The sequence below is a fragment of the Peribacillus sp. NPDC101480 genome (assembly GCF_050277335.1).
GTDB lineage: Bacteria > Bacillota > Bacilli > Bacillales > DSM-1321 > Peribacillus.
In genome coordinates, this window is sequence record NZ_JBNNSB010000001.1 from 1,328,577 (window position 1) to 1,443,919 (window position 115,343).

116 protein-coding genes and 3 pseudogenes (1 of these 119 only partly in view) are annotated in these 115,343 nt (G+C 38.3%); 93 read left to right on the top strand and 26 right to left on the bottom strand.

Going from position 1 to position 115,343, the window contains the following annotated elements; translation table 11 throughout:
* The first annotated feature begins 641 nt into the window (after positions 1–641).
* From ACQKMF_RS06610 to ACQKMF_RS06625, 4 genes are all read left to right on the top strand, one after another.
* A complete protein-coding gene (locus ACQKMF_RS06610; protein WP_427572214.1) occupies positions 642–2,246 on the top strand; it encodes a sigma-54 interaction domain-containing protein in 1,605 nt (534 codons plus the stop codon).
* 133 nt (positions 2,247–2,379) lie between these two features.
* The gene (locus tag ACQKMF_RS06615; protein WP_101222301.1) at positions 2,380–3,531 is read left to right on the top strand and encodes an iron-containing alcohol dehydrogenase; all 1,152 of its coding nucleotides are present in this window, start codon (positions 2,380–2,382) and stop codon (positions 3,529–3,531) included.
* 14 nt (positions 3,532–3,545) lie between these two features.
* On the top strand, positions 3,546–4,937 hold the full coding sequence (locus tag ACQKMF_RS06620) for a hypothetical protein (RefSeq protein ID WP_402937897.1): 1,392 nt from the start codon (positions 3,546–3,548) through the stop codon (positions 4,935–4,937).
* The gene (locus tag ACQKMF_RS06625) at positions 4,934–6,373 is read left to right on the top strand and encodes an NAD-dependent succinate-semialdehyde dehydrogenase (protein WP_260358940.1); all 1,440 of its coding nucleotides are present in this window, start codon (positions 4,934–4,936) and stop codon (positions 6,371–6,373) included. The genes ACQKMF_RS06620 and ACQKMF_RS06625 overlap by 4 nt, the downstream gene beginning before the upstream one ends.
* A gap of 92 nt (positions 6,374–6,465) precedes the next feature.
* On the opposite strand, the gene anmK is transcribed toward ACQKMF_RS06625, so the two are convergent.
* The gene (anmK, locus tag ACQKMF_RS06630; protein WP_402937893.1) at positions 6,466–7,638 is read right to left on the bottom strand and encodes an anhydro-N-acetylmuramic acid kinase AnmK; all 1,173 of its coding nucleotides are present in this window, start codon (positions 7,636–7,638) and stop codon (positions 6,466–6,468) included.
* Between the two features lie 117 nt (positions 7,639–7,755).
* Complete coding sequence (locus tag ACQKMF_RS06635) at positions 7,756–9,366, bottom strand: glycoside hydrolase family 10 protein (protein ID WP_402937890.1); 1,611 nt, start codon at positions 9,364–9,366, stop codon at positions 7,756–7,758.
* 339 nt (positions 9,367–9,705) lie between these two features.
* Between ACQKMF_RS06635 and murQ the strand changes: the two genes are divergently transcribed.
* The 10 genes from murQ (at position 9,706) to ACQKMF_RS06685 (ending at position 18,213) form a co-directional block, all read left to right on the top strand.
* Complete coding sequence (murQ, locus tag ACQKMF_RS06640; RefSeq protein ID WP_260358938.1) at positions 9,706–10,590, top strand: N-acetylmuramic acid 6-phosphate etherase; 885 nt, start codon at positions 9,706–9,708, stop codon at positions 10,588–10,590.
* A gap of 41 nt (positions 10,591–10,631) precedes the next feature.
* Complete coding sequence (locus tag ACQKMF_RS06645; protein ID WP_061463755.1) at positions 10,632–10,937, top strand: PTS sugar transporter subunit IIB; 306 nt, start codon at positions 10,632–10,634, stop codon at positions 10,935–10,937.
* Between the two features lie 49 nt (positions 10,938–10,986).
* Positions 10,987–12,276, top strand: a complete 1,290-nt coding sequence (locus ACQKMF_RS06650; RefSeq protein WP_402937886.1) for a PTS sugar transporter subunit IIC — start codon at positions 10,987–10,989, stop codon at positions 12,274–12,276.
* Positions 12,277–12,345: 69 nt separating this feature from the next.
* Entirely contained in the window at positions 12,346–12,630 is a 285-nt protein-coding gene (locus tag ACQKMF_RS06655) for a hypothetical protein (RefSeq protein ID WP_101222294.1), read from the top strand.
* A gap of 35 nt (positions 12,631–12,665) precedes the next feature.
* Entirely contained in the window at positions 12,666–14,012 is a 1,347-nt protein-coding gene (locus ACQKMF_RS06660) for a 6-phospho-beta-glucosidase (protein ID WP_402937882.1), read from the top strand.
* An 80-nt stretch (positions 14,013–14,092) separates the two neighbouring features.
* The gene (locus ACQKMF_RS06665) at positions 14,093–14,422 is read left to right on the top strand and encodes a PTS lactose/cellobiose transporter subunit IIA (protein WP_101222292.1); all 330 of its coding nucleotides are present in this window, start codon (positions 14,093–14,095) and stop codon (positions 14,420–14,422) included.
* 14 nt (positions 14,423–14,436) lie between these two features.
* Entirely contained in the window at positions 14,437–15,522 is a 1,086-nt protein-coding gene (locus ACQKMF_RS06670; protein ID WP_402937879.1) for a DUF871 domain-containing protein, read from the top strand.
* Between the two features lie 51 nt (positions 15,523–15,573).
* On the top strand, positions 15,574–16,470 hold the full coding sequence (locus ACQKMF_RS06675) for an N-acetylglucosamine kinase (protein WP_402937876.1): 897 nt from the start codon (positions 15,574–15,576) through the stop codon (positions 16,468–16,470).
* Positions 16,471–16,495: 25 nt separating this feature from the next.
* On the top strand, positions 16,496–17,362 hold the full coding sequence (locus ACQKMF_RS06680) for a MurR/RpiR family transcriptional regulator (RefSeq protein ID WP_402937873.1): 867 nt from the start codon (positions 16,496–16,498) through the stop codon (positions 17,360–17,362).
* A 125-nt stretch (positions 17,363–17,487) separates the two neighbouring features.
* Positions 17,488–18,213, top strand: coding sequence for a GntR family transcriptional regulator (locus ACQKMF_RS06685; RefSeq protein WP_427572220.1), 726 nt, complete (start codon positions 17,488–17,490; stop codon positions 18,211–18,213).
* 161 nt (positions 18,214–18,374) lie between these two features.
* On the opposite strand, the gene ACQKMF_RS06690 is transcribed toward ACQKMF_RS06685, so the two are convergent.
* Both ACQKMF_RS06690 and ACQKMF_RS06695 read right to left on the bottom strand, forming a co-directional pair.
* Positions 18,375–19,577 (bottom strand): MFS transporter, encoded by a 1,203-nt coding sequence (locus tag ACQKMF_RS06690; protein ID WP_101222287.1) that lies wholly within the window; start codon positions 19,575–19,577, stop codon positions 18,375–18,377.
* A gap of 25 nt (positions 19,578–19,602) precedes the next feature.
* Positions 19,603–20,184 (bottom strand): TetR/AcrR family transcriptional regulator, encoded by a 582-nt coding sequence (locus ACQKMF_RS06695; RefSeq protein WP_427572223.1) that lies wholly within the window; start codon positions 20,182–20,184, stop codon positions 19,603–19,605.
* A 417-nt stretch (positions 20,185–20,601) separates the two neighbouring features.
* Here ACQKMF_RS06695 and ACQKMF_RS06700 point away from each other — a divergent pair, with 417 nt between their 5' ends.
* Entirely contained in the window at positions 20,602–21,342 is a 741-nt protein-coding gene (locus tag ACQKMF_RS06700; RefSeq protein ID WP_427572434.1) for a VCBS repeat-containing protein, read from the top strand.
* Between the two features lie 168 nt (positions 21,343–21,510).
* Here ACQKMF_RS06700 and ACQKMF_RS06705 read toward each other — a convergent pair whose 3' ends face one another.
* Positions 21,511–22,131: an NAD(P)-dependent oxidoreductase gene (locus ACQKMF_RS06705; RefSeq protein ID WP_057277894.1), complete on the bottom strand. Its 621-nt coding sequence runs from the start codon at positions 22,129–22,131 to the stop codon at positions 21,511–21,513.
* Between the two features lie 524 nt (positions 22,132–22,655).
* Here ACQKMF_RS06705 and ACQKMF_RS06710 point away from each other — a divergent pair.
* Together ACQKMF_RS06710 and ACQKMF_RS06715 are read left to right on the top strand one after the other, a co-directional pair.
* On the top strand, positions 22,656–23,282 hold the full coding sequence (locus tag ACQKMF_RS06710) for a hypothetical protein (RefSeq protein ID WP_034311227.1): 627 nt from the start codon (positions 22,656–22,658) through the stop codon (positions 23,280–23,282).
* A gap of 239 nt (positions 23,283–23,521) precedes the next feature.
* Positions 23,522–23,907 (top strand): annotated as a pseudogene (locus tag ACQKMF_RS06715) (hypothetical protein); the annotation flags it as partial.
* Positions 23,908–24,284: 377 nt separating this feature from the next.
* Here the strand turns inward: ACQKMF_RS06715 and ACQKMF_RS06720 are convergent.
* Positions 24,285–24,449 carry a hypothetical protein gene (locus tag ACQKMF_RS06720; protein ID WP_153246145.1) on the bottom strand — a complete coding sequence of 55 codons (165 nt, stop codon included), beginning with the start codon at positions 24,447–24,449 and terminating at the stop codon, positions 24,285–24,287.
* A 274-nt stretch (positions 24,450–24,723) separates the two neighbouring features.
* Between ACQKMF_RS06720 and ACQKMF_RS06725 the strand changes: the two genes are divergently transcribed.
* Positions 24,724–25,713 carry an MBL fold metallo-hydrolase gene (locus tag ACQKMF_RS06725; protein ID WP_427572225.1) on the top strand — a complete coding sequence of 330 codons (990 nt, stop codon included), beginning with the start codon at positions 24,724–24,726 and terminating at the stop codon, positions 25,711–25,713.
* A 338-nt stretch (positions 25,714–26,051) separates the two neighbouring features.
* On the opposite strand, the gene ACQKMF_RS06730 is transcribed toward ACQKMF_RS06725, so the two are convergent.
* Entirely contained in the window at positions 26,052–26,219 is a 168-nt protein-coding gene (locus ACQKMF_RS06730) for a hypothetical protein (protein WP_350299224.1), read from the bottom strand.
* A 367-nt stretch (positions 26,220–26,586) separates the two neighbouring features.
* Positions 26,587–27,405, bottom strand: coding sequence for a histidinol-phosphatase (locus ACQKMF_RS06735; protein WP_427572227.1), 819 nt, complete (start codon positions 27,403–27,405; stop codon positions 26,587–26,589).
* Between the two features lie 260 nt (positions 27,406–27,665).
* Here ACQKMF_RS06735 and ACQKMF_RS06740 point away from each other — a divergent pair, with 260 nt between their 5' ends.
* From ACQKMF_RS06740 to ACQKMF_RS06765, 6 genes are all read left to right on the top strand, one after another.
* Entirely contained in the window at positions 27,666–28,301 is a 636-nt protein-coding gene (locus ACQKMF_RS06740) for an FMN-dependent NADH-azoreductase (RefSeq protein ID WP_427572229.1), read from the top strand.
* A gap of 532 nt (positions 28,302–28,833) precedes the next feature.
* Positions 28,834–29,460: a fumarylacetoacetate hydrolase family protein gene (locus ACQKMF_RS06745; RefSeq protein WP_427572231.1), complete on the top strand. Its 627-nt coding sequence runs from the start codon at positions 28,834–28,836 to the stop codon at positions 29,458–29,460.
* Positions 29,461–29,711: 251 nt separating this feature from the next.
* On the top strand, positions 29,712–30,140 hold the full coding sequence (locus ACQKMF_RS06750; protein ID WP_101222280.1) for a MarR family winged helix-turn-helix transcriptional regulator: 429 nt from the start codon (positions 29,712–29,714) through the stop codon (positions 30,138–30,140).
* Positions 30,141–30,942: 802 nt separating this feature from the next.
* Positions 30,943–31,887, top strand: a complete 945-nt coding sequence (locus ACQKMF_RS06755; RefSeq protein WP_427572233.1) for a sporulation protein — start codon at positions 30,943–30,945, stop codon at positions 31,885–31,887.
* Between the two features lie 81 nt (positions 31,888–31,968).
* Positions 31,969–32,127: a hypothetical protein gene (locus ACQKMF_RS06760; RefSeq protein WP_260358924.1), complete on the top strand. Its 159-nt coding sequence runs from the start codon at positions 31,969–31,971 to the stop codon at positions 32,125–32,127.
* A gap of 788 nt (positions 32,128–32,915) precedes the next feature.
* A complete protein-coding gene (locus ACQKMF_RS06765; protein ID WP_101222274.1) occupies positions 32,916–33,143 on the top strand; it encodes a hypothetical protein in 228 nt (75 codons plus the stop codon).
* A 139-nt stretch (positions 33,144–33,282) separates the two neighbouring features.
* Here ACQKMF_RS06765 and ACQKMF_RS06770 read toward each other — a convergent pair whose 3' ends face one another.
* From ACQKMF_RS06770 to ACQKMF_RS06780, 3 genes are all read right to left on the bottom strand, one after another.
* Entirely contained in the window at positions 33,283–33,990 is a 708-nt protein-coding gene (locus ACQKMF_RS06770; protein ID WP_427572235.1) for an SDR family oxidoreductase, read from the bottom strand.
* A gap of 142 nt (positions 33,991–34,132) precedes the next feature.
* On the bottom strand, positions 34,133–35,305 hold the full coding sequence (locus ACQKMF_RS06775) for an MFS transporter (RefSeq protein WP_427572237.1): 1,173 nt from the start codon (positions 35,303–35,305) through the stop codon (positions 34,133–34,135).
* Between the two features lie 252 nt (positions 35,306–35,557).
* Positions 35,558–36,304, bottom strand: a complete 747-nt coding sequence (locus ACQKMF_RS06780; protein ID WP_260358921.1) for an SDR family oxidoreductase — start codon at positions 36,302–36,304, stop codon at positions 35,558–35,560.
* A gap of 184 nt (positions 36,305–36,488) precedes the next feature.
* On the opposite strand from ACQKMF_RS06780, the gene ACQKMF_RS06785 reads away from it, so the two are divergent.
* From ACQKMF_RS06785 to ACQKMF_RS06800, 4 genes are all read left to right on the top strand, one after another.
* Complete coding sequence (locus tag ACQKMF_RS06785) at positions 36,489–37,034, top strand: TetR-like C-terminal domain-containing protein (RefSeq protein ID WP_101222270.1); 546 nt, start codon at positions 36,489–36,491, stop codon at positions 37,032–37,034.
* Positions 37,035–37,208: 174 nt separating this feature from the next.
* On the top strand, positions 37,209–37,484 hold the full coding sequence (locus ACQKMF_RS06790) for a hypothetical protein (protein ID WP_427572240.1): 276 nt from the start codon (positions 37,209–37,211) through the stop codon (positions 37,482–37,484).
* Between the two features lie 620 nt (positions 37,485–38,104).
* Positions 38,105–39,193: a tetratricopeptide repeat-containing glycosyltransferase family 2 protein gene (locus ACQKMF_RS06795; RefSeq protein WP_402937846.1), complete on the top strand. Its 1,089-nt coding sequence runs from the start codon at positions 38,105–38,107 to the stop codon at positions 39,191–39,193.
* A 471-nt stretch (positions 39,194–39,664) separates the two neighbouring features.
* Positions 39,665–43,096 carry a beta strand repeat-containing protein gene (locus ACQKMF_RS06800; RefSeq protein WP_427572242.1) on the top strand — a complete coding sequence of 1,144 codons (3,432 nt, stop codon included), beginning with the start codon at positions 39,665–39,667 and terminating at the stop codon, positions 43,094–43,096.
* 431 nt (positions 43,097–43,527) lie between these two features.
* Here ACQKMF_RS06800 and ACQKMF_RS06805 read toward each other — a convergent pair whose 3' ends face one another.
* Positions 43,528–44,145 (bottom strand): TetR/AcrR family transcriptional regulator, encoded by a 618-nt coding sequence (locus tag ACQKMF_RS06805; protein ID WP_427572244.1) that lies wholly within the window; start codon positions 44,143–44,145, stop codon positions 43,528–43,530.
* Positions 44,146–44,319: 174 nt separating this feature from the next.
* Between ACQKMF_RS06805 and ACQKMF_RS06810 the strand changes: the two genes are divergently transcribed.
* Both ACQKMF_RS06810 and ACQKMF_RS06815 read left to right on the top strand, forming a co-directional pair.
* A complete protein-coding gene (locus ACQKMF_RS06810) occupies positions 44,320–45,510 on the top strand; it encodes a YhgE/Pip domain-containing protein (protein WP_427572246.1) in 1,191 nt (396 codons plus the stop codon).
* 211 nt (positions 45,511–45,721) lie between these two features.
* Positions 45,722–46,078, top strand: coding sequence for a VOC family protein (locus ACQKMF_RS06815; RefSeq protein WP_427572248.1), 357 nt, complete (start codon positions 45,722–45,724; stop codon positions 46,076–46,078).
* 397 nt (positions 46,079–46,475) lie between these two features.
* Here ACQKMF_RS06815 and ACQKMF_RS06820 read toward each other — a convergent pair whose 3' ends face one another.
* Positions 46,476–47,933, bottom strand: coding sequence for a S8 family serine peptidase (locus tag ACQKMF_RS06820; RefSeq protein WP_427572250.1), 1,458 nt, complete (start codon positions 47,931–47,933; stop codon positions 46,476–46,478).
* 207 nt (positions 47,934–48,140) lie between these two features.
* Here ACQKMF_RS06820 and ACQKMF_RS06825 point away from each other — a divergent pair, with 207 nt between their 5' ends.
* The 3 genes from ACQKMF_RS06825 to ACQKMF_RS06835 all read left to right on the top strand — a co-directional run bounded on the left by ACQKMF_RS06825 (position 48,141) and on the right by ACQKMF_RS06835 (position 50,101).
* Positions 48,141–48,350: a hypothetical protein gene (locus ACQKMF_RS06825; protein ID WP_427572252.1), complete on the top strand. Its 210-nt coding sequence runs from the start codon at positions 48,141–48,143 to the stop codon at positions 48,348–48,350.
* A gap of 404 nt (positions 48,351–48,754) precedes the next feature.
* Positions 48,755–49,003, top strand: a complete 249-nt coding sequence (locus tag ACQKMF_RS06830) for a hypothetical protein (protein WP_101226098.1) — start codon at positions 48,755–48,757, stop codon at positions 49,001–49,003.
* Positions 49,004–49,951: 948 nt separating this feature from the next.
* Complete coding sequence (locus ACQKMF_RS06835; protein ID WP_094246623.1) at positions 49,952–50,101, top strand: hypothetical protein; 150 nt, start codon at positions 49,952–49,954, stop codon at positions 50,099–50,101.
* Between the two features lie 243 nt (positions 50,102–50,344).
* Here the strand turns inward: ACQKMF_RS06835 and ACQKMF_RS06840 are convergent, their stop codons facing one another.
* Positions 50,345–51,595 (bottom strand): MFS transporter, encoded by a 1,251-nt coding sequence (locus ACQKMF_RS06840; RefSeq protein WP_427572254.1) that lies wholly within the window; start codon positions 51,593–51,595, stop codon positions 50,345–50,347.
* A 195-nt stretch (positions 51,596–51,790) separates the two neighbouring features.
* Between ACQKMF_RS06840 and ACQKMF_RS06845 the strand changes: the two genes are divergently transcribed.
* From ACQKMF_RS06845 to ACQKMF_RS06860, 4 genes are all read left to right on the top strand, one after another.
* Positions 51,791–52,642 carry a LysR family transcriptional regulator gene (locus ACQKMF_RS06845; RefSeq protein WP_427572256.1) on the top strand — a complete coding sequence of 284 codons (852 nt, stop codon included), beginning with the start codon at positions 51,791–51,793 and terminating at the stop codon, positions 52,640–52,642.
* A gap of 156 nt (positions 52,643–52,798) precedes the next feature.
* Complete coding sequence (locus ACQKMF_RS06850) at positions 52,799–53,368, top strand: nucleotidyltransferase domain-containing protein (protein WP_427572258.1); 570 nt, start codon at positions 52,799–52,801, stop codon at positions 53,366–53,368.
* A 73-nt stretch (positions 53,369–53,441) separates the two neighbouring features.
* Positions 53,442–54,098 carry a uridine kinase family protein gene (locus ACQKMF_RS06855; RefSeq protein WP_402937813.1) on the top strand — a complete coding sequence of 219 codons (657 nt, stop codon included), beginning with the start codon at positions 53,442–53,444 and terminating at the stop codon, positions 54,096–54,098.
* A gap of 189 nt (positions 54,099–54,287) precedes the next feature.
* Complete coding sequence (locus tag ACQKMF_RS06860; protein WP_106028701.1) at positions 54,288–54,518, top strand: DUF3953 domain-containing protein; 231 nt, start codon at positions 54,288–54,290, stop codon at positions 54,516–54,518.
* A 197-nt stretch (positions 54,519–54,715) separates the two neighbouring features.
* Here the strand turns inward: ACQKMF_RS06860 and ACQKMF_RS06865 are convergent, their stop codons facing one another.
* Together ACQKMF_RS06865 and ACQKMF_RS06870 are read right to left on the bottom strand one after the other, a co-directional pair.
* Positions 54,716–55,345, bottom strand: a complete 630-nt coding sequence (locus tag ACQKMF_RS06865) for a YczE/YyaS/YitT family protein (protein WP_402937809.1) — start codon at positions 55,343–55,345, stop codon at positions 54,716–54,718.
* Between the two features lie 2 nt (positions 55,346–55,347).
* Positions 55,348–56,043: a YjjG family noncanonical pyrimidine nucleotidase gene (locus ACQKMF_RS06870; protein ID WP_427572261.1), complete on the bottom strand. Its 696-nt coding sequence runs from the start codon at positions 56,041–56,043 to the stop codon at positions 55,348–55,350.
* Between the two features lie 77 nt (positions 56,044–56,120).
* Between ACQKMF_RS06870 and yeiL the strand changes: the two genes are divergently transcribed.
* The 4 genes from yeiL (at position 56,121) to ACQKMF_RS06890 (ending at position 58,993) form a co-directional block, all read left to right on the top strand.
* Positions 56,121–56,792 carry a transcriptional regulator YeiL gene (gene yeiL, locus ACQKMF_RS06875; protein WP_402937804.1) on the top strand — a complete coding sequence of 224 codons (672 nt, stop codon included), beginning with the start codon at positions 56,121–56,123 and terminating at the stop codon, positions 56,790–56,792.
* 401 nt (positions 56,793–57,193) lie between these two features.
* Positions 57,194–57,385, top strand: a complete 192-nt coding sequence (locus ACQKMF_RS06880; protein ID WP_402937801.1) for a hypothetical protein — start codon at positions 57,194–57,196, stop codon at positions 57,383–57,385.
* A 144-nt stretch (positions 57,386–57,529) separates the two neighbouring features.
* A complete protein-coding gene (locus ACQKMF_RS06885) occupies positions 57,530–58,015 on the top strand; it encodes an HIT family protein (protein WP_101225316.1) in 486 nt (161 codons plus the stop codon).
* 231 nt (positions 58,016–58,246) lie between these two features.
* The gene (locus ACQKMF_RS06890) at positions 58,247–58,993 is read left to right on the top strand and encodes a polysaccharide deacetylase family protein (protein WP_101225315.1); all 747 of its coding nucleotides are present in this window, start codon (positions 58,247–58,249) and stop codon (positions 58,991–58,993) included.
* A 269-nt stretch (positions 58,994–59,262) separates the two neighbouring features.
* Here ACQKMF_RS06890 and ACQKMF_RS06895 read toward each other — a convergent pair whose 3' ends face one another.
* Positions 59,263–59,880: a cell wall hydrolase gene (locus tag ACQKMF_RS06895; RefSeq protein WP_427572265.1), complete on the bottom strand. Its 618-nt coding sequence runs from the start codon at positions 59,878–59,880 to the stop codon at positions 59,263–59,265.
* 454 nt (positions 59,881–60,334) lie between these two features.
* On the opposite strand from ACQKMF_RS06895, the gene ACQKMF_RS06900 reads away from it, so the two are divergent.
* Positions 60,335–60,955, top strand: coding sequence for a DUF421 domain-containing protein (locus ACQKMF_RS06900; protein WP_157831139.1), 621 nt, complete (start codon positions 60,335–60,337; stop codon positions 60,953–60,955).
* Positions 60,956–61,626: 671 nt separating this feature from the next.
* Here ACQKMF_RS06900 and ACQKMF_RS06905 read toward each other — a convergent pair.
* On the bottom strand, positions 61,627–63,012 hold the full coding sequence (locus ACQKMF_RS06905) for a cytochrome P450 (RefSeq protein WP_214768415.1): 1,386 nt from the start codon (positions 63,010–63,012) through the stop codon (positions 61,627–61,629).
* Between the two features lie 520 nt (positions 63,013–63,532).
* On the opposite strand from ACQKMF_RS06905, the pseudogene ACQKMF_RS06910 reads away from it, so the two are divergent.
* The 5 genes and pseudogenes from ACQKMF_RS06910 (at position 63,533) to ACQKMF_RS06930 (ending at position 67,484) form a co-directional block, all read left to right on the top strand.
* Positions 63,533–64,032: pseudogene (locus tag ACQKMF_RS06910) on the top strand (helix-turn-helix domain-containing protein).
* Positions 64,022–64,414 (top strand): hypothetical protein, encoded by a 393-nt coding sequence (locus ACQKMF_RS06915; RefSeq protein ID WP_427572267.1) that lies wholly within the window; start codon positions 64,022–64,024, stop codon positions 64,412–64,414. Before ACQKMF_RS06910 ends, ACQKMF_RS06915 begins: the two are co-directional and overlap by 11 nt.
* 261 nt (positions 64,415–64,675) lie before the next feature.
* Complete coding sequence (locus tag ACQKMF_RS06920; RefSeq protein ID WP_402937786.1) at positions 64,676–64,897, top strand: hypothetical protein; 222 nt, start codon at positions 64,676–64,678, stop codon at positions 64,895–64,897.
* Positions 64,898–65,154: 257 nt separating this feature from the next.
* Complete coding sequence (locus tag ACQKMF_RS06925) at positions 65,155–65,415, top strand: hypothetical protein (RefSeq protein WP_427572269.1); 261 nt, start codon at positions 65,155–65,157, stop codon at positions 65,413–65,415.
* A 533-nt stretch (positions 65,416–65,948) separates the two neighbouring features.
* The gene (locus ACQKMF_RS06930) at positions 65,949–67,484 is read left to right on the top strand and encodes an APC family permease (RefSeq protein ID WP_260358060.1); all 1,536 of its coding nucleotides are present in this window, start codon (positions 65,949–65,951) and stop codon (positions 67,482–67,484) included.
* Positions 67,485–67,736: 252 nt separating this feature from the next.
* Here the strand turns inward: ACQKMF_RS06930 and ACQKMF_RS06935 are convergent, their stop codons facing one another.
* Positions 67,737–67,886, bottom strand: coding sequence for a hypothetical protein (locus ACQKMF_RS06935; protein WP_214795833.1), 150 nt, complete (start codon positions 67,884–67,886; stop codon positions 67,737–67,739).
* Positions 67,883–68,221, bottom strand: coding sequence for a helix-turn-helix domain-containing protein (locus ACQKMF_RS06940; RefSeq protein WP_427572272.1), 339 nt, complete (start codon positions 68,219–68,221; stop codon positions 67,883–67,885). The genes ACQKMF_RS06935 and ACQKMF_RS06940 overlap by 4 nt, the downstream gene beginning before the upstream one ends.
* A gap of 436 nt (positions 68,222–68,657) precedes the next feature.
* Between ACQKMF_RS06940 and ACQKMF_RS06945 the strand changes: the two genes are divergently transcribed.
* The 6 genes from ACQKMF_RS06945 (at position 68,658) to ACQKMF_RS06970 (ending at position 73,126) form a co-directional block, all read left to right on the top strand.
* Positions 68,658–69,005 carry a VOC family protein gene (locus ACQKMF_RS06945; RefSeq protein ID WP_260358072.1) on the top strand — a complete coding sequence of 116 codons (348 nt, stop codon included), beginning with the start codon at positions 68,658–68,660 and terminating at the stop codon, positions 69,003–69,005.
* A gap of 457 nt (positions 69,006–69,462) precedes the next feature.
* Complete coding sequence (locus ACQKMF_RS06950; protein WP_201183769.1) at positions 69,463–69,912, top strand: GNAT family N-acetyltransferase; 450 nt, start codon at positions 69,463–69,465, stop codon at positions 69,910–69,912.
* A 189-nt stretch (positions 69,913–70,101) separates the two neighbouring features.
* Positions 70,102–70,443 carry a PadR family transcriptional regulator gene (locus tag ACQKMF_RS06955; protein WP_056527747.1) on the top strand — a complete coding sequence of 114 codons (342 nt, stop codon included), beginning with the start codon at positions 70,102–70,104 and terminating at the stop codon, positions 70,441–70,443.
* Positions 70,440–71,252: a permease prefix domain 1-containing protein gene (locus ACQKMF_RS06960; protein ID WP_427572275.1), complete on the top strand. Its 813-nt coding sequence runs from the start codon at positions 70,440–70,442 to the stop codon at positions 71,250–71,252. Before ACQKMF_RS06955 ends, ACQKMF_RS06960 begins: the two co-directional genes overlap by 4 nt.
* Positions 71,253–71,514: 262 nt before the next feature.
* Positions 71,515–71,667, top strand: a complete 153-nt coding sequence (locus tag ACQKMF_RS06965; RefSeq protein ID WP_164855079.1) for a hypothetical protein — start codon at positions 71,515–71,517, stop codon at positions 71,665–71,667.
* Between the two features lie 1,090 nt (positions 71,668–72,757).
* A complete protein-coding gene (locus ACQKMF_RS06970; protein WP_170974058.1) occupies positions 72,758–73,126 on the top strand; it encodes a DUF2750 domain-containing protein in 369 nt (122 codons plus the stop codon).
* 643 nt (positions 73,127–73,769) lie between these two features.
* On the opposite strand, the gene ACQKMF_RS06975 is transcribed toward ACQKMF_RS06970, so the two are convergent.
* Positions 73,770–74,282, bottom strand: coding sequence for a hypothetical protein (locus ACQKMF_RS06975; protein WP_427572277.1), 513 nt, complete (start codon positions 74,280–74,282; stop codon positions 73,770–73,772).
* A 253-nt stretch (positions 74,283–74,535) separates the two neighbouring features.
* Here ACQKMF_RS06975 and ACQKMF_RS06980 point away from each other — a divergent pair, with 253 nt between their 5' ends.
* From ACQKMF_RS06980 to ACQKMF_RS06995, 4 genes are all read left to right on the top strand, one after another.
* On the top strand, positions 74,536–76,707 hold the full coding sequence (locus ACQKMF_RS06980) for a DNA topoisomerase III (RefSeq protein ID WP_101225305.1): 2,172 nt from the start codon (positions 74,536–74,538) through the stop codon (positions 76,705–76,707).
* 102 nt (positions 76,708–76,809) lie between these two features.
* A complete protein-coding gene (gene mntR / locus ACQKMF_RS06985) occupies positions 76,810–77,238 on the top strand; it encodes a transcriptional regulator MntR (protein WP_048687667.1) in 429 nt (142 codons plus the stop codon).
* 140 nt (positions 77,239–77,378) lie between these two features.
* Entirely contained in the window at positions 77,379–78,074 is a 696-nt protein-coding gene (locus ACQKMF_RS06990) for a class I SAM-dependent methyltransferase (RefSeq protein ID WP_427572280.1), read from the top strand.
* Positions 78,074–78,769, top strand: coding sequence for an AIM24 family protein (locus ACQKMF_RS06995; RefSeq protein WP_101225303.1), 696 nt, complete (start codon positions 78,074–78,076; stop codon positions 78,767–78,769). Before ACQKMF_RS06990 ends, ACQKMF_RS06995 begins: the two co-directional genes overlap by 1 nt.
* Positions 78,770–78,877: 108 nt before the next feature.
* Here the strand turns inward: ACQKMF_RS06995 and metA are convergent, their stop codons facing one another.
* A complete protein-coding gene (gene metA, locus ACQKMF_RS07000; protein ID WP_101225302.1) occupies positions 78,878–79,786 on the bottom strand; it encodes a homoserine O-acetyltransferase MetA in 909 nt (302 codons plus the stop codon).
* A gap of 168 nt (positions 79,787–79,954) precedes the next feature.
* Between metA and ACQKMF_RS07005 the strand changes: the two genes are divergently transcribed.
* From ACQKMF_RS07005 to ACQKMF_RS07045, 9 genes are all read left to right on the top strand, one after another.
* Positions 79,955–80,488, top strand: coding sequence for a hypothetical protein (locus tag ACQKMF_RS07005; protein ID WP_427572282.1), 534 nt, complete (start codon positions 79,955–79,957; stop codon positions 80,486–80,488).
* 78 nt (positions 80,489–80,566) lie between these two features.
* Positions 80,567–81,043 carry a glutathione peroxidase gene (locus ACQKMF_RS07010; RefSeq protein ID WP_101225300.1) on the top strand — a complete coding sequence of 159 codons (477 nt, stop codon included), beginning with the start codon at positions 80,567–80,569 and terminating at the stop codon, positions 81,041–81,043.
* Between the two features lie 139 nt (positions 81,044–81,182).
* On the top strand, positions 81,183–82,028 hold the full coding sequence (locus ACQKMF_RS07015) for a DegV family protein (RefSeq protein ID WP_101225299.1): 846 nt from the start codon (positions 81,183–81,185) through the stop codon (positions 82,026–82,028).
* A gap of 53 nt (positions 82,029–82,081) precedes the next feature.
* Positions 82,082–82,726, top strand: coding sequence for an HD domain-containing protein (locus ACQKMF_RS07020; RefSeq protein ID WP_402937759.1), 645 nt, complete (start codon positions 82,082–82,084; stop codon positions 82,724–82,726).
* Positions 82,723–84,600: an ABC-F family ATP-binding cassette domain-containing protein gene (locus ACQKMF_RS07025; RefSeq protein WP_427572285.1), complete on the top strand. Its 1,878-nt coding sequence runs from the start codon at positions 82,723–82,725 to the stop codon at positions 84,598–84,600. Before ACQKMF_RS07020 ends, ACQKMF_RS07025 begins: the two co-directional genes overlap by 4 nt.
* A 130-nt stretch (positions 84,601–84,730) precedes the next feature.
* Positions 84,731–85,867, top strand: coding sequence for a conserved virulence factor C family protein (locus ACQKMF_RS07030; protein WP_402937753.1), 1,137 nt, complete (start codon positions 84,731–84,733; stop codon positions 85,865–85,867).
* Positions 85,868–86,149: 282 nt separating this feature from the next.
* Positions 86,150–87,820: a dihydroxy-acid dehydratase gene (ilvD, locus tag ACQKMF_RS07035; RefSeq protein WP_034311212.1), complete on the top strand. Its 1,671-nt coding sequence runs from the start codon at positions 86,150–86,152 to the stop codon at positions 87,818–87,820.
* A gap of 171 nt (positions 87,821–87,991) precedes the next feature.
* Positions 87,992–88,420, top strand: a complete 429-nt coding sequence (locus ACQKMF_RS07040) for a BrxA/BrxB family bacilliredoxin (RefSeq protein ID WP_057277313.1) — start codon at positions 87,992–87,994, stop codon at positions 88,418–88,420.
* A gap of 76 nt (positions 88,421–88,496) precedes the next feature.
* Positions 88,497–89,276 (top strand): class I SAM-dependent methyltransferase, encoded by a 780-nt coding sequence (locus tag ACQKMF_RS07045; RefSeq protein WP_101225295.1) that lies wholly within the window; start codon positions 88,497–88,499, stop codon positions 89,274–89,276.
* On the opposite strand, the gene ggt is transcribed toward ACQKMF_RS07045, so the two are convergent.
* Complete coding sequence (gene ggt / locus ACQKMF_RS07050; RefSeq protein WP_427572288.1) at positions 89,277–90,965, bottom strand: gamma-glutamyltransferase; 1,689 nt, start codon at positions 90,963–90,965, stop codon at positions 89,277–89,279.
* 436 nt (positions 90,966–91,401) lie between these two features.
* Here ggt and ACQKMF_RS07055 point away from each other — a divergent pair, with 436 nt between their 5' ends.
* The 4 genes and pseudogenes from ACQKMF_RS07055 (at position 91,402) to ACQKMF_RS07070 (ending at position 93,905) form a co-directional block, all read left to right on the top strand.
* Positions 91,402–92,019: a YpjP family protein gene (locus ACQKMF_RS07055; RefSeq protein WP_101225293.1), complete on the top strand. Its 618-nt coding sequence runs from the start codon at positions 91,402–91,404 to the stop codon at positions 92,017–92,019.
* A 201-nt stretch (positions 92,020–92,220) separates the two neighbouring features.
* A complete protein-coding gene (locus tag ACQKMF_RS07060; protein ID WP_427572290.1) occupies positions 92,221–92,985 on the top strand; it encodes a TerC family protein in 765 nt (254 codons plus the stop codon).
* A 71-nt stretch (positions 92,986–93,056) separates the two neighbouring features.
* Positions 93,057–93,272, top strand: a pseudogene (locus tag ACQKMF_RS07065) (hypothetical protein); the annotation flags it as partial.
* 27 nt (positions 93,273–93,299) lie between these two features.
* Positions 93,300–93,905 carry a hypothetical protein gene (locus ACQKMF_RS07070; RefSeq protein WP_402937739.1) on the top strand — a complete coding sequence of 202 codons (606 nt, stop codon included), beginning with the start codon at positions 93,300–93,302 and terminating at the stop codon, positions 93,903–93,905.
* Positions 93,906–94,228: 323 nt separating this feature from the next.
* On the opposite strand, the gene ACQKMF_RS07075 is transcribed toward ACQKMF_RS07070, so the two are convergent.
* On the bottom strand, positions 94,229–94,471 hold the full coding sequence (locus ACQKMF_RS07075) for a hypothetical protein (RefSeq protein WP_101225290.1): 243 nt from the start codon (positions 94,469–94,471) through the stop codon (positions 94,229–94,231).
* A 223-nt stretch (positions 94,472–94,694) separates the two neighbouring features.
* Here ACQKMF_RS07075 and ACQKMF_RS07080 point away from each other — a divergent pair, with 223 nt between their 5' ends.
* From ACQKMF_RS07080 to ACQKMF_RS07130, 11 genes are all read left to right on the top strand, one after another.
* Positions 94,695–95,405, top strand: coding sequence for an anthrax toxin lethal factor-related metalloendopeptidase (locus ACQKMF_RS07080; RefSeq protein WP_260357900.1), 711 nt, complete (start codon positions 94,695–94,697; stop codon positions 95,403–95,405).
* 57 nt (positions 95,406–95,462) lie between these two features.
* Positions 95,463–96,257, top strand: coding sequence for a thymidylate synthase (locus tag ACQKMF_RS07085; protein WP_048686772.1), 795 nt, complete (start codon positions 95,463–95,465; stop codon positions 96,255–96,257).
* Positions 96,254–96,739 carry a dihydrofolate reductase gene (locus tag ACQKMF_RS07090; RefSeq protein ID WP_427572293.1) on the top strand — a complete coding sequence of 162 codons (486 nt, stop codon included), beginning with the start codon at positions 96,254–96,256 and terminating at the stop codon, positions 96,737–96,739. The genes ACQKMF_RS07085 and ACQKMF_RS07090 overlap by 4 nt, the downstream gene beginning before the upstream one ends.
* A 151-nt stretch (positions 96,740–96,890) precedes the next feature.
* The gene (ilvA, locus tag ACQKMF_RS07095; protein WP_101225287.1) at positions 96,891–98,159 is read left to right on the top strand and encodes a threonine ammonia-lyase IlvA; all 1,269 of its coding nucleotides are present in this window, start codon (positions 96,891–96,893) and stop codon (positions 98,157–98,159) included.
* Positions 98,160–98,353: 194 nt separating this feature from the next.
* Positions 98,354–98,545 (top strand): twin-arginine translocase TatA/TatE family subunit, encoded by a 192-nt coding sequence (tatA, locus tag ACQKMF_RS07100; protein WP_034307557.1) that lies wholly within the window; start codon positions 98,354–98,356, stop codon positions 98,543–98,545.
* 85 nt (positions 98,546–98,630) lie between these two features.
* Complete coding sequence (tatC, locus tag ACQKMF_RS07105; protein ID WP_101225286.1) at positions 98,631–99,377, top strand: twin-arginine translocase subunit TatC; 747 nt, start codon at positions 98,631–98,633, stop codon at positions 99,375–99,377.
* A gap of 154 nt (positions 99,378–99,531) precedes the next feature.
* Positions 99,532–99,777 (top strand): DUF2535 family protein, encoded by a 246-nt coding sequence (locus tag ACQKMF_RS07110; protein ID WP_223255914.1) that lies wholly within the window; start codon positions 99,532–99,534, stop codon positions 99,775–99,777.
* 228 nt (positions 99,778–100,005) lie between these two features.
* A complete protein-coding gene (locus tag ACQKMF_RS07115) occupies positions 100,006–100,848 on the top strand; it encodes a DegV family protein (protein WP_427572295.1) in 843 nt (280 codons plus the stop codon).
* Between the two features lie 153 nt (positions 100,849–101,001).
* Positions 101,002–101,592, top strand: a complete 591-nt coding sequence (locus ACQKMF_RS07120) for an SCO family protein (protein ID WP_402937725.1) — start codon at positions 101,002–101,004, stop codon at positions 101,590–101,592.
* Between the two features lie 285 nt (positions 101,593–101,877).
* Positions 101,878–102,720: an SGNH/GDSL hydrolase family protein gene (locus tag ACQKMF_RS07125; protein ID WP_427572298.1), complete on the top strand. Its 843-nt coding sequence runs from the start codon at positions 101,878–101,880 to the stop codon at positions 102,718–102,720.
* Positions 102,717–103,301 carry a YpmS family protein gene (locus ACQKMF_RS07130; RefSeq protein ID WP_402937721.1) on the top strand — a complete coding sequence of 195 codons (585 nt, stop codon included), beginning with the start codon at positions 102,717–102,719 and terminating at the stop codon, positions 103,299–103,301. The genes ACQKMF_RS07125 and ACQKMF_RS07130 overlap by 4 nt, the downstream gene beginning before the upstream one ends.
* Before the next feature lie 54 nt (positions 103,302–103,355).
* Here ACQKMF_RS07130 and ACQKMF_RS07135 read toward each other — a convergent pair whose 3' ends face one another.
* On the bottom strand, positions 103,356–104,105 hold the full coding sequence (locus ACQKMF_RS07135; RefSeq protein ID WP_427572300.1) for a DUF4397 domain-containing protein: 750 nt from the start codon (positions 104,103–104,105) through the stop codon (positions 103,356–103,358).
* 187 nt (positions 104,106–104,292) lie between these two features.
* On the opposite strand from ACQKMF_RS07135, the gene msrA reads away from it, so the two are divergent.
* Together msrA and msrB are read left to right on the top strand one after the other, a co-directional pair.
* Entirely contained in the window at positions 104,293–104,835 is a 543-nt protein-coding gene (msrA, locus tag ACQKMF_RS07140; RefSeq protein WP_101225280.1) for a peptide-methionine (S)-S-oxide reductase MsrA, read from the top strand.
* Positions 104,825–105,253 carry a peptide-methionine (R)-S-oxide reductase MsrB gene (msrB, locus tag ACQKMF_RS07145; protein ID WP_101225279.1) on the top strand — a complete coding sequence of 143 codons (429 nt, stop codon included), beginning with the start codon at positions 104,825–104,827 and terminating at the stop codon, positions 105,251–105,253. The genes msrA and msrB overlap by 11 nt, the downstream gene beginning before the upstream one ends.
* Positions 105,254–105,304: 51 nt before the next feature.
* On the opposite strand, the gene ACQKMF_RS07150 is transcribed toward msrB, so the two are convergent.
* Positions 105,305–106,393: a GDSL-type esterase/lipase family protein gene (locus tag ACQKMF_RS07150; RefSeq protein ID WP_427572303.1), complete on the bottom strand. Its 1,089-nt coding sequence runs from the start codon at positions 106,391–106,393 to the stop codon at positions 105,305–105,307.
* A 305-nt stretch (positions 106,394–106,698) separates the two neighbouring features.
* Between ACQKMF_RS07150 and ACQKMF_RS07155 the strand changes: the two genes are divergently transcribed.
* From ACQKMF_RS07155 to ablA, 10 genes are all read left to right on the top strand, one after another.
* Positions 106,699–106,857, top strand: a complete 159-nt coding sequence (locus tag ACQKMF_RS07155; RefSeq protein ID WP_101225277.1) for a YjcZ family sporulation protein — start codon at positions 106,699–106,701, stop codon at positions 106,855–106,857.
* A 280-nt stretch (positions 106,858–107,137) separates the two neighbouring features.
* Positions 107,138–108,112: a S66 peptidase family protein gene (locus ACQKMF_RS07160; RefSeq protein WP_427572304.1), complete on the top strand. Its 975-nt coding sequence runs from the start codon at positions 107,138–107,140 to the stop codon at positions 108,110–108,112.
* Positions 108,113–108,334: 222 nt separating this feature from the next.
* Entirely contained in the window at positions 108,335–108,664 is a 330-nt protein-coding gene (locus ACQKMF_RS07165; protein WP_101225275.1) for a hypothetical protein, read from the top strand.
* Between the two features lie 180 nt (positions 108,665–108,844).
* Positions 108,845–110,209 (top strand): aspartate aminotransferase family protein, encoded by a 1,365-nt coding sequence (locus ACQKMF_RS07170; RefSeq protein WP_101225274.1) that lies wholly within the window; start codon positions 108,845–108,847, stop codon positions 110,207–110,209.
* A 74-nt stretch (positions 110,210–110,283) separates the two neighbouring features.
* Positions 110,284–110,922, top strand: coding sequence for a CoA transferase subunit A (locus ACQKMF_RS07175; RefSeq protein WP_232783021.1), 639 nt, complete (start codon positions 110,284–110,286; stop codon positions 110,920–110,922).
* On the top strand, positions 110,889–111,554 hold the full coding sequence (locus tag ACQKMF_RS07180; RefSeq protein WP_427572307.1) for a 3-oxoacid CoA-transferase subunit B: 666 nt from the start codon (positions 110,889–110,891) through the stop codon (positions 111,552–111,554). Before ACQKMF_RS07175 ends, ACQKMF_RS07180 begins: the two co-directional genes overlap by 34 nt.
* Before the next feature lie 9 nt (positions 111,555–111,563).
* The gene (locus ACQKMF_RS07185) at positions 111,564–112,835 is read left to right on the top strand and encodes a peptidase (RefSeq protein WP_427572309.1); all 1,272 of its coding nucleotides are present in this window, start codon (positions 111,564–111,566) and stop codon (positions 112,833–112,835) included.
* Positions 112,836–112,913: 78 nt separating this feature from the next.
* The gene (ablB, locus tag ACQKMF_RS07190) at positions 112,914–113,762 is read left to right on the top strand and encodes a putative beta-lysine N-acetyltransferase (RefSeq protein ID WP_427572311.1); all 849 of its coding nucleotides are present in this window, start codon (positions 112,914–112,916) and stop codon (positions 113,760–113,762) included.
* Between the two features lie 82 nt (positions 113,763–113,844).
* Positions 113,845–115,224, top strand: coding sequence for a sigma-54 interaction domain-containing protein (locus ACQKMF_RS07195; protein WP_427572312.1), 1,380 nt, complete (start codon positions 113,845–113,847; stop codon positions 115,222–115,224).
* A 116-nt stretch (positions 115,225–115,340) separates the two neighbouring features.
* Positions 115,341–115,343, top strand: partial view of a lysine 2,3-aminomutase gene (ablA, locus tag ACQKMF_RS07200; RefSeq protein ID WP_101225269.1) — the beginning only. Its footprint extends 1,401 nt past the window's final position; 3 of the gene's 1,404 nt are visible here — the first part of the coding sequence; its start codon is at positions 115,341–115,343; its stop codon lies off the right edge, out of view.

Below are 115,343 nucleotides of genomic sequence, written 5' to 3' on the forward strand. Positions count from 1 at the left end.
TACTGGCTAGTCATGACCCTATAGGCGCTTGCTTTGATGAGGCTTGGCAGACAGGCGGCGGAAAGGGAGTGGATCTCTTAAATCAGCTGCAACTTTTTTCAATAAAAAAAGCTGCAGGCAAACTGAGTTTTCATCGGGTTTGTCTACAGTCTGAAACCTAATCCAAATACGGATTAGGTTTTTTCAAACTGCAGAGAAGCTTTTTAAAACACTTAACAACTTGTTCTTAAGCTTCAACTGAGAATTAAAAAATCTCAAGGAATGAGCCATTTTGCAGGGTTTATTATACAACAAAAGGACAAGATTTCCTGTGATGAGTGAAAATGGATTTGAGCATAAAAAACACCATTGATATGATAAAAGTAACATACAAATGCATTTTATCGTTTTAAACAGAAATAGGATATTGAGATTGAAACGTTTTTACCGGTGTAGCATTTATTCTTGGTGTCGTTGATTGTCGTACATAGTATCATTAAAAAGAAATGGACATTATATAATGCTCACACAATATAAGTTAATAAGTTTATTGCCTTCTTTAATTTGAAAAGACTAGGAAGCCGCCAGAACTTTCAAAAAGTCTTCAATCAAGGAGGAAGTGCTCTATCAAATATTAAAGACCAGTCAGGGAGTGGATATTGATGACTAAGTTTTATTCGGATATGACAGTGGAGGAAGCGATATCATGTTTCCCGATAGGAAGCACTGAAGTGGAAGTTTTGGATGATTCAGAGGATTTCATCGGATTTTTGACTATAGAGGCGTTATCTGCAGCAGTGCAGCAGAGTGATTTGACGAAGCCAATTTCTCATTTCATTACCGTTAATGCACCGCTGCAAAATTTACGGAATTACTCAATACCCTATGAACAATTTCAAGCATTCTTCGAGAGTGATTTATGCAAGGTTGTATTTAATGCCCTGTATGATGGGGTGTATATCACGGATGGTGATGGAACGACATTATTTATCAATCAAGCGTATCAGCGTATTACTGGAATAAGAGAAGAGGAAATCATCGGAAAACCAATGAGTTATTTAATTGAGCAAGGCATGATATCCGTCTCTGCTTCATTGGACTCCATTCGAACGAAGAATCAAGTTACTTTGACACAAAGAATTCGAAATGGAAGAAAGATCATCGTATCGGCCACACCTATTCTATCGCCACAGAATGAAGTCATATTTGTCATTAATAGTGTTAGGGATATTACTGAATTAATCCGGATGAAGTATACGATTGACAGCCAAAAGTTATCTTTCCAACCTATTTCTCAATTATTGCCTGGCTCGGAACAGGTGAATTTACAGGAAATAATCATTGGTCCCTCTACAACTCCTTTATTCAAATTGGCTGATAAAGTAGCTAAAACGGATGCGAAGATCTTGTTACAGGGGGAAACGGGAGTAGGGAAGAGTTTAATCGCCAAGTACATACATGCCAAAAGCTCCAGGAAGGAAAAAATTTTCCTTGAATTAAATTGCGGAGCCATTCCAGCGAACTTGGTGGAATCTGAACTTTTTGGATATGAACCCGGGGCATTTACCGGATCCCTTAAGAATGGGAAAATGGGGATTTTTGAGAAAGTGAATGGTGGCACGTTATTTTTGGATGAGATTGGGGATTTACCTTTAGAGCTACAGGTAAAACTTTTGAAAGTGGTAGAAGAAAACAAGTTTATGAGAGTTGGTTCTACCGAAATGAAAGAAGTGGATGTCAGGTTAATTACAGCCACCCATCGCGATCTGGCCTCCCTCGTGCAAGAAGGATCTTTCCGTGAAGATCTTTATTACCGGCTTAATATCGTTTCCTTTGAAGTCCCGCCTTTACGCCAGCGAAAGGAAGAAACGATCCCGCTTTTAGAAATGTATTTGAAAAAATTCAATGAAAAATATGATGAAAAGAAAAAGATGACACCGGAATGCTATGAATGGCTGACGAACTATTCGTGGCCTGGCAATATACGTGAGCTTGCGAGTCTTGCAGAGCGGCTGGTCGTCACGACATATGATGATACGATTGATTTAACTAATTTACCATCTTTCATCCAGCCGGTCTTATCAAAAAAAACGACAACACATTCTTTGAAGGAAGCCGTTTCCGAGCTGGAGCGTTCCCTGATCCTGAATGCGATGAAGAAGTATGGGACTACAAGGGCCGCTGCCATCTCTTTGGATATCAGTCAAAGCGCTTTGGTGCAAAAAATGAAAAAATTTCACATGCGATTAGAAAACGAATCGAATTAGTTTATTTGATTTGTTTTCCACTCATTATTTATACTGTTACCCATGAAAAAAAGGTTATCCCCCTTATGAATTAAGCGTTTTCACACTTTGGCATGATTCCTGCATTAGTAAATACATGAAAGGGGAGATAACCATGAATATTTCTATTTTTTCTATGGCTAACAAATTGGTGACAGGAGCAGATTCTTTACAGCAGCTGACTGATGAGGTTACGCGATTAGGGATGAAGAATCCGTTGATCGTTACAGATAAAGTTTTAGTGGGTGCTGGGGTTGTACAAAGGGTTGAGGATTTACTTTCTGCAGAATGTGGTATTTTTTCGGATGTGAATCCAGAACCGGAAATTGAAATCGTTGAGCAATGTGTACGGTCAATCAAGGATGGAAAACATGATGGACTGATTGCGGTAGGCGGAGGAAGTGCGATGGATATTGCGAAAGCCTCTTCCGTCATGGCTACGAATTCCGGCAGCATCGAGACATATTTCGGTACGAACTTGATTGAAGTCCCAGGTCTACCTTTAATAGCCATACCGACGACGGCAGGAACAGGGTCAGAAGTGACGAATATTTCGATTTTATCGGACAAGAAAGAACAGGTTAAGAAGGGAATTGTAAGTCCGTACCTTTTACCGGATGTAGCGATTGTATCGCCCGTCATGACGCTGACTTGCCCGCCAAGTGTGACTGCTGCGAGTGGAGTGGATGCACTTGTTCATGCGGTCGAGGCTTATATTTCCAAATTTGCTTCGCCCGTTACGGATGCTTTGGCAATTGGGGCCATGAAGTTAATCGCAAAAAATTTACCAAAGGCTTATGCTGCGCCAGATAATCTGGAAGCACGTGAAGCGATGATCACTGGAAGCCTAATGGCAGGATTAGCTTTTGGAAATGCTGGTGTTGGAGCTGTTCATGCTTTAGCTTATCCTCTTGGAGGCCGCTTCCATTTATCACATGGAGTCAGCAATTCATTATTACTGCCATTTGTGATGAAGTGGAATAAAATTGCATGTTTGGAAAGGTTCCGCGAGATTGCTGAAGCACTTGGAGAGAAAGTCAATCATTTAAATGATGATGAGGCAGCGGATAAGGCTATAGAAGCGATGACCAGAATATGCCGTTATGTTGATATACCAGAGTCACTAAGTGAATTTGACATTCCTGAATCGGCTTTAAGTGAAATGGCTGCCGAGGCCATCAAACAAGTCCGTTTACTTCGCAATAATCCCCGTGCATTAAACGTCCGGGATATCGAAAAAATTTACCGTTCAGCCTATGGCTTTTAAGTGGAGGAAACAACATGAAATGGAAAAACCGTCGCTATGGAGAAGAGACATCGTATATACCTGCGGGACCTTTTAAAATTAGACTGCCATTTGTCCATTATCGTTTTGAGTGGCCTGACTATGTTCAAGGCTTATTGATGTGTGCAGTTGATCTTGGAGCTATTACACTGCTTGCAGACCATCTTGGTATGCCTTTTGATGTGGCTCTAGCCGTCGTTGTCTTGAATGGATTATTATACTTGGCGCATCATTTACTCGGGGACCCTGTTATACCAGGTTGGATTACACCTGCGGTTCCATTGCTTGTATTGTTCGTCGGGCAATTTCCCGAAGGACCTGATCGGGTCTATGCTCTCGTTGCATTTCAACTAACATTAGGTATTTTATCAATATTGCTAGGAATGACCGGACTTGCCAGTAAGGTCGTGCGATTAGTGCCGAATGCAATCAAATCAGGCATCATTTTAGGAGCGGGTATTGGTGCTGTCGTTTCCATTTTTGAAGTGGGTGGAAAGTTTGATTTATTTCCTTATACAATAAGCATTTGTATCGGCTTTGCCTTTTATCTGCTTTTTTCGAAAAGTTTTGGAAAATTGAAAATGCGAAACAAAGTTTGGATATTCATAGGCAATTTAGGGATATTGCCAGCAATCTTACTTGCTGTCTTTGTAGCCCCCATTTTTGGAGAAGCAAAATGGCCTGATATCCAATGGGGATTCAGCAGTCCGGATTTTGCTACGCTTTGGTCAGACTATACTGTTTTTGGTTTAGGTTTTCCCGCCTTGACCTTCTTTTTAAGTGCGATTCCAGCTGTTTTCGCTACTTATTTAGTCGTATTCGGGGATGTGCTCAAAACGAAAGCGCTGCTTTCTGAATCCGATGAGGTCAGGGAAGATGAAAAAGTGGACTATAATCCAAACAGAGCCCATTTAATTTTTGGTGGCCGAAATATGATCATGAGTTTTATCGGACCCGATATAACAATGTGCGGTCCGTTGTGGGCAGCCATGCAGGTCGTGGTTGTGGAGCGATTCAAGAATGGCAAGAAAGCCATGAATTCTTTCTTCGGCGGTGCCGGCTCGTTCCGTTGGGGTACGAATACAGGGTTATTCTTATTGCCGGTAGTAAGCCTGGTGGAACCAATTCTCGGTGTGGCCTTGGCCTTGACGCTTTTGGTTCAAGGATATGTTAGCGTACGCGTAGGCGTCATGCAGGCAAAGAGCCAACGCGACCTGGGAATTGCAGGAGTCGTAGCTGCCATCCTTGTTATAAAAGGTGCTGGAATGGCGTTTGCAGCAGGAATTTTATTATGTGCCCTTTTATATGGCAAGGACTTTTTCAAAGGTGAAAATGATAAGACATTTACAAATCATGAAGAAGAAGAAGAGGAGATTAAAGCAGGATGAAAAAAGTAGCGGAAAAATGGCCAATTTATATAAACGGCGAATCTATTCATACAGAAAGTCATTTTGTAGTGGAAAACCCAGCAACGTTGGAGCCTGTGGGCTATGTTCCGGACGCTAACGAAAAAGAGGCAAAGGCTGCAGTGGATGCAGCTCAGGCTGCTTTTCATACTTGGTCGAAAACAAGTGCATACCATAGGGCGGAATTACTTGAGAAGTGGTACACGATCATTGAGAACAGGCTTGATGAACTCGCAACGATCATGACATTGGAGCAAGGAAAGCCATTGGCAGAGGCAAAAGGTGAAATGAAATATGCTTCAAGTTTCGTGAAATGGTACGCTGAAGAAGCAAAGCGCAACTACGGGGAAATCATACCAGCCTCCGTTGCATCAAAGCGTATTTTAGTGCAAAAGCAGGCAGTCGGTGTCGTTGCTGCCATTACCCCGTGGAATTTTCCTGCTGCCATGATCACGAGGAAAGTGGCGCCAGCCCTTGCCGCAGGATGTACCGTGGTCATCAAACCAGCGGAACAAACACCTTTGACCGCTTTGCTATTAGTTGAAAGTGCCCATGAAGCAGGCATTCCGGCAGGCGTGATGAATATTGTAACTACACAGAAACCGGGAGATGTATCAGACGTGTGGATGAATGATTCACGTGTTAAAAAGATCACATTTACCGGCTCCACTCCTGTAGGGAAACATCTAATGAAAAAAGCCGCAGAAACAGTAAAAAAAGTCTCGCTTGAACTCGGTGGATTGGCTCCGTTCATCATTGCTGAGGATGCGAATATCGAAGAAGCTGTAAATGGTTTGATTCAATCAAAATTCCGGAATGCTGGACAAACATGTATTTGTGCGAATCGAATTTTCGTCCATGAAACAATCGAACAGCCGTTTTTACAAGCTTTTGAAGAAGCCGTTTTAACTTTGAAGGTTGGAAATGGAATGGAAGGAAACGATCTTGGTCCATTGATAGATGGAGCCGCAGTAAAAAAAGTACAGCTTCAATTAGAGGATGCTGCAAGTAAAGGGGCCATCATCCATAACACCTCAAAAGTCGATGAAAAACAAGGCCATTTTATCGCACCAGCCATACTTTCCAATGTAACGGATGATATGCTGTGCATGCAGGAAGAAACGTTTGGGCCAATTGCGCCAGTCAGTACATTCAAAACCGATAAAGAAGCTATAGATCGAGCCAATAATACGAATTTTGGCTTGGCAGCTTATGTGTATACCGAGTCATTAAATAAGGCAGTTGCCTATTCGGATGCTCTTGAATATGGGATTGTCGGTATTAATGACAGTGCCCCATCCACTGCCCAAGCACCATTTGGAGGAATGAAGGAAAGTGGTTTAGGCAGGGAAGGGGGACACTATGGCATGGATGAATATTTAGAAGTGAAGTATGTATCCATGCAGCTTGGCCAGTAAAATAAAACAGAAGAGTCCGCGATGATTCTTCAGGTTCAAAAAAGAGTGGAAGGCACATCAAATATCGATGTGCCTTCCACTTTTTTAAATGGTTAAAAAGTATTTTTATGCTCCTTCAGATATGAAGGAGGGAAGGTCATGCTTCCTAGGATGACATCGAAGTCAGCACCGGTAGCCTTGGGGACGTTACTCGTATTACCATGGAAAGTCTCATTTGCAAGTAATGCAAAGGCCACTGCTTCCTTCGCTTCAGAAGAGTACCCCAACTCTTCTTGAGTCAAAACTTGAATAGAATTTCCAAGCAGTGATTGCATCATATTTAATAACGTTTTGTTATAGCTGCCTCCGCCGCCAATTATCACTTCTTCAATATTGGTTTTTGGAAAGATGAATTTTCGATAGTTCTCCACAATCGACTTTGCTGTAAACATCGTTACTGTAGCTAAAATATCATGACTGGGAAGTGATTCAAACATCTTTAATAGTTTTACTACATATTGCTTGCCAAATAATTCCCTGCCAGTTGATTTTGGCGGAGGGCTCATAATAAAAGGATGGCTGATACAATAAGATAAAAGTTCGTCATTAATTTTTCCTTGTTTAGCTATGTTACCACCTTCGTCATAGCTAATATTGAACAATTGGCGGCATACTTCATCAATGATCATATTCCCAGGCCCTGTATCAAAGGCATACATGTCATTCAGAGATGCCTGCTTGGGTAAGACGGTTACATTTCCAATGCCCCCTATGTTTTGAAGTAATCTTCCCTTCGTTTCACTTCTATAAAGAATGTATTCGGTAAAAGGAACAAGAGGAGCTCCTTGTCCACCAGCAGCCATGTCCATCGTACGGAAATCAGAGATTACAAGTGTGTTTGTATCGTGAGCAATTACTGCAGCTTCCCCAATTTGCAAAGTGGAGGGTATATAATTTTGTTCTTTTAAAGGCTGGTGGTAAATGGTTTGTCCATGGGATCCAATAAGATCCAGTTTATTTATGGGAAATCCAGCTTTATGACAAACTTCCTTTACTGCATTGGCAAATAATTTTCCTAATTTAAAATTCAAACTGCATATTAACTGCACATTGGATGTTTCTGCAGATAAAGACTGCATAATTTCTTTTTCAATATCTTTTGGAAAAGGGCATGTCATGAACTCAATCATTTCCATTTCAGTCTCCAGTCCACTATTATTCACCCGAACAAGTGCAGCATCAATTCCATCCAGTGATGTTCCGGACATTAATCCAACTATGTACATCGTCATTCCACCTACTTCAATTCTTTTATAATCCTGACTTAGCATCATATGCAGCAGTGTATGCTGCCATTGTTCACTGAGATATAACACTTAAGCTATAAAGCTATTTCTTGAAGATCATTTTACTTTTATATAAATCTGCCTAGTTTGTTTACTTTCATTGTGGGTACGGTCCAATGCTGTCACAACATATGTGTAAGTCTTGCCTTTTTCTACACTGCCATCATTAAACAATTGACTTGTATTTTCTTTATGCACTGTGGCAAGTAAGTTCGTTGAATCTTCAATGTTTCCTTTTTTCTTCCCATCAAAACGATAAATGGCATAATAAGATGCATCTGATTTCTTATGATCGTGAATTTCAAATTGTATTCCATCTCCTGATTGTGTTGAATTTCTCACCATTGGAGCCTTTGGTGCATGATCATCAATCCAAGGCATGGCTGGAACCAATGCGGGATGCTTATAAATATCCCCGCTTAACCGATCTGCTATCCCAAGGGGGTTTTTCCGTAAATCTTTGGCACTGAAATGCATGCTTCCATCAAATTCCTTATATGTTCGATTCAGTTTTAACTGGTTTGGCATTTCTTCAGGATTGAACCAGTTTTGCACACCGTTGGACTCTGTATTAATTTTATAGTCTCCTTGTCCAATATAGAGTTGAACATTTTTACCTTCGACTTCTTTTGTCCACCAATCAAGAAGTTTGGCATAGTCAGCTACTGGCAATCCTATATTCCAATATAATTGAGGGGCAATATAATCAATATATCCATTATTGATCCACGTTCGGGTATCTGCATATAAATCATCATAATTCGTTTGTCCTGCGGCAGTGTCAGATCCTGTGGGATCAACTGCTTTGTTGCGCCAAACTCCAAATGGACTTATACCAAACTTCACATATGATTTTTCTGCCTTGATTTCTTCATTAATATTCTTAACAAGGTTATTTACATTATCCCTGCGCCAATCTTCAACATTTGAAAATCTATCTGCTCCATATTTTTGATAGGAAATTTCATCTGGGAAAGGTACTCCTGCAATCTTGTAAGGATAGAAATAATCGTCCATATGGACTGCATCGATATCATAATTCTTAACAACTTCCATTATTCCATCGATCACAAACCGTTGTACGCCAGGAATGCCTGGATCAAAGTACAATTGTTGTCCATATGGTATGACCCAATCCGGGTGCTTTCTGGCAGGGTGAGATTTCAGAAGATTATCAATATCCGATATTTCAGCTGTTTTACCTAAAGGCATAGTAATGCGGTAAGGATTAAACCACGCATGAAATTCCATATTACGCTCATGTGCTGCTTCTACCATGAATGCAAGAGGGTCATACCCGGGATCTTTTCCTTGGACTCCTGTTAAATATTTTGACCAAAGACCGTATTCAGAAGGATAAAAAGCATCCGCAGTGGGTTTAATTTGCATAACGACAGCATTCATTCCCATCGCTTTTTGTTCATCCAAATATTTTATGAATTCTTCTTTCTGTGCTGATATGGATAAACCAGGTTTGGAAGGCCAGTCAATATTTAACACACTTGCAATCCAAGTTGCGCGAAGTTCCTGTTTTACATAAGTCGTTGTTTGAGGAATTGTCCCAGATTCTGCATTTGCTTTCAAATCAGCTGGAAGGAGAAGTGATCCCCCCACCAAAGCGGCTAGAGCCAATGAACCCAATTTTTTCTTAGTAATTCTTTCATTCATCAATAGTACAACCTCATTTCATTACTAATATTTATATTTAATTATTTGTAAGCGTTAACAAATAATGAATATATGAATTTGTCATCTATGAATAGTGAGATAAGATCTAACAATAAAAAGAATCGTAGGTTTGGTTCACGAAATGGCTACTCGGTTTGCTTTTTAGTTTTTAGTAGAAAGCTAACATTCAACCAATCAATTTAGGTATCTTACTTTTATTTTAAAATTAAATTTTAAAAATGTATATACAATATTGAAATTAATTTTTAATAGTGATATATTCTCTATAGCAAATAAAGTTTCACCACTTCACCACTGAAATAAAAAAGGATGATATGTATGCTTGAGCATTTAACGACAGAGCGTCGTAATGAAAAGACCATGAGTTTAGATGAAATGGGAACACTGGAATTTTTAGAGGTGATGAACGAAGAAGACATTAAAGTTGCCCATTGTGTAAAAAAAGAACTTCCGCAAATTTCTAAAGCCGTGGAGATGATCGTTGAAGCCATGAATAAAAACGGCAGATTAATTTACATGGGTGCAGGAACAAGCGGGCGCATCGGTTTATTGGATGCAGTAGAATGTCCCCCAACATTCAATACCGATCCGAGTGAAGTAGTGGGTCTTATAGCTGGTGGGGAAAAGGCTTTCATTAAGGCGGTTGAAGGTGCTGAAGACAGTTTTGAATTAGGTCCTGAAGATTTGAAGAAAATCGAATTAACAAACAGGGACGTCGTAGTGGGCATTGCAGCTAGTGGACGCACTCCATATGTTATTGCTGGATTGGAATATGCCAATCAAGTTGGTGCAGGAACTGTGTCGATAAGCTGTAACAAAGGTTCTGAGATAGGTAAGATTGCAAAAGTTGCGATTGAAGTTGTAAACGGGCCTGAAGTCCTGACGGGTTCTACACGTTTAAAAGCTGGAACATCGCAAAAGTTAGTATGCAACATGCTTTCCACCGCCTCAATGGTTGGAGTAGGAAAAGTTTATGGTAATTTAATGGTAGATTTACAGTTAACTAATGAAAAGCTGGTTGAACGTGCAAAACGTATTATCATGGATGCTACTGACTGTAGCTATGAAATTGCAGATGAATACTTAGAAAAGGCACATGCACAGCCTAAAATTGCAATTGTCATGATTTTAACGAATGTATCATATGAAGAAGCCTCAAATCGTTTAGTGAAAGCACAAGGATTCATAAGAAAAACGATTTAACGCTTTTAATAAAAAAAATAAAAAAATTGGAGGAACAAAGAATGAAAGTATTATTCGTATGCTCAGGTGGAATGTCTAGTGCAATCGTTGTAAGCGCTTTAAAAAAGGAAGGGGAAAAACAGGGTGTAACCATAGAAGTATTGGCAGTCGGCACTCAAGAATTTGATGCAGAAGTACGAAATGGCTGGGATGTTGCAATGGTAGCTCCGCAAGTCAAACATCGTTTCGATGGCTTTAAGGCATCGGCAGATGAAGCGGGCGTCCCATGTGAAGCCATTCCAGCCCAAGCTTACAGCCCTCTTGGCGGACCTAAACTATTAAAACTGGTAACGGAACTAGCAAAATAATAAACTAATTACTATTTCTTTTCACTAAACGTAAAAGGGGAAAACACGAATGGACAAGTTTGTAGCTTTTTTAGAAAATAATCTTTCAACACCTATGGCTAAATTGTCTGAGCAAAAACATTTACGCGCGATTCGGGATGGTGTGGTTTCTGCGTTACCTTTCATCATCTTTGGAAGTTTATTCTTGATCATTGCATTTCCGCCCGTTGCAGCAGATACTGCATTAGGTGAATGGTCTGCAAAACATATCGCTGAAATTTTAATACCATATCGATTAACGATGTTTATCATGACGCTATATATTACTTTTGGTATAGGCTACAGTTTATCTCAAAGCTATAAACTTGACCCGCTATCTGGAGGTTTACTATCATTAGCAGCCTTCTTGTTCACAATTGGTGTAAAGATGATGGATGATGTGGGGTTTGTTTTGCCAATGACAAATCTCGGAGGCCATGGTCTTTTTGTAGGAATGATTGTATCCATTTTTGCTGTCGAAATTTTACGTCTTTGTAAGACAAAGAATATCACGATTAAAATGCCTGATTCTGTTCCAACTTCAGTGGCCCGTTCATTTGAAGCTTTAATACCAGTTTCAATTGTACTGCTTGTCATGACTTTAATTACAGTCGTTTTTGCTGTTGATTTACATTCACTTGTTGATAAAGCGGTTGCACCACTCATCAGTGCAGGCGATACATTGCCAGGTGTATTAATTCCAGTATTTTTGATTACATTCTTTTGGTCATTTGGTATTCATGGCGTTTCAGTAGTAGGTGCCGTAGCTCGTCCGGTATGGGAAGTATACTTGGGGAATAACTCGGCAGCAGTTGCAGCTGGAAAGGCAATTCCCCACATAGCTCCTGAAACATTCTTCCAATGGTTTATTTGGATTGGTGGGTCTGGTGCAACCTTGGGTTTGGTAATAGCCATGCTCTTAACGGCAAAATCCACCTATAGTAAAGCAATGGGGAAAGCAACAATTGTGCCAAGCATTTTTAACATCAATGAACCTGTTATCTTTGGGATGCCGATTGTATTGAACCCGGTACTTATTATTCCATTTATCATTACACCGCTAATTGGTGCGACACTTGCATATATAGCAACATCCATCGGACTTGTGAACCCGACATATGTAATGGTTCCCTGGACATTGCCCGCTCCAATAGGTGCCTACCTTTCAACAGGCGGTGATTGGAGAGCCGTTGTTCTCGTGATGGTGAATTTAACAATTTCAGTCCTTATTTATCTGCCATTCTTTAAGATGTACGATAAAAAGCTTCTAGCTCAGGAAAACGTGGTAGAAACAACGGATAAACAAAATATCGCTTTATAAGGAATACCTAAAAGGGAGTTTGGGACTAAATGCTCCAAACTCCTTTTATAAATTGAGGGGGGAAAGGATATGAATTCAACATCCAGAATTCACTTTTTTAGTTACAAAAGTGCCTTTCTATTTTTTAGCTTCATTCTTGTTTTTAATTTTATCTTTAACGGATTAATGGATGCCTTTGAGATAAATAAACAATTATCACTGTACTTGGGAAATACCTTTGCCATAAGTGCAGGATTGACGATGGTTGTTTGTTTTGTTGAAGGTAAGTTTAAAAACAAGAAACATGCATCACTATTATTCTTGTCTTTATTAGCGGTGAGCGCACTGATTTGCTATGTAATAATCTATAAATGAAAATTCAGATTAGCTAACTATGAGGTGTTAGGGGAATGGAAATGAAAAAAGGGTTGAAGATTGCCACAATTGGTGGAGGCTCCAGTTATACACCAGAATTAATAGAAGGTTTTATTAAACGATATGATGAGTTGCCAATTAGGGAACTGTGGTTAGTGGATATTGAGGCAGGAAAAGAAAAACTGGAGATTGTAGGAACCTTAGCAAAACGGATGGTTGAAAAAGCAGGACTTCCAATGGAAATACATCTAACGTTAGACCGCCGGCAAGCCTTGCAAAATGCCGATTTTGTCACGACGCAAATGAGAGTGGGCTTACTTGATGCACGAATCAAGGACGAGCGGATCCCGTTGGAATTAGGAATGATTGGTCAAGAAACAAACGGTGCAGGAGGATTGTCCAAAGCATTACGAACTATACCTATTATTCTGGAAATTGCAGAAGAAATGCAGGAGCTCTGCCCTGATGCTTGGTTGATTAACTTCACAAACCCAGCGGGGATGGTAACGGAAGCCCTTCTCCGCTACAGCAAGCATAAAAAAGTCATTGGGGTATGCAATGTTCCATTTAATATGCATATGTCAATTTCTAGCATGCTTGGTGTGGATAGGAAGAGAGTGCATATAGATTTCGCCGGGTTAAACCATATGGTATTCGGGCTGCATGTATTCGTTGATGATCAAGAAGTAACTGATAAAGTGCTTGAAATGCTTGGCAATCCTGAGATTCAGCTGACGATGAAGAATATTGCTCCATTGGCTTGGAACAGAAGATTTTTGAAATCCTTAGGAGTGGTGCCTTGCCCGTACCATCGTTATTATTACAAAACAAAAACGATTTTAGAAGAAGAATTGGAAGCATTCAAATCAGGGGAAACTCGAGCTGAAATTGTGAAAAGATTAGAAGAAGGTTTGTTTCACCTATACAAGGATGAAACCCTTGACATCAAGCCTCCGCAATTAGAGCAGCGCGGTGGAGCTTACTACAGTGATGCAGCGTGTAACGTCATTTCTTCTATTTATAATGATAAAAAAGACATTCAAGTGCTAAATGTACAAAACAATGGATCGCTTACTGATATTGATTATGATTCAGCAGTAGAAGTAAGCTGTATCGTCACGAAGAATGGACCAATTCCTTTGGCTATGGGGAAATTACCCATACAAGTGCATGGCTTAATCCAACAAATCAAATCATTTGAAAGAATTGGTGCAGAGGCAGCCGTTACAGGTTCTTATGATAAAGCATTATTGGCTTTAACGATTAACCCGCTTATTCCAAGTGATGACCTGGCGGAAATCGTTTTACAAAAACTTTTAAAAGCGCATGAAGAATACTTACCGCGATTCTTCAGTGAAAGTGCTGTTCCGACCATCAAGTGAATGGTGTTTTAAACAGTGAATATGGATTACAGTAATCCAATGAACCTTCATAATCTAACATAAAATAGGAGTGGAATGATATGTCAACTGAAATGAACAATAACGAAATGGAAATTTTTGAAATAATATCACATAGTGGAAATGCAAGAGGATTAGCATTCGAAGCACTGAAAGAAGCGGAAGAATTTAATTTTGAAAGTGCAGAAGAACTAATTAAACAAGGCCAGGAAGAATTGAACTTGGCCCATAAGACACAAACCAAGCTAATTCAAGCAGAATTGAATGGAGTTCCAAGTGAGAAAACTTTATTGATGATTCATGCTCAAGATCACTTGATGACGGCAATGAGCGAACAAAAACTAATTGAACATATGATTCGCATTGTAAAAAAGCTAGCCCCACAACAGTAAAGAGGTGATTAAAAATGGGTAAACTTGGTATATCTATCTATCCAGAGCATTCAACCGTCGAAAGAGACATGGAATACATTGCACTTGCACACAAATATGGATTCAAAAAGATCTTTACTTGCTTGCTTTCTGTCGAAGGTGATAAAGAGAAGATATTAAAAGAATTTAAAGAAACGATAGTTTATGCCAATCAATTGAATATGGAAGTGATGGTCGATATTGCTCCCCGTGTATTCGGTTCACTAGGCATTTCTTATAATGACTTATCGTTTTTTGCAGAATTAGGTGCATATGGAATCAGGCTGGACATGGGTTTTACAGGTAACGAAGAGTCGGTTATGACACATAATCCATATGACCTGAAAATTGAAATAAACATGAGCAATGCAACAAAATATTTAGATAATATTATGGATTACAAACCAAATAAAGAGAATTTAGTTGGATCGCACAACTTCTATCCGCATCGCTATGCAGGATTGAGCTATCCTCATTTTATAAAATGCTGTGAGTCATTCAAAAAGCATAATATCCGCACGGCAGCTTTCATCAGCTCACATGCAGCAACGTACGGTCCTTGGCCTGTAACGGAAGGATTATGTACTTTAGAAATGCACCGGGAATTGCCGATTACAACACAAGCGAAACATTTGTATGCGACAGGGTTGATTGATGATGTAATCATTGCAAATGCTTACGCATCTGAAGATGAATTGAAGCAGCTTAGCCTGTTAAACAGCGGTCTGTTAACATTTAATGTTAACCTTCACGAAACCATAACAGCACTAGAGAAAAAAATAGTATTGGAAGAATTCCATTTTTACCGTGGAGATGTTTCCGATTATTTAATTCGCTCGACTCAATCACGTGTGAAATATAAGAGCGAAGAATTTAAACCAACATATACGCCTGATATCAGGCGCGGTGATATTTTAATTGAAAATGAGCTCTATGGACAATATAAAGGGGAATTGCAGATTGCATTAAAGGAAATGAAGAATTTGGGGAAAACAAATGTAGTTGGCCGAATAACAGAAGAGGAAATTTTTCTTCTCGATTATTTGGAACCATGGGGGAAATTCCAATTCAATATTAATTGATCAGGGAAGGAAGGTGATATTCCTTCCTTTTTTACTGAATAGGAGAATAATATGAATTATATTATCGGAGTTGACGGCGGAGGCACTAAAACTGAAGCAGTGGCTTATGATTTAGATGGAAATAAAATTAGTGAAGGCATAGCGGGATTTGGAAACCTGCTTATTAATGAAAAAAAAGCCATCGCTAACATTATACAGGCAATTGAAGAATGCGTAATGCCCATTAACAATGGAAGCTGCCATTACATTTGCTTAGGATTAGCCGGGTATGGAGGAGTTGAAAATCCGCAGGGCATAAAAAGTGCATTAAGCATGGCATTTAAGGCCCCGTTCACCATTGTAAATGATGCAATTATCGCTCATGCTGCTTTGCTTAAAGGAAATGATGGCATTTTGACCATATCCGGAACTGGATCTGTAAGTATCGGCATCCATAAAGGAATCGAGAAATCGGCTGGTGGCTGGGGACACATCCTTGGGGATGAAGGAAGTGGCTATTGGATCGCCATGCAGGCTTTTATAAAAATGACGAAAGAAGAGGATGAGGGGTATATCTATAGCCAGCTATCACAGTCAATACTTCAAAAACTTGGCTACAACAGTGTTATGGAACTGAAGAAATTCATTTATTCTGCCACGAAATCCGAGATTGCCTCATTTGTTCCCCTGATTGTCCAACATGCGGTTAAGGGCGATGGTTTCTCGCAAAATATTCTGAATCAGGCTGGGTACCACCTTTCAAAACAAACACTTGAGGTTATCAAGAAGTTAAAGTTAAGTGGGAATGTTACAATTGCAATAAAAGGTAGCATCTTGACAAATATATCATTGGTGCAAAGCTCTTTCATCAATCATATTAAACTTGAAAATCCAAATGTGAATTTTGTTTTGGAAGACGTATCAGCTACCTTAGGTTGTTATTACATAGCAATGAAGCATTTAAAGTAAGTATAGATCAAGGAGAGTAAATCATATGCACGTCGAAAATATTATATTGAGAATTGAAAGCTTATTGAACCAGTTGCCTAAATCAGAACGGAAAATTGCACAATATATTTTAGAAAATCCAAACGACATTATAAGAATGACGATACATGAATTAGCAGATCATGCCAATGCCAGCAGTTCGGCCGTAACAAGGTTCTGTCATTCTATAAAAGTTAACAGCTTTTCAGAACTGAAGGTATCCCTATCATCCCTGATTTCCCAACCTGAGAAAAAAGGTTTCCATGACATTGAGCCTAACGAAACAATAGCGTCCATTAAAAATAAAATAGTTTCCAACTCTGTCCAAGCTATACAAGAAACTGCGCATTATTTGGATGAGTCCGTTCTTGACAATATCATTGAAACCATGAGGAGTGCAGATGTAATTTATGTCTATGGTTTAGGTGCATCATGGCTCGTTGCTGAAGATATTACACAGAAATGGTTACGGTTAGGAAAGATTGTAAGTGCCAATCAAGACCCGCATATTACGGCCACTGCACTTGCGGCATCATCAAAGAATACCGTTTTTTTCTGTATATCCAATAGTGGCGAAACTGAAGAAGTCCTTGAACTCGTTGATATTGCTAAAGCATATGGCATTAAAACAATTGGTTTATCGCGATTGGGGAACAATGGACTAACTAAAAAAGTTGATATGTCACTAAATCATGTACGTGCACCGGAGGCTAAATTCCGAAGTGCTGCAACAAGTTCGCTTTTTGCCCAATTTCTAACGGTCAGCATCATTTTCTATGCGTATGTTTCTAAATACTATAATGAAAATAAAAACGAAATTGAACGTTCAAGGGAATCGGTACTGAAATTCACAAAAAGGAATTTGGATACTTAGAAAGGCGAGTCATTACTTATCGTGTTCAAATGCATGGATAAGATTGATGAGCGTTATGTTTCCAATCAGTATGCCTTGTGAAATTTCATGAAATTTCATAACGATGAAAGGAAGATGTACGCTGAATGATCCAAAAGAATTCTCCCAGTCCCATTTATCATCAACTTGAAGAGGAGATTAAAGGAGCGATTCAAAATCTTGAATTGGTGCCAGGAGAGATGATTCCTTCAGAAAAAGAATACACTGAAAAATATGGAATAAGCAGGATGACTGTGAGACAGGCCATTTCTAACCTAGTGAATGGCGGTTATTTATATAGGCAGCGCGGAAAAGGAACATTCGTTGCCCAACAAAAATTGGAGCGGCCCTTGCAAGGATTAACAAGCTTTTCGAAGGATATGATTTCAAGAGGACTTGAACCAAGTACACGATTTATCAGTTTTACGGAGATCAATGCTGATCATGATCTTGCTGCAAAGCTTGATGTTGAAGCAGAAGCTCCTATTTTCGAGCTGGAACGTATTAGGCTTGCTGATCGGTTGCCGATGGCATATGAAAGGCTATTTATCTCTAAAAATCTTGCCCTGGATCTAACGGAAGAAATAGCCATAACTTCCATGCATGACTATGTAGAAAAAACGTTTGGTTTAAAAATTCAGCATGACCAGGTAATTGAAGCCGCGATTGCTCAAAAAAAAGAGGCGGAAATGCTCGAGGTAGTCGAAGGTGCCCCTGTATTGCTGATTGAACGAAGAAGTACCCTGGATACCAATCAACCACTTGGGCTTGTCAGATCTGTCTACCGGGCAGATCGATATAAATTCGAAATCGATTTGGAGCGGTTATCATGAGCAAAAAAAGTAGTAGTAAGAATCCCGTTCTCAAAAAGATTACTAAAAACCCCCCTTGCCCAAATATGGGCAAGGGGGGTTTTTAGTAGAATATCATCTTTCAAGTTTGGGAGTTTTCCAGCTCGAAAAGGAAAGGTACGAATAACCATCCGGGACTTTCATTATTTCGCTAAGCTTTCTGTCAATCGGTTTTCTTTCCAAATGACTGTAATGCCAAGGCCAATGACGATAATGACAGCAGCGAAAAGGTAAGGGTAGTGGATGTTTACGTCAAAAAGCAATCCTCCCATGGATGGCCCGGCGATATTCCCTAAGCTCGTATAGGTGGAGTTCATTCCAGCAACGAATCCTTGTTCTTTCCCGGCAGCTTTTGATAAAAATGTCGTCAAAGCCGGACGAAGCAGGTCAAATGCAAGGAATATGAAGCAAGTTACCACTAGTACTGCCGAAAAACTGGAAATCATAGTGGATGCTACCGCAAAAATTGCACCGACGATTAAACATAATTGAATAAGCTTCTTTTCGCCGAGAATATCTACCAGCTTTCCAAACATAAAGACTTGCACAACAACTCCGAAAATAGAGCTTATTGTAATGATAATGGCAATATCCTTCGGCGTGAAGCCGAATTTATGATCAGAAAATAGGCTAAAAACCGTTTCATAGGCTGATAAACCAAAAGCGAGTACAAATACAATGATGAACGCAATAAAGTAAAGCGGATTTAGTGATTTTTTTAAATCGCCCATAAAGTTTGTTTGCTTTGTATTAGCGGAAACTTTTGCAAGCTGTTCCTTTGTCATCGGCTCTTTTAAAATGAATATCGATGAAAGGCATGCTAAAAAAGCAATGGCCGCCGCAAGGAAGAAGGGCAAGCGTATACCATATTCTGCAACAAAGCCACCGATCCCGGGTCCTATTATAAAGCCCAAGCTAATTGCGGCTGAAATATAGCCCATTGCTTTTGGCCTTTCCTGAACGGATGTAATATCTGCAACATATGCCGTAACACCTGGCATGATGAAGGCAGCACTGATACCCCCAAGGATCCTTGATAAATAGAACACGGATACGTTTGTCCCTACACCGAAGATAAGTTCTGAAACACCAAAAAGGAATAAGCCGATGATGATGATTTTCTTTCTGCCGTAACGGTCAACCCAACGACCTGCGAAAGGTGACATAATAAGCTGTGAAACAGCAAATACGGCAACAAGATAGCCCATCGTACTTCCTGATAAATGCATGATATTCATAAATGACGGCATAACGGGGATGATGAGTCCAATTCCCAGAAAAGCAATGAATATATTGCTTAGAAGAATGATTAATACCGCCTTTTGTTCTTTAATTGGTTTATTCATGTTTTAACACCACTTTCTTTGTGAATCATTCTTGTGAAATACCTCTCCAAAAAACTTTCCAAGAGGCTGCTAATTTATCCTTCAGCCGTTTCTCATCATTGCCGTATACAAGCTCAAGCAAAATGGAATCCACAACTCCCAGAAAAGCATAGGTCGGTGTTATGGCTTCTTCATCGACGATTAATTTGGCCTTGATCCAATCATGGAATTTGCATTCAAGGATCTCCTGCACTTTTTCCTCGATATCCATCACTTCCTGCCCGATTTCCTGTTCAAGATGTGCTGGCGGAAAAAAGGACATACGCAGCCAAAACTTTATATGCTCATTTTCTTGGAAAAGATCGATGACCAATTGTAGGAATCCAAATAAATCTTTTTCAGGATTTTTTGAATCAACTTTACTGAAATATTGGAGTTTCGAAGATAGCTCCGTCTCTTTCGCATCACGTAAAACTTGCAGAAAAAGATCATCCTTGCCTTTAAAATGAGCGTAAATGGATTGCTTTTTCATGCCGACTTCTTCAGCTATTTGAGAAAGCGACGCTCCTTCATAACCATGAATCGTAAAATATTTTAGAGCGGCGTCCTTAATTTCATTACTTTTCAATAATATCACCTCATAATTTAACGAACGTTCGTCAGTTATAATAGCAAATTAAATAAATTTATGCAAGCGAATTTGTTTATTGTATTATGCCCAGAAATCATAATTAGGCGATATATTTTAGAAGGACAATATTGTTGTTTCCAGCAATAGATATGCACTCAAGGCTATTCACTAAATTCCCGCATATAATTCTATATGGATAATAAAGAGACAGGTGGGATGAAGGTGGATACGTATGACATTAAAAAGGTGATTCAATACTATTACACAAAAATACAAGAAACGAATCATCCTTATTATTGGTACTGTTTGGCTGAGACTCAAAGTAGGGCCGGGTTAACAAGTGAAGCAATGCAAACGATTGATAACGCGTTGTCGTTTCCAAACCCTTATCCTTCAAGGCAGGAACTGCAAGACATGCAACTGAACCTCCAAACTGTTCTTACAAGGGAAATGAACTCCAACAGAACAGTCATAGTGACATCAAAGCAAGGCGATATTGATGGGGACGGGATAAAGGACAATGTTTTTCTAACTGCAAACAAAACCCCTGATAGCCCCTTTTGGAGGGATATAACTTTGGTTATCCAAAATGGGAGGACTCATCAATATCAACAAGTTCCCATGAAAAATAACGCAGGATATAATCCGACCATTTTTCTTGGTGATTTTACAGGTAATAAGGGGGATGACATTTTAGTGGTCATTGATACAGGAGGAAGCGGTGGCTCCATTTATGCGTATGTTTTTGCATATCTTAACGGTCAACTCATGACCATTTTTAATTCAGATACTTTCAATGAAACCTATAAATACGATGTGAATTATGAAAACCAATACAAAGTAAAGGTGAACAGTACTTACCTAAAAGAAAGGTACATTCTTGACCTGACTTATAAGGATCAGGACTATTTAGCTGAAATATATAACAAGGATGGTGTACTGAAGGCGCCGATTGAAGGATGGGTCAATCCTTTATCTGGTTTATATCCGGTTGATTTCAATAGGGATGGCATATATGAGCTCGAAGCGTATCAGAGGATCGCAGGGAGGTACAATGCCGACTCACTGGGATTTGTACAGACCGTATTAAAATGGAACGGGAAAGCATTTGCTCCTGACCGGCAGAATGTGGCTATTTTTGGAAAGGAAATATAGCACAAAGGAATAGATGGTCATGAACAAGGTACAGGCAAAATCTTCGCCCAAAAGAAACCGGAAAATATTCCTGGCAATAGTTCACCTGACTGTGTTCATTGACGAAGAAAATTGAACCGGCTTTCAATACGATTTAACTTCGAAGGGGTTTAATGCATATTGGAATTTTTAGTATGCGATGCCTACACGTGCTTTTAAAAAATCGTTACTTTTTATTTGGCTAAATGCAAATTCTGCTGTATCCGGAACGGATATTTCAACCCCATCCTCCGGCAAAAAGTCGCCTTCTATACGATATATACCAACTCTTTTTCCATCCGGCAAATACGTAGGACAGACAATTGTCCATTGAAGTGTTGATTGTTTAAGCAAATCGAAAACTTCATGATGTTCTTTCGCTGCACGGGTAGACTTCTGCTTTGATTCACTTGTCTGATAACGCAAAGAATTTGGGATTGTTCTACTTTGGAGGATACCTGCCGTTCCAATGGTAATAATTCGTTGTATACCTTCGTTTTCCATAGCTTCGATAATCAGGGGCATACTTGCTGATAAAGTCGTTGTCCCATCAGTATTAAGTGCACTAATAACTACATCAATTCCATGCATGGCGCGTACGATATCATCTTTATTTAAAACATTACCTTGAATGATGGTTAAATTGGCATTATTTATAGCAATCTTCTCTGGAGTGCGAACTAAAACCGTAACATGATGATTGTCTTGCAGACCATAAATAACTAATTGACCCCCAACTCGTCCAGTTGCACCCAAAATTAAAATATTCATGGAAACGACCTCCTTTTTATCTAATATAATTATTCCACTAACATTGTATCGTCATTTTCAACTAATGGGGAGTTTTGTGCATAAAATCATTATAATCCAGTGTTTGCTGGCGGTACCCCATGCCCAAGAGCATTTTCCCACAATCTTTTTGTGGGTATATTTTTTCTTCAACATTGAATTCATCCAAAAGCTTATTGTGGATAGCTTAATAAAAGATTACCTATTTCCTGCTTCAGATAAGATAAATTAAATAAATTTTTTATAAAATTATTCATATTTAGACAAAATTACTAATTTTTGTTTTATAAAGCCTTTCTAATATGAAATCCTGTTATGTCCAAGCTCACTTATTCCTTTTCCATATACTAATAAAAAAAGGAGGTGAGAAAGTGAGTAAAAGTAAGAATAGCTCTTCACGCAAGGATGAAGAGAAAGTGAGTAAAAGTAAGAATAGCTCTTTACGCAAGGATGAAGAGAAAGTGAGTAAAAGTAAGAATAGCTCTTCACGCAAGGATGAAGAGAAAGTGAGTAATAATGAGCATAGCTCTTTACGTAAAGATAAAGCGAAAATAGAATCGGCACACCAAGAGTGTATTGATCGTGCTTATCGTATTCCTATATTTTTAAGTACGACGACTCATTTAAATGACAACCAACAACGGTTTCTAAACCGTCTAATTTTAGAGATTGAGAATGCTTTGCTTTTTCCGCGTACATTACCATTAAGCGAAAGTTATCCTGAATCCATTTTAACTGATATTCGTCGGTTAGTTTCATCAAGCTATGGAATGTTGGCAGTAAACCTTCGTCGTTTTAAAATTCAAACAGTTGATGTCAATGCAGGACCCCTTCCACCTTCCACTCCATTCTGGACAGGATCAGTTTATTCACAAGTAGAACCTTCAATGGCTTTTCAATTTGGTCTACCCTTATTATTAGTAAGGGAAGAAGATACTGACGCAAATAATGGAATTTGGGCAGGAGGAATTGCCCCACTCAACCTATTTATAGTTTGGCATTCTGAAACTCAAACTGTAGATCAATTCTTTAACACTCCTGAATGGAGATCAGCCTTTGCAAATTGGAGTGCACAAGTAAGAAATGCTTTTTATATACAGACAGAGCCTCAGTTCAAGTACAGATGTGAATGAAACCCTGGTACTTTAGCAATAAGTCGAAAATATACAATGTTTAGTTCACCTTTATATATTTTCGACTTATTCACACAAAAACAAATATTTCCTTTTTGTTATCACGACGAACAAAAAGATTTACTTCATAAAAACAGACTTTATAGAAGAGAGACGGCCGGGTCTGGTAACATCCGAAGGCATTGCGTATATTTTCGTTAAAATGTTGGCGGGACCCCATCGCCATCAAGCTAAGGTGAATTTGTATCATCATAAAAAAACGAGAGTTTCAAAACTACTTATCTCCATCTTCTCTACAACAATTAGCTAAAGAAGTTGGTTTTGTTCAACGTACAACTAAATATCAAGCACAAGAATTAATTGCTTTATGTGTATGGTTTAGTCAACAGTCGCGAGTAACACCACTCAGACAATTGTGTAGCCGCCTCGAAGCATCTACAGGTGTCCTCATGAGCCCTGAGGGGTGGGGAGTTCCTCCACGTTTAGTAGGAAAAGCGAGGGAAAATGATAAAACCACCTTCGGTTCCACGGGTCTACTAACCATTCAACCGAAAGGCTTATACATAAGGGATTTAGGGTATTTCGACTTACACGCTTACAGAAAATGAATGATGAAGGTGCTTACTAAATCTCACGTTTGAAGTTGAATTCTCGTATATATCGTAAGAATGATGAACCAGAGTTTTTTTTGGAATGGGACTGTGAAGAAAGGTACTCTCTTTATTCAGTTAGAACGGAAGAGCTTATGAATCAATTTCAACATGGATGGTTTTTTTGTCATGCGGTATTTTTAGCGTTACCATAGCAAATTAAAGAGAACGTCCTTGTATATTATCTCTTGCGCGCGTACCTTGATGGCGATGTGGCGGTATCCCAAGAAGAAAAACGTTCGTTGATAAGGAAACAAAACGGGCCGCTCAATAGCTTCATGAGGGGCCCATTTAACGTGAAAAAAATATAAAAACGTCTTAAAACAAGTCAATAGCGACCACAATTTTGCCCCTAATATCCCTGTCCTTCTTTCGATTTTAGAAAAGCATCAACGGATTCATCCAATAATTTTTCCCGATTAGGATCTTCATTGACATCTGTATCCACTTCCATCACGTCGTTTAATCGACTAACCTGACTTTTTGGCTGAGCTGGATTATTTTTTTCTTTTGGCATATAAACTCCTTCTTGAACAGTTATTTTTTATTTAGTATGAACGATTCATCCAATATTCACTAAGATTATTTCCGCTTCTTTCCCAAATTGAGTCCGGTTGTCTTAATGGAAGGTTGAAACAACATACACGATATTCTTTCGGTTATTATTGACTGAATATTATAAATATTGTAATATTTATTTTGTGTATTTGTTTTTTGAAACGAGGTTTTATATTCAAAACAACTGGGTTTTCCTTGTGTACAGTCAAATAATCTGACAGGAGGTTTTTGTTATGAAGAAAAGAATAAGGTATACTTCTTTTGGTTTTTGGTTGGTGGTATCAATAATTCTATCATTATCATTATTACTTCCTTCTTTTGGCCAAACTGCTGTAAAGCAAACCGACTTTAAAGTAACCCTATTAGGAACTGGTTCTCCACTTTTAAGTACATCCCGCTCCGGTCCAGCAACTCTTGTTGAAGTTGGTAATGAAAAACTCCTCTTTGATGCTGGACGTGGAACTGCTTTACAATTATATAAAGCGAATATGTTACCAGGCAGTGTAGATAAGTTATTTCTAACTCATTTGCATTCGGATCATACTATCGGCATACCGGACGTATGGCTTACAGGTTCTTTACCAACAGGAGGGAAAAGGGAGCAAGCATTTAACATTTGGGGACCTAAGGGAACCGAGAAAATGATGTTACATATGCATAAAGCATTTAAAGCCGATTTGGATGCAAGGGATGACTCTGGAAATGGAAACATTGAAGGAGCAAGTATTAGGGCAAATGATATCAAGGAGGGCATTGTCTATAACAAAAAGGGGATTGAAGTAATAGCCTTCAAGGTAGACCATAAATCAATTGAGCCTGCTTTCGGTTATCGGGTTAATTACAAAGGACATTCAGTAGTTATCTCAGGTGACACCCGCTATAATGAAAATCTAATTACATTTGCTAAAGGTGCTGACGTAGTTATTCATGAGGTTGCAGCGGCAAAACCTGATAATGAATCAGAATCAATCGCCAATATACTTGATCTTCACACTACACCGGAGGAAGCAGGTAAAGTCTTTAGACAAATACAACCAAAACTTGCTGTGTACTCACATATAGTATTATTGGGTGGATTAACAGAAGAAAAAGCTAATTTGCTCGAAAGAACTAAAAAAACATATGGAGGAACTGTTTTATTAGGTGAGGATTTGTTGTCCATTGAAATAGGGGACAAGGTACAAGTACAGCAGCGGAGCAATGAGGCGAACTCGGGGAACTAAACAGACAGGGCTGCAGCTATTTCATGAAAAAGAGCGCTTACTTCAAAGGGAGGTTGCTGATGCAACCTTTTTTCTTATGTTCCTAAAGGGACAGGCAGTTTCAAAAATGTCGATAGTTAACTCAATTGATAAAATTGGAGAAGTGTTAATTCCAGAAGAACAATGAAGAGCCAAAGGAATATCATTAACGAAAAGGGCGCTTGAATTTAATAAAAGGAAAGCACATATTAGACGTGACTAATATGTGCTCTTCTTTTTAGGAATTTATAATGTTTTAGGTCTTGAAATCTAATGCTTTAAACCATGTTCTGAAGGTATATTGAATAAGGAAGTATAAATTAAAGATACCCATTTAATACTGTGCCAAAAAGATCGAATTCAGGATCTTTTGACGGAGTTATTGGAGGGGCTTCGGATCGCCCTATTGAAGAGTTGAAAACAGGCTTACCTTCATCTGACTCTACAGAGTTTTCGTCATTCTTTTTATACAATGGGTTATCGATCATACCCAAATCAACTCCTTTTAATAAGATTAACGAATGGTAAGTTATTAATTCCCTAAAGATATTGATTTTATGCTAAAAAATATTGCGATGACTGGGATTCGTTGAAATGAACGGGTAAAACTTGTAACCAATCGTTTATTACAGGATGCATAATGATTATTTTATGTTCAAAAAAAAGATTGGTACCGTTTCTTTAAGTGTAATGAAATTCCAAGCAGGATCATTATCGAAATCTGTACATTATTTTTTTTGTGCATCGCCCTTCTTAGTAGCAAAAGGGTTGAAAAACATCATTCCTTCCCTCCGATACACATTGTTACAGGACTCTCAAGCGATTGGACAAGTTCATTCCTTTTGACAAAGAAGATCAAAGTGGAGTGAGAATCCTTTGCTTGTTAACAAAGTAAGCCCACTCAGAAAAGCCGATTTCCTTTAGTCTTTTTTTTACTAGTTCAAATTCATCGCAAATACGTTCAGGTGTATGCGAATCTGATCCAAATGTTACCTTCACATTATAGAAAAGAGCTCGTTCTAAAATGTCATCTGCTGGATACCATCCACCACAATCTTTTGTTTTACCAGAGGTATTGATCTCAATGGCGATATCTTCTTGACTAATGATTTTTAACGTTTTTTCAATACTGTCTGTCTCAATGGAAGAAAAGGATGGGTAAAACCCTTTCATTGCATCAATATGGCCTAAGATTTGAAACACTCCGCTTTTTGCAGACTTCTGTATTAATTCATAGTATTCATCCTTTATTCTTGACTGTTCATTAGAGGTCAAACCATTCCAACGCCCTCTTTTAAAAATGCTAATATCTTGAACATAATGTACAGATCCAATTATGTAGTCAAAAGGATGTAAAAGATATTGATCACGGTAGACTTCAATGTGATCAGGGAAGAAATCACTTTCCATTCCTAATAACACGTGAATTTTGCCTGCATATTTCTCTTTTAAGCGAAGTACTTCTTCAATATAAGGAACAAGTTCACTTTTTGCCATTGCAATAGTTGGGTAGAGATGGTCTTCCTCACTATAAAAATATGGAGAATGATCAGAAATCCCAATATAATGCAAACCATATTCAATGGCTTGCTTTACATAATCCTCAATTGTACCGATAGCATGTCCACAGCGTTGATGGTGAGTGTGCAGATCAAATTTTATTGAATTCGTCATTCCTTAGGCCTCCTAAAATGAACCAGGTTGTTTTGTTTTATCATATCCAAAAATCACATTCTTTCCCACGAATTGAATTTCAATTGCCTAGGAAATATGAAAAAAGTTTGGTAATACCCCTTCAAAAAAGTTTCTTTTTAACAATTTAATCTTATACCTATCAATTAAAGATATTTTAGTTCGAGTAATTGTATAAGTGTTGAATTTCCTAGGCAAAATAAAATGTTCAAATATGTAAAAGGAAAGGAAGGATATATAGAATGACAAAAGTATTGTACATCACGGCTCATCCTCATGATGACAAGCAATCTTACAGTATGGCCGTTGGAAAAGCATTTCTTGACACTTATAAAGAAGTAAATCCTAACCATGAAGTTGTGAATATTGACCTTTATAAAGAAAATATTCCTGAAATTGATGTGGATGTTTTCAGTGGTTGGGGGAAACTTCAATCTGGAAAGGGTTTTGAAGAACTCTCGTCGGAAGAGAAAGCAAAAGTTAGTCGACTTTCAGAGTTATGTGAGCAATTTATAGCGGCGGATAAATATATATTTGTAACGCCTTTATGGAATTTCTCGTTTCCGCCAGTAATGAAGGCATATATTGATTCCGTTGCAGTTGCAGGTAAATCATTTAAATACACCGAACAAGGCCCAGTTGGTCTTTTAACTGATAAGAAAGCCTTGCATATTCAAGCTCGTGGTGGAATTTATTCAGAAGGACCAGCAGCTGAACTGGAAATGGGTCACCGATATCTAAATATCATTATGCAATTCTTCGGAGTGCCTTCCTTTGAAGGTTTATTCGTTGAAGGACATGCAGCAATGCCAGATAAAGCACAAGAAATAAAAGAAAATGCAATAGCACGATCAAAAGATTTAGCTTCTACTTTTTAAAAAAAAAGAGTCAACAATTTGTTGGCTCTTTTTTTCATAATGAAATGGTGATATATGGATTTACCCTCACTACACCAATCATGCGTATTTCTCTAATAAAGGAATATGCTTTTTTATTTAGTCTAATAGTGGTTATAGGGGGTAACTTGTAATAGAAATAGCTGAAAGTGAGGGAAGAAGCTAAAAAAGGCCCATAAGGGTACCTTGATTAACTAAATTGACTATTTTAGAAATAATTTAAAGTTATCAAGTTAGGCGTTCAAATTGCCGGAGAATCTCATGCATATCAACATAAGATTTTTTCTCAATGATATTGCCATATGTAACTGGTAAAAGTACCACAAGAAAATTTAACGTATTTTCCCGTAGCAGGGATACTTTATTATAAGTATAACGGTTGTATAAAAAATCAGAAAAATATAAAATGTATTTAAATTAGAGTTTTTTTTATTTACAAATTGTAATTTGGGAGACAAATAAAACTTCTATTTTTAGAATCATTAAATTTATTAAGAAAAGAGTGAGTTTAATAATGAAAGACATTAAAAATATCTATTGTGTAGGTCGAAACTATGCCTTGCATGCAAAAGAGTTGAATAATGAAATCCCAACTTCCCCTTTTTTATTTTCAAAACCGACTCATTCGCTTGTGGAAGCTAATGGACAGTCCATCACGTTGCCGAGTAATCAGGGTTCCGTTCATTTTGAAACTGAACTTGTTATACATATCGCAAAACAGTACGAATCAGGAATGAAAGTAGATGAAATAGTAGATGCCATGGCCATTGGGTTGGATTTAACACTTAGAGATGTTCAATCACAGTTAAAACAAAAACAGCATCCTTGGCTTTTGGCTAAAGGATTCAAAAATTCAGCAGTTGTTAGTGGTTTTATTCCGTTTCCAGGTGTCGAAGCATGTGAACAATCAGATTTTTCCCTTTTAAAAAATGGAGAGCGTGTACAAGTCGGAAATATTAAGGACTTACTTTTTGATTTGCAAACCATTATAGAATTTACAGCAGAGCATTTTGGGCTTGGAAAAGGAGATATAATTTTTACCGGTACTCCAAGTGGCGTCGGTCCTCTTTCAGATCAAGACAAGCTTTCACTTAACTGGGGTGGAAATGAAATAGGATCCTGTTCAGTTATAATTCGTTAATGAATAAAGGCAGTCATTTTGACTGTTTTTTTTTATGGAATAACTCAATCTTAGACAAAAAGAAGAAACTCGTCTAAAATGAGAAGAACCATATAACATACATGGAAACGGCCAATATGGCACCACTTTTTCAAATAAGTTTGACCATTAAATTCTGGCTTTGGAGTATGTTAGAACTATTTATATGTCTTATGAAAATCAATTAAAGTGCCATATTTTAATTATATAGGATAGAACAGGGTGGAATGTGCATGAAGAACAACCAAGAAAAGAAGTATTTAGATAATTGGCTTTCTCTTACTAGTATTCAAATGAGCATTACGAATGAACTTGAAAGTGCTTTGCAAAAAAATCATAACCTGTCGTTAAAAGAGTTTTACGTTCTTTACTTTTTATCCAAAACAAGCGATAAACAATTGAGGCTACAACAATTACAGGAGATGGTTGGATTAAGCCAAAGTGCTATATCAAGGCTGGTGGGCAGGCTAGAAGCAAAAAGCTGCGGAGCATTACAAAGGCATATATGTGAAGATGATCGAAGAGGCATCTATACACGTTTAACCACATTAGGAGAAGAAAAACTACAAATTTCCTTAAATACTGTTCATGAAATTCTTCACTCTGCTCTATCAAAAGGAAACCTTCAAGATGAATTACAATCCTTAATCCAGAAATTGTAATATGGTTCTTGTAATTTTAAGTGATAAGTGAAGTCGGTTATTTCTATATATCTTGGATAGGAATATCCCTTTAGCCCAGTAAGGTAATAATGAACGGATCTGTTGAGAAAGAGAGCAGGGATAATGCGGAATTAAATGTAAGCGCATGCATTTAAGGGTTTTTTTGACCACCGAGGATAAATTAAAGGCCATGGCTATAAAGTAATGGAGAAATCGGGAATATGACCATTTCAAAATAGCTTATCAAAGATGATGTTCTTGTTATTAGAGTACTTTCAAAATTGTTAGCCCCTGGCATTTTTTTGAGCGAAAATTAAACTCTCTCTCTATATGCTTCGTCCTACAGTTGCTGGTTTTCACCCTAAATAAACAATAATAATATTATTCGCATCACCATTCCACCACATTCAATCGATAAAAGGTTTAGCAAAGTTTAATTCGATAAGAACCAAATTTCACTTGTGTTTGTACATTATTAGCCATTCATCACCAATGCATTATACATCCGTCTTTCAATGGGTGACCCTAACTTGCTGTATTCAGTCAAAGGAACATCATTTGTTTTTTCGCCTATTACATGAAAAATAAAAGCCAATAGTCCATCAACAATATCATTAAAAACATATTCATCTGAAGTCACCTACTGCGGTAAATTATTTGAAACTATTTTCATTTTTCGACGTAATACTATCAGGGATAAATTAAGAAATCTCATGAATTACAAATAGATTTCTTGTCCTATCTTATTACGCCCATTTTACATATGAATTCTAATAGAGGGTTGACGAAGGGAAGAGGAAGCATGTTCAAGAAAATATTAGCAAGCTTAGGAAAAGGAGCAGCAACTGTAGATTTACAATATGATAATCGTAATTATCAAGCTGGAGATAGCATTCAAGGGGAGGTAGTCATTCAAGGTGGTGAAGTGGAACAGAAAATCAATCAATTGACTGTACGGTTGATGATGAACGTGGTATTAAAACAAGGAAGCGTTTCTAAGGAAGTTGCCCATATACCATTAGTTAATCGAGATTGCATTCACCCCAAAGAACGTAAGGTCATTCCGTTTCATTACGTCCTACCTATGAATATACCTATTTCAAGGGGAACTGTCTCATACTATCTGGATACACATCTTGATATTGAGGGCGGAGTTGATCGTAAAGATGTAGACCGGCTGGTCATCCAATCCCAAAAATCTATCACATCCATTTTTAATGCAATGGCTCAATTAGGTTTTCGCGAGACAGCAAACTCGGGTAAACTCGACCAATATGGACAGGAATTTGCTTTTTTTCCCACTCAACAATTCATGGGACAGGTAAATGAAGTTGAAATGCGGTTTGCCAATGAAGAATCAGGTATCCGGGTCTGGATGGAAGTTGACTGTAAAAGCGGCTACAAGGAAATTGAAGCAAAACGTGAGTTTTATTTAAGTAAGAATGTTCTCGAGCATGAAGCCGATCTTCATAAACTACTTGGAAAATATATATCGGAAGCTATTGATCAGCCTTATGCTTTTACACAGCCGTTCTCTTATTCCACCAACCATCATCATGGTCGCGCTTCTCAATTAGGAAACGCTATACCTGGAATGGTTGGTGGATTAGCAGTAGGTGTTTTAGGGTCGATGTTACTTACTGAGATGATGGATGGTTTTGATGTTGGGGAAATGTTTGAAGAAGCAATAGAAGATCTTGATGGAGGATTTGATTCATTTTTTGATAGTGGGGATGGGGAAGCCTAAGTAAGCCATTAAATAGTCCTATGTTAACCAATATAATTAAAGACTCTTTTTGTTGTCGACTTTATTGGGGAAACCAATGTTATGGAAGTGGATTTATTAGAAATCCTTAATAATGAAAATCTATCAAAAGAGTTTTCGCAAGTTAAGAATTCAGATAAAAAGCTTGTAATAAGACCTGAACACTTAAACATTAGTCAAAGTCGCTTTCAGCCTAATCAAATTACGTTTGAGGCTAAATAAAAAAAAGTCCATTTTTTAGGTTCAAAAAGAGTGGTAGAGTGTGTATCAGGCTATCAGGAAATTGCTTGCTTGGGTACTAGAAAAGGCTTGGTGAAAATACTTTAATATGTTGGTACGCTCTGTTAAAGGAAACTTTACAGAGCTTTTTTTATTGAAGAAACTGGACGGCGGCGCAAACTCTTCACCAAAATTTAGCATTCATTTCATGCCTTCTCGGAACAGTTCAGTAAAAACGAAGTCATATCTAGCCGATTGTGATAAAAGGATTAGGTGAAGGCAATCATGAAGCTAATCATTTTATGTGGATAATAAGAGTCAAGAAAAGAAAAACATGTAGGTAACTGAGTTTGTAGACAAATGTATGATTGGAATGGAAGGTGCGAGACTCCTGAGGGAAAAGCGCGTCGAGGGGAGAAGACCCCACAGGCGCAAAAGCGCAAAGGAGGCTCCCGGACCGCCCGCGGAAAGCGAGTGCCTGGAGTTCCAATCGACGTACGAGGTTCTACAGTTTGATGTAGGTAACCTTTTTCATCCTAAATAAAAGGTTTTTTTGTTATACAACCTTTTGGGTAGAAGTGAAGAAAAGAAAATAAGAAAGCCCAACTATACCTACATAACTCCTTTAGAGATAACCACAAAGTTATGTTGATATCGACTTTTTGATTGCTGTTTGGTTTAATGCTTTCATCACCTGAAAATAGCCCTTCGGTTTTTGGCGTGAATAAAATGAATAAACAATCATATAAAGCCAATTCTATATACAAGAATGATAAAAAGGAGATTACATCGTGAAGCCATATGAAATAAAAAATATGATTATTGATGATGAGTTTGATGGTGAAGAATCGGTTACAGCTGATTTTACTCACAAATATAAAGATTATAGCATTACTTTTAAAAAAGAAGATCTTGAAGTAATTAATACCTGGGTTTTTGAGGGTAATTCATCTCTTCCAGCAAATTTATCAAGTACTATCATTGAATCATTAAGGGAAGAAATTAAAAAAAGAATCTAGTCAATTGGACTAGATTCTTTTTTTGGTCATTTTCTTAATCGAGGAAAAATTTTGCCTTGTTAATATTGATGATAAAAGATAAGGTATTTATTGTATCGAACCACACTTAAACACAGAATAATGTGTTTAAACTGTAATGTTACCAATCGATTCGTTTTCCATCTCTAAAAAACCCACCATTAGGTCCTTCAGGTCCAATAGTTGCTAACCACAGGATAGACTCAGCTGCTTGCTTGGGTGTTCTTGGAGCAGATGATCCACCCATATCTGTACTTACCCATCCCGGATCGACCGCATTTATTTTGATATCACCTTTGATTTCTGCAGCTACCAATCGTGTCAATCCATTAAGGGCAAATTTAGATATTTTATAAGCTCCTACTCCTGGATATGACAGTTCGCTCATAGCCCCGTATTCTGAGGAAACATTAATGATTCTCCCATAGCCTTGCTTTTCCATGAGGGGAATAAAGGAACGGATCACATGGTAAACTCCAAAGAAATTGGTTGCCATTGTTTTCTCCAGAATGGAAGTGTCCATAGTCACTAAATTTTCACTCTCATCCAAATACACGCCAGCATTATTAATCAATACGTCCAATCTTCCATATTGATCATTTACAGTAATCGCAGCTTGATGGATGCTTTCTTGATTGTTTACATCCATTACCAGAAACGACACGTCAAGATTTGAATCCTTAAGTCTTTGCGTACTTTCATGCCCTTTTTCTGGATCCCGACTTGCCAAAATGACCTTAAAACTATTCAAAGCCAATTGTTTGACCAGCTCATATCCAATTCCTCGATTCCCACCAGTGACAAGTGCAACTTTTATATCCTTTGACATAATATATCCTCCTTTTTTTCGGCTACTAATCTTGGGCCAGAGTAGAATTTTCCACACCCTAGAAATTCAATAAAAGAAAGTAGGGCAGGGAAAATAAAGCAATAATGAACAGGGAACTTTTATAGAATGTTGAATTTATTCCTTATCTAGATAGTTGTTGTGTAGGAGTAAACATGTAGTTTCTAAGAAAAATAGTTACCAAACTTAGTATCAATGATAGGATTCCTACTAATACGACGTATTGTGTACCCAGTTCTGATATAAATAACCCGCCTGCAGCTGCACCAATTGTTGTTCCTACGTTACAGGATGATATAAATAAGCCATTGGCGAAATCAGGCGCTTCGGGAGCTGAAGACGCAATCAAATATTGATTAATATTTGCCATTATTCCTCCGGCTAATATTCCCCAAATTAAAGTTGTAATTTCCATAGGGACGGTAAATTGTCCTGTGAAGAATAAAATGATGTAAACAGCACCCAATAACAAAGGAAAAGATACCACAGACTTAATGGCACTATGAGTAAGTGAATTTCCTGCGACAATGTTTCCGATAATACTGGCTCCACCGAAGACGAATAACGTTAAACTTATGGTATTCGGGGACATATTCGTAACTGTTTTCAGATATTCAGCAAAATAACTATAAACCCCAAATATAGCTGAGTTTAATAAAATGACAGTCACGATGGAAAGCCATAAAATAGGTTTTTTTAATACGGAAAGTTGTGTACCATAAGAAATTCTTTCCTCAACAGGTATAGATGGAACAAAAATCAATGTAGCAATGAATACAATAGCATTAACAATAGCAAAGAATGCCATCGCCATTTCATACGAAACGGCACTATCAATAAAATTTGCGATCGGTACGCCGGCTACCATACCCGCAGATACACCGATAAATACTTTAGAAACAGCTTTTGGAGCTTCTTCTTTACTTACTGAGGAAGCAGCTACTGTAAATGCCAAAGAACAATAAAGTGGATGGAAGAATGCTGGAATTATACGAGCAATTAATAGAATGGTAAAATTAGATGTAAATATGGATACAATGTTTCCTATAACGAAAACTCCTAATACAAGTAACATGACCTTCTTACGATTTATCCCGGAAAACAATAACGGCATCGTTGGTCCAGATACAGCAATAGTAAGAGCAAAAAGACTCACAAGCAATCCTGCTTCTGATATGCTGACATTGAAGTGATCAGCAATGGAGGGCATTAACCCAATAACCCCCATTTCGGTATTTAAGATGCCGAAAACTCCTATGGTCAATATGAAAATCAGCAAGTTATTTCGTTTAGTCATAAAATGGATCTCCTACTTTCAGTACAGTGTCATTTTGTAATTGCGTAAAGGGGGAGATTTTTAAGGGTATTAGATAACTTTAAATTTAGCTGTTTTCTCCATTAATATCCAGAGATATCAGTTTTTTTAAAATCCTCTTTGTTCCTGTCTCTGAATAAATTTCAAAGTATAATGTGCCAGGCTGTCGAGGTCTACTCGACAGCCTGAGCTTTAGAAAATGAATAGCGCTAGTTTTATCTCATCTTGTAATTATTACCAAGGTTGACTTGTTGGCCCAATTGTAAACTCATTAATGTTCGTATCTTTTGGCTGATCAACAGCGAATGCCACAATATTGGCAACTCGATCAGGTGCAATACCATATTGTTCGTACAACGCAGTCATACCTTCTGAAATATTCTTATCAGTAATCGTATCCAACAATTCCGTGTTAATCGCTGCTGGATAAATAGTTGCTGTGCGGATGTTAGTACCTTCTTGGGCAGATTCCATACGCAAAACTTCCATTAAATCACGAACAGCCCACTTTGTTGCGCCATAAACCGCACCGCCTGGGTAAGCTTTAAGCCCAGCTACTGATGAAGTAGTGATGATATGTCCAGACTTTTGCGATGTAAATGTTGGCAATACTGCGGCGATACCATTCAATACACCTTTAATATTAACGTCAACCATACTGTTCCATTCGTCAGTTTTTAATTCGGAAAGTGGTGAATTAGGCATTATTCCAGCGTTCAAGAAGATAACATCGACACCACCAAAAGTGTCTTTAGCTTGTTGAACAAGCTGATGACTATCATCTGGATTAACAACATCTGTGACGCGATAAGCAGCTTGTCCACCAGCTTTTTGAATTTCCTCAGTCAATGCTTTTAATTTGTCTTCGCGACGAGCGCCCAAAACAACTTTAGCACCTTTACTGGCCAATAATTTTGCAGTTGCTTCACCAATTCCAGATGAGGCCCCAGTGATTATAATTACTTTGTTTTCAATTGTCATTTCGTATCATCCCTTCACGTGAAATAAAACTACAATTGATGTTTTCTCGACATCTGTCTATAATTTAAAATATAAATATATACAAAACAAGGCATATAAATCGTTAATTTAATCAGTTTTGATGTTTAAACAACAAATCAATAAAAATTGTTGACTATCTCAGTGAAAGTATGGTGTCAATAACATGGCAAAAGTGGATAGAAGAATTGTTAGAACTCAAGATGCAATAAAAAAAGCATTTCTTGAATTGATGTCAGAAAAAAATTTCGATAGCATTACCATTCAGGATATTTCTGACAGGGCAAATATTAACCGTGCAACGGTTTATCTTCATTACTTGGATAAATTTGATCTGTTGGATAAGATCATAGAAGAACATATAAATAACATGGTTAACCTTTGTGAGACGGAAGCTGAAATGGATTGGATTGAATCGACTGTACACTGCATGGAATATCTTGAAAGTAATTATTTATTTTTTTCGACGATGTTGGTGAGTGAAGGAGCTCCGTACTTTCGCAGCCGGTTTGTTCAGCATAATATCGAAGAGTTCAAAAAAGACGTCGATATAACAAAAGGAAAAAATTTTGGTCAAAGCGAAGATGTAGTTGTTGAATTTGTTGCAAATGCTTACGTAGGTGTAGTGGAATGGTGGCTAAAAAATGGCATGCCTTATCCACCAGAGGAAATGGCAGAAAAAGTGGGGGATTTATTAGAGAGGATTTTATAGATTGTATCGCATGATAAATCTACTTTAGCTGAAGGTCGGAGCTGTCTTTAAGGCAGCTCTTTTCTTTTGGAAATATTGGGGCAGGTTAGTTGCATAAAGGGATGGAACATCGACCCAAATATAACTTGTTTTATGTTAAAGTTTAAGAAACATAACTTTTCAAAGGAGCTCATTGTGCAAAAGACATTTACTATTGTTTCTTATTTGTTATTCCTTTTTCCTCTAATGTTCATTGTGAATTTTCTGTTTGATATTGTTACACTCGAAAAGATACAAGGATTGCCTATATTTTTTCCTTTAGTATTTTGTGCTATTGGTCTTTTCTTCGCTTTAAAAGCACATAAAATACAAAAGGATGTTTTGACGCTTGGTGCTATCATTTTAAATTCGGTCTTATTGATGTTTCCTTTTGTATATATGATTTTAGGAACATTTTTATTTGGTGTTTAAGTTTATATAATACCGAAGAATTTTCTTCAATTAACAGATGTTCGGACGAGTTAAGGTTGGAGTGTTTAGTAGGGAGAGGGCTTCTTATAGGAATATCAAGCAGACTGTATTCTATGAAAGAAACAGTTTCTTGTTTTCTCATGATATCTTTACTTTTTGTTTAAGTATTGAGATTAAAACAGGTGACTTTAAGAAGAAAAATATATCCCCTATCAAATATTTGTATTGATTTGTATATTTTTTTATTAACCATTAATTAAATTTATACTGTATTGTTCAATTCATTTTTGAACAATACAGTATAAATTTGTGAAGTATTATACTTAATTTAATGGGAGCTTTAGCGCCATAAGAGGGCTGCCAATTGGCGGCCTTTTGAATGTACGATCATTAACATAATCATACATTTGGTGTTTACTAATATAAACAAAATTATAAACAAATTAGAGTCCTTCAGCAAAGGAATTGCAACAAAAGATGCGTTTGCAAAAAAAGATCTTAAATTTCCTGCAATTGACGATTTTCCTTGGTCATGTCTTGAATTTAATTAGGTCATACTTACGCTATCTCCAGACACTATAGCAGGCAGAAACTAATATGCTGTTATTGGAGGTGGTTTAATGGGCGGGATTTCAATTAGTTTATGCATGATTGTAAAAGATGAAGAAGATTCACTTTCTAACTGTCTTGCTTCTGTAAGGGAACTAGTCGATGAAATTATCATCATTGATACAGGATCAAAAGATAACACGAAACAAATTGCCTCAGCCTTCACTGATCATGTTTATGATTTTGAATGGATCGATGACTTTTCGGCTGCGAGAAACTTCGCTTTTTCTAAAGCGACAAAAGAATATATATTTTGGCTTGATGCGGATGATATTTTAACTGAAGAGAATCAGGAGAAATTTTCAACCCTGAAAAAAGAGCTTCCTCCTCACTTCGATTCTGTCATGATGTTTTATCATCTTTCTTTTGATGGGAATGGAAACCCCAGCTTCAGTTCCAGGCGGAACCGGCTCGTAAAACGGGAAAAGAACTTTCAATGGATAGGATTCGTTCATGAGTATCTTGAAGTAACCGGACTCACATTTCAATCGGATATTGCCATACATCATAAAAAGGAAAAAAGCTTTAATGATCGTAATTTGAGAATTTACAAGAAGGTCCTTCAATCAGGAATTGATTTTTCACCGCGCGACAAATATTACTATGCGAATGAATGCAATGACCATGGTTTATATGATGATGCCATCAAGTGGTATCGTAAATTTCTTGAAGAGGGTAAAGGATGGAGTGAGGATAACATTCAAGCATGCGGCAAGTTGGCGGACTGCCATATTCAATTTAAAGATTGGGTTTCAGCAGTCCAGAGCTGTTTAAAGTCTTTCGAGTACGATACACCAAGAGGGGAAATCTGCTGTCGGCTCGGATACATCCATTTGGAGCAACATGATTATGAACGCTCCATATTCTGGTACAATCTAGCAACACAAATAGAAATACCTGAAACAAAAAGCCCTTTTATCGAGCGGAATTGTTACACATGGCTGCCGCACATTCAGCTTTGCGTATGTTTTGACCGCATCGGCAAGCTAGAGGAATCAAAAAGGCATAATGAGTTAGCTGCTGATTACTTTCCAGATCACCCTTCCATCGACTATAACCGCAGATACTTTAAGAGTATCGAAAAAAAGGAAAAAAGCTGATCCCTTGAACGCCAAGGGATTAGCCTTTTTTTGCTTCTCGAAAAGTTAATTTGGATCTTTTAATCGTAAAAATGGGGATGATTCCACTAGCCATGCAGAAAACTGGAAAAAGAAGAAATACGAATGCTAATGGTTTTTTTACCGTTCGAGAATTTATGAATACTGAAACTACAAAATGTTGGGTTTCAGTTTTTTTTACAGCAATCCAAGAAAAAAATACCCTTATTTAAGGGCAGAATAGCTCTATAAAAATATTGATTATCTTTAGACTAAATAAAAAATACAGATTGATATTTTCCTTATTTTTGTATAACACAGGGTATTTTACAAGGACAAAGGGTTTGTGCCGTTTCACTGTTGTTGCAAATTTCATAAAGTATTATAAGGTTCTAAAGCCAAATTAAAACACCTAGTATTTGGAGAAAATTAAATTCATTTGTATTTTTATAAAAAAAGTAGGTGGAACAAAGTATGCCAGAATTTTTTGATGAAATAACATCTCAAAATGCTTCCTATGCTAACTCCATTAATATTCCCACTTCGTCTGCTTATCAATTTTTTGGACAAGTTGGCCTTAATGTTAGCGAAGCAAATCCAACTTCAATGATTCGTGTTCAATTTGATGGGATCATCACCTTAAGAGTAAATCCACAAGCCAGTGTTCCTGTGAATTCTATTGAAATTAAAATTGTTAGAGGGACCAATCCTAATGCTAATACAATTTTTACCGGTATTAAGACTATTGTACTTAATGGCTCTGAGGCCGGACCGCATGAGTACTCATTTTCAGCTGCAGATTACAATGTCCCCAAAGGTTCAGGATCTTTAGTATATACAGCTTTTGTTCGTAACATTACAGGTTCAGTTGATACAGATGTAACGCGTGTTGGTCCAGAGAGCTTTAATGCGATCGCTGGTGGAATTACAGGGACAACAGGAGCTACGGGTGCCACAGGACCAACAGGGCCAACAGGGGCAACAGGGGCAACCGGAATCACAGGCGCAACGGGAGCCACAGGGGCCACGGGAGTGACGGGTGCCACAGGAATCACAGGAGCCACCGGGGATCCAGGTGCGACAGGAACCACAGGAGCAACAGGAATCACAGGAGCCACGGGAGATCCAGGGGCGACAGGAGCAACGGGAACTACAGGAGCCACGGGCGATCCAGGGGCGACAGGAACCACAGGAATTACAGGGGCCACGGGAGCCACCGGAGCAACAGGAATTACAGGAGCCACCGGAGCGACAGGAATTACAGGGGCCACGGGAGCGACGGGAGATCCAGGTGCGACAGGGGCTACAGGAGCCGCAGGAGCCACAGGAATTACAGGAGCGACGGGAACTACAGGAGCCACGGGAGCCACAGGAATTACAGGAGCCACGGGAGATCCAGGAGCCACAGGAGCTACCGGCGCAACAGGAGTAACGGGTGCCACAGGAGCCACGGGAGCCGCAGGGGCCACGGGAGCCACAGGGGCCACGGGAGCCACAGGAATTACAGGGGCTACGGGTGCGACAGGAATTAAGGGAGCCACAGGAGATTCAGGAGCAACAGGGGAAACAGGAGCAACGGGAGCCACCGGAGCAACGGGTGCAACAGGAATTACGGGAGCCACAGGAGATTCAGGAGCAACAGGGGAAACAGGAGCAACGGGAGCCACCGGAGCAACGGGTGCAACAGGAATTACAGGAGCCACAGGAGCAACAGGAATTACAGGAGCGACGGGAGATTCAGGCGCAACAGGAGCAACGGGAGCAACGGGAGCGACGGGAGATCTAGGAGCCACAGGAGCTACCGGAGCAACGGGAGCTACAGGAATTACAGGAGCCACAGGAGATCCAGGCGCAACAGGAACCACAGGAATTACAGGAGCTACGGGAGATCCAGGAGTAACAGGAGCAACGGGAACTACAGGAGCCACGGGAGATCCAGGAGCAACAGGAGCAACAGGAATTACAGGAGCGACGGGAGCAACAGGAATTACAGGTGCCACCGGAGCAACAGGAATTACGGGAGCAACGGGAGATCCAGGGGCGACAGGAGCCACGGGAGCTACAGGAATCACAGGAGCCACGGGAGTCGCAGGAGCCACGGGAGCCACGGGAGCCACAGGAATAACAGGAGTAACGGGAGCCACGGGAGTCGCAGGAGCAACAGGAGATTCAGGCGCAACAGGAGCCACAGGAATAACAGGAGCGACGGGAGCCACAGGGGAAACAGGAGCCACAGGAATTACAGGGGCTACGGGAGCAACAGGAATTACAGGAGCCACCGGAGATCCAGGAACCACAGGAGCTACCGGCGCAACAGGAGTAACGGGTGCCACCGGAGCAACAGGGGAAACAGGGGAAACAGGAGCCACAGGAATTACAGGGGCTACGGGAGCAACAGGAATTACAGGAGCCACCGGAGATCCAGGAGCCACCGGAGTAACAGGAGCCACGGGAGTCGCAGGAGCCACGGGAGCCACAGGAATAACAGGAGTAACGGGAGCCACGGGAGTCGCAGGAGCAACAGGAGATCCAGGAGCCACAGGAGCCACAGGAATTACAGGGGCCACGGGAGCCACAGGAATTACAGGAGCCACGGGAGATCCAGGAGCGACAGGAGCCACAGGAATTACAGGGGCCACAGGAGAACCAGGAGCCACAGGGGCAGCAGGAGCAACGGGTGCCACAGGAGCCACGGGAGCCACAGGGGAAACAGGAGCCACAGGAATTACAGGGGCTACGGGAGCAACAGGAATTACAGGAGCAACAGGAATTACAGGAGCCACAGGAATTACAGGAGCAACGGGAACTACAGGAGCAACGGGAGATCCAGGTGCCACAGGAGCCACAGGAATTACAGGTGCCACGGGAGCTACAGGAATTACGGGAGCCACAGGAGATCCAGGAGCCACGGGAGCCACAGGAGCCACGGGTGCCACAGGAGCCACAGGAATTACAGGAGCCACAGGAGATCCAGGAGCCACAGGAACTACAGGAGCAACAGGGGCAACAGGAGCCACAGGAGCAACGGGAGCCACCGGAGATCCAGGAGCCACAGGAGCTACCGGCGCAACAGGAGCAACGGGAGCCACCGGAGATCCAGGAGCCACAGGAGCTACCGGCGCAACAGGAGTAACGGGAGCCACAGGAGCAACGGGAGCAACAGGAATAACAGGAGTAACGGGAGCAACGGGAGTCGCAGGAGCCACAGGAGATCCAGGAGCCACAGGAGCCACAGGAATTACAGGGTCAACGGGAGCCACAGGAGCAACGGGAGTCGCAGGAGCCACAGGAGATCCAGGAGCCACCGGAGCAACAGGAATTACAGGGTCAACGGGAGCCACCGGAGCAACAGGAATTACAGGAGCAACAGGAGATCCAGGAGCCACAGGAGCCACAGGAATTACAGGAGCGACGGGAGTCGCAGGGTCAACAGGAGTCACAGGAGCCACAGGAGTAACGGGAGCCACGGGAGTAACGGGAGCAACAGGAGCCACAGGAGCCACAGGTGCAACTCCTCAATTATTTTTTGCAGAAGCTGCTGGTCCAATCGCCCTCACAACTACTGGAACCGAAACGACAGTGGTTACAATGAATGTACCAACTACTGTTGGCCAGAACATTAAAGTGGACTTTGCAGTATCAATTGATGTGGTTACAACGGCAAATTCAAATTTCACCTTTCAAACTAGGCTATATCGTAATGGGACTTTAATTGATACACGTGCCATTCAAAGAAGTGTAAGTGCTGCAGGTACATCAAGATTTCCTGTTGCATCTACTAATGTAAATACTGCTGCTGTCACTGGGACTACAACATATGAAATTAGAATCGCTTATACAGTAGCAACAAATGTAACCTCCTCAAGTGCTATAAATGTCGATATTAACGCAATACGCTTTCCATAATGAAAGTAACTCTATATCACCAGCCATATTCCTTTTAAGAAGGGTATGGCCTTTTTTATAAGGTCATATACTTTTTGAATGTTCTGTATTTGGATTGAGTACAATTGTATAAGAAAGGGCGTTAAAATGAAGGTTTTATAGGTTGGTATTTTCTGATTACGATTTTAGCTACAACGTATTGGAAAGGACTTGGTTGGTAGTTTTTAGTAATTTGTGCAATTGTATTGTTTTTTGGTGACGGCTTGATAAGAAGATTATTTTAAAAATAACTATTATTTTTTAAACTAACAGTGCCATACAGTAAGATAGGAGCTGCCATTGCGACAGCTTTTTTATTGTTCACTATCGGGATAGGTTAGTTGCATAATCATATTAATAATAAAGGGACAGTACCTATTTTTCATAGTATTGTCCCTTAATCCCTGTGTGATTTATTTTTTCAAACCAGCTGCAAAGAAGGGACCATTAACTGTAATGGTTGATAGGATACGAGCCATTTCTTTAGGGGATTCTTTCCTGCCACTATCCAACCATTGTTGAATTACACCTATATGTGCAGATGCAACGTAAGAAGCAAAATATTGTCCTGGTACAAGTAAATTTTCCTCCTTAATAAGTGCGTTTGGATTATTTCCAAGAAATATTTTCCACATAAAGTCTTTCAATCTTGTTTGAAAAGATAAATCGCCTTTTGGACCTAACACAGCCTTCATAAAACCACTATTCTCATTAAGATACTCAAATATTAAAACTGAAAGGGAAAATGTTGTTGCAGTCGGTGAGTTGGTTTCAAGTGCGGCAATAACACCTGGGAAGTTCTGTTTTACAAGTCTGGACATTTCAAGCATGATTTCTTCTTCGCATTTCGTCATTAAATCAAATTTGTCTTGGTAGTGGGCATAAAATGTACCCCTATTAATTTTTGCTCTAGTTGTTATGTCTTTAACCGTAATTGCTTCGAACCCTTTTTCATCTATCAATTCAACTAGTGCATCTCGGATGGATTCTTTTGTTCGAATGACCCGTAAATCCGTATTACTATCTCGCAAGCTACTTCCTCCTTAATTTTAATCAACACATTTATAAAAGGTGTTCCGTAACCAACACATGTGCCATTTTTGATTATTGAAACAGAACTAGTCCCCAATTATAATTTGAGTGTAGTAAATAAAACAACAGGTTGTTCTTTATTATAATATAAACCCAAACAAGGAGAGTAAAATATGTTCAAAAATAAATTGGTATTGGTTTCGCCGATCATCGCATTGGCAGTTATTTTTATTTTTTCACTTACATTATTTCCATCCGTCCAATCACAACCGAAAAATCTGCCGATTGCAATCGTAAATGAGGATGAAGGAGTGGAAATTCCTAATCAACCAGAAATGAATATGGGTAAAACCATCGTTGAAACAATGGATAAAAATACAACAACAAATGAAGACCCTGTTGTAAAGTGGGTTGAAGTAAAAACAGCAGAGGAAGCACAAATTGGAATGGATGAACAAAAATATTATGCAGCATTGGTCATTCCGAAAGACTTCAGTGCTAATCAGGCATCATTAAGGACACCAGCACCTTCTGCAACTGAAGTACAAATATTTATTAATCAGGGTATGAATACGGCTGCTTCAACGATGGCAGGACAGTTCTTGAATGGAGTAGTGGATAACATGAACAACACTGTCCGAAAACAACTGCTTGATGGTTTTGAAAAACAAGGAGCAACTTTGACTGCAAAACAGGCAGCAAGCCTTGCAGTTCCAATCGCTAAGAAAGTCACAAATGTCAATGAAATCGGCACGAATAGTGCGAATGGAAATGCTCCTGTTTCCTTATTCCAGCCATTATGGATGGCTAGTTTGGCAAGTGCTGCGATAATCTTTATTTCCATTAGCAAAATGCCGGTTCGCACTAGAAAAGAAAACCTTGTCACAAAGATGGGGCAAATTTTTATGGGTGCCGTTGTAGCTCTGGTAATTGGATTTGGCTTAACCTGGATAGCAGATGGTATGGTTGGTTTAAATATCCCGAATTTCATGGATACGGCTTTATTTTTATCAATAACATCCTTTAGCTTTTTTCTAATGATATTAGCTGTACTTTCACTATTGGGGCTTAAAGGTATGCCTATTTTTATCTTACTGCTTTTCTTCGGTGCACCTTTACTGGCAATGGCACCTGAAATGATGTCTCCATTTTATCGGGATTGGATTTATTCTTGGTTGCCAATGCGATTTATGGTAGAAGGGCTTCGTGGATTATTCTTCTTTGGGGAAGGCTTAACCTGGAGTACGCCTGTTTCTGTTCTTGTTTGGATTGGATTAGTAAGCATGATTGTGATAATGAGTACTGCTTTAAAACGCAATAGAGTGAAGGAAGTAGTATCCGATTCTGAAATATATATAAAGTAATTGCAGGGATACAAAGCTGGTCAAATTGTTTTCATATTTACCAAAAGAGTCGTTTCTCTTATAGGGAAAACGACTCTTTTTATTGAGTAAGTGAAAAAATGTACGTAAACTAACGGGGCAGTATAGTTGAAGAAGGAACTTAAATTTAAATCTCGAATATCTAATGTAATCGGATAGTTGAAAATTTGATGACAGACAGGAGTTAGATACGATGATAAAAGGTTTCGGAGGAATATTTTGGAGAACTAAGAATCTTGAAGTTGTGAAAAAATGGTACAGTGAAGTGTTGAAGATTGAAATAGACAATTGGAATGGGACTGTGATAAAACCCCAATTAGGAAATGAGACTATCTTTTCTTTCTTTACCGAGAATGACAGTTATTTTCCAACAGAACAACAAGTGATGTTAAATTTCCAAGTACATAATCTAAACGAGACTATTAAGCATCTTGAACATATTGGTGTACCACTTGCAAAGAAAAAAGAGATTAGTGAATTTGGAAAGTTTATTTGGATTGAAGATCCTGAAGGTCGACTGGTCGAGCTGTGGGAGAATAACGAGATGTAATTCATTTGCTATTGAGCTAACGGGTGCGTTAGCTGAAGATCAAAGCTGTCTTTAAGGCAGCTTTTTCTTATGCAACTATCGGGGTCAGTATAGGTCCATAACACAAATTGGAGAATGTTTTTTTACTCGGACTAGAAATTGTAATTAAGCGATAAAACAAAAAAATCCCAACAATTAAGTTGGGAATGAATTTTAACTGGTGAGTTGTGATATTTAGAATATGGCTTCATGCATTTTATGTGTTTTTGTTTTTTATATTTCGGGCAAATAGTTTCTTTGTTGAGCAAAGAAGCCTTATTTTATGGATATATTCTTGTCCAATTACTGTTCGTGTTGCAGATTCTGATCAAGAATCCTCCTTGTACTTTTAATATTTCATCTTATTTTGAAACATAAGCTACTTCTTTATATTTTCTAATGCTCTATAAGCATTTGCTTCTCCTGAACCAAATAAGGCATCTTGTCCTTTCTTTCCATAGTCAACAGTTGTTTGCTTAATGCGCGCTGTTACTTGGGCAGGTTTATAATCCGGATGAGCTGCCTTAATAACTCCTGCAATTCCAGCTACTTGAGGAGTAGCCATGGAAGTACCAGCATTAAACTCATATGAAGTACCTAAATAGGTAGGCCAAGTACTTAGGATTAAGTTACTTGGATCAGCCGCCGCAGGATCATTGGTTTCTGCATATTCAGGCCCATAATCTCCTCCGGGAGCTGCCACGTCAATAGCACTGTTTCCATAATTAGAGTAGAAAGCAAGCTGTTGAGTGGACCATTTTGTAGAGGCAGACACATTAATGACTCCTGGCATTTGTGCTGGTACAACAGTTGCAGGACCTTTCACGCTCATTCCATATGGTTCATACAATTTATTTAAAAATTCGTTAACTTCCTTCTTGTCATCTAAATTTAAACTTTCATTACCACTACCGGCTACTACAGTTACTCCATTCTTTACTGCATATTGAATTGCTCTCTTCCATAGTAACGTTTCAGCGACTGATTTATAACTTTCTCCCTCAATTGTCATTTTGTTATTATTATAGAAACGAAGAGACATATTAATAACATCTACCTTGTCATTTGTTGCTGCAATTATTCCATCTATAATCCAAGTTGGTAATCCAAGAGCTTGCTCTGAGTATAATACGCGATAGGATCTGATTCCTAAATCTGGTCCTACACCCTTTACTTTACCATTTGCTCCAATGATCCCGGCAACGTGAGTACCATGCCCATTGCGATCTTTTATATCAGTAGGATCACCTGTTTCAGATTCATCCATTCCAGCAGGAACAAGATTACGTCCACCTATTATATTATTCTTTAAATCAGGATGAGACTCATCAATTCCAGTATCAATCACTCCCACCACTGCTTTATGAGTAATACTGCCATCGTTATTTTTATATCCGCCTGTTTCTAAATCATATGATTTCCCGTCGTTGGTCACCCTTTGAATATCCCATTGGGAGTCCCAATAACTCTCTGAATTTTGCTGGCTGATGATACTAGATCCATAGTTATAAGGGCTGACTGCAGATTTGTTTAAGGTTAGGGGAATTTCTCTGTTGGCAGCTTCTATTGAAGAATTACCTTTTAGGTTTTTAAGAAAAGAAGGCTCGTCAGATTGAGCTTCTATTCCTCCAACTTCGGGAAGAACTTTGGTTACTTTACCACCAGCTTTCAGTATTACCTCTTGATAATTCTCTGGTAATCCACTTTTAAAAGCTATTGCGTATGTGTCATTCATCTCCTGATTTTGACTCATAGCTTGGGTAGGATCACCACCAACGGATAGTATCCCTGCTCCTACTGCAATCGAAAGCACCGTATGTAGAATTTTCTTTTTCATATGTCTCCTCTCCTCCTATATAATGGAAAATATTAATCATATACTATCTTAATATACAACAACTTAAATTCCAAGTTTTCCTAATAAATCTATTATTGAAATTGGCAGCTCTTTTTCTTATGGAACTATCGGGGCAGGATAGTTGCATAAGGAGTATGAAATATATGGTAAAATGTAGGTATCGACTTTTTGATTGGGGGAGGTTAAATGCAATACTTTGTACTTGCATTAATTATCGGGGTGATTATTTTTACTCTTTTTAGGATGTTTAAGAAGAATAAAACAATACCAAGTAATCAATATACACCTATTGATGACATCAATAATGGATTAGTTCGAAATTACCCAAGCGAACCTCAAGAAATAGAGTCAAGAAAAGAAATACCTTATGAAGAAGTTGATAAAAAGAGTGATTGAAATAAAGCACTATTCAGCTAACGGGTGCTTAAGCTTAAGATCGGAGCTGTCTTTAAGGCGGCTTTTTCTTTATGGAACTATCGGGGCAGGTTAGTTGGGTTACCTGCCAAAGAATAGGAGTGGTTTGTATTATGGCAATAACAAAGAAAAGATTCTTCATTAGTTATATAGTGGGTTTCATACTCATATATATTGCAAACTCTGGTCTACAATACTTCAGGGGGCAAACGATAAATTGGTTAGGGAATTTAGCATACGCATTCTGTTTCGTAGTATTTCATTCACTTTTAAGTTGGTTATGGGGAGATTTTTATAAGAAAAAAGCCACTATGTGATGGGGGATTTTTGGTTATTTTAATTTTTATCCTCAGTTCATATTTGATAAAGGGCAGGAGGACACAAAATTGAAAAAGTTCTTATTATCATTATTAGTTGGAGTAATAATAGGAGGAATAATTTGTTACGTTTTTATGGATTATGAAACTTCCAACTATGTAATTCAAGATTTTAATGGTCAGGAAGAGAAGGAAATTAAAGAGTGGGACTTTATGTATATCACACAAGCTGGTTTCATAATTTTAGCCATCACTCTATTATTTTATTTCTCTTGGGGCGTAATGGCAAAACGGATGGATAAAGATCAAAAAATGTAAATATTTATATTTTTCAGCATGATTAACCAACTCCTGCTGGACTAACTGCAATTGTAATTGAGTCTGAAGAATTAACTCCTTCTAATATTATGCCAATTAAAGAAATAAATAAAAAAATCTTGTTGAACTAACGTATGCTTTACTTCAATGCTAAGAGCTGATTAGCAGTTCTTTTTCTTCTGGAACTAAAGGGGCAGGTTAGTTCAAGAAGGTATTATTTTAGTGTATAGTTATTCCAATGATGAATGAGTACAAAATCAATCAGTATTATTTAATAATTTCTGCTAGGTGTAAAAAATGGGAGTGACTCTATATTAAAAATAATCCAATGTTACTTCTTTTTTCTTTTCTATTTATTGTCATTTTTGGATTTTGGTTAAGAAAAAGGATTCTTTCATTCGATTTTAAAAATAAAAGTAAATTGTTCTTCATATTGGGTAACTTTGAGTTAATTGGTGGAGTTCTTATTGGTGTAGGATTACTATTTATTGTGATTTTTCTCTAAGGTGTTTATTTCACAAACGGGTGCGTTAACTGAAGATCGGAGCTGTCTTTTAGGCAGCCTTTTGTTATGGAACTAAAGGGGCAGTCATCGAGAACGTAATGGTTATTAGCATTAAGAACCATTTAAAAGATGGAGTAGACTTAGATTGTTTTAATATTTTAAACCTTATTTACCGAACAATTGGCCTTTAGAAGAGAGCTGAACAAACAAGAAATAGAATTATTGAGGCTTATGCAGAGTGTCAAGGCATTTTATTTTGATGATAGCAATGAAATGAATACCATTTGGCGATGATTATTGTACTAAGTTTTTAATGTTTTTACTGATATATATGCAAAGTTAGCAGTACACTAATAAAGTAATAAGGTTTACTTCAGTAAAATAAGGTATATTATATTTGTTGAATAGATTTTCTTTAAAGACAAGCAAAGTAGGTGAACAAAGTGGGAAAATATCAATTGGATACCAAAGGTAAGGTAGCTGTGACAAAGTTTCATGAAAAACAGACGCCTGCCAAATTTGATAAAAAGCAGCATCTTGAAAAAATACGTGCGGAGTATTTGAAAAAGAAGCAAAAACAAACAGATAAATAATATGAATGAAAACATAGGAAGACTAAAATCTCCCTATGTTTTTCTTATTCGAAGTTCTTTTTTCAATTGATGATAGAGTTTATTATTCCCATAAAAATGAATTTTCTTAATCAACTAACGGGTGCGTTAGTTGATTAAGGAACACAAAAATGATCAATCTTTTTTATAAAACAATAATCCAATTAAATAGTATAAGGGCATGTTTTGATTAATCTTTTTTGAAAACATGCCCTTTCTATTTATTCATTTATCAAGGTTGTTTGTATTAAATTGATCAAACTTTGTGGTGATCCCATGATCCATTCTTTTTTTTATTTTTACTCTGTATAAATTAATCGCTCCCAAAGCTACAGATATTCCCGCCAAATATAGGGCTTGTTCATAACTGTTCAATAGATTAACGACTAAACCGAATAAAGAGGGTGCTATGACAATGAATAATTGATTTAATGTCAATGCTGAACTCACCGTTAAACCTATAAAACGTGAATCCGATTGCTCTGTGATACAAGCAATAAAAATGGAATACCAACCAATGGCTACAAAACCCAAAAGAAAACAAAATAATAGCATCAAGATTTCCATTTCAACATTCATGATAAGTGGCAGCATCACTGTAAGAATTACGGTAACAGCCATCACAATAAGCAATAACCTTTCCCTTTTACCTTCAAAGAATTGGTCACTCGCCCATGCGATGACTACCCGTCCAACGATACCACCTATTAAAACGACGCTTAAATACTTTCCTGCCTCTGTTAATGAATAGCCCCCTTCGTTATGCAAATAACTCATAAAATGCGCAATGATAATCATCTGTAATGACATCATCACAACACCGACTATATACATCGGATATAACTCTTTATTATTTTTTATGACACTCATTTTCACCTTGAACCCGACCGAGGTTGATCCCGTTTCGCTCGTTCTTTCTGGTTCGTTATATAATAATAGGAAGAGCAGCCCTCCGATTATTGCTACGATCCCTTGTACTATATGTACTGATGACAAATTGAAATGATAATATGTATAGGATAAAACTGCAGAGGCTAAAGATCCTCCAATCGGTATTCCCGTCTGTCTTATCCCTAGAGCCAGACCTCTATGTTCGTTTGGAAACCATTTTACGATGGCCGTGCTTCCACCGGTTTGAGCACTTCCATACCATATACCGACCAACAATAATAAAAGCAGCAATACAATATAATCATTTACAAAAACTAGCGTTAAAGCTGAGATCCCCAATAAAATGTTCCCCCACCCGATAATGTGTTTTTCCCCTTTTTTATCCATCAGGTAACCGAACGCCAGCATTGAAAACATCGGACCAATATTGACTGCTGAAACGATGAAGCCTGCTTGAAGTGGTGTTAAATTCCATTCGATTTGATAAAATGCAGCGATGGGTCCCATGCCATATGTCACAAAGGTTGCTGCAGTTTGGGATAACGTGGCCACCAATACGATTAACCATTTATAATATGTATGCATTAAGAAATTCTCCCCCTATGCTTGATGTATCGTTCAATAATAATTCGATGGGATAAATTCTTATTTTTAGCTTCTAGCATTATCTAGTCTCCCTTACTTATTAAGCTAACTAGAGTTTACTCTGACTGCCCAGAAGCGTAAAATGGAGGAAAATGATAGGGTTCATAAATTTTTTTTATAGGGTGTGCCAACTATATGAACATCAAAGAAATAGCATTGAAAATTGAAATATTAAACCGTCAAAATTTAAGTAAGTCTGCAGAAATCACGAACTATACTCAATCCGCCCTTACGGCTAAAGTGAAAAAAATAGAGTCGGAAATTGGAAAACTTGTTTTTAAACGCACGCCCCAAGGATTGAAAATCACTAGCGTAGGAATACAGTATAAAAACTATCTTCAACTTATTTCACAAGAGTACGAAGAATTTTTACAAAACATTGGTGCCATTCAAACTAACTCTAAAGTGGATTTTGGCACATCACATACAACCTTGAAAATCTATGGTGCCCATATCGCGAATACTTTGAATATGAACGACATTCAAACGGATGTGGATTTCTCCGTAGATTCCAGTAATGCCATAAACCAAAAAGTGCACAATTCCGAATTAGATTGTGCACTCATTAGTGAACCTATTAAGAAATATCCCGACTTAACTTATGACATCGTTGCAACTGAAACATTCGAGGTCATTTCAAGTAAGGACCATATCATCAATTTTGATTGGAAAACACCTATTACATTGCTCGTATTGAGTATAGGTTGTATGTATACAAGAGCTGTGACCGAATGGCTTATGAATAATCAAATACCATATAAATTAAAGGAAATTAAATCAATCAGCAGTATCCAAGATTTTTTGCAAATCAGCAATACAATTGCAGTATTGAATACTAAGCTTATAGATTTATATAACTATACAAACATTCACTATTACAAATTAAGCTTTAACAATGTCATTAATACCGTTTTCGTTTATAAGATGAACGACGGCGAACAGAACAATATCGTACAATTAAAAAATGTTCTGAAAACGATTGGTTAATTACAAAAAAGGGGTTTTATCTTTAGAGTTGCTTTGGCAGCTCTTTTTCATATGGAACTATCGGGGCAGGATAGTTGCATAAGAGTTCAATATAGAGGTTATTCAAAATAGACAAAGAATACTAAGGATATAAGTATTTTAGCTTGGGGGATTTATATGTCATTTGAACAATGTCATAGTATTACTTCTTTAATGTCAGGATTTAATAAAACGTGGTTCTTTGCAGGTGGTTGGGCAATTGACCTTTTTATCGGTAGAGAAACAAGACAACATCAAGATATTGAGATTGCCCTATTTCGAAAAGACCAATTAAACCTGAAGGAATATCTAAAAGAATGGGACTTTAAAAAGGCTATTAAAGGTAAATTCTATGCTTGGGAAAATGAGTTTTTAGAGTTACCTATTCACGAAGTACACGCTTTAAATAAGTCAAATGGAGATAAATTAGAGGTACTTCTAAATGAAACAAAGGATGAAGACTGGAAGTTCAGAAGGGATTTAACGATCTCCTATCCACTTAAGTCAGTTTGGAGTTATTCGGATACCGGGATTCCTTATCTAAATCCAGAAATTGTACTTTTATATAAAGTGAAAAACACAAGAGAAAAAGACGACCAAGACTTTATGGCGATATTAGACAATCTAGATGATGAGAGGAAAAAACGGCTTAAGTATGCCATACAATTGCACGAACCAGAACATAAATGGCTTCAATTCTTAACATAACTTATTGATGAAGAGCTTAAAGAGGAAAAAGCGAGTATTAGGTTTAATTCTTATAATGGACAGGGGGAGAGGGATGGATAAGTTATTACAAGATATCATAAATTGGGTCAGAATGACTGATGAACAGATTGTTATTGGCATTTCAGGACATGGTGCTGCTGGAAAAACGACGTTTGCCAATAGGCTCGCAATCCTACTAAATCAAAATGAAGTGAATTATATTAATACAGATCCATATATTGTTAGTTCGAACATACGAAAGCATGCAGTTATCGACTATACATATCAAAACGAAAATCATCGTTATAAAATGACGGCTTGCCATCCATCAACTCATCATTTGCATTCTTTAGAAAGAGATGTTCAGATGGTTAGAGATGGTTTAGATTTATATACAATAGATACGCATTATATGAAAAGTGAGTTAATTTCTTCGAAAAACAAAGTAACGATTGTAGAAGGAATGAGTGTCGCATTTATTAATCCAGATTTATTTGATTTAAAAATTTACTTCTATACAGATGGTGAAACGGAATTAATGAGAAGGTCGAGCCGTGATATTGTTGAGAGAGGAACCAATATCAATTATTTAAGGCAGTCTCATGAAGAACGTCGGATTCAGTACGAAGTATTTATGCATCCATACAGTCAGCGTTTTGATATTATTATCAAAACTTTTGATGAAGCAATATGTCTAGAAAAAAATACATTTGAATTTAAATGCAAATAATCAACTATTTGTTGTGTTTAGCGTTAGCTGAAGATCGGAGTTGTCTTTAAGGCAGCTTTTTTTATGGAACTATCGGGGCAGGTTAGTGAAAAAAGGACTTTCCATTTTCCACACAAATGAAAAGGTGTTAAATGGTATGATTAAATAAAAAATCGTACAGAACTTAATTTTTTAGGGGGAAATATATTCTTGAAAATAGTTAGAATTAGCTTAGCAATAATTGTTCTTGCTTTATCAGCTTATCTGCTAATTACTGAAAACTTTGAGTTTATGCCGTATTTAATGTTGATCTCGGGGGCAATTATGTTGGTGAGAGGATTAGCTGAACTTCAAAAAGATAGAAAAGGAGGATTTTTGGGGTGCGTAGTTGTCTCATTATTTCTTTTCTTTGTTTCAATACAGGGTTTCTTAATGAACTAACGGGTGCGTTAGCTGAAGATTGGAGCTGTCTTTAAGGCAGCTTTTTCTTATGGAACTATCGGGGCAGGTTAGTTTAACTGTAGTGTTACAAAAAAGATTGATCATTTAGAATAAAGTTCGATAATTTATATTAAAGTTTGATAAAAATAACCTCTTTGGATTCTCAACCGTAAGAGGTTATTTTTTAGTTATGCTATTTATTGAGTTTGGGGTTTCTGTTGATAGTTTTTAAATTTCAATCGTGTATATGAAATAATGCCGGACAATAAGAAGAAGCTGATAATCGTTCCTTCACGAATATTGATTGGTAAATTGTATAGTAGTGATATTGTTATTGATAGAATAATGGAGAATAAATCGACACAATATCTGTATTGAGAGAAAGGGCGTTTTGTTAATTCAGCTATTCGTAAACATAAACTTTCAATAGGAAAAGGAATAATATCTAATGATAAAATAATGCCTGTTGTTCCACCGGCTAGTATCGCACCGAAAATAAATAGTCCGATTCTTACTAAATAATTCTCTACGTAAATCGTACCGAAAATAGTATAGAGGAAAAAATTAATAACCATTCCAAAGAACAAGATGGAAATGAACATCAAAGTAAATTTTCTAAAATCCTTTTTTTCGCATAGGCAGATATAACCGAATAGAAAAATGAGATTTGCAATGAATGTAATTGTGCCAACTTTGATGGAAGTCCATTCAGATATTGATAAATTCATCGCATTAAAACTGCTGACACCAACATCAGCTTTTAATGTAAGACTAATGCCAATAGCACTTACTATATAGAGTAGAATCGATTGAATTACTTTTTTCATGATTATTCCTCTAATAAGTCCATTATTTGCATTAAATTTGGTATCGTATATGTGCTCTTAGGTGAACATGATTTAGGCATGCTTCTCTTAGGGTTAAACCATACACAATCAATTCCGACATTGATAGCTCCTTGAATATCCGATGTTAAACGATCACCTATCATTAGGAATTCTTCTTTACGGCTTGTATGCAGGGCATCAAAAATATAGTAAAAGAAATGGGGATTCGGTTTTTCATAACCAATTTCTTCGGAGATAAAAAGTTGTTCAAAATATCCTTGTAGCTTGGCACCTCCTAATCTTTTTCTTTGAGTCTTTCCTACACCGTTTGTTCCAATATATAATTTATAATTTTGCTTACTTAAAGCATTTAATAATTCATGTGCATGGGTAACGGTCTTATGTCCTTGGTTTAAATGCTCACGGTACATAGCTTCAACCTTTGCTCCGTTTTCATCTATATGAAATTCCTTCAAAAAAAGTGAAAAACGCGTTGTCAGCACTTCTTCACGAGAAATCAAGCCTTCCTCTAATTGATGCCATAATCCATCATTAATGCGCTTATAACATGCAATTGTTTGTTTGTTATAGGGCAACTCGTACAGCGTAATAATTTGTTTTAAAGCCTTTTCTTCTGAATCTTGAAAATCAAGTATCGTATCATCTAAGTCAAAAATAATATGTTTGTATTTGTTCATTCCTATCCACCTCTTGGTAGTAATATATCGAAAGGAACAATATAATAATAGGAGATATCTCATATTGAGGTGATAAAATGGAAAAAATCAATTTGAAGGATTACGCTGAAAATTTTGTGGATATATATAATGATATTCAAGAAACTTTTCCGAAAGCAGTTTTACATCAGGCTTTTATTTGTAAGTTTTCTTCTAATGAATATATAGTGCGCTTTGATGAAGATATTCAGTACTTATTTTTAATATTGGATGGGCGGGCAAAAATATATATAGTACACGAAAATGGAAAACGTGCGCTGATTCAGTTTCTAAAGAAAGATGATTTTATTGGTGAATTATCCTTGATTGAGGTGGAAAAGAATTTAAAAGATGTTGTGGCTATAAATGACTGTACTTGCTTAGCGGTTCCATTGGCTTCATCGAAAGAGCATCTGTTAAATGACAATCTTTTCCTCCATAATTTATCAAAATATTTAGGTGATAAATTACTTAAAAGAACGGATCATTACACAGCTATGCAGGATTATGAATTCAAAAATCGATTGGCCAAATATATTCTTCAAATAGAAAACGATGGATGCTTTCAAGAGAAGCATACCGAAACAGCAGAATACGTGGGGGTAAGCTATCGACATTTATTATACACACTTAACCAATTCCATGAAGACGGATTATTAGAAAAAAAAGGAAGAAAATATTTTATCATTAATAAAGAAAAGTTAGAAAGATTGAGTTCAAAAAAGGATTAATTTAGTATGATTTGATAACTTGAAATATAAACAAGTTGTTACACTTTTTTCTTATCACAGAAACGAATACTGCTTTGCTAATACGTTTTCAAATTAAAAAATAGCTAATAGAATATTTACTACCACCATTAAAATTTAAGATTAACCAAATCTTTTGCGTTTTTTCATTCAACCATAGTCTTTAACATAGCCTAATAAAATAAAAATATTGTTAAGATGAATTAATATTCTATTTGTGATGTTCCTCACTTAAACTAACGGGTGCGTTAGCTGAAGATCAGAGCTGTCTTTAAGGCAGCTTTTTCTTATGGAACTATAGGGGCAGGTTAGTTCAACAAGGAATAATGCATTTGAAATAGAATTTATATAGTACGTCAATTAAGGAAGAAGGATGAATGATATTGATTAATACAGTTTTTTCATATGTTCTTCTCGGTGTGATAATTTTCTACGCCTTGGAATTGGCAGCTGTTGGTTCAGGTTTTAAGGTACTAATTGGTTGGTGTTTTGGTTTACTTTTATATATAGCTATTCATTTTAGTAAGAACCAAAAAATAAAGAGTGATATGGAAGAGCTCGATGACAGGCAATAATATCCTAATAGGTGCCTTACTTCAATAAGGGAGTTGTTTTGGCAGCTCTTTTTCTTATGGAACTAACGGGGCAGGATAGCTCAACAAGGGTTTGTTTATTTTTATATTTTATAGAGAGATAATATTTTGTTTTTGGAGGGAATTATGAGGGAAATTACTTTGTCTAATGGAAAAACAGTTGAAGTCGAATGTTTAAGTTGTGCTTTAACAAGTGGGGAAATAGAACCGGATGGTGGTGTAATAGTCGAAACTGAATATTTTCATGCTCACCAAGACGTTGCATATCCCATTAAAGGTTTAGTAATTTTAGCCTCTAAACGCCATATTAAGTGCTTTGACGAATTAAATGACTTAGAAAAGGTTGATTACATAAACTTATTATCTAAGATTAGAAAAGCTCAAAGGGAAGTATTAGGGATAGAACATGTTTATTACTTTTATAATGAAGATACTACTCACCATTTTCATACTTGGATGGTTCCTCGATATGAATGGATGTACGATTTTGGACGATCTGTGGAATCTGTTAGACCAGTTTTGCTCCATGCAAGAAACAAATTGAATAATGATGAAAATGTAAAAAGTGTAATTGATGGAATTAAGACTTTAAAAAAAGAACTATACACTTAATCCTTCCTTGTCCCACTAACAGTTGCTTTGGCAGCTCTTTTTCTTATAGAGCTAATGTGGCAGTTAGTCCGATTCCTTAGTGTTTTAAGAAATTAGTTTTTCATTTGGGATTATCAAAGTCATCATTGCAATGGGAGATAGAATCAAATATGGGAGAAATCATAATAGAACTATGCTTTTGAGGCACAATAAATTGAAAAGATATAAAAAGGACGCAAAGCGAGGAATTTTATGAAAAAGGTTGTAATGTTTTTCCTATGTCTTCTTATCTTAATTCTTCCATCACAAGTTTTTGCTCAACGAAAAGTACCAATTTTAATTTATCATTCGATTGACGAGTTTACTGGGCAGGGTTCTAAGGAGCTATATGTAACTCCTGATAATTTCCAGAAACAAATGATTTATTTAAAAGACCATGGCTACACGTTATTAACTTTTGATCGTTGGCAAGAAATTCATAAAGAAAATAAACCCATTTTCATTACCTTTGATGACGGATACAAAAACAATCTGAATGCATTTGCTATCTTTCAAAAACTTGAAAACGAACGTTTTAAACCAAGTGGTACCATTTTTGTTATCTCTGACTTTATCGGTCGTTCAAACCGATTATCGAAATCGGATTTAAAAATGATGGCTGATTCGGGTATAATCTCAATCCAGTCTCATACTGCTACACATCCTGATTTGACGGAAATAAAAAATTATGAATATGAACTGAAAGGGTCCAAAGAAAAAATTCAAAAAATAACAGGCAAACCAGTTAATGCTCTTGCGTATCCATACGGAAATTTCAATGACAAAGTGGTAGAAGAAACGAAGAAATATTATTTGTTTGGACTTACGACAACTCCTGAACTATTTTCTGAGAAGGGCATTAAAGACGAACTTTATCTTTTACCACGAATTTATATCAAGTATTCAACTACTCTTGATGACTTTGCAAAGATAGTTGAAGGCGGTTCCTATACCAGGTAATCGCTTTTTCTTTTGGAACCAAGGGAAAAGTACTTAATATTGTTTATAAGTAAATGGGTACGGAAAATAAGGAAAAACAGGTGCTTTAGCTGTAGATCGGAGCTGTCTTTAAGGCAGTTTTTTCTTTTGGGAGTGCCGCCAAGGGTACCGCCAAAAAGGTCGGGCAAATACTGCCCGACCTTTCAACTATACCTCACGACATAGTTAATGGGATATTTATAATACGAAACTATAAAAATATCATTCCTCAATATGTATGTAGATTAGTTTTACTTTGCAAATAAGTGGTTGCCTATTCTAATGACTGTTTCCCTAGTAAAAATCCATTCATCTGTTGCCGAGACCGGATTATAATAATAAACAGAACCATGAGTAGGATCCCAACCTTGTAATGCATCAATAACAGCTCGATAAGAATAGCTATTTGGGGTCAAATAATATTGCCCATCATGTACAGCTGTAAAAGCATTTGTCTGGAAAATAACATCGTAAGTATTTTTAGGAAAACCTGGTGTTGACATTCGGTTCAAAATTACTGCAGCGACAGCTACTTTTCCTTCATAAGTTTCTCCTCGAGCTTCTCCATAAACAACCCTTGCCATCATTTCAATACTATTTAATTTTTGTTGTGTTTGGAATCCAAAAACTCCATCTGGTAATATTCCAGAATCTAGTTGAAGTTGTTTCACTGCATGATCAGTAATTGAACCATAATACCCTGTTGGTTGACTGTTAAAGTAACCCATTTTCTTTAAATTTTCTTGTAAGTCATAAACTGCTTGTCCTTGACTTCCATTGTGTAAAATTTCTTGAGCAAAGATTGAATTTGGTATAAAAAACATGAAACAAATAAAAACAACAAACGACATTTTTTTTACATTTAACATCAAATAATAACACATCCTTCGATTCATTTTCCTACTATTCTACTTTATCATACAAGAAAAATAGATTTATCTTACATTATTCCTATTTTAAACCAAAAACTGAAGAAATTTTCAGACGAATTTGTCTGTTTATTGTGGTAGCGCCTATCGCCATCAAGCTAAGAAAAAGGATTATACCCATAACGAAAAAATAAGCTATTCTTCTGTAAATGCTGCTGAAGATAGCTTTTTTCGTTTTGAGGTATAAAGAAATTTTAACTTGATGGGCATGCGTCAAGACTCCTTATGGCACTAACGGGACAGTTTAGTTGAAGTGGAGAATTTGTTATTTAGCCTTTATTTTACATTCTAAAAAACACCTGAATTTTTGTTGTTACCTAGTTTCCAAAAACTATCTACATATTTGGTATAGAGTCAACAGATACTAACAAAAAATGTTTAAGGAATGAGAAAAATGATGGATTTTTTAGAAGACATATCTACCTTACCTTATGTATTAAAGGCATTGTTAATTTTTTGTACTGCAATTATTCTTCTGCGTATCGCAGGAAAGAGATCACTTGCAGAAACAACAGTTTCGGAAGCTGTGTTAAGGATTTCGATTGGTGCTGTACTAATCCAACCTTTAGCATTGAAAGAGGAATGGCAAGCAGTATATGCTGGAACTTTGCTCATTATAGGAATTGTATTATTAGCAAAAATACAAATATGGTTTCCAAAATCCAGAAAGTTTATTAATGGAGTACCATCAATACTAATTAAAGATGGAAAGGTGAAGTTAGAAGAGCTAAAAAAAGCCAGATTAACGATAGATGAGATACAAAGTGCACTTCGCCAAAAAAATATAGGAAATGTCGAAGATGTTGAATTGGCGATATTAGAGTCCAATGGTAAAATAGCGACTAGCCTAAAGCCAAACAAAGCACCCGCAACCAAAGAAGATATTCAAAAAATTTTAGATATCTTAGCTGAGAATGGTATTCGTTCCTCATCACAAAATCAATCTGAAGCGAAAACGCCACCATTATTTAAAGAAGCTTATGACGAGGGAGACATAGTGGACTATAAATCTTAGAGACATTAAATAAGCTGTTTTTTTCTTTAGTACAAAGATAATACACAATACATAAGCAATGTAATTCAACTAACGGGTGCGTTAGTTGAATTACAGGGCGAAAACTGGCTTCTTAATATAAGGGAAGTTGTAAGAGGGTATGGTGATGTTGCTGCAATTTTTTTACAAATCAAGATAACCAATTATTCACAATAATAGTAAGCTTAATTTTGTTATATACATCATTTTTCAAGGGATGGTGCAAGGGATACTTAAACGAATAATAACTAAGTACGAACACGAAGGTCTGACCCCGGAGGATATTGTGCATTTAAATACTATAAAAGGACAAAATCCTTATGGGATGCTAACTCTATTATTAGGTCTAGCATCCTGGGCCACAGTATATAATTATTCCTATCGTATCTTTGTTATTGGGTTTTATTACTTACCGGACCTTTGATTCTGAAACAGAGAAAAATCCTTCCAAAGGGTTTTGGAGGGGTATTTGGCATGGCCAAAAATAGTATATCATAAGGGAAATGAAAATTTCAGAGAAAGATATTGACATCCTATTAGCTGGTTACTTCAAAAACTAGGGTTGATGCTGCAGTCTTTTTTATGGAACTAAAGGGGGGATCTACCTTAGGTGTAGAGTGACAATTTTGTTCATTAATACAACTTATATTCATTTAAATTTCAGAAGCTTCTGGTTGGAAACCTCCTATATTTCTATCTTCGACTACCATGCGCAATCCACGCTTCGGTCTGAGTGTAATAGACGGAAGTGGCTTTACTTCATGATGGTCAGGCGCCAGCCTTATCCGATATCGTTGAGCAATGCATGCTAGGACAAGCACAGCTTCCATCACTGCAAAATGATTACCGATACAAACTCTCGGACCTCCGCCAAATGGAAAGTAAGCGAACGGAGGTAGGGTTTTCATAAAGTTGTTTTCAAATCGCTCAGGTTTAAAGGAATCTGGATTATCAAAATACTCAGGCTTGTGGTGCATCACATACTGACTCAACAGGATCATATCGCCTTTTTTAAAAAGATACCCTCCAATTACCACATCCTCCGCCACTTCCCGTTGTATGATATAGGCAGGCGGGTATATGCGCATTGATTCATAGATAACATTTTGTGTGAATGTTAATTTCATAAAATCGCCAGTTGTTAGATTACGGTTGCCGATTACGCTATCTATTTCATTGAAAAGTTTAGTTTCCACATCAGGGTGTTGGGAAAGCAAGTATAAGGTCCAGGAAAGCACATTTGCTGTTGTTTCGTGACCGGCAAGGAAAATGGTCATTAACTCATCACGTAACTGCTTGTCTGTCATAGCTAAGCCATCCTCATCATCTCGAGCATCCATTAGAATCCCAAGCATATCCTCATGTCTCTCTGCCTCTGTTCTACGTTTTTCAATAAAGCTATAAATCACCTTATCAAGTCTCTGTTTCGCAATTTTATATTCACGGTTGTTTTTAGTTGGAACCCATAGTGGCATTTGAAGTGTTCGCATTCTTTTAACGGCAATTCTCATGAAGGCTTCTATAGGTTCCCCGAGCATGCCATATCCTTCTTTGAGGTTCATGCTGAACATGGTCTTGCTGATAATACCCAGTGCAAGGCTCATCATATCCTCCGTAATAATCCTTTCTTCTCTGTTTTTCCAAGTGGAAATATAGTCCATTGTTATATCAATCATATCCTGACCATAATTGCTAATATGAGACTTTTTGAAAGAGGGTTGAATAAGCCTTCTTTGGCGCATGTGAATTTCTTTTTCACTTGTAAGAAGGCCTTCTCCGAGTACTGGTTTTAAAGCAGAGAAGTCCTTTGATTTCAAGAAGGATTTTTGTTTTGTTACAAGTACCTGCTTAATTAAATCTGAATTTGAAATAAGGTAAACATTATGGAAAGGTCCAAAACGAATTTTAGCAACTTCTCCATATTCTTTTGCTAAACGGGTAAGAAAGCCAAGTGTATCTGAAATAAACTCCTTTGAATGGCCAGTAATTAATTTTCCTTTTGGGCCTGGAGAATCATTTGAAAAATTTGTGTCACTCATTGGTCTGTTTCCTCCATTTCGGTATAATTACTTGTATTCATTCTATGAGGAAAGTATTGATTGGTTTGGACAAGTTGTTAATAAGAAGACTAACAAATACAATATTTTTTTTAAAAGATAGTTAATCAATTTGAATGAAATTACAAGTGTGTATAAAGGAATACTATTAATAAACGAAATCAAAGTGTTTATGAAATTGTAAAGGCACCCATCCCTGGTTGTCACTTTCTTTTACTAATGAAAGCAGGTATGTATGGAACTACCTTACAAAAGTTATTATCTTGTTGAACTAACAAATATGGGGTTGGAAACAGCTCCATTTTCTTATGCAACTAACGGGGCAGTTTAGTTCAACAAGCTTTAATTAAGAAATATTTCCATTTCAAACTTATTTAGAGCAAGGTTATTTCTTGCTTTTTTCTTTGTGTTTTTTAAGTTTTTTTTATTCAAAAGAGGTGTTTTTTATTGAAAAATAATACTTTTAGTGTAAAATTACACTAAAAAGGAGTATTTAGTATATATGGAAAAAGAAGAATTCATCAATTTAATATCAGAAAAAATGAAACTTGTCCGAACAGAACAAGGTTTTTCTCAAGATAAGATGTCTGAAATTCTAGGAATTTCAAAAAAACACTAGTTCAAATTGAAAAAAGAAGAACAGAAGCCAATTGGACCACCGTTGTTGCATTTTGTGCTTTGTTTAATCATAGCCAATTGCTGATATCATCAATTGGTGACAATCCAGTTGATTTTGTTCAGTTAATAACTAGCAAAAATGGTGGGACGCCTAAAGAAAAAACAATGGGTGGTAAGTTATGGTGGAAAGAAATCGAGTATAGAGGGGATTTTCGTTTGCAACAAAATTTGATTAGTAACCATTACCGTATATTGGATCAATATGATTATCGTTGGCATAGTTCTTTTAATAAAGAAGAGAGTTTAAGTCGTTTAAATGAATTACAGGCGGTGGGGACTATGGGGATAGACAAAGGTATAGGGATGGGGATATATGAAGAATAAGATTTTGCTTGTTCTAAGAAAAATAGTAATTGGTATTCTAATAGTCTGTTTATACTGTTTTCCTTTTGTTTATTTTTCAATGCAACAAGATTTTGCTAACCGTTCAATGCTTGGCTATTTGATTATGATTGTAGTGACTTCACTTCTTGCTTTCTTCGGCAAACTCTTTAATAACTCAATCTCTCTTATTATTGGTAATATATTATCTGTAATAATCTCATTTTATTTCATAAACGAGATGACAGGGAACGAACGATGGGGTGGCTATTTTAAGCCACTAACTCCATATCAATTATTAATCTTGGTTAGTTTTTTGAATTTGATTCCTCAGTTCTTCGCTATGAAATTAGCAAATAGACACAAAAATAAAGTTAAAGATTAATTTGATTAAGAAGAGTAATTTCTTTGAACTAGAAGTTACTCATCAACAATATTCAATATCATAGCCTACATAAAAAGAAAAAGTAAAAAAAGCCTACTTCCTTAAATAGCAAGGATCGCAGGCTTTCTTTATTCTAGTCGTACCGATTTGAAAAAAGTTTAACCGTTTTTCTTATGGAACTAAAGGGGCAGTTTAGTTGAAGAAGGATTTTGTTTTTACGTTAAACTGTATACAGTTTAACGGTTTTAGGAGGTGAAAATGATGAAACGTGCGATAGGAATATTTCTTACTCTTTCATCTTTACTAACATACTTAATTGTGGACATGCTTTATGATCCTGTTGAGAATAAAATAACAACAACCGATATGAATTCAACAGTACTATATCAATATCCTTTGATGCATTGGTTAATTTGTGTCATTTTAATAATTACTTTTATTCTGGGGATTTACTTTATTTCTAGCAAAGGAAAAGCAATATGAGGAATGTCCACTCTGTGATACTCCAGAATATACTAGAAATAAGTGAATCGAACTAATGGGTGCTTTACTTCAATAGGGGAGTTGCTTCCGCAGCTCTTTTTCTTATGGAACTAACGGAGCAGAATAATTCAATAGAAAGATAAGTTTATTTTAGAATAAATGGAGTAATTTTCAAAAAAGGTGTGAAGGAAAGTGGCTTTAGAAGAGGAAAATCAATACTGAAAATAAGATGAGTAAAAAGAGAAGGGGGCTATAAAATGTTAGTTAAATATATTGAAGGTGAATTAGGAGAAATTAAAGAAAATATAAATAGTTATTCTTATAACAATCTATATGTGCGAATTGGTGAAAAAGTTGAGCTAGGTTCAAAATTGTGCGAAGTAGTTGATATTGTACACTATCCTACTACGATTGAAGAAAATTATACAGTAGATGTTTTTGTGAAAGTAATAAAAAAACTCCCTGAATCATGGTGGGAGAGACCTTTATTCTCACGAGCTAAGAAAAGTGAACATTAATATCTTAGACCAAACAGAAGAGATAAAAAAACGTGAAGAATTAGAAAAAGGTACTAAAAGTTAGAAGTTCCTCCTCAACAAACGGGTGCGTTAGTTGAACAAGAATTACACATTAAAGACCAAAAACACTTGGGTACTCAAGTGTTTTTTATGCTAATTATATTGTTATTTAATCTGCTATTTAACTTGCCAATTCGTATGTTATTTACTTTGTTATTTGGCTTTTTCTCCACGTTATCTGAACTACTTACTAAAAAGCTAGGGTTCTGCCCAACAATTCCACGTTCCTATGAAGTTATGAATAAATTATGCATTAATGATTAAAAAGTAATAACAGATGGAAGTTATTTGGCATAAAATCCCTATCCCCCATCTTAAAATTATTTCAGAGTTGAATACAAAATATCAAAATTGAAATTTAATTGTAAAATTTACCTCTATCAAAGTAAATTAACTGAATATTTATATTATTTTTTATATTGGCACAACAATTGCATATAAGAATATATCTACCATTTTAAGGAGGCTCAAATATGCAAGAAAATCTGAATAAAAATATTGGAGGTTCTGCGTCAGAACATTATGATAGTGATGCTGCACAACTGGCATCGCTTGGATATGAATCTGAATTTCGCCGCGACATGAGTCCGTGGGCAAACTTTTCGCTAGGGTTCACTTATCTTTCACCTGTAGTAGGTGTGTACTCACTATTTGCATACGCACTTGCGCAAGGTGGCCCACCTATGATTTGGAGTTTTTTCATCGTTGGACTCGGACAATTACTAGTCGCACTTGTCTTCAGTGAGATTGTTGCGCAATACCCTGTTGCAGGAGGAGTTTATCCTTGGGCACGAAGACTATGGGGGCGCAAGTGGGCGTGGATGACTGGCTGGGTTTACTTAATGGCCTTGCTTGTGACGATTGCCAGTGTCGCGTACGGAGCTGGACCTTATCTAGCACAAGTTTTGGGTTTTGAAGTATCGGTGGACTCTGCGATTCTTTGTGCGGTAGTCCTTCTTGCACTATCGACTATCATCAATTTTCTTGGCACAAAGGTTCTCGCGGCTGCAGCAGTTATTGGTTTTGCTGCTGAACTTATCGGTGCGCTTGTAGTTGGATTTTGGTTGCTTATCACACAAAGGGTGCACGGTCTTGATGTGCTCTTTGATTCTTTTGGTGCTCAAGGTAGTCATAGCTACATGTATGCATTTGCAGCAGCTGGATTAATTGGGATTTTTCAATATTATGGGTTCGAAGCCTGTGGTGATGTTGCTGAAGAAGTACCGAATCCAGGTGTTCTTATCCCAAAGGCAATGCGTCGGACCATTTACATTGGCGGTGCTGCAGCAACTTTTGTTTGCCTTGCTTTAGTACTATCAGTTGCTGATATCCCAGCAGTTATCGCTGGTAAGGACGTAACGCCTGTTGATACCTTACTAAACGATGCATTTGGTGCTGTTGGCGCGAAGATTGTACTGGGTATTGTGTTGATTTCTTTCCTTTCATGTGTAATGAGTTTACAAGCGGCAGCAAGCAGACTTGCCTATTCGTATGGCCGTGATGACATGATTGTAGGAAGCCGATTGTTAAAGAAATTTTCGGCTGCTCGTCACATTCCACCTTATGCGCTGCTTCTTGCCGCAATTGTCCCAGCCCTCATTGTGCTTGGATCAAAAGTGTCTACAGATGCGCTCACAAAGGTAATCAGTTTTGCGGCATTTGGCATTTATCTTGGATTCCAAATGGTTGTCTTTGCTGCACTTCGAGCTAGACTAAAAGGATGGAAGCCAAGTGGTAAGTATCAATTGGGCAAGTGGGGACTGCCCGTCAATATTGGTGCGCTTGTCTACGGAATCATCGCAATGATCAACATGTGTTGGCCAAGAACGCCAGATGCACCTTGGTATGATAACTATATCGTGCTCGTTTCAGGAGTCATAGTTGTAGGTATTGGTTTACTGTATATGATGATTCATCGTAGCTACGGACATAGCAATGTGCCGTATAATGTTGCGATACCGAAAAAATATATCTCTCATAAAAACAAGCGCAATGACATGTCAATGTAGGTTTGTTGCTAACTCATATTAGCCACTCTAAAGGGTTTTCCTTCTTCACTTTTTTTATTCGTAAAAATCTCTTAAACTTTGATTACCAGAAATTATATTTTCACTCGTTTTTTTTTTCACGCATCCCGTAAACTAGACTGAACACTCACATATTAAAACAGAAGGGTTCGAGATCTTTTAAAGATTCTCGAACCCTTCTGCTTATGTTCAATTATTCTATCAACGCAGACTTACATTTTACTAATTTTTTATTCATCCCCATCCGTCCTTCCATTGGCGAAAGTTAATGGACGTAATCGGTTTTTCTTTTCCAGTCATTTCACTATACATATAATCGATTCCTTTGATCATTGCGTAGAAGGTTACAACAGGGATTATCAATGCAGTCGTAAAAGGTATCATTCCTTATCCCTCCATTTATCCAATTCTTCATCATTCACGTTAATGGCATAACTTCTGCCTTCCTTCTTCAAATACCCTTCATTTACTAATTCCACCATCATGGCATGAACCTTATTATTCCCTAAACCTATCAATCTTGCTAACTCATTTACTCGGAGCTCACCAGTGTTTGCGATCCAGCGTTTCAGCTGGTCAATTGGTTCTTCTTCTTTGACCTCTTGAATTTCACCCTCCACAACAACCCCGTCAAACAGATGAATAAGCTTATCAAAGATATCCTCCTCCTCTTCCTTATTCAGTGTTAATACTGGGGGCTTGGAATCGTTTAAACTCATTCTTACTGCCCTCAATCTTAGCGATACGGTCACAAAGTAACGGGTGCGTTAATTGAATAAGGAAAAGCAAAGACCACAAAAATTGTGGTCTTTTTTTTGCTCAAAAATCAACAATTTACTTTAACAGAGCCAAAATTTAAAATTGGAAATTTTACAATTACATTCTTTGAGTTGTTGTGGTAAATGAGGTCATTTTGAGGTCAGCATAAATAAAAAGGGATAGATTTCTATCCCTTTTGTTTCTACTTGTTTTAATGATCAACATCTTATTAAATACTATATAAACCCCCCTATAAAATAACATTTATATGGAATTACATATAACCGAAGCAGCCTTTTTTAAATTGTTCTAACTGGCAGGTTAGTGAAAGAGGAATTCGCTTTCAAAACTAGAATTTAAATTAATAACTAATGGGATAGGAAGGAGATTCTTATGATAATAAAGGGTTTTGGAGGAATCTTTTGGAGGACTAAAAATCTAGAGGATATAAAAAAATGGTACAGTAAAGTCCTAAAAATTGAAATTGAAAATTGGAATGGTACCATTATTACACCACAATCAGGCAATGAAACTATCTTTTCCTTCTTTTCTGAAAATGACCGCTATTTTCCAACAGAACAACAAGTGATGTTAAACTTTCAAGTTGAAAATTTGGATGACAGTATCAAACATATAGAAAAAATGGGTATTCCCCTTGTTATGGAAAAGACGATTAATGAATTTGGAAAGTTTATTTGGATTGAAGATCCAGAGGGAAGACGTATAGAGCTTTGGGAGAAGTAATAGGATAATAATAAATTTTGTTGTTGAACTACCATGAAAATAAGTTACTTTAATAATGAAAAATGACAATACTTAAGAAGACCCTGCTCAATCGTTTAAAAAAAGAGGAGAGCGTTAATTAGTCTATGGATTAAGGTTGACTGGATTAAGGTCAGTATCAGTATGGACACTTCCCAACCATTTTCATTCTTTGTGGTGGATCGCCGATTTTTGCGATTCATGGATGGCTAACGGGTGCTTACTTCAATAAGGAAGGTTGCTGAGGCAGCCTTTTTCTTATGGCACTAACGGGGCAGGTTAGTTCTATAAGGGAAATGGTCTTTTATGGTAAAATAAATAAGTAAAGGGAACTTTTACCTTTTTTTGTTTAGTTTAATAAGAATCAATGGTAAAATGATGAGAATTAATTATGCTATGGGGCTGGTCAGTTGTAATTTTATAAAGGAGTTGTGAGAAGTTGAAATATCGTAAAGCAAATATCGATGATATTGATAAATTGGTCGAGTTAAGAAAAAAGCAATTAGTTGATGAGGGGATAGAACCTAATATAGATATTGATAGAGAACTATATGTTTTCTTTAAAAATAAACTAAGTGATGGTACTTTAATTCAATGGCTAGTGGAGGATAATGAAGAAATTATAGCTTGTGGTGCAGTAATTTTTTATGAATTTCCACCTTGTTACACCAATAAGACTGGAAAAAAGGCTTATATCACAAATATGTATACTAATGAAAATTATCGTGGGCAAGGAATCGCAACAAAGCTGTTAACTAAATTAGTTGATGAAGTTAAGATTTCAGGTATTTCACAAATATGGCTTGGGGCTTCAAAAATGGGTAGACCAGTGTATAAGAAGTTTGGTTTTATGGAAACTGATGAATTTCTAGAATTAAATATTTTTTAATAATTTGTGAAGTATAACACTTAAACTAACGGGTGCTTTACTTCAATAACAGGGGTTGCTGCGGCAGCCTTTTTCTTATGGCACTAACGGGGCAGTTTAGTTGAAGAAAGAAACTGGAATTTTTTTTTAATAAGTACCTTGTATTATATAGTATTTCAATTTACTATTAATAATAGGAGGTGAGAAATTATGGAAGTTAATAAAGAGGTTTTGAAAGGTCATATAGATACACTAATTCTATCGTTAATACATAGCAGGGATATGTATGGTTATGAATTGGCAAAATTCGTGCGAGAAAAAAGTGAAAGTCAATTTGAACTTAAAGAAGGTACGCTTTATTTGTCTTTAAAAAGACTTGAGAAAAATAAATGGATTGAATCTTACTGGGGCGATGAACAAGGACCAGGAGGAAGGCGGAAATATTATAAACTTACACCATTAGGTGAAGATGGTTTCAAAGAAAAGAGATCGGAATGGCAATTTGTAAAAAAAATTATTGATTCGTTTTTGGAAGGGGGAGAAAAAATATGAAACAAATTGAAGTATTTGTAGATGCGCTTTACCACAATATTGGTGGAAATAAAAAAGAAATTCAAGAACTAAAAGCAGAAATGAAAAGTCATTTGATAGAGGCTGTTCACGAATTAAAAGCAGAAGGAAAGACTGAACAAGAAGCAATTGAAATTGCAATTGAACGATTTGGCGGAGAGAAAGAAATGCGTTCTATTGTTGGTCAGTTGTTTAAAGCACAAAGAACATTTGCAAAATGGGTACTTTATACAGCATTAACATTCCTTTTAATTAGTTTTATCGGATATGGTATTCTTATTCCACTTGAAAGGAATCAACAAAATGAGAGTTATCAATTTAGTTCACAAATCCTTGATAGTTTAGGTAATACAATAACCGAGCAAGCTAAAACGGATATTCAAAAAATTGTACAAGAAAATGAAAACATTACAGGAGTAACCATTAGTGCTGTTGAAGTTACCAATTATGGTAATGAGACATTTTATACTACTGTAAGCGAAGAACCAGAATATAGTTTTAGAGAAAAACCAATATTTAACCACTTTATAACTTATCGTGCTGATGGTACAGGTAACGAAAATTGGGATGTCATGGTTGAATCAAAAGGTTATGTAGAAACAGCATATACTGCATTGTTTCTAAGTGTATGTATTTTTTGGGTACTGTTTGCAATTTGGGCAATCATTAACGCTTATCATCATAGACGATTGAATGCTGGTTGGGTTATTGCTTTTGCTTTATTCAATCTGATTGGTTATTTGGTTTATTTTTTAGTTGGGAAAAAGGTACCATCTAAAACAATTAGTTGATTTCTTCTTGAACAACGGATGCAACAAAAAGAATGGTCGCCTTTTTTCTTTTTCCATAAGAAAAGATTGTGAAATATTGTACTTAAACTAACGGGTGCTTTACTTCAATAAGAGAGTTGCTTTGGCAGCTCTTTTTGTTATGGAATTATCAGGGCAGAATAGTTAAACAAAGATTGAGACCTTGCTGATGGATTAATATATGAAGTAAAGGAGTGTCAAAGTATTTATTGCAACAAGAATTGAGTGATTGGGAGTTAGACAGATGAAAAATAAAAAAAGAAAAAAAGAAAAGCAAAACGGCTTTTTTAAAGAAATCCTAATTGAGCTTAGGGATTCAATCTTTTTTGAAGTGGCTTGGAACATCTTAATGTTTATACCAAGAATGATGATTCGCTTAATAAAGAACATTTGGTGAAGTGGTTAGTCAGAATAGAGCTAACGGTGCTTTAGCTGAAGATCAGAGCTGTCTTTAAGGCAGCTCTTTCTTTATGCAACTATCGGGGCAGGTTTGTTGAAGAAGGAGTACTTTAACCAACCCTAGAATAAATAACAAATTGAATTTTTAATGTAGGCTAACGGGTGCTTGGGAACAAGATGATTGTCACTGCGGCGGTTTTTTTCTTATCCACTAAAGTGCAGTTTAACGCAGCCTCAGGATTAAACTTATGTTCGTTTTGGATTTTAGTCTAATCTCAGTATAAAGAACGCTAACCGAAATGATTAATGTTCTATACATGATGGATGAGAACATGCAGGTGGCGGATATCTGGTGATCACAGTATTCGATTCAAAAAAACGATCTCTGATTATGCGAAAGCACAGACGCTTTTAAAGTAAGACTGAACGATACGATTACGAGGGTCAGTCACAGTGTTTTAATATAGAGTTGGAGTCGGAGGAGAACAATGGAAGTTAACAATATCTCTTAAAGCAACCGAATAATTATTCCATCTTCCGCCGAAAAACCTATATCCATAAACTCTTGATTCCCCGACAGTCGTCAAATAAAACCAGAAATTGTCTCCGTTTCTAAGCCACAAGTACGTAAAACGATACAAACAATTTTGAAGACCCCAGGGACTCAGGGCAGATGGCATTTGTCGTGTATATACCATAATTCGAGGTTCACTCCTTATTGAAATTAGACTTATATCCAAGTTTATGTTCAGGGTCAAAGCTTGGATTGGATGTATGCCTAGTAGCCCACCTAAATTCAAATATGATTGAAGAAGCTTATATGAAATTGTTTAAGGATAGGCAACTATTTTTATTGAGAACGGTATCTCTAATCCAAAGGAAATTATGAACAGTTTAAATAAGCCCTGGAGTTGTTCAACTAAACGGTGCGTTAGCTGAAGATCGGAGCTGTCTTTAAGACAGCTTTTTCTTATGGGACTAAAGGGGCAGTTTATTTGAAGAAGTAATGGTATAATTATCCTTAAAAATATAATAACTTTCTATTTTACTTGGTATTTTTTAATAATTATCGTAAAGGAATGACATATATGAAATTAATTAAACGATTTATTTTAAACCGTCCTGCTGAAAAGCGACTTGCATATTTTTATGGAATGGTTGCAACAGATGAACAGGTGTGGTTACTACGCGACGAAAATGGCGACTTATTACTTTTGGATGATGATGATGGAGACTATCCATTTTTACTACCTGTTTGGCCAAGTCGAAGTTTTGCTGAAATGGAGTCTGCCAATATAGATAAGTCATACGAAGCGTTCAATATACCACTTTTGAATTTTTTCGATTTACTAGTTGATATTGAAAATGACGGTGGTGCCACAGCGATTTTCCCAAATAAAAACGATACAACGATTCAAAAACGTGATGAAATAAAGGAAATGATTCGCAATTTATAGCAAGTAAGATACTCCCTCACATTAATTTGGAAAATTGTAATATTTATAAAATAAATAAAACCGCAATTAGACTAATAAAAGAGAATCCTATCATTAGTATGTCCAATTCTTTAGTAGAAATTGATTTTGTTATTTTACTAACGGGTGCTTCATTATAAGGAGCTGATTAGCAGCTCCTTTTCTTATGGCACTAAAGGGGCAGCATTCCTGTAATAACTGGAATACTAAAAAGTTTTTGAAGAAATCTACTTAAACTAACGGGTCCGTTAGTTCTATAATGATCACTAAAAAATAATCAAACTATTTTATAAAAATTTTATACTAAATCACTAGAAATGAACCCTTATTGATCAATCTCTTTTCAAAATGGATTGTATTTATTTACGAATATGAGGGTTCAGGAGGACCTTTTGAACAATTTTTATTTCAAAGCTACAGTTGATGCTTTTTTTAACAGATGCTTTAACACAATACATACATGAACTGAGCTGGAAAGTTCCCCCCTAAGAATAAGGAATAAGAATGGCCGAAAATCAATTTGATTTTTCGGCCATTTTAAAATTTGAAAATGTGAAATTCAAGAATTCTTTTTTTACAGATGCAATGATGTCTTCAGCTAAGAGTTTAGAACCACTAGCACCTTTTAGTATTTCAATGCTCCTTCACTAGACCAATCAAATATCTTTATACTGCTCATTCTTTTATTTACTTCTTTAATGTTTAACTGGTTGGAAACAAAATTATAATTTGAAGGAATAATTATATTGCCGGCTATAGCAAAAGCATTTAAACAGACTATATGAGTTACAGGTAACAACTCTTTTATACAATTAAAATAAGTAAGAGTTATATTAAGTATTTTTTCCTTAGGTAATTCGGCTATCTTTGTATTTTTAATTAATAACAAAAGAAAGTTATATACATTTTGTAAAGTAATATGCTTTTCTTTAGTTCTTTTGCCAATTAACGTTCCTTTATTATACAAGGGGCTGTTAGGGTCAATAATTAGCTGTGTTGCAATCCAACTAAGATTATCACTTTCTCTTTTTAAAAATCTACTTAACGAAGTACCTATACCTTTAGCTTTTGTATTAATAATATCAAAAAATTTAATTTCTTCATCTTCATCTAAACAGTGAAAAGCTTGGAAGGGCACATTTAAAATCGCACTAGTTTCTTTTGTATATACTCCGATTCACCCAAATTCGAAGTTTTTACCTATTAACCTTCCAATATTCAGGAGGACTTTTTCATCTCCCTGAAATCCTCACTCTTCACCGAAGATAAGCAATCATTTCATGCTTTCTACTATCAGTTCAGTAAAAACGAAGTCATATCTAGCCGATTGTGATAATTAAGGTATAATGATAGGGGAAAGATATTTTGTAACGGATTAGGTGAAGATGATCATGAAGCTAATCATTGCGGAGAAACCAGATCAAGGTTCAACGCTAGCAGCTCAATTTAAAACGAAGAAACAGCAAGGCTATATAGAAATCATGCCGAATGAACTTTTTCCCGATGGAGCTTATGTAACTTGGGCTGTCGGGCATTTATGTCAACTTGTTTCACCGGAAACCTATCATTCAAAATGGAAAAAATGGTCGATGGAAACGTTGCCGATGATTCCTGAGAAATTTCAATATGAAGTGACCCGACAAAAGGCAAAGCAATTCAATGTTGTGAAGACCTTACTTAGGAAACCGGAAGTCGATGAAATCATTCATGCAGGTGATGCCGGGCGTGAAGGAGAGTTGATTGTACGCAATATCGTTAATCTATGCAATGTCAATAAACCGATGAAACGTTTATGGATTTCCTCTTTGACCCCAAAAGCGATTTATGAGGGATTCCAAAATTTGAAGAGCGAGGAAAAAACCAGGCCGCTCTATTATGAAGCGTATACGAGAGCTTGTGCGGACTGGGTTGTGGGAATGAATGCGTCGAGAGCGTATAGTATTTTATTGAAACAAAGGGGCGTTTCGGATGTGTTTTCAGCTGGAAGGGTTCAGACACCGACTCTTGCTTTGATAGTGAAGCGGGAAATGGAAATTGAGCAATTCAAGTCTGAGCCGTTCTGGGAAGTGTTCGCTGACTTCAAAATGGATGGAAAGAAATATCAGGGAAAATGGCAGCAGAACAATGATCCGAGAATAAAGACAAAAGAAATGGCTGATAAAATTGCCGCCTTTTGCAAGGGTAAGGAAGCTGAAATAGCTGAAATGGATACTGAAAGGAAAGAATTTCAGCCGCCTTTGTTATTTAATCTATCGTCATTGCAAGCTACAGTGAACAAGATTTATAAATATTCACCGAAACAGACGCTTGATATAGTACAAAGTTTATATCAAAAAGGGATCGTTTCTTATCCACGTTCAGATTCCAATTATGTAACGGAAGGGGAAGCCGAAACATTTCCCGATATCTTGCAAAAACTAAGCGGATTTTCAGAATATGAATCCCTGTTTCCTTTGCCACAACCGAACATCATGAATAATAAAAGGTTTGTAAATGAAAAAAAAGTGACTGATCACTATGCAATTATCCCGACAGAGCAGGTAACCGACCCGAAGCGGCTTTCCGCCGAAGAACGGAATATTTATGACTTGGTGGTACGCCGGTTGATTGCGGCTCATTATGAGAAAGCGATTTTCGATTACACCACCATTAAAACGCTTGTCGATAAGCGTGCGGAATTCATTTCTAAAGGCAAGCAGCAGATTCAAGAGGGATGGCGCAAAGTGATTTTCCAAGATGACAAGGATGATGATATCATTTTGCCGTCCGTTTCCAAAGGGGATACTGGAAAGGTCGCCAATATAAAGGTGAAAGAAGGAAAAACCCAGCCTCCTAAGCGCTATACAGAAGGTCAGCTGATCACTTTGATGAAAACAGCCGGAAAGCATCTGGATAATGAAGAGTTAGAAAAAGTTCTGATGAAAACCGAGGGTCTCGGAACCGAAGCAACTCGGGCTGGCATCATTACCATGCTCAAAGACCGTAAATACATCAATGTCAAAAAAAATCAGGTTTTTGCGACAGATAAAGGGAAAGTGCTGATTACTGCCATCGGGGAGAAAATCCTGGCTTCACCTGAAATGACAGCCAAATGGGAACAGCGTTTGAGGGAAATCGGTGAAGGAAAGGCTTCAGCCGGCGGATTTATGGAAGCTGTTAAAAAGATGTCAGCAAAAATCATCAGTGATGCCGTGGAATCATCGGAAAACTGGGATTTTCAAGGGCTGGATACCGAGTCGATTCAACGGAGCGGCTCTAAAAAAAGAAGCTCGGCATCTGTGGGCAGCTGTAAACTATGCGGTTCTAAGATTGTCGATAAAGGGGAATTCTATGGATGTGTAAGTTATCAAAAAACAAAGTGTAACTTCACCATCTCCAAAAAAATCCTTAATAAGAAAATCAGTCAAGCAAATATAAAAAAGCTGTTGGCGAGCGGTGAAACGGATCTGATAAGCGGTTTTAAAAAAGGGGAAAAAACCTTTGATGCCATTCTATCGTGGTCCGATGCTGAAAAGAAGATCAGTTTTACATTCCCAACAGAACAAAACATCAAGCAAACTTGAGAAGAAGCATCATTAAAGGCGCCCTGAGACTTATATCTTCTTGTTTCGGGGCCGTTTATATAGTAAAATTTTTAGATATGCGTTTGAATGGGAGGATTCCGAATGCCTACACCGAGCATGGAGGATTACATAGAACAAATTTATTTACTTATTGAAGAAAAAGGATATGCAAGAGTTTCTGATATTGCCGAAAATCTTTCCGTCCACCCATCTTCTGTTACAAAAATGGTACAAAAACTGGATCAGGAAAAATATTTGATATATGAAAAGTACCGGGGTCTCGTTTTAACCGCAAATGGGAAAAAAGTTGGTAAAAGGCTCGTATACCGTCATGAACTTTTAGAACAGATGCTAAGGTTGATTGGGGTCAAGGAAGAAAATATTTATCAAGATGTAGAGGGGATTGAACACCACCTTAGTTGGAATGCCATCGATAGGATTGGAGACCTGGTTGAATTCTTTGAAGAATCTCCTGACCGTGTCGAGGATTTACGTAAGATACAAAAAAGAAATGAAGAAAATTCAAAATAAGCTGCCGCTGGCAGTTTTTTTTATGTATTTGAAAATCACTAAGGGTGACGTTTTAAAGGAGGATTTTTGAATTAAGAGCAGAATAGCTATAGGGAAGCCCCGGTCGGGAATTAGGGGGTATATGGGAGGATGAATTTCAGATGAATTTACATACATGGCATGAAGAGTCGAAAAAGGAATGGGATGTTTTTGCACCTATGTGGGTGAAGAATTCGCAAGAAATGTGGGAAACGGGGAGCCGGAAAAACATTATTCCTTTCTTTTCTGAATATGTACTTTCGGGAGTGAAGGTAGCTGACATAGGCTGTGGAGATGGAGTTGGTTCCTTGAAATTGGCCGAAGCGGGATTTAAAGTAACCGGAGTTGATTTATCCAATGTGATGATTGAATTTGCAAAGGGAAAAACCGTTCAACAACCAGAACTTTCTTTCCTGCAAGGAGATTTTTATAATCTTCCATTCAAAGATGAAGAAATGGATGCGGCAATGGTCATTAATTCTTTGGAATATACGGGTGAACCATTAACGGTGATGAAGGAAATCCAACGGGTAATAAAGCCTGGCGGCTATGTATGTTTTGGGATACTTGGTCCAACAGCTGAACCACGAAAAAAATTCAGTTTTCAACGGTTATTAGGAGATAAAGTCATCATGAATACAATGCAGCCATGGGAATTTGAAAAAATGGCTTTAGAAACAGGATGGAAGGCAGTGGCTGATACCGGCGTTGCAAAGAGAGGGGTGGACTATGCAAAACTGGGACATTTTTCAAAGGAATTAAAGCAAGCTGTATCGTTCATGTGGCTGTTTCTCCTGCAAAAAGAGGTGGGGCAGTGATGGAGAAGTATCAAATCGATCAATTCGTTGAAAAGACGAAGCAGCAGGATAAAGGGCAAGGCTTATTCGAACTTGAAACGGAACGAATCCTGGAGATTAATTTGGAAAAGCAGATCTGGGCAAAAATGGGGACGATGGTTTCTTATCGCGGCCATATTAAATTCGAGCGGGAAGGCATCTTGGAGCATGGTCTTGGTAAACTCTTTAAAAAAGCTTTGACTGGTGAGGGGGCATCCTTGATGAAAGCGACCGGAAGCGGCAAGCTATACGTCGCCGATCAAGGGAAGAAGATTTCTATTTTACAGTTAAATGGTGAATCGATCTGTGTTAACGGAAATGATTTACTTGCATTTGAACCGGGGATTTCATGGGATATAAAAATGATGCGGCGCATTGCCGGGTTATTGGCGGGGGGATTGTTCAACGTAAGGCTCGAGGGGAGAGGCATGGTCGCATTCACTTCCCATTATGAGCCGCTTACTTTAATGGTGGAATCTGGGAATCCGGTCTATACGGACCCGAATGCCACAGTAGCTTGGTCAGGGGAATTGCAGCCTGAATTTGTAACGGATGTTTCATTGAAGTCGTTTTTTGGGAGGGGAAGCGGCGAATCCGTTCAAATGAAATTCGAAGGTCAAGGATTTGTGGTCGTCCAACCTTTTGAAGAGGTATACTTCGGTAATAAGGAATCATGAAACAAACAACCTGAGTCAGAAACTCAGGTTGTTTCCCCATGATAATCGGAAGTGGCTGCCCAAAAAAACGATTCACTTAAAAGTGAAAGCTTCTTTTTTCTTACCCTTTCAATCCCACTCATAAGGGGTAGATTGATAGACATAATAGTTCAGCCAATTAGAGAACATCAAGCTGCAATGGCTCTTCCAGCGGTGGAGAGGTACCTTGGTCGGATCGTTATCAGGAAAGTAATTTTCAGGGAGTTGCGTATTGATCCCACGCTCTCTATCGCGCCTGTATTCTTCACCTAGGGTATCGGCATCATACTCGAAATGGCCGGTAACCATAATTCTTTTTCCGTCAATCGAAGCAGCGATCAATACACCAGCTTGATCGGACTGTGCGAGAACCTTCAATTCAGGATGGTTAACTAATTTTTGATAGTCAATATCCGTATGGCGTGAATGAGGGGCCATAAAATAATCATCGAATCCGCGGACTAGATTTTCATTCGGTTCAAGGACCTCATGGGTGTATACGCCGAAGCATTTCTCTGGAAGTTCGTATTTGCCTATTCCATAATGATGGTACAGGGCAGCTTGTGCCCCCCAACAGATATGTAGGGTGGATGTGACATTTTCGCTTGACCAGTTCATGATATTCTGCAGTTCTTCCCAATAATTGACGTCTGAAAATTCCAGCTTTTCTACTGGAGCACCTGTAATGATCAAGCCGTCATATTTCTTCGTGCGAATTTCATTAAATGATTTGTAAAATTGATCTAAATGAAATTTACTTGTGTTTTTTGATTCATGTGTGCTCAAGCGCAGGAATGATATATTTACTTGAATGGGAGTATTGCCAAGAAAGCGCAGTAACTGGGCCTCCGTTTTTTCTTTCTCTGGCATTAGGTTTAATATTAATATATTCAATGGACGGATTTCCTGATTGGTAGCTCTTTCCTCATCCATAACGAAGATATTTTCCTGTTCTAAAATTTCTCTTGCTGGCAGTTGTTCTGGAATTCTGATTGGCATGATTAGCCTCCTTCTTCAAAAATCATAATATTTTAATTATATAGAAAATTATTGAATAGAAAAGCTATTTTAATAATTTCTTGTAAATCCCGAAGGAAATGGCCCGGAAATGGTAAAATGGGAAGATCATGAATACATAAACTTATAAGTTGGAGAGGTGTTTGGAGATTGTTTGATCCTACAGCATTTGAGAACATGAAAGTGGTATTGGAAGGAGCGGTTTACGATCGTGACTTCATTGGGGATATATTGGTCATAAACCGTGATGATATAGTGAATCTCTCGACCATGTCCAGATCATATAAGATTGAGATGGGATTGAAAAAAACAATGGCGCCCATTTCGATTAGCGGTGCCATCGAGTTACACGCTTCTCTCAAGAACCTAAGTTCGGAGTTACTCGATGCCGATATTGATGATACGCATACGGGTTCCACGGTCAATATTTTCATTTCTTTTCCCAAAAAGCTTGATGAGGTGAATGCTGAACAATTGTTGAACGACCTGGAAAAAATTTGGGGAGAACAAAGAATCATTACAGTGACGACCAGCGATACGGTCAGTAAAAAAATGCAACCCGTTACTTCATCTATATATAAAGTATCATTTGGAAGACTGGTAAAAGAAGAGCAAATGGATGATTTGGAAGACATGGTAGAGTATTTGATTCAATCTATCCAAGCAGTGAAGATTCCAGGATGATAGGCAAAGGATAAAAGTTGGTAAACGTACCTTTAAATACGGTAAAATGAATCATCATACTAAAGGGAGAGATCATATATGTCCATTTACGAATTTGAAGTCAATAAAATTAATGGCGAAACCATCTCGCTTGAGGAATATAGAGGGAAAGTGATGATCATAGTGAATACCGCAAGCAAATGCGGTTTTTCGCCACAGTATGATGATTTGCAAAGCCTGTATGTACAATATAAAGAGGATGGGATTGTCGTACTTGGTTTTCCGTGTAATCAGTTTTTGAATCAGGAGCCTGGTGATGATCTGGAAATCGATTCATACTGCAAATTGAATCATGGTGTAACTTTCCCGATGTTTGCCAAAGTGAATGTTAATGGAAAGGAAGCCCATCCCTTATTCAGCTATCTGACTGAAAATGCTCCCGGAGTGATGGGATCCAAATCGATAAAATGGAATTTTACAAAGTTCTTGATTGACCGAGATGGAAATATCGTCAGCCGGTATGCGCCTAAAACAAAACCTCTGGAAATGGAAGAGGATATAAAAAAATTATTATGAGAAATGATTCGAGTCCAACGGAAACTTCTGTTGGGCTCTTTTTTTTAGGTTAGAAATTTAATGCATGCATCCGTTTTTAAAAGGGGACAGATGGTTGGGATGTTGAATATAATAGAAGACACAAATGAGGGGGGAAAACATGGAACGAATTGCATGGGTAACAGACAGTACGGGAACTTTAGACGAAGAATTATCATTGAATGAACATGTATACGTCGTTCCGATGGTCGTCATCATCGATGGGAAGGAATATGAAGATGGCGTCGACCTATTACCTGAGGAATTATACCGTCGGATGAGTGAGGATAAAATCACCGCCACTACGTCACAGCCGTCGGTCGGCAGATTCCATGAGTTATATAAGGAGCTTGAAAAACGCTATGATCGAATCATAGCCGTACACCTTTCAAGTGAATTGAGCGGCACCGTTTCCGCGAGCAGGCAAGCTGCACAAATGGTTACAATCCCCGTTGACGTTTTTGATACTTTACTTATTTCCTTTCCGATGCTATTAATCTTGAAACGGCTCATGCATCATATTAATAATGGCGATTCCATCAATGAGGCCTTCGTCAAAACGAGAATGTATGCGGATAACCATGAAACTTATGTATTAATAGGTTCTTTAGATCAGCTGCACCGCAGCGGCAGACTAACAAACGCACAGTATATTCTAGGAAGCCTGTTAAGCTTTAAACCCATCATTTCAATCGAAAACGGTGTGCTTCATACTAAATCTAAGCCCCGGAACCTTAAAAAAGCGGAAAAACAGATCTTCACTGATTTTCGTAGATCAGTCGAAGCGGGAAATGTAAAAGAATGCACCATATTATATGGAGCAATGTCGGAGCAGGCACAGAGATGGAGAAAGATGATTTCCGAAGAATTCCCTCATGTGTTGACCCATGTATCCCCACTGGGGAGCGCCATCGGGGTGCATACAGGTGAACAGACGATTGGAATCAGTTGGTTCAATGAAGATTAAAGCACACCATAATTGAGAACCATGGTAAAATAAAAAGGACATGGAGTGGTGAAATGAAACAAACGATGATTGAGTTAACGGAGAAGTATGTATATGACCAATTGAATTCTGATGCCAGCGGCCATGATTGGTTCCATATCGATCGTGTTCGTAAGCTGGCTTTACATATTGCAAAAGAAGAACGAGAAGGAAATGAGTTCATCATTGAAATGGCGGCTCTGCTTCATGATATCCCTGATGATAAACTAAATCAGGAAGCCGATGGGGGCTGGAAAAAGCTTGATGCTTGGTTTGATGAAATAAAGTTGGATATTGATAGTGTTGATTCCATCAAACAGATCATCAATACAATTTCATTTAGTGCAGGGCAGTTGAGGCTACCTTCGATAGAGGCTGAAATTGTTCAGGATGCGGACCGCTTGGATGCAATTGGTGCCATTGGCATAGCCAGGACATTTGCATTTGGCGGAAAGAAGGGACAGCTTATGTATGATCCTTCATTGCCCATTAGGGAAAACATGACCAAGAAGGAATACAGGAATGGCAAAAGCTCTTCCATTCATCACTTTCATGAAAAATTATTACGCTTGCAAGATATGCTTAATACTTGTACAGCCAAGAAGATTGCAAGTGAAAGGCATGAATATATGATTGGATTTTTGGATGAATTTAATAAGGAATGGGATGTACGATTATGAAAGTTTTTAGCATGGAACATGTAATGAAAACCCAAGGGGAAAAGCTGCTTTTTAAAGATGTCTCTTTTTCCATAACCGAAGGGGAGAAAATCGGGATCGTTGGAATAAACGGCACCGGTAAATCTACATTATTGAATATTATCGCAGGATTGGAAGACAGTGATTTAGGAAAGAAAGATCACCCGAATGATTACACGATTTCCTATCTATCCCAAGACCCTCATTTCGATGAGGAATTGACGATCATGGAATATATGTATGAAAGTTCAACTCCTGTATTTTCGTTGATTAAAGAATATGAAAAGACACTCGTTCAACTCCAGGTAGATCCGCAGAATGGCGCAGTACAGGACCGTTTGTTAAAGCAACAGCAGGATATGGACACGCTTGGCGCCTGGGATACAAGTGCCAATGCCAGAACGATACTGACCAAGCTTGGACTTCCTGATCACTCAAGAAAATTGGGGGAACTGTCAGGTGGCCAAAAAAAACGTGCGGCACTGGCAAAAACCTTGATTGAGACCCCTGATTTACTGATTTTGGATGAGCCTACCAACCATCTCGATTTCGAAAGCATCACTTGGCTTGAAGAATATTTGGGGAAATATCAAAAGTCCGTTTTATTTGTAACCCATGATCGATATTTCCTTGATCGTGTGTCCAATAAGATTTGGGAAATTGCCCAAACGCAGCTTTTCGAATACAAAGGAAACTATGCGGATTATTTAGAATCAAAGGCCATTCGTGAAGAGAACGAGTCAGCTGAAAGAACGAAAAAGGAAAGTCTATTCAAAAAGGAACTGGCCTGGATCCGTAAAGGAGCAAAGGCCCGGACAACGAAACAAAAGGCCAGGATCCAACGCTTCGAAACATTGGAATCTGGTGTAAAGGATAAGCAGAAAACCGAGAACCTGGAAATGGAATTAAGCGGTGCCCGTCTTGGGAAAAAGGTGCTTGAGATGCAGGATGTTTCTAAATCCTTCGGTGATCGAACCATCATCAACCATTTTTCCTTCCTCTTCAAACCAGGTGATCGAATTGGGATCGTCGGTAATAATGGCAGCGGAAAGTCAACCTTGTTGAATATCCTGGCAGGAAGGGAATCCATAGATGAAGGAAACCTGGAAAAAGGGCAAACCGTGAAAATAGGATACTATACTCAAGAAAGCGTCGATATGGATGAGAATTTGCGCATGATAGAGTATATTCGGGAAACGGCAGATTCAATCGCCCTTAAAGATGGTAGTTTCATATCGGCTGCGCAGATGCTTGAAAGGTTCTTATTTCCAATGGGATCGCATGGGACGCCAATTCGTAAGCTGTCCGGTGGGGAGAAAAGGAGATTATATCTCCTTAACATATTGATGTCGGCACCTAATGTCCTGCTTTTGGATGAACCGACGAATGATTTGGACACGCAAACCTTGACCGTTCTTGAGGATTATTTAGAAACGTTTTCAGGTGTAGTCATTACTGTATCACATGATAGGTATTTCTTGGATAAAACGTGCCATCAGCTTCTTGTTTTCAAGAATAAAGGTGATATTGACTTCTATTACGGCTCTTATTCAGAGTTCTTGGAAGAAAAGACGGAAGAGGCTGTGCCAGTAAAAGCACCAGAGCCACAGATGAACCGGACCGAAAAGAAAAAGAAAAAACTAACCTATGCGGAAAGTAAGGAATGGGAAGAGATAGAAGGGAACATGGAGCGGGCCGAGCTGCGTTTGAAAGACATAACATCAGAAATGTCAGCGGCGGGAAGCGATTTTGAAAAAGTACGCCTGCTTCTTGAAGAAGAAAAGGAACTAACGGATAAATTAGACCATTTGATGGAAAGATGGGCGTATTTAGCGGAAAAATTGGAAGAAGAATGAGCGTGGTGACTGGTCCAAGGAAGTAAACTTGGATCAGTCTTTTTTTTGCCAATCTCAATTGCATGAGAATCTGTTGCCGATGTGATAATATCTAGTACATGGAAACGTCTTGTTAAAGGAGAGAAATGCATTGAAAATTAAGTCGATAGAACCTACACCAAGTCCGAATACAATGAAAATCAATTTAACTGAAGAGCTATTAGCTGGTAAAAGCAATAATTATAAGAAAGACCAAGCTGACCAAGCGCCCAAGCTGATAAGGGATTTATTTACGATCGAGGGAGTGAAAGGGGTATATCATGTTGCGGACTTCTTAGCCGTTGAGCGAAATGCGAAATATGATTGGAAAGATATCTTGGTCCAAATCCGTCAGGTCTTTGGTGAAAAAACCGAAGAACAAAATCAACAAGCGGCATTAAATGAACATTACGGTGAAGTAACTGTTGCCATTCAACAATTCAAGGGCATTCCGATGCAGATTAAAGCAAGTGATAGTCAACACGAAAAACGTTTTGCCTTACCGGATTATTTCATAAAGGGCATTGCCGCTGCCCAAAAAGAAGATGACAATGTAGTCCTGCTTCGAAAATGGAAGGATTATGGCGTAAGATATGGTGATATGGAAGATATCGTGAAGGAAGTATCGGATGAACTGATCGCAGCTTATCCGGAAGATCGAATTAATCGGCTAGTTGCAACTGCAAAAGAAATGGTCGATACGAAGGAAGCAATTTTGAAACGTCCAAAAATTAAACTGACTGCAGAAATGCTGAATGATGAAAGCTGGGAAAAGCGTTATCAGGCTTTAGAACAAATGGAAGATCCAACGGTTGATGATATTCCAGTATTGGATATGGCACTCTCCGACAGTAAGGTCTCCATTCGAAGGCTCGCGGTAGTATACTTAGGTATGATCGAAGATAGAAAAGTGCTTCCGAGCTTGTATAAAGCCTTGAAAGATAAAAGCGCGGCCGTAAGACGTACGGCAGGTGATTGTTTATCAGATCTTGGCTTTGAAGAAGCGATGGGAGAAATGTCTCAATCACTTTCGGATAAAAATAAATTGGTTAGATGGAGGGCGGCGATGTTTTTATACGAAGTGGGAAATGAAACGACCCTCCCTTATCTTAAGCAAGCGGAACAGGATCCTGAATTCGAAGTGGCCCTTCAGGTCAAGATGGCCATTGACCGTATAGAAAATGGCGAAGAAGCCAAAGGTTCGGTTTGGAAGCAAATGACAGAATCAAGACAAGCGAATGACAAGTGATTTGGAATAACCCAGGCAAAAGGCATGCGGATGATTTAATCCGCATGCCTTTTTATTTTTTAAGGATCATTTCCAATCATTTGAAAGGGGGATCCCCTGAGGTCGAATCTATAAATTGGAACTCTATTATTTTAGTAAAATGATTTTTGTAGATATTAGTGAAGAATGGTTGCATTTGTCTATAAATATGTTAGAATTTTTAGAGTATACTAAAAATTATATTATTCTGAATCATTAAACATTTAGCGGAAATTGGGGGTACAACAAATGTCTACATCAAATATGAGAAGTGACATGATTACAAAAGGGGTCGATCGAGCTCCACATAGAAGTCTGTTGCGGGCAGCAGGAGTTAAAGAAGAGGATTTCGGTAAACCGTTCATCGCGGTTTGTAATTCATACATCGATATCGTTCCAGGTCATGTACACCTTCAGGAATTCGGAAAAATAGTAAAGGAAGCGATTCGCGAAGCGGGCGGTGTTCCTTTCGAATTTAATACGATCGGGGTAGACGATGGAATTGCAATGGGTCATATTGGTATGCGCTATTCTTTGCCAAGCCGTGAAATCATCGCAGATTCCGTGGAAACTGTTGTATCGGCACATTGGTTTGACGGTATGGTGTGCATTCCAAACTGTGACAAGATAACGCCGGGAATGATGATGGGAGCACTTCGTGTCAATATTCCTACAATATTTGTAAGCGGCGGACCCATGAAAGCAGGTAAAGATAAAAATGGTAAATCTCTTTCATTAACATCCGTTTTTGAAGGGGTGGGTGCTTATCAAGCAGGTAATATCAATGAAGAGGATTTGCAGGAAATCGAGCAGGTTGCATGCCCTACTTGCGGTTCTTGTTCAGGAATGTTCACAGCAAACTCCATGAACTGCCTGGCTGAAGGATTGGGACTTGCACTTCCGGGAAATGGTACGATTTTGGCGGTAGCCGAGGAACGTAAGGAATTCGTTAAGAAATCCGCTAAACAGTTGATGGAGATAATCAAACAGGATATCAAGCCTCGTGATATCGTAACGATTGATGCAATTGATAACGCATTTGCCTTGGATATGGCGATGGGCGGTTCGACCAACACCGTTCTTCATACACTTGCATTGGCACATGAAGCAGGTTTTGAATATCCGATGGAACGCATAAATGAAATAGCTAACCGCGTACCGCATCTAGCGAAAATCGCACCGGCATCCGATTATCATATTGAAGATGTACATAATGCCGGTGGTGTAAGTGCCGTCATTAATGAGTTACTCAAAAAACCAGGTGCCTTTAATGGAGATTGCCTTTCTGTCTCAGGTAAAACGCTCCGCGAAAATGTTGCCGGTTGTGAAATATTGGACAAGGATGTAATCCATCCATTGGATAATCCGCATTCTGAGCGTGGCGGGCTTGCTGTATTGTTCGGTAACCTTGCTCCTCAAGGCTCCATCGTAAAAGTGGGCGCCGTTGACGCATCAGTTGGTGGCTATCACAGGGGTCCTGCCATTTGTTTCGATTCCCAGGAAGATGCACTTTCCGGAATCATTACCGGAAAGGTTAAAGAAGGGGATGTAGTGGTCATTCGTTACGAAGGGCCTAAAGGTGGGCCGGGAATGCCGGAAATGTTGGCACCCACTTCCCAAATCGTCGGGAGGGGACTTGGAGCGAAAGTCGGTTTGATCACTGATGGCCGCTTTTCAGGAGCATCCCGAGGCATCAGCATTGGTCATATATCCCCCGAAGCAGCTGAGGGAGGCCCGATCGCCTTTGTTGAAGATGGAGATATCATCGAATTGGATTTGAATAATCGTAAAATCCAATTGGAAATTTCCGATGAAGAATTCGAAAAACGCAAAGCCAATTGGAAAGGCTTCGAGTCAAAGGTCAGGACAGGCTATTTAGCACGTTATTCCAAACTTGTGACGAATGCCAGCTCAGGCGGAGTGATGAAAGTTTAAGTTAAAAGGAAGACTAAAACATGGTGGCAGAATGAAACTGGATTCTGTCACCATGTTTCTTTGTGGGAAACAATGAAATTTTACAAAGCTTTAAGCGTCATTTTTGCATATGCACTCAATAATATAGTATCATTATACTAATTGAAGAATTGTAACCAAGGAGGTTTTTTTATGTCGATGGCATATGATGAATATATGAAACAAATGGTGAAACCAATGCGCGCGGAACTGGTGCAAGCAGGTTTTGATGAGTTGGAATCCGCTGAAGCGGTTGAAAACTTTATGGAATCGGTAGAAGGTACGACACTTGTGGTCGTGAATTCAGTTTGCGGCTGTGCTGCCGGGTTAGCCCGTCCAGCTGCTACTCAAGCCGTACTCCAAGCGGACAATAAGCCAGATCATTTGGTAACTGTATTCGCAGGCCAAGATAAGGAAGCGACAGCTAAAATGCGCGAATACTTCGATGGAATAGAACCTTCTTCACCATCCATGGCTCTTTTAAAGGGCAAAGAGGTCGTACATTTCATTCCGCGCCATGATATAGAAGGACAGCCAATGGAAGCCATCATGGAAAATTTATTGGCAGCGTTCAGTAAGTAAATAAGTTATAAAGCGGAATGTCCTGGAAACAGGGCATTCTTTTCAAATTTTAAAAGAGTATGAAGGGGTAGGATTCATGTTTGTCACAACAGTAGGAAGAGCCGATAAAGAAACGATGATATTAGCCAAAAGGTTAGCTGAAGAATTGCAAATCCCCTTTATAGCAAGAAGAAAACGATCAGTGAGAGATATCCAAGCGGAACATAATGAAGGTGATTGCCTTGTTTTTGGTAAAAAGCGGATGGAGTTATATCGATACCAGGAAAAAGAACCATTCTTTTTTCACCCGAACCTAGCGATGATTCGTATAAAAAGAATAATGCGCGGAGAAAGTGATCCATTTCTCATTGCCGGAGATATAAATGAAGGGCACGCTGTGCTTGATTGTACCTTGGGATTGGGCTCTGATGCGATTGTCGCAAGTTTCGCGGTGGGTGAACATGGACGGGTTGTCGGATTGGAAGGAAATCAATATTTGGCCTTGCTCGTGGACCGTGGAATGAAAACATGGGAGGATGCAGAAGAAAAAATGATTTCTGCGATGAGAAGAATAGAGGTCAGGCAGGGTGATCATTACGAAATATTGAAAACATTGCCGGACAATCATTTTGATGTCGTATATTTCGATCCCATGTTTGAAGAAACGATTCAGGAATCGAATGGGATCAGGGGACTGACTCATTTTGCGGATGGTAAGGATCTATCGGTTGAAATAATGAAAGAAGCTAAGCGGGTTGCGCGCAAGAGAGTCGTGTTGAAAGACCATTACCGCAGCTCCCGCTTTGAGGAATTTGGATTTGAAGTACTAAAAAGAAAAACATCCAAATTCCATTTTGGCTTCATTTCCATCCAGTGATCACGATTTATAATCTGTTTCGTCCAGACCCATGGCACAGCCTTCCCGGCTTGAATCGGCAGCACCATAGTTTGAGCCATCGGGGTTGATTTGAATCGCTTGGACATTCCCTATTGAGTGGGGAACTTCATTAAAGGCGAAGCCCATTGCTTCCAAGTGGCCTTTGCTGGTCATATCAATTCCTGCTTCCCATTCAATATGAGGGCCCATTGGAGTGAAAATTCTAGGTTCTTCGATGGCTGCTTTCAAATCCATTTTCATATCGAGTACATTGATGATCGTTTGCACGACTGAACTGATGATGGTTGGTCCTCCAGGTGAACCCAGCGTCAAGATCGGCTCGCCGTCTTTAAAGATGATCGTTGGGCTTTTACAGCTGACTGGGCGTTTATTGGGCTGCACTTCATTCATGCCGCCTGGAATGGAATCGAAATCAGTCAGTTCGTTATTCAGCATGAAACCATAGTCGGAAACCATGATGCCTGATCCGAATGGATGTTCCACTGTAGACGTGCATGCTGCGATATTCCCCCATCTGTCACGGACGGTGAAGTGTGTCGTTTCACTGATATCCTCTTCATTAGGCTGAGGTATGACTTCCCTTTGCTTCACGGAATCATAAATCCAAGGGTTTCCGAAGTCAATGGCATTATTTCTTGTTTTGAAATTAATGAAGGAGCGGCGTTTAGCTATATAATCATCATGCATGAGACCCGCCAACGGCAATTCGGCAAATTCGGGATCAGCGAGAAATGCCTTTTTGTCTGTAAATGCCAGACGCATCGCTTCTGCTATTAAATAATATTTTTCCCAAGAACGGACGTCATATTGTTCTATTTGGAAGCTCTCCAATATTTTCAGGATTTGGATGACCGTGAATCCGCCAGCACTTGGGGCATTTGATGACGCAATTAGATAACCCTTATAAGTCCCATACATTGGTACATCGATTGTAGCTTTATAGTCCTTTAAATCAGAAAGCTCCATGAACCCTCCAAGCTCCTGTATACAGGAAATGATGCCTTCTCCGATTTCACCTTCATAAAAAGCGGAAATTCCTTCACGTTGTAAGATCCGATAGGTATTCGCCAGCTTTTCTTTAATCAGCAAATCGCCATCCTGATAGGGTTTTCCGTTTGGCATGAAGAATTTACGCGCTTCATCGCCCAATCGATATTCAAAATTTTTAAGAGCGTCGCAAAGAACCCAATTGACGGGAACTCCCTTTTCTGCAAATTCAATGGATGGCTCGATGAGGTCCGCTAATGGCTTACTGCCATTTTCAGCGAGTGCTTCATCCATAGCTTTCAGTATTCCGGGTATGCCTACCGCTGTGGCTTTGATTGATCTTTCTTTAAATGGGATGACTTCCCCTTTTTCATCAAGAAACATGTCTCGATGTGCGGCTTTAGGTGCTCTTACATGCCCATCGTATATTTTCGTTTCCTTATTTTTAGCGTTATATACCATTAGGAAACCACTTCCGCCGATACCGGTCATCATGGGTTCCACAATATTCAGGGCAAATTGGATGGCGACCGCCGCATCGACAGCATTTCCACCTTCACGTAATATTTTTTCCCCTATGGAAGTGGCTACCGGATGAGCTGTTACGACCATTCCGGCGCCCCCTGTAGCTGTTTCCCTTTTATAATCCTTATCTTTAATGATCTCATTGTTGTTTTCCAAAGTAATTCCTCCATTATTCAGTCCTTTTATCTGCCAAAAGGTAAGGCTTATGTTTGAATGAAAAGAAAACCTTGTCATTGTAGAAGAATGACAAGGAGATTTTTCGTAGGTATTCATTTATTCTTAATCAGCAAATGATAAATATACGAAAAATGCTAATGTTACAAGACATAAAGCCACCATGGCAGTCGAAGCCATATAAGACCCCTCCTTAAAAAGACTTGAATCTAATTAAGTTCTCCAAAAATCGTCAAAATCCTTCATTTAAATGTAAATTTATTGATATTTAATAAAAAAGTTCGAGCTCATAAACTTTATATAGGTATTTATCCTTTTTTTTGATTTTTAAAACATGGGTAACTATATATTCGTAATTACCAAAAAATAAAAGTATACTAAATATAAAGACAATACAAAAAAGGAGGGGGAGTGTGATTTGAAAGCGGCGGTTTGGTTCAGGAAAAGTCTCGTCATTTTAGTATCCGTTTTGACGTTTGGTCTTGTCACTCCTTCAGATCTGGCGTGGCTTGCGGAAGCCGATTCGTTAAAGGATACTAAAAAAGGGTTAGTGGAAGAAGAGGGATTATCCTATCTTCCTTCGCAAAATTCGACTGAACTAGAAGAGGAATTCAACCGGGAAGAATTTTTATCGGGCATAATGAATAAGGCAGAGGAAAACGCATTTGTGAAATTTGGAGAGAAGATCAATCCTAAAATTGGTGATGAGTTCAAAATGGCCATATTACCAAAAATGGAAGAAGCCATTACCGAAATGGCTGCCCAATTTCCAGATGAGAAATTACAGCAATTAACCATCACTGAGCAGCCGAGTGCGGGCAGGGCCGAAAAAATATTTCATATTTATGATACAAACAGCGGCAAGGATATCATCAGATTCCATGTCAGGCAGGAAAATCCTCCACTGGAAGGGTATTGGTTCGATTTTCATTATCATACCCATCATGATTCATTTGCCACCCATTATAATATAGGGAAAATATATTGGGATAAAAATACGCCGCCAGAGTGGACGAGTAAACAAAGGATCTCATAGCGGTTGGTTTCGTTGATTTTATGTAAGTGTAAGAGTATGATGAAAATGAAGTGAATCTCTAATAGCATCGAAATGATACGTTGTCATGCAACGTATTTATTTTGTGTTGAAATAAAAGCAGAGTTTTTATCATAACGGGGAACAATGTTATTTTAAAAGGTTTTCTAATTTTGCGGTTATAGTAGCAGAGGAGTCTTTATCATGTCAGAGTTGTTAAATAACATCATGCAAACGTATGCACAGTTTTTTGACTGGCATATGTGGGTCGAGGTTTTATCCGACCCGGTGAGCTGGGGATTGATTGGAACGCTCGTATTAATGGAAGGGTTGCTATCAGCCGACAACGCTTTGGTATTAGCAGTAATGGTCAGGCACCTTCCGGAAAAACAACGGAAAAAAGCACTTTTTTACGGTTTATTAGGTGCTTACGCTTTTAGATTTATAGCGATTGGAATCGGTGTTTTCCTCATTAAGCTTTGGTGGGTGAAGGTAATTGGAGCAGCCTATCTTGGTTGGCTCTCATTTAAATACTTTAGGGATAAAAGAAAAAAACAAGCTGATGAAGATATTAAGGGAATGAATAAAAACAGCATACTGATCCGTATGTTTGGTACCTTATGGGGAACGGTTGCCGCAGTGGAATTGATGGATATAGCATTTTCCGTCGATAGTGTCTTGGCCGCATTCGGGGTGAGTGAAAAAGTCTGGGTGCTTTTGACAGGGGGAATGATTGGTGTCTTGATGATGCGGGGAGTGGCGGGATTATTTCTAAAATTGATAGATAAGGTTCCTGAATTGGAAACTGCCGCATATGTCCTTATCGGATTCATTGCTATAAAAATGTTATTGGCCGTTGCAAGGATAGAAATCCCGCCTGCAATCTTTTTTGCCTTTATTTTGCTGATTTTTGGCACCACGATCGTATTCCATTTGAAGAAAGGGAAAAAGCTCAAGGAACATGGTTGAGCACTATTTAAAAAAGCTGCCATCGAAAATAATGGCAGCTTTTTGGCGCAAAAGTTTCAGAATGGTATCATTATTCAAGTGTTCTTGGTAGAAGAAGAATCGTCAAAACTCAATTAGAAAATGCTATCGGCAATAAATTGTCGTCGGACAATACATTTTGCACCGATGCTTGGAGGGCATTTTCTCAAAGTGATAATATATCAATAAGTAGTATGATAGTAGAAAATTGTCTTTTCAAGACAGATGTTACTTATAAAGAGTTAAGATTATCAACCTTTAATAAATGAATACATTGGAACTACGGGGGCGGAAAATTGAATATAGAAGTTGGCTATTTCCCGAAGAGATATTATGACTCAAATCCTGATGCTGGAGGTTTTTTCCCGTTTGCAAAAGAAGGCACTACACCATATGTTTTCTCAATGGATGGCTTTTATCTACCAGAATGTGATCAAAATTTCCTGCCATTGTGGATGAGAAACATTAAAGCATTTCCACTTTATTTTTGTCCTGAGGTTTCTTCTTATTGCAAAGATGAGTTTGAACATAATTGCAAGGAATTCAATATCAGTTATAGATACTTAACTAACCGATACGTTGTTACTGAAATCCGGAATGAAAAGCAGTTTCAGGGGATTTTCCCTTTCTATATTACTCTTGGTAGTGGGAATGATTTAGTTTTATGGTCCACAAACAAAGATGTATTTAGTGTAGAACAAAGAGAATGGAAAGGAAATTGGGAAGGGAAAATTGCGGGAACAGTAGTGGTTAAAGTAGAAGTAGATACAAGTATTTTTTGGATTGGCTATGATGGAGATAACATTGCGGTTATCTCAAGTCAATCGAATTTCGCAACCTATAAAAAAATAATCAAGACTTTTCCCGATTTTGTAGTTCCAAAGCTATGTAAGTACGAGTAATTTTAAAAATTAAAATGATTATGAGACCCCTGATAAGAGAAGGTCTCATTTATTTGACTAAAAAACAACAATATTATTTAACATAACCAAAATGTTAAAACAAAGTTGATTGGAGCGGGTGTGCGAGACTCCTGCGAGAAAAGCGAGTCAAGGGTTGACCCCACAGGCGCAAAAGCGCCGAGGAGGCTACCGGACCGCCCGCGGAAAGCGAGTGCCTGGAGCGGAAATCAACGTCTAAATTGTGCACATATAAAAAAACTGTAGGCAAACTTGATTTTTCATCGAGGTTGCCTACCCGTCTGAAGCTGACATCAAATATGATGTCAGCTTTTATTTTGGAAAATATCAATTATTTGAAGAAGGGCTGTAAATGTTGTGAAGAAAAGCAATGGCAATAAAAAGTTAAGCCAAAGTGAAGACAGTAGCGGATGCAGCAGTATGCCAAATAAGATGGAGAAGAGAAAAAGGTCGAGAATGATGAACACTCTTAAACTGTAAATATCAAGCACTTCTTCAGCAAGTTCTCGGTGCTCCTTCAAGATTGCTTTTTTATTATTGGTTTCCATGCGATCACCTTAAACCTTTTACGATTATATACTGTTGATATATGAAAAGTGCGGATCAATGGTTCTTCTCATGATGAATGGCGACCGAAATTACCAAAAAAACATAGAGTTTTTACATTAGGGCAATATGTTATACTAATATAATAGTATCGAAGGTTTAGAGTTTTTAAATAACATATATTTTCTTAACATAAATGAGGAATGAAGAAGGGGGGAGAAGCGTGTGAAAAGAAAGAAATGGTTATCCATACTTGCATTATTTGTCTTTTTATTCTCAATGCTCTCCTATTCATTAGCGAAGGATGAAGGGGTGAAATGGCGGAATTTACCCAAAGATAATCTTTTAAGACAAGCTGAACTTTTTAAAGGCAATAAAGAATTGCAACGAATATTTTTATTTCCAGAAGAGGAGTACGATGAAAGGGAAGCACTTAAAATTGCTGGTACCATTAATAAACTGCCTCATTCCCTTTTGAAGAAAACTGCTGAAAGTGGTGTGAGGATCAAACTATTCGATGGTGATTTAACAGAAAATCAATCCGCAGCAAAATTAAAGGGGAAAACTCCGCGTGGTTATTTGAATAAAGAAACAACTTGGGATGATGTGCCTGGTATGGGCGGATCACATACGGTATTGGTTAAAATCGGGGCAAGTGACAAGGGCAACGGGCATGGCTCCGTTAATTTGGAACTGCATGAGCTGGGGCATTCTATCGATAATATAGTGTTTGATGGAATCCGTGAAGACATGGATTATTTGAAGATTTGGGGTAAGGAAGTGGATGGGCTGTTTCCCGGGATTACGTATTTTTCCAATTACCCTGAGGAATACTTTGCAGAAACATTTGCCATGTTTTATGTGAACGATGAACAAAATCAATTGCTTAGACAAAAAGCACCCAAGACTTATAATTTTATTAAACAATTAGATTAAACATTGGGCAATAATACGTTAAAATAAGGAGAATGAAAGTAGAAAAGGTGGTTTATCATGAAGCAATATTTAGATTTATGTAAGCATGTACTCGAAAATGGAACGCAAAAGGGTGATCGTACGGGAACAGGAACGATCAGTACCTTTGGATATCAAATGAGATTCAATTTAAAAGATGGATTCCCTGTACTTACAACGAAAAAGGTTAGTTTAAAAGCGATTATCCATGAACTATTGTGGTTTTTGAAGGGTGATACGAACGTTGGCTACCTTCAGGAAAATAGCGTGCGCATCTGGAATGAATGGGCTGATGAAAAGGGAGAATTAGGTCCGATTTATGGTCATCAATGGCGTTCTTGGGGAACGGCTGATGGAAGGCAAATCGACCAAATCAGTGAATTGATCGAACAAATCAAAACGAATCCAAATTCAAGAAGGCTGATAGTCAGTGCTTGGAATGTTGGGGAACTGGACGAAATGGCCTTGCCGCCTTGCCATGCTTTCTTTCAATTCTATGTCGCTGATGGTAAGCTTTCATGCCAGCTATACCAACGTTCAGCGGACGTCTTTTTAGGTGTTCCTTTTAACATAGCTTCATATGCGCTCTTAACGATGATGATCGCCCAAGTGTGTGATTTGGAAGTTGGCGAATTTGTACATACTTTCGGGGATGTCCACATCTACTCTAACCACCTTGAACAAGTGGAACTGCAGTTGACTCGTGATCCCAAACCATTGCCAATCATGAAAATCAATCCGGATGTGAAAAATATCTTTGATTTTAGCTTCGAGGATTTCGTTTTGGAAAATTACGAAGCTCATCCCCATATAAAAGGTGAGGTTAGCATATGATTTCATTGATAGTTGCTATGGATCAAAATCGTGTGATAGGTAATAACAATAAACTGCCGTGGCATTTACCGGCCGATTTGCAGTATTTTAAAAAAGTTACCATGGGCCATCCGATCGTCATGGGCCGAAAAACATTTGAATCGATCGGCAGGGTCCTGCCTGGCCGGGAAAATGTCATCGTTACCCGCAATCAGGATTTTAAAGCGGAAGGCTGCGTAGTTTTACATGATATAGCACAAATCAAAACGTTTGCAGATAGCCGTGATGAGGAAGTTTTTGTGATTGGCGGAGCCGAAATCTTCAAGGAAATCCTTCCTGTTACCGATCGACTGTATATAACGGAAATCCATGAAACCTTTGAAGGTGATACTTTCTTTCCAGTGCTTGATGAAAATCAATGGGATAAAGTCTCCTCAAAACCAGGCAGCATCGATGAAAAAAATCATTATGCACATGATTTTATTATTCTACAAAAAAAATAAAGTGCTAATCCGATTATGGGGAAATGACCATAATCGGATTTTTTTGGTATGAAACGAACAAAAGCAAGAATTTTTAGAAAAATCAATTACATTAATAACAGTAAAGTGCTATAATGATTGAATTCATTAAGGAAGGAAATGAGGGATTGTTATGAATCAGACTGCATCTAAGAATAGGGGGATTCAATTGGAAGATATTCTAATTGCCTATAGAGAACTGAAAGAAATCGTTTTGCATACTCCTTTACAAAAAAATCAGAGGCTCTCTGAAAAATATGATTGTAATGTTTATTTAAAACGCGAGGACCTACAACACGTACGTTCCTTTAAATTAAGAGGGGCTTACTATAAAATGAAAAGCCTGACCGCTGAAGAGACGAAGAATGGAGTCGTTTGTGCCAGTGCAGGAAACCATGCACAGGGAGTAGCTTTTTCCTGCAGCCAATTAGGTATCCATGGGAAAATTTATATGCCTGCTACAACTCCAAGGCAAAAAGTCGATCAAGTGCAGTTATTCGGAAGGGATAATGTGGAAATCATCCTTGTCGGGGATACTTTCGATGATGCATTTGCCATGGCGATGGAATGCTGTGAAAAAGAAGAGCGTTCCTTTATCCATCCATTTGACGATGAAAAGGTAATCGCCGGGCAGGGTACAACGGCTGTAGAAATCCTGAATGATTGTGAAGATGGAATCGACTATGTATTTGCCGCTATGGGCGGTGGCGGTTTAATGGCCGGAGTATCGAGTTATTTCAAATCGGTTTCCCCAAATACGAAATGCATTGGAGTTGAGCCGCAAGGTGCTGCTTCGATGGAATACTCCTTCAAGGAAGGAAAAGTTTCTGAGCTTGAAAACATAGATACATTCGTTGACGGGGCAGCTGTCAAGTGTGTGGGACAGTTGACATATCAGCTTTGTAAGGAAAACCTGGAAGATATCGTTGTCGTCCCTCCAGGCCAAATCTGTACGACGATTCTCGATTTATATAATCAGCATGCGATCGTAGCTGAACCGGCAGGGGCTATATCTGTAGCCGCGTTGGATTTATACAAAGAACAAATCAAAGGCAAAACGGTTGTATGCATGGTCAGCGGAGGGAATAACGACATTGGGCGTATGCAGGAAATTAAGGAGAAATCCTTATTATATGAAGGGCTGCTTTATTACTTCATCGTGAATTTTCCGCAACGTGCCGGAGCTTTAAGGGAATTCCTTGATGAGGTGTTAGGACCGAATGACGATATAAGCCGTTTTGAATATACGAAGAAAAATAATAAAGAAAGCGGGCCGGCCCTGGTTGGTGTAGAACTAAAAGATAAAAATGATTATGAAGGGCTCATTCAGAGGATGAACAAGAAAGGATTCTCTTTCGTAGAGGTCAATAAAGACAGTAATTTATTTCACTTATTGATTTAATCATGGATTAAATGTTAAATTAGGATAGAATAATACCTATGTTTTTACATTTTATTCTGCCGGCCCAGTCGTATATGGGCATACTGTCGATAATTGTTACCATTCTATGACGAATTTCCAGTTTCCTTTCAATTGGTTGGAAATGGTATTATAATCGGGGTAGGTCTAATTACAACACCAAAGGGGATGTATCCATGTCGAACATTGGAGTACCTGGTCTAATTCTCATCTTAATATTGGCTTTAATTATCTTTGGTCCGAAGAAACTTCCAGAAATTGGACGCGCATTTGGACAAACACTTCGTGAGTTTAAAAAGTCCACGAGTGATTTAACAAAAGGTGATTATGAAGAAGATAAGAAGCTACAACAAAAAAATCATGAATGATTGAATGCTGGGCGTAAGATGCAACCGTCTTGCGCCTTTATGCTGGAACAAAGATACGGATTTTCAGATGAAGGCGTGATCAACTTTGGAAGATAAAGAATTAAATATCATCGATCATCTCGATGAATTGAGAAAACGGCTCATCATTACAGCTGTTGCTTTTGTCATCTTTTTTATCGCCAGTTTTATTTATGTTGAGGAGATTTATAATTGGTTCGTGAAAGATCTCGATTTTGAACTGATGGTATTGGGACCGAGCGATATTATCTGGATTTACTTTATGCTTGCAGGTGTCGTAGCCATTGCGGCAACGATACCGGTAATTGCCCTGCAAATCTGGTTATTCGTTAAACCCGCTTTGATGCCAAATGAAGTAAGGGCGACCCTTGCATACATTCCGGCACTTTTCCTGCTTTTTATCGGAGGGCTTGCTTTCGGTTATTTTGTCATCTTCCCGACCATTCTTCAATTTTTGATTGAATTGGGCGATGGGATGTTCATAACCAGTTTTACAGCGGATAAGTACTTTTCATTCGTATTTAATATGACGATACCTTTTGCTGTTTTATTCGAGCTTCCCGTCGTTACCATGTTTTTGACCTCCCTTGGCATAATTAATCCTTATGTGCTTCAAAAGTTAAGGAAGTATGCATACTTTGTACTGGTTGTCATAGCGATATCGATTACGCCGCCCGACTTTATGTCAGACTTTATGGTGATGGTTCCGCTGCTGTTATTATATGAAATCAGTATTTCTTTATCTAAAGTCGTCTATAAACGAAGGGTGAAACGTGAAAGCTTGCGGGAAGGCACCTACGAGGAAGGTTTATAAAAAGAGGCCCATAAAGGCATTTTGTCCTTTATGGGTCTTTTTTTTGTGAAAGTCAATCTGATTTGTCTGTTTTTTTACACATTTGAATATTTATACTTTTGGATTTATTGTGTATAATGTAAGCAATCGGTGAAAAATGAGGATTGATATTTTGATGTTCAAATGCTTGGAATTCAAAGATTGTTTTGGACATAAGGTCACAATTTCAGAAATACCTGTCTTACTGCCTAGTGATCCGAATTTTTTTATGTTGACCGTGCGTTTGGAAGTATTTGTAAAGAAGGTTTTTGCCAATAAAGATCATAAAGAAAATTACTCATTTAAGCATTATTTAGCATCCGTACTCAAATGGCCCGTTTATAACAAGCTTTTTTTTGGAAGTTTACTAAATAATGCTTAATGCGGACTGTTCCATAGCTAACATCTCCGTTAAAAGAGATGACACGAATGCCATGCAATATCTAATAAATCGGCATGTGTTCAGGTTAGCTCATGGGACGGTCTTTTTTTTGTGTGAACATTTCAAAAGACTAGTATCACTTCACTTGATAAAAAAAGACCTTTGGTTTGAATGCGTACCTTGAATAGGTATAATACAATAGATATGTTAATTTAGGGATGTGTAATGATGAATAAAGTAAAGATAGTAACAGACTCGACAGTAGATATGACACCAGAGGAACTGGAATTTTATGATATAACTATGGTCCCTTTATCGATTTTTATAGATGGGGAGACTTTTTTGGATAAGGTTGAAATCGAACAAGAAGAATTCCTGAAAAGAATGAACCAGTCAAAAGAACTGCCAAAAAGCTCACAACCAGCCGTAGGTACCTTTGTGGAGGTATATGATGAACTAGGAAAAGACGGAAGCGAGATTATTTCCATACATATGACAGGTGGCATGAGCGGTACAGTTCGCTCAGCGGAAAGCGCAGCAAGCATGTCTGAAACGAAGGTTACCGTTCTTGATTCGAAATTCATTTCAAAAGCGATGTCATTCCAGGTGATCGAGGCAGCGAAGATGGCGAAGGAAGGGAAATCCGTAGCTGAAATAATTGATCGACTGGAACATATTAAAAAGCAGTCAAGTTTAATCATTGTCATAGAAACACTTGATAACCTAGTTAAGGGTGGAAGAATTGGCAAAGTTTCTGCTTTTATTGGTTCATTGCTGCACATAAAGCCGATTGCACTTCTTGATGATGGTGTACTGAATCCTGTATCCAAAGCTAGGAGCCAGTCACAGGTCGTGAAGTTCATCATCAAGAAATTCAAAGAAGATACTCAAGGCAAAAAAATTAGAGGCATTGGTTTTGTCCATGCGAATGGTCTTGAAATAGCCGATAAAGTCCGCCACGCCATTTCAGACTTAACAGGATATCAAGACATAAAGATAGAAGCAACGACTGCCGTCGTAAGTACCCATACGGGTGAAGGCGCCATGGCAATCATGTATTATTGGGACTGATATGGATAAACCATGTGAAACTGCGTTTGGCGACGGTTTTGTCACTTTTACAATTGTCTTTAATTCGTAGAAATAGTTGCTGTTCTCATTCCGATTGGTCTGTTAGAATAAATGAAGTAACAGAATATTTTATACATAAAGGACGGGGTAGGGATGAGAAAGCTGCAATTGCTTATGGCAGCTATGGGAGCATCAATTTTTTTGCTGTTGACAGCATGTGGTTCCAATGGTGTACCTGATGCCAAAAATTGGGATCTTGAAGATTTCAGTTACATCGATCAGGAGGGTAAACCTTTCTCAAAAAGCGATCTCAAAGGAAAGGTTTGGGTAGCGGATTTTATATTCACTAGCTGTGAGACGGTCTGTCTCCCCATGACTTCGAATATGACGAAGCTGCATCAGCAATTGAAGGATGAAGGTATTACTGATGTAGAGTTCGTTTCATTTTCCGTGGACCCGGAAATTGACAAACCTGATGTTTTAAAAAAGTTTGGTGACCAATTTAATGTGGATTACGGCAACTGGCACTTTCTGACCGGTTATGGACAGGAAGAAATCGAGCAGTTTGCATTGGATAACTTTAAAACGATAGTCAAAAAGCCAGAAGCAGAAGATCAGGTGATTCATGGTACCAGCTTTTTTCTGATTGATCAAGAAGGAAAGATCATCATGGATTATACAGGCCTGCAGGATATTCCCTTTGATGAAATCATTAAGCATATTAAAATTTTACAGAATTATTGAACAGGTTAAATGACCTGTTCTTTCTGTTTTCATCCATCTTTATTATGATTTCAATGTAGTTTTAAAGATGCTGAAAATGAGCAATAATTTTATGAAGAAACAGCAGTGGTGAAGAATGATTTTACATGCTCAGTACATGCTAATTTTTATAGGACTAGCTTTAATTCACTGCATTTTTCATATTGTATAGTAAGGAATGCTCAATTCTGGAAGTACAATGAAGTATATTGTTTGCAATCTTTCGTTTTCTGCATGATATAATATATGGGTAGGAAGGTGAGGGTCATGAGATACAAAATCACCTGTCTTTTCATATGCCTAGTTTGGATTTCAGGCTGCAGTCAAAGTGAAACAGCCTCAAGTCAGCCATCTGTTCAGCAGAAAAGCATAGTTGAGCTGAGTAAAAAGGAAACCATTCCTGCCAGCTTTTTTCCGGACCCTGTGAAAATCGTATCGATTGGCGACTCCTTGACTCAAGGTGTCGGTGATAGTAAAGATAATGGCGGGTATCTGCCTTATTTACAAAATAAGCTGGAAAAAGAACCATCGATTACTTCAGTTGAGATGATTAATCATGGCATACGTGGAAATAGGACCGACCAACTATTGAAAAGACTGGATAAGACTAGGATTAAAGAAGACATAAAGCAAGCTGACTCGATTGTCGTCACAATCGGTGGAAATGATATCATGAAGGTCTTTAAACAGAATTTCTCCAACTTGGAACTGAATCAGTTTGATTCGGCAAAAATAGGGTATGAAAAAAGATTAAGGCAGATACTTGATAAGGTTCGTTCCGAAAATGAATCTGCGCAAATTTACCTTGTAGGCGTCTATAATCCATTTTCCAAATGGTTCGGAGATTTTTATGAACTTGATATGATCATGAATGATTGGAATGAAAGCGGAAAAGAGATCATTGAAGAATATGATTCAGCCTATTTTATTGAAATAGCAGACATTTTCGAGAATTCCGAAGAAGATTTGCTGTATGCCGAGGATTATTTTCACCCAAATGACCGCGGGTATGAATTAATCGCAACAAGAATCTATAATGATATGGATATTACCACTATCGGAAAGGACACATTGGAAGCGAGTGCCAAAGGAGATGATGACCAAGAATGACAAATGTCAAATGGAAGACTTTGTTTATTTCCCTATTAGCCCTAAACATCCTGGTCATCCTGTTTGTAACGATTTTAGTTAATCTGCCGACTAAAGATAAAGATCTGATACCCAAAGTAAGCCATGAAGAAGATATCCAATTTCAAATTCATACGAATCGGGAAGATTTGACAAGATTAATCAACCAGTATCTGGATAAAGAGGGATTGACGGGATCCATTCACTACGAAGTGTATTTAACGGATGAAGTCGAATTATATGGAACAATGCCATTTTTCAACCGTGAAGTGGAAATGAAATTGACTTTTGAACCAATTGCCCAAAAGAATGGGGATTTGATCCTGAAGCAAAAATCAATTGCAGTCGGTAAAATGAACCTTCCTGTTTCATATGTAATGAATTTAATAAATGAGCGTTATAATATGCCGGATTGGGTTAGCATCAATCCCAATGATGAAAGTATTTATGTGTCATTACAGGATATGGAACTGAAAAGCGATATTAGGGTTAAGGCGAATGAATTCGACCTGAAAAATGATGATATTTCATTTTTATTGACCATCCCATCATCATTACAGTGATAGTGAATAGATGGATAAAAAACCAGGATCGATGCATCCTGGTTTTTTATCCATTTATGGAGATAGTGTTAAGGTTTCTAGTGAGGATGTCTGCCGATTCGAACCAATTAAATAAATGGTTGTAGGAGTATTGACTTGGAAGGCTTTGTTTGGCAAAGGGAGTGCGATCTCTTTTGTCCCAGCTATCCTCACTTCGAAGTCTACTATCATGGGATGTATATTAAGATATTCGCTTGCTTTCCTGAAATGAAGTTGATCAAAAACGACATCTCCATCTTTGACGGCAATATCCACCGAGAGTAAATCATGTGAAAGGTGGATGAATCGTACCTTTGCTTCATTTGGAGGAACAAATGGATTATCTTCGAAAGTTAACATGTTCAATGATTCATTAGCCAGGGCAGATGCAACAGCAATGGTATAGAAAATCCCGCTTTCAAGTGTCACTTTACAGCTTAAAAGAGGTAAGGCGCTTTGTCCCCTGCGGTATATTTCCAATGGGTACTTGCCAGCGGGGAGTGGTAAATAACCATTGTTCTCTTTATATGAGAAATTTTTAAGGATAGGCATTTCATTTACATAAACATCAAATGAGGGAGCTGTTGGGGCAGCATGTAAAAAGCGTACTTGTGCAGGCGGTAGTATACTCATTTGTTCATATCTCAATTGTTGTGTTGATTTTTCGAGACTTTTCAAATGCTTATGGAAATAATAATCATGTAATTGCGGATCGCTGTTTTTGTAATAAGACGATAGTAAATCATATGTTACCGATTTTTGTGAATATGATTGTTTATCGCTCATTTCCAACACCTCTCATTTTTCCAGTATGTTCATATCATATGTTGTCATGCTTGGGCGTGTGTCTCCCGTTTAAAAAGAGTAGGGACGATTTTTCGTGAAAAGGTCGATCGGCATATTAGTTTACAGGGTCATATAAAAGCGTTAAAATTCATTCAATGGATTGTTTGTAAAAAAGGAGGATTTTCATTTGACAAAGCAATTAGAGAAGGCAACATTCGCAGGCGGATGTTTCTGGTGCATGGTGAAACCATTCGATGAACAGCCTGGCATCGAATCCGTTATCTCTGGCTATACGGGCGGGACTACGGAAAACCCTACGTACAAAGAAGTTTGCTCCGAAACGACGGGCCATTATGAAGCAGTTCAAATCACCTTTGATCCAAGCGTATATCCATATGAGGAGATAATCGAGTTATTCTGGCAGCAAATTGATCCGACAGATGCTGGAGGGCAATTTTATGACCGGGGAAGTTCTTATCAAACTGCCATTTTTTATCATGACGAAAACCAACGTGCAATAGCAGAAGCATCCAAGGCTAAGCTGCAGGCAAGCGGGAAATTTTCAGGACCGATCGTAACGCCGATTATACCAGCCAAAACGTTTTATCCAGCCGAGACTTACCATCAGCATTATTATAAAAAGCAACCTGAGCATTATGAAAGATATTCGATTGGTTCAGGACGGAAAGCATTTATACAACATCACTGGGGGGAAAAAAATGAAAAGTAAAGAAGAATTAAAACAGAAACTCACTCCGATTCAATATGAAGTCACACAAAATAATGGAACGGAACCAGCCTTTAACAATGAATATTGGAACTTGAAGGAGGAAGGATTATATGTGGATATCGTTTCAGGAAATCCTCTTTTCACTTCAAAGGAAAAGTTCGATTCAGGCTGTGGTTGGCCAAGCTTCACTAAACCGCTTAAAGAAGAGGAAGTAGTGGAAAACCTCGATACGAGTTATGGTATGAGAAGGATAGAAGTCCGCTCAAAAACTGCCGATTCTCATCTTGGTCATGTTTTCAATGATGGGCCGGGACCGTCGGGATTACGCTATTGCATCAATTCTGCATCATTAAGGTTCATCCCGCTCCAAGATCTTGAAAAAGAAGGATACGGAGAATACAAAAAGCTGTTTGATTGAATGCAAAACCCCCTATCAGCTAATGATAGGGGGGTATTTATTGGGTAATATTCAATCTGTGATGATTGATGCGATCCGGACATATGGAATGGTGGTAAGTTCCATTGCTTTAGTCCTGCCAGTCACCTCAAAACGGACAGTATGTGAACCGGGACGGAGCCCATTTGTGATAAATAAATATCTTTCACGGGCAAATGGCCACCACGTATTCAAAGTCGTGATTTCATTTCCGTCGATCCATACATTCACTTCCCCGCCATCAGGACTTCTAAGCAGTTTAACACCAAGCATACTTCCATTGAAGGTATATTCAATCACACTGCCCTTTTCACTGCTAGTGTAATAGCCACCCCTTGGACGGAAACCGCTCATTTTTCCATAGTGGTCAATTTCCGATAATTCAAATTCAGAACGGGCATGCAGCTTAGCTGGAAGGCCTGCTACAGCCTTTTCCCGTTTGAAGTTATCCAGGAACCGTTCATAAATTGCATCAGCATATAATTTATAACCCAGCCCATTTGGATGAATCAAATCTCTTGTCAGCTGTTTTTCCGTATATCCTGAATCTTTGAATATGGGTCGCATATCCACATTGGTTGCACCGTAATGTTTGGATAAAAGTCCGATGGCTGACGCAAATTCCTCATATTTCAAGGAACTCTCTGTTATTGTGAATAATTCAGCATTAGGGTGGAGACGTTTCGCCTTTCTCATTAACGCTTCATATGTCATGGTAAAATCATCGACGTTCATATATTTGCGATCATTCTCACCAAAAACGAAGAAAATCAGATCTTTGTGATCATGCTCCCTTTTTTGGGAAAGTTTGAATAGGCCTTCAAAAGCTGTGGCTCCGCTTTGGACCACGTAGTCACCGTGTAAAGAAATATCATTGGTTTCATTCATCTTATTTTCTAACTGTTTGAACCATGTTAGATTAGGCTTTTCAGCTCCCGACCCTCTTCCGATACTGTCACCAATGACGAGATATTGAATGGGCTGGCCTGATTGGAATTTTTGATAAACATTTATCGAATCATCTGATCCATATGTTTTAGGGACTTTTTGAAGGATATAGCTGATTAGAAGGATCGTGGCGATTGCAGCGAAAGGGATGAAGGATTTTGCGTTCGTTTTCAATTATGTTCCCCCGTATTGCCTTTTATGTATCCATGTAGGAATGAGATAGCTTAAAGAGGCTAAGAATTCTTTTTTCCTTATTATATCCCAATTTTAACGTAACACAATAAGTATGAAACGTTTTTTTGACATTTTTCATGGTTAGTCGCGGTAATTCAGCCATTGAATGATTACAGGTGAAGATGGTGTTGCTTGAAGTTTTTTCTTAAATCCAGAAAAATAGGCAAATGCACAGACCAAGGCGGGCGTATTGACATATGGTAAGGTGTAAAGAGAAATAAGAATTCTAAAAGGAGTGAAACTTAATGTACGGATATGGTGGAAATGTTGCAGGACCAGGATTTGGTTATGGTGGCGGTGGATACGGCGGCGGCGGCGGTTGCTGCGGATTTGGATCAGGCTTCGCATTAATCGTTGTCTTGTTCATTCTATTGATTATCATCGGCGCTTCATTCTGCTGCTAATACGATAACCTAAAGACCAGCTGATAAAGCTGGTTTTTTCTTTATGTTAGGAATGTGGGTGGACCTTTTTAGGTTCCATGGTTGTTGACTGAAAAGGCAGGTTAAATCCAAGGTGGACAGGCGATACATAACCAATCCTATTTCCATTCCAGATACGGCATGGCCAATCTGCATCAAAATAGCTTGTGTGAAAGAATACCATGAAGGTTCTGGGTTTTTCTTTGTTCACCATTTCTGCTAAAATAACGACAGAATGTAATTAATTTAGGGGGATAAAGATATGAAACCTTCCCGTTTACAAGCAGGGGATGAAATTCGCGTAATTGCTCCTTCAAGAAGTTTGGCGATTGTCAAAGGGGAACAACGCAGATTGGCAGAAGATAGGTTAACTGAACTTGGTTTTAAAGTGACATATGGTGAAACGGCTTTGTTCCATGATGACTTTTTCTCGAATTCGATCGAAGACCGGATTGAGGATTTGCATGAGGCGTTCAGGGATCCAAATGTGAAGGGGATTTTTACAAGCATCGGGGGGTATAACGCTAACCAATTGTTACGATATATCGACTATGATTTGATAAAGGAAAATCCAAAAGTGTTGATGGGTTATAGTGATATAACCGCAATTTTATTGGCCATTTATAATAAAACAGGTTTAACTACATATTCAGGTCCTCATTTCTCGACGTTCGGGATGAAGGCTGGTCTGGAATATACGATGGAATATTTTAAAAAGGCTGTAATTGAAAGTGAAGGCTTTTATCTTGAGCCAAGTGAAACGTGGAGTGATGATTCCTGGCATTTAGAACAGGATGACCGAACTTTCCACCCGAATGGTGGATATATGGTCATTCAGGAGGGTGAAGCGGCTGGAACAATCATTGGAGGTAATCTTTGTACACTCAATCTATTGCAAGGGACAGAGTTCATGCCATCTTTAAAGGACAGCATCCTTTTCATAGAAGATGACGAAGAAAGCCATCCATTCAGTTTTGACCGGGATTTACAATCCTTGCTCCATCAGCCGGGTGCAAGTGGGATTAAAGGAATCGTCATCGGCCGTTTCCAAAAGGATTCCGGAATGACTGAATATGCCTTGCAGGAAATCATCACTTCCAAAAAGGAGATAAATGGCATACCTGTGATCGCAAATGCCAACTTCGGTCATGTCCATCCATTTGTAACGGTGCCGGTTGGTTCAAAAGCTGTAATGAAGGTGAAGAATGGAAAAGCGACGATCCAGATCCTTTCCTGACACATTATGTAGACGCCGTTCAAAAAGTGGACGGTGTCTTAATCTGTTCGGGATATGTATGAATATATTTTGCATTCTGGTGTATTTTAGGAGTCTTTCCTCTTGTAAGCCCTGGAAATTGTCCTATTTTACAAGCATTATTAGGGAATATGAGTCTAATAGTTCAAATTCTTTATTTTTCTGATATAATACTAAGAGATTTAAAATAGAAAAGGTGATTATGTGTTATTAACAATTCCAGCATCCATTCGTTTAGAAGGGGCTTTGGCCGAGTATAATAAAAAAGGCCGTGTGAGCCATACATGTTTCGTATGTAACGAAGACACTTCTAATGGGGATGCAAGTAACTTAAACTACTATAAGTTAGGAACTAAAAAAGTTTGTCATTCCTGCATGAAAAATGTTTTGCGTCATCCGTCTTTAAAAGAGTATGAATATGTACATACTTCAGTTATCGATAAAGCTGCTTTTTATAAAAATGTGCTGGCTGTTTTAAAGGATGAAAGCTTTTTGGAGTCAATTCGTGAAGAAAAACTAAATAGCGTATTGTAAGAAAAAAGTGTATCTTTTGCGGATACACTTTTTTTGTCGCCTTTTTTTACGATCTCCCATGAAACCAAGAAACTTATCCGATTACATGCCTAGGGCAATTTCTTTAGCAAGATTGCCTTCACCTGGACATACACTTTATTATATTGCATTTGTTTTTAAAGAGAAGGAGTGTGCAGGCTTATGGAGCAGTCTTCATTGATAAAACCGGTCCTGGGAGGAGCCTACCCGACTATCAGTCATGGTCAGGGAGTTTTTTTGTACGATAAAGATGGAAAGGATTACCTAGATGCTTCTTCCGGTGCTGTTACAGCCAATATTGGCCATGGAGTCCAGGAAGTCATTGAGGCGATGGTCAAACAGGCTAAGCAGGTTTCATTCGTGTATCGTTCCCAATTCACCAGCGATGCTGCAGAGAAACTTGCCGGAAAAATTGCAGAATTGACCAAAGGGGAACTGACATACAGCTTTTTTGTAAACAGCGGCTCCGAAGCGACTGAAACGGCATTGAAAATTGCCATTCAGCATTGGCAGGAAAAAGGGAAGCCTAAGAAACAAAAAATCATATCGAGATGGATGAGCTACCATGGCATCACGATGGGGGCTCTTTCAATGTCCGGACATCCGATTCGCCGGGAACGATTTACTCCTTTGCTTGAATCATATCCTTCTGTATCTCCTCCATATTGTTACCGATGTCCACTTCAACTTGATTCGCATTCGTGCGGAATGGCCTGTGCTTCGGAATTGGAAGCATCAATCCGGCGTATTGGCAGTGAAAATATAGCTGCATTCATTGCTGAACCTGTTATCGGCGCTGCAGGAGGGGCCATCGTTCCTCCTGATGGTTATTATCGAAAACTCAAGAAAATATGCGAAGAGAATGATATTTTATTCATTGCGGATGAAGTAATGACCGGCTTTGGACGTACCGGTAAGATGCTTGCTTCCGAATATTGGGATGTGGAACCTGATATCGTAACATTTGGTAAAGGTATGAGTGGAGGGTATACCCCGATAGCAGCCGCAGTAATGACCAAAAACGTGATGGAGCCCATAATGAAAGGCTCGAAATCAATTATAGGAGGCCATACGCTTAGTGCTAATCCATTATCGTGTGCGGTATCTTTGGCCGTTTTGGAATATGTCGAAAGGAATGATCTTGTCGAAAAATCGGCCGACAGAGGGAATTACCTGATTAGGGGCCTAAAAAATTTGGCAGGGAAGTATTCCTTTATCGGTGATATACGCGGGAAAGGTTTATTGATTGGCATCGAATTTGTACAGGATAAAGCAACATCGGCCCCATTTCCGAAGGAGGCAGACGTGACAAATGAAATCATTGAATTGGGGATGAGAAATGGAATACTTCTTTATCCCGCCGCAGCAGGTCTTGATGGTGTAACCGGGGCAGCCATCATCATCTCCCCTCCGTTAACGATATCGGAAGAGGAGTGTGCTGAATTGTTAATGAGGGTCGATATAACTTTTAGACAATTCAATGAATCGATAGGTAAACGTTCATCACAACAAGGAAGTGAGTCATAGTGGTGGAAAATACATTCAGGAAGATTTGTAGTTTGGAGGATGTGCGCCATCACTTTAAAGATAATCAGTCCATCATGTATGGGGGATTCGGTGGCATAGGGACGCCTCCTGGATTGATCAATCTGATTTTGGAATCAGGCATTAAGGATTTAACCTTGATTGGTAACGATACAGGTTTCCCCGATATCGGAATCGGAAAACTGGTCACGCAACGCCGAGCGAAAAAGATCATCGTTTCCCATATCGGTTCCAATCCTAATGCAGGACTATTAATGAACAATGGAGAACTCGAAGTGGAGTTCTCTCCGCAAGGGACACTTGTCGAACGTATACGGGCCGGAGGTATGGGGCTAGGCGGTATATTGACCGATATTGGAATTGAGGCCGATATCGTCCGGGACGGCAAGCAAACCGTAAAGCTAGGTAAGAAAAATTATCTGGTGGAACCGGCATTAACTGCAGATATCGCCATTGTTTACGCAGAAATGGCAGATCCTTATGGAAATCTTATATTTGATAAAAGCGCCCGGAACACGAATCCACTCGTTGCTGCAGCTGGACAAATCACTATAGTCGAAGCCATGCAAATCGTTCCGCTTGGCTCTTTGGATCCAGAGGACATCATTGTTCCGGGTGCCTTTGTGGATTATATCATTCCATCAAAAGGAGTCGATTGGAAATGGGTTTGGGAACAGAAGATAGAAATAGAATAGCGAAACGGGCAGCAGCAGAAATAAGCGATGGGATGCTGGTCAATTTGGGAATTGGCATTCCATCACTTGTACCGAATCATCTTTTGAATAACCATAAAGTTATGTTTCATGCGGAAAATGGCCTTGTGGGAATTGGCAGTACTCCTGAAACGGGGAAGGAAGATGCGCATCTTTGCAATGCAGGCGGACTGCCGATTACCATTAGAGACGGGGCTTCCTACTGCGACAGTACTGTTGCATTTGGGATGATACGGCGTGGCAGGGTGGATATCACGATTCTAGGAGCCCTTCAAGTAAGTCAAGCGGGGGATCTCGCTAATTGGATTGTCCCGGGAAAGCGGGTGCCAGGCATGGGCGGTGCCATGGAGCTGGCGGCAAAGGCCAAAAAGGTCATTGTCTTGATGGAACATAACGATAAAGCGGGCATGTCTAAATTAGTCAAAAAATGTACGTTACCGTTAACTGCCAAGAAATGCGTACATATGATCATCACCGAATTAGGCGTGTTTTCCATAACTTCGGGGGGCCTCCTTTTAACTGATGTATTTGATACGTCCAGCATTCAGGAAATCAGGAATCGGACCGAAGCCTCGTTTACCGTCTCTGAAAACATCCATATTTTAAAAGAATGAGAGAGGAGAATGGATATGTATGAGGAAAAAATAAAAACATGGCTGAATGAACATCGGATGAATGGAGTTCAGCTTTTGCAAAAACTGGTTCAGGAACCGAGCAAAAGGGGGCAAGAAGGAAGTGCACAAGCCATAGTGGTCGAGAAGTGCAGACAACTTGGTCTAGAAATAGATCTTTGGGAAATCGGGGATGAACAATTAAGAAAACATCCCCATTTTTATTGCGACCGCCGGGACTTTAAAGGAAATCCGAATCTTGTGGCTATTAAAAGAGGAACGGGCCAGGGGAAATCCCTTATTTTAAACGGACATATTGATGTAGTTCCTGAAGGAGATCTTGCAGCATGGCACGATGAACCCTATAGCGGCAAGTTAATGGACGGGAAAGTCTTCGGGCGGGGAACGACGGATATGAAAGGCGGAAATGTATCTTTATTGCTGGCCATTGAAGCGATCGTCGAATCTGGAATCCAATTGAAGGGAGATTTAATATTTCAGAGTGTGATTGAAGAGGAAAGCGGTGGTGCCGGCACACTTGCGGCAGTCTTACGCGGGTATAAAGCTGATGGTGCAATCATTCCGGAGCCTACAAATATGAAGCTATTCCCATTACAGCAAGGTTCGATGTGGTTTCGACTGAAAATAAAAGGCAAGTCTGCACATGGGGGCACTAGGTATGAAGGAGTCAGTGCAATAGATAAAGCGGTTAGTGTAATGAAAGAAATCAAGATGCTCGAAAAAGAACGGAATGAGTCACTTTGTCATTCACTCTATAAAAATGTCCCTATCCCCATTCCAATCAACATAGGTAGCATTCAAAGCGGGAATTGGCCTTCCTCCGTGCCGGATACAGCCGTTCTGGAAGGTAGATTCGGCATCGCCCCGACAGAAACCATGGAAGAAGCACAAAAATCGCTGATGGAGCGAATAGATGCTTTAAATGAGAGTGATGCATGGTTTAAAGAAAAACCGATTGAATTAGAATGGTTTGGGGCCAGATGGCTGCCTGGCAATCTCGAAATAGAACATCCGCTCATGAAGACAATTGGCACTTATTATGAAAAAGTGGTAGGGGAGGAACCGCTTGTCGAAGCGTCCCCTTGGGCGACGGACGGAGGGTATCTTTCATCGGTTGGCTCTACCCCCGTAGTTGTGTTTGGACCAGGGGAAACGAAGATGGCCCATGATTCGAATGAATATATAGTGGTGGATAAAATGATGGAGGTTGCGGAAATCATTGCATTGACCATGATTGAATGGTGTGGGGTGGACCAGGAATAATCATTTTTCTGGAGGTCTGATTCCAGGAAGGGTCAGGCCTTTCGCAACAATTTCGAAGTTTTGAAGGGAGCGGGACAAATGGAGGCTGGAATCACTGAAAAAAGGATTCAAAAGCCAAGGTGCACCATACATATTACGATTGACCATTTTAATAAGCGAATCAGGATTGATGATTATTTAGGTCATTTTCAAGAATGCGTGGAGGAATCTTTAAGGGTGGCTAAAGACATTTCAGCAGAAAAAATCATCTTCAAGTCACGCAAGGAAAACGTTTTGGCATTGCTTGCTCAGGGCTTCCTATATGAAGGAAGCATCGACAAATTCTTTTTGGGAAGCGATTGTTTCTTCCTTGTTAAATATAACCGGAATGCAAGGCGCAACAGTGCAGAATGGGAAAAGGAAGATCAAATCCTTACCGATGTTCAGAGGCTGCCGATAAAATCCGGTTTAGATAATCCGCCATCAGCCTATCAACGCCGTAAAGCGGAAGTTACCGATGCACCTCAGCTGGCCCAATTGTATGGGGAGGTTTTTGAAGTGTATCCCACACCGATGAATGATCCGGTATATGTGAAAAAGTGCATGGAAAGGGGAACGGTTTTTTATATTTATGTCCATGAAGACAGGATTGTCAGTGCTGCTTCAGCAGAAATTGATTCCTTTTACCATAACGCAGAAATCACCGATTGTGCGACATTGCCGGAACACCGGCAGTACGGCTTGATGAAACACTTGATTTCCGCGCTTGAAGAATATCTTATCTCTCATGAAATTTATTGTATTTATTCGATTGCCAGGTCGCTCTCATTCGGCATGAATGCTGCATTGCATCAGCATGGATACTCGTACCGCGGACGTTTGGCCAATAACTGTTACATCTTCGATAAACTGGAAGACATGAACCTTTGGGTGAAAAATTTCACTTGAATGCTCAATTTTAGGCGGTACATGACAAGTTTTTGGCATTTCCTCATATACATCTAGCAAGAAGGTCTTGAGGAGGGATATCTTGCCAAGTGAATTTTTTAATACAAGTGAAGTATTGGAAGCAATATTAGAAACCATTGATGAAGGCATTCATGTGATAGATCCAAAAGGACAGACCATCTTTTATAACGAAGTGGCGGCCAATCATGATGGGATGAAAAGAAGTGAGGTGCTTGGGAAACCTTTGCTTGAAGCCTTCCCTTCTTTGAATCACAAATCATCGACATTGCTGAGAGTCATTAAATCTGAAAAACCAATCTACAACTATAGCCAATCGTATGTAAATGCACATGGGCGAATCATTGAGACGTTAAACACGACGCTCCCCATATATGTAGAAGGGTTTATGATAGGTGCTATCGAGATTGCCAAGGATTATTCAAGCTTGAAGCAATTATCTGAAAGGCTAGCAGACCTGGAAAGCTCGCTCAAGACGATCAAAAGTCCTGAAAGGAAAACGACCGGAACCGATGGATTATATTCTTTCACTGAAATCCTGACTATTGATGCTGGATTTAAAGGTCTGATCTCACAAGGGAAAAAGGCTGCCCGCTCCTCCTCATCGGTGTTGGTTTATGGGGAAAGCGGTGTAGGAAAAGAGCTTTTTGTTCAAAGCATACACCAGGGTTCGAGCCGCAGTAAAGAACCATTCATCGCGCAAAATTGTGCGGCCTTACCAGAAAATTTATTGGAATCGCTTCTATTCGGTACGGCTAAAGGAAGCTACACTGGTGCTGTGGAACGCCAGGGACTGTTTGAATTGGCTAATGGCGGAACCTTGTTTTTGGATGAATTGCAATCGATGCCGATTGACTTGCAGGCAAAGCTTCTGCGTGTGCTCGAAGATGGGTTCATAAGAAGGATAGGAGGTACAAAGAGTGTACAGGTGGATGTGAGGATCATGGCAGCGATGAATATAGATCCGAAAAAGGCGGTATCGGATAACAGGTTAAGGCCCGATTTATTTTACCGATTGAACGTATTGAGCTACGAGCTGCCTCCGCTAAGGGAGCGGATTGATGATATAGAGCTTCTTACTGAACATTTCATAACAATATTTAACAGTAAATTAGAATTAACCATAAAAGGCATGGATGAGCAGACAAAGGTTTTTTTTCGGGAATATCATTGGCCTGGAAATGTAAGGGAGCTTAAACATACCGTAGAATTCATGATGAACCATACGGAGAATGATGTTTTGAACCTTGCAGATTTGCCCCAGTCTTTAAAAAAGCGCACCCCCTCTGAAAAAATACTTCCGCTTCGTGAGGCCATGCTTGAAATGGAAACAAAGTTGATTACCGAGGCCCTTCTTCAAACGAACGGTAACGTTTTTCAGGCATCGAAGCTATTGCAAATTCCAAGGCAGACCTTGCAATATAAAATTAAAAAGCATATTTGAATGGAAAAAATCCGGATGCCTGCAATCCGGTTTTTTTTATGGGCCTGCGAATTATTGGGTCATTTTGGCACCCTTCTTGCATTTAATACTACTATCATAACTCAGGAGGTATAACCATG

What these genes read in the sequence shown, in the direction of transcription:
- ACQKMF_RS06610 (WP_427572214.1), top strand. Translation starts at nt 642, where the DNA reads ATGACTAAGTTTTATTCGGATATGACAGTGGAGGAAGCGATATCATGT.
- ACQKMF_RS06615 (WP_101222301.1), top strand. Translation starts at nt 2,380, where the DNA reads ATGAATATTTCTATTTTTTCTATGGCTAACAAATTGGTGACAGGAGCA.
- ACQKMF_RS06620 (WP_402937897.1), top strand. Translation starts at nt 3,546, where the DNA reads ATGAAATGGAAAAACCGTCGCTATGGAGAAGAGACATCGTATATACCT.
- ACQKMF_RS06625 (WP_260358940.1), top strand. Translation starts at nt 4,934, where the DNA reads ATGAAAAAAGTAGCGGAAAAATGGCCAATTTATATAAACGGCGAATCT.
- anmK (WP_402937893.1), bottom strand. Translation starts at nt 7,638, where the DNA reads ATGTACATAGTTGGATTAATGTCCGGAACATCACTGGATGGAATTGAT.
- ACQKMF_RS06635 (WP_402937890.1), bottom strand. Translation starts at nt 9,366, where the DNA reads ATGAATGAAAGAATTACTAAGAAAAAATTGGGTTCATTGGCTCTAGCC.
- murQ (WP_260358938.1), top strand. Translation starts at nt 9,706, where the DNA reads ATGCTTGAGCATTTAACGACAGAGCGTCGTAATGAAAAGACCATGAGT.
- ACQKMF_RS06645 (WP_061463755.1), top strand. Translation starts at nt 10,632, where the DNA reads ATGAAAGTATTATTCGTATGCTCAGGTGGAATGTCTAGTGCAATCGTT.
- ACQKMF_RS06650 (WP_402937886.1), top strand. Translation starts at nt 10,987, where the DNA reads ATGGACAAGTTTGTAGCTTTTTTAGAAAATAATCTTTCAACACCTATG.
- ACQKMF_RS06655 (WP_101222294.1), top strand. Translation starts at nt 12,346, where the DNA reads ATGAATTCAACATCCAGAATTCACTTTTTTAGTTACAAAAGTGCCTTT.
- ACQKMF_RS06660 (WP_402937882.1), top strand. Translation starts at nt 12,666, where the DNA reads ATGGAAATGAAAAAAGGGTTGAAGATTGCCACAATTGGTGGAGGCTCC.
- ACQKMF_RS06665 (WP_101222292.1), top strand. Translation starts at nt 14,093, where the DNA reads ATGTCAACTGAAATGAACAATAACGAAATGGAAATTTTTGAAATAATA.
- ACQKMF_RS06670 (WP_402937879.1), top strand. Translation starts at nt 14,437, where the DNA reads ATGGGTAAACTTGGTATATCTATCTATCCAGAGCATTCAACCGTCGAA.
- ACQKMF_RS06675 (WP_402937876.1), top strand. Translation starts at nt 15,574, where the DNA reads ATGAATTATATTATCGGAGTTGACGGCGGAGGCACTAAAACTGAAGCA.
- ACQKMF_RS06680 (WP_402937873.1), top strand. Translation starts at nt 16,496, where the DNA reads ATGCACGTCGAAAATATTATATTGAGAATTGAAAGCTTATTGAACCAG.
- ACQKMF_RS06685 (WP_427572220.1), top strand. Translation starts at nt 17,488, where the DNA reads ATGATCCAAAAGAATTCTCCCAGTCCCATTTATCATCAACTTGAAGAG.
- ACQKMF_RS06690 (WP_101222287.1), bottom strand. Translation starts at nt 19,577, where the DNA reads ATGAATAAACCAATTAAAGAACAAAAGGCGGTATTAATCATTCTTCTA.
- ACQKMF_RS06700 (WP_427572434.1), top strand. Translation starts at nt 20,602, where the DNA reads ATGCAACTGAACCTCCAAACTGTTCTTACAAGGGAAATGAACTCCAAC.
- ACQKMF_RS06705 (WP_057277894.1), bottom strand. Translation starts at nt 22,131, where the DNA reads ATGAATATTTTAATTTTGGGTGCAACTGGACGAGTTGGGGGTCAATTA.
- ACQKMF_RS06720 (WP_153246145.1), bottom strand. Translation starts at nt 24,449, where the DNA reads ATGCCAAAAGAAAAAAATAATCCAGCTCAGCCAAAAAGTCAGGTTAGT.
- ACQKMF_RS06725 (WP_427572225.1), top strand. Translation starts at nt 24,724, where the DNA reads ATGAAGAAAAGAATAAGGTATACTTCTTTTGGTTTTTGGTTGGTGGTA.
- ACQKMF_RS06730 (WP_350299224.1), bottom strand. Translation starts at nt 26,219, where the DNA reads ATGATCGATAACCCATTGTATAAAAAGAATGACGAAAACTCTGTAGAG.
- ACQKMF_RS06735 (WP_427572227.1), bottom strand. Translation starts at nt 27,405, where the DNA reads ATGACGAATTCAATAAAATTTGATCTGCACACTCACCATCAACGCTGT.
- ACQKMF_RS06740 (WP_427572229.1), top strand. Translation starts at nt 27,666, where the DNA reads ATGACAAAAGTATTGTACATCACGGCTCATCCTCATGATGACAAGCAA.
- ACQKMF_RS06745 (WP_427572231.1), top strand. Translation starts at nt 28,834, where the DNA reads ATGAAAGACATTAAAAATATCTATTGTGTAGGTCGAAACTATGCCTTG.
- ACQKMF_RS06750 (WP_101222280.1), top strand. Translation starts at nt 29,712, where the DNA reads ATGAAGAACAACCAAGAAAAGAAGTATTTAGATAATTGGCTTTCTCTT.
- ACQKMF_RS06755 (WP_427572233.1), top strand. Translation starts at nt 30,943, where the DNA reads ATGTTCAAGAAAATATTAGCAAGCTTAGGAAAAGGAGCAGCAACTGTA.
- ACQKMF_RS06760 (WP_260358924.1), top strand. Translation starts at nt 31,969, where the DNA reads ATGGAAGTGGATTTATTAGAAATCCTTAATAATGAAAATCTATCAAAA.
- ACQKMF_RS06770 (WP_427572235.1), bottom strand. Translation starts at nt 33,990, where the DNA reads ATGTCAAAGGATATAAAAGTTGCACTTGTCACTGGTGGGAATCGAGGA.
- ACQKMF_RS06775 (WP_427572237.1), bottom strand. Translation starts at nt 35,305, where the DNA reads ATGACTAAACGAAATAACTTGCTGATTTTCATATTGACCATAGGAGTT.
- ACQKMF_RS06780 (WP_260358921.1), bottom strand. Translation starts at nt 36,304, where the DNA reads ATGACAATTGAAAACAAAGTAATTATAATCACTGGGGCCTCATCTGGA.
- ACQKMF_RS06785 (WP_101222270.1), top strand. Translation starts at nt 36,489, where the DNA reads ATGGCAAAAGTGGATAGAAGAATTGTTAGAACTCAAGATGCAATAAAA.
- ACQKMF_RS06795 (WP_402937846.1), top strand. Translation starts at nt 38,105, where the DNA reads ATGGGCGGGATTTCAATTAGTTTATGCATGATTGTAAAAGATGAAGAA.
- ACQKMF_RS06800 (WP_427572242.1), top strand. Translation starts at nt 39,665, where the DNA reads ATGCCAGAATTTTTTGATGAAATAACATCTCAAAATGCTTCCTATGCT.
- ACQKMF_RS06810 (WP_427572246.1), top strand. Translation starts at nt 44,320, where the DNA reads ATGTTCAAAAATAAATTGGTATTGGTTTCGCCGATCATCGCATTGGCA.
- ACQKMF_RS06815 (WP_427572248.1), top strand. Translation starts at nt 45,722, where the DNA reads ATGATAAAAGGTTTCGGAGGAATATTTTGGAGAACTAAGAATCTTGAA.
- ACQKMF_RS06820 (WP_427572250.1), bottom strand. Translation starts at nt 47,933, where the DNA reads ATGAAAAAGAAAATTCTACATACGGTGCTTTCGATTGCAGTAGGAGCA.
- ACQKMF_RS06825 (WP_427572252.1), top strand. Translation starts at nt 48,141, where the DNA reads ATGCAATACTTTGTACTTGCATTAATTATCGGGGTGATTATTTTTACT.
- ACQKMF_RS06840 (WP_427572254.1), bottom strand. Translation starts at nt 51,595, where the DNA reads ATGCATACATATTATAAATGGTTAATCGTATTGGTGGCCACGTTATCC.
- ACQKMF_RS06845 (WP_427572256.1), top strand. Translation starts at nt 51,791, where the DNA reads ATGAACATCAAAGAAATAGCATTGAAAATTGAAATATTAAACCGTCAA.
- ACQKMF_RS06850 (WP_427572258.1), top strand. Translation starts at nt 52,799, where the DNA reads ATGTCATTTGAACAATGTCATAGTATTACTTCTTTAATGTCAGGATTT.
- ACQKMF_RS06855 (WP_402937813.1), top strand. Translation starts at nt 53,442, where the DNA reads ATGGATAAGTTATTACAAGATATCATAAATTGGGTCAGAATGACTGAT.
- ACQKMF_RS06865 (WP_402937809.1), bottom strand. Translation starts at nt 55,345, where the DNA reads ATGAAAAAAGTAATTCAATCGATTCTACTCTATATAGTAAGTGCTATT.
- ACQKMF_RS06870 (WP_427572261.1), bottom strand. Translation starts at nt 56,043, where the DNA reads ATGAACAAATACAAACATATTATTTTTGACTTAGATGATACGATACTT.
- yeiL (WP_402937804.1), top strand. Translation starts at nt 56,121, where the DNA reads ATGGAAAAAATCAATTTGAAGGATTACGCTGAAAATTTTGTGGATATA.
- ACQKMF_RS06885 (WP_101225316.1), top strand. Translation starts at nt 57,530, where the DNA reads ATGAGGGAAATTACTTTGTCTAATGGAAAAACAGTTGAAGTCGAATGT.
- ACQKMF_RS06890 (WP_101225315.1), top strand. Translation starts at nt 58,247, where the DNA reads ATGAAAAAGGTTGTAATGTTTTTCCTATGTCTTCTTATCTTAATTCTT.
- ACQKMF_RS06895 (WP_427572265.1), bottom strand. Translation starts at nt 59,880, where the DNA reads ATGTTAAATGTAAAAAAAATGTCGTTTGTTGTTTTTATTTGTTTCATG.
- ACQKMF_RS06900 (WP_157831139.1), top strand. Translation starts at nt 60,335, where the DNA reads ATGATGGATTTTTTAGAAGACATATCTACCTTACCTTATGTATTAAAG.
- ACQKMF_RS06905 (WP_214768415.1), bottom strand. Translation starts at nt 63,012, where the DNA reads ATGAGTGACACAAATTTTTCAAATGATTCTCCAGGCCCAAAAGGAAAA.
- ACQKMF_RS06915 (WP_427572267.1), top strand. Translation starts at nt 64,022, where the DNA reads ATGAAGAATAAGATTTTGCTTGTTCTAAGAAAAATAGTAATTGGTATT.
- ACQKMF_RS06920 (WP_402937786.1), top strand. Translation starts at nt 64,676, where the DNA reads ATGAAACGTGCGATAGGAATATTTCTTACTCTTTCATCTTTACTAACA.
- ACQKMF_RS06925 (WP_427572269.1), top strand. Translation starts at nt 65,155, where the DNA reads ATGTTAGTTAAATATATTGAAGGTGAATTAGGAGAAATTAAAGAAAAT.
- ACQKMF_RS06930 (WP_260358060.1), top strand. Translation starts at nt 65,949, where the DNA reads ATGCAAGAAAATCTGAATAAAAATATTGGAGGTTCTGCGTCAGAACAT.
- ACQKMF_RS06935 (WP_214795833.1), bottom strand. Translation starts at nt 67,886, where the DNA reads ATGATACCTTTTACGACTGCATTGATAATCCCTGTTGTAACCTTCTAC.
- ACQKMF_RS06940 (WP_427572272.1), bottom strand. Translation starts at nt 68,221, where the DNA reads ATGAGTTTAAACGATTCCAAGCCCCCAGTATTAACACTGAATAAGGAA.
- ACQKMF_RS06955 (WP_056527747.1), top strand. Translation starts at nt 70,102, where the DNA reads ATGGAAGTTAATAAAGAGGTTTTGAAAGGTCATATAGATACACTAATT.
- ACQKMF_RS06960 (WP_427572275.1), top strand. Translation starts at nt 70,440, where the DNA reads ATGAAACAAATTGAAGTATTTGTAGATGCGCTTTACCACAATATTGGT.
- ACQKMF_RS06965 (WP_164855079.1), top strand. Translation starts at nt 71,515, where the DNA reads ATGAAAAATAAAAAAAGAAAAAAAGAAAAGCAAAACGGCTTTTTTAAA.
- ACQKMF_RS06970 (WP_170974058.1), top strand. Translation starts at nt 72,758, where the DNA reads ATGAAATTAATTAAACGATTTATTTTAAACCGTCCTGCTGAAAAGCGA.
- ACQKMF_RS06980 (WP_101225305.1), top strand. Translation starts at nt 74,536, where the DNA reads ATGAAGCTAATCATTGCGGAGAAACCAGATCAAGGTTCAACGCTAGCA.
- mntR (WP_048687667.1), top strand. Translation starts at nt 76,810, where the DNA reads ATGCCTACACCGAGCATGGAGGATTACATAGAACAAATTTATTTACTT.
- ACQKMF_RS06990 (WP_427572280.1), top strand. Translation starts at nt 77,379, where the DNA reads ATGAATTTACATACATGGCATGAAGAGTCGAAAAAGGAATGGGATGTT.
- ACQKMF_RS06995 (WP_101225303.1), top strand. Translation starts at nt 78,074, where the DNA reads ATGGAGAAGTATCAAATCGATCAATTCGTTGAAAAGACGAAGCAGCAG.
- metA (WP_101225302.1), bottom strand. Translation starts at nt 79,786, where the DNA reads ATGCCAATCAGAATTCCAGAACAACTGCCAGCAAGAGAAATTTTAGAA.
- ACQKMF_RS07010 (WP_101225300.1), top strand. Translation starts at nt 80,567, where the DNA reads ATGTCCATTTACGAATTTGAAGTCAATAAAATTAATGGCGAAACCATC.
- ACQKMF_RS07015 (WP_101225299.1), top strand. Translation starts at nt 81,183, where the DNA reads ATGGAACGAATTGCATGGGTAACAGACAGTACGGGAACTTTAGACGAA.
- ACQKMF_RS07020 (WP_402937759.1), top strand. Translation starts at nt 82,082, where the DNA reads ATGAAACAAACGATGATTGAGTTAACGGAGAAGTATGTATATGACCAA.
- ACQKMF_RS07025 (WP_427572285.1), top strand. Translation starts at nt 82,723, where the DNA reads ATGAAAGTTTTTAGCATGGAACATGTAATGAAAACCCAAGGGGAAAAG.
- ilvD (WP_034311212.1), top strand. Translation starts at nt 86,150, where the DNA reads ATGAGAAGTGACATGATTACAAAAGGGGTCGATCGAGCTCCACATAGA.
- ACQKMF_RS07040 (WP_057277313.1), top strand. Translation starts at nt 87,992, where the DNA reads ATGTCGATGGCATATGATGAATATATGAAACAAATGGTGAAACCAATG.
- ACQKMF_RS07045 (WP_101225295.1), top strand. Translation starts at nt 88,497, where the DNA reads ATGTTTGTCACAACAGTAGGAAGAGCCGATAAAGAAACGATGATATTA.
- ACQKMF_RS07060 (WP_427572290.1), top strand. Translation starts at nt 92,221, where the DNA reads ATGTCAGAGTTGTTAAATAACATCATGCAAACGTATGCACAGTTTTTT.
- ACQKMF_RS07075 (WP_101225290.1), bottom strand. Translation starts at nt 94,471, where the DNA reads ATGGAAACCAATAATAAAAAAGCAATCTTGAAGGAGCACCGAGAACTT.
- ACQKMF_RS07085 (WP_048686772.1), top strand. Translation starts at nt 95,463, where the DNA reads ATGAAGCAATATTTAGATTTATGTAAGCATGTACTCGAAAATGGAACG.
- ACQKMF_RS07090 (WP_427572293.1), top strand. Translation starts at nt 96,254, where the DNA reads ATGATTTCATTGATAGTTGCTATGGATCAAAATCGTGTGATAGGTAAT.
- ilvA (WP_101225287.1), top strand. Translation starts at nt 96,891, where the DNA reads ATGAATCAGACTGCATCTAAGAATAGGGGGATTCAATTGGAAGATATT.
- tatA (WP_034307557.1), top strand. Translation starts at nt 98,354, where the DNA reads ATGTCGAACATTGGAGTACCTGGTCTAATTCTCATCTTAATATTGGCT.
- ACQKMF_RS07110 (WP_223255914.1), top strand. Translation starts at nt 99,532, where the DNA reads ATGTTCAAATGCTTGGAATTCAAAGATTGTTTTGGACATAAGGTCACA.
- ACQKMF_RS07115 (WP_427572295.1), top strand. Translation starts at nt 100,006, where the DNA reads ATGAATAAAGTAAAGATAGTAACAGACTCGACAGTAGATATGACACCA.
- ACQKMF_RS07120 (WP_402937725.1), top strand. Translation starts at nt 101,002, where the DNA reads ATGAGAAAGCTGCAATTGCTTATGGCAGCTATGGGAGCATCAATTTTT.
- ACQKMF_RS07125 (WP_427572298.1), top strand. Translation starts at nt 101,878, where the DNA reads ATGAGATACAAAATCACCTGTCTTTTCATATGCCTAGTTTGGATTTCA.
- ACQKMF_RS07130 (WP_402937721.1), top strand. Translation starts at nt 102,717, where the DNA reads ATGACAAATGTCAAATGGAAGACTTTGTTTATTTCCCTATTAGCCCTA.
- ACQKMF_RS07135 (WP_427572300.1), bottom strand. Translation starts at nt 104,105, where the DNA reads ATGAGCGATAAACAATCATATTCACAAAAATCGGTAACATATGATTTA.
- msrB (WP_101225279.1), top strand. Translation starts at nt 104,825, where the DNA reads ATGAAAAGTAAAGAAGAATTAAAACAGAAACTCACTCCGATTCAATAT.
- ACQKMF_RS07155 (WP_101225277.1), top strand. Translation starts at nt 106,699, where the DNA reads ATGTACGGATATGGTGGAAATGTTGCAGGACCAGGATTTGGTTATGGT.
- ACQKMF_RS07160 (WP_427572304.1), top strand. Translation starts at nt 107,138, where the DNA reads ATGAAACCTTCCCGTTTACAAGCAGGGGATGAAATTCGCGTAATTGCT.
- ACQKMF_RS07170 (WP_101225274.1), top strand. Translation starts at nt 108,845, where the DNA reads ATGGAGCAGTCTTCATTGATAAAACCGGTCCTGGGAGGAGCCTACCCG.
- ACQKMF_RS07175 (WP_232783021.1), top strand. Translation starts at nt 110,284, where the DNA reads ATGTATGGGGGATTCGGTGGCATAGGGACGCCTCCTGGATTGATCAAT.
- ACQKMF_RS07180 (WP_427572307.1), top strand. Translation starts at nt 110,889, where the DNA reads ATGGGTTTGGGAACAGAAGATAGAAATAGAATAGCGAAACGGGCAGCA.
- ACQKMF_RS07185 (WP_427572309.1), top strand. Translation starts at nt 111,564, where the DNA reads ATGGATATGTATGAGGAAAAAATAAAAACATGGCTGAATGAACATCGG.
- ablB (WP_427572311.1), top strand. Translation starts at nt 112,914, where the DNA reads ATGGAGGCTGGAATCACTGAAAAAAGGATTCAAAAGCCAAGGTGCACC.